The sequence below is a fragment of the Chelativorans sp. genome (assembly GCF_031180965.1).
GTDB lineage: Bacteria > Pseudomonadota > Alphaproteobacteria > Rhizobiales > Rhizobiaceae > Chelativorans.
Genome location: NZ_JAPSLH010000001.1, coordinates 166221 through 278143 on the forward strand (window position 1 = coordinate 166221; position 111923 = coordinate 278143).

A 111923-nucleotide genomic window follows, 5' to 3' on the forward strand; every position below is an offset into this window, starting at 1 on the left:
TCTCATCCATGTTCTATCGCGATGCACTCAATGCGCTTTACGCCTTCGGCGGCATCTATGCCGCCGGCGTGCTCGGCTGGTCTATCGTGCAAATCGGCATCTTCGGCATCATCGCCAATGTTACCGGCGCGCTGGGCGCCTGGATCGGCGGGCGCATGGATCAGGCCCGGGGACCCAAGTCCGTCGTGAGCGGTTCTATCCTGATCCTGGCCTTCTGCTGCTTTCTGGTGATCTCGACCACCCGCACAGAGGTCTTCTTCATGCCGGTCGGTGGCGCCGTCTCGCTCCCGGACATGGTCTTCTTCGCCGCCGGGGCGCTGATCGGCGCGGCAGGCGGATCGATCCAGGCGGCTTCGCGCACACTGCTGGTCGACCAGGTACCCCGCGGGCAGGTGACGGAGGCTTTCGGCCTCTACGCGCTGTCGGGAAAGGCGACGACTTTTATCGGCCCGCTAGCCGTTGCCGCCGCGACCGCCTATTTCACCGGCGCGGCATTCTCGCCGGAAAACGCGCAGAGACTGGGCGTCGCGCCCATTCTGGCGCTGTTTCTGATCGGGCTGGCGCTCCTACCCATGGTCCGCAACTCTGCTCAGCCCGAGCGCCCCAGCTAGTGCCGAAAATGCCGCATACCGGTGAAGACCATGGCGATGCCGTGCTCGTCGGCGGCCTTGATCACCTCGTCGTCGCGCATGGAGCCACCGGGCTGGATGACTGCCGTGGCGCCGGCTTCCACCGCGGAGAGGAGCCCGTCGGCGAAGGGAAAGAACGCATCCGACGCCACCACCGAGCCTTTCGTGAGCGGCTCCCCGATGCCGGTCGCCTCCGCTGCGTCCTGCGCCTTTCGGGCGGCGATGCGCGCCGAATCCACTCGGCTCATCTGTCCTGCTCCGATACCGACGGTGGCGAGATTCCTGGCGTAAACGATTGCGTTGGATTTGACGTGCTTGGCGACCCGGAAGGCAAATTTTAGGTCCGCCATTTCATCTTCGCTCGGTGCCCGCTTGGTGACGATCTTGAGCTCCAGGTCATCCACCACGCCATTGTCCCGCGTCTGCACGAGCAGCGCGCCGGAGACGGTCTTGGCGGACAGTCCGGGCTGACGCGGATCGGCGACGCCGCCCGTCACAAGCAGGCGCAGATTCTTCTTCGCCGCGATGACCGCCTGCGCCTCCTTGGTCGCATCAGGCGCGATGATCACCTCGGTGAAGATCTTTGCGATCTCCTCGGCAGCCTCTGCATCGAGGGTGCGGTTGAGCGCCACGATCCCGCCGAAGGCGGAGACAGGATCGCAGGCGAGCGCCTTGCGGTAGGCCTCGGCGAGGGAAGCGCCCACCGCCACGCCGCAGGGATTGGCGTGCTTGATGATGGCCACCGCGGCACTCTTCTTTGGGTCGAATTCGGACACCAGCTCGAAAGCGGCGTCCGTATCGTTGATGTTGTTGTAGGAAAGCTGCTTGCCCTGTAGCTGCCGGGCCGTCGCCACGCCCGGCCGCCTCTCGCCGGTCACGTAGAACCCCGCCTGCTGGTGCGGATTCTCGCCGTAACGCATCACCTGCGCCAGCCTGCCGCCGAAGGCGCGCCACTCCGGCTCAGAAACCGGCAGCGTCTCAGCAAACCATTGTGAGATCGCGGCGTCATAGGCGGCAGTCCTCGCATAAGCCTTCGCTGCAAGCTCCTGGCGCGTGCGGTAGGGCAGCGCTCCTCCATGCGCATCGATCGCCGCGAGCACCCGCGCGTAGTCGCCCGTATCAGTAACGACCGCCACATAGGCGTGGTTCTTGGCGGCAGCGCGCAGCATAGCCGGCCCGCCGATGTCGATGTTCTCGATCGTTGCGGCGTAATCCGCGCCGCCAAAGCGGACCTCTTCGAAGGGATAGAGGTTGATCACCACGAGATCGATCGGCTCGATACCGTGGTGTTCCATGGCCGCGCGATGCTCCGCATCGTTGCGGATGCCGAGCAGCCCGCCATGGACGGACGGGTGGAGCGTCTTTACGCGCCCGTCCATGATCTCGGGGAAGCCGGTCAGCTCGGACACGTCGCGCACGGAAAGGCCACCCTGCGCGAGGGCGGCGGCCGTGCCCCCGGTCGAAACCAGCTCGACCCCGTGTCCTGCAAGGGCGCGCGCGAAGTCGAGGATGCCCGTCTTGTCGGAAACCGAGATGAGCGCCCGCCGCACAGGCACGAGATCCGGCGCTGGAATGTTTTTGGCGGAAACGGTCATGGCAAACCTCCAGGCAGGCTGCTGGCCTAGCACAGGACCACACCAAATCAACCCGCAGCACGGCCCAATCGCTGACCGGCCCTAGCTTCGCGTGAGGATGCTGTGGGTGCGGGCGAGTTGCCACCGCACTTCATGCCGTTCCGCAGCATTGAAGTGCAGCACGATCTGGCGGCTGCGGCAGGGGCCGGCTATGGCCGCGAAGAAGATGGACTCCTCCACCACCGGCTCCACATCGCTGCAGGAGAAGACCCAGGTGTCCGTGGCATCTCCAGCAAGGATCAACAGGCCGTGTTCGTCGCGATAGAGCTCTATGTCGGGATGGATGTGGAAGCGCACGGCGATCGCCACTGAGCGCTCCGGCGGCGCTCCGCCCGGTGCCAGAAAGCGGTCGAGCCCGCGCACGATCGTGCCTTCCTGCATCAGCGCCAGCTCGCGTTCATGCACGATGCCGAACCGCGAGACATAGCCGTCGTGCCTGGCCACGAAAGCCTGGACGCCTGCGGAATCGACGCGCCGGCATTCCACCTTGCGGGGGCCGCCCACCAACGGTGTGCCGACCCATTCGCCCCAGCCTGCCGGCAGCGCAAAACGTGCTTGCGACGTGTCGTTGACCGTCGCCGTGGAATGCGCCGCCGTCGCGCGTGCGAGCGGCCGAAAAGCCTCCGCCCCAAAGCTGTCGACCCCACAATTGACGACGAATTGGTGCCTGCCGGAGGAAAGCTCGAAGGAGAGGCAGCCCGCGTGGGCCATATTGGAGAGCTCCAGCGGCGGCGGCGGCGCCGTATCGGCAATGATGGTGGTGCCGCCCATGGAAAGCCGCTCATAGCCCGAATGCGGCGCATGGGAGAGGGGCGCGCCGCCGGTGTCGTCCTGGCGCAGGATGACGGCGACCCGGTCGTGGATGGTGATTCCCATGCCGTTGAAACGGGCGAGGCTCCCGTCCTGATGGCGGAAGAAGCGCAGCGCCGGCAGCATGCGTTCCACGGCGCTGACCAACGCTTCGGGCGGCGGCTCGGCCTGGCTGGCGTAGCTATGACGCAGCGGCAGGAGATCGGTAAGGAGCTCCATCACGGCGCGGGGGTTGCGCGAGATATGACCGCCGTCGGGCAGGATCTGCCGCTCGAGCTCGGCGCTGAGACTGCGCGTCGCGGTGCGCAATGTGGCGGAGGAGGTTGGGAGCGAGAGCGCGGCAAAGGCAAGGGCGATGCGGGCGCGCAGCTTCTCCTCGCCATCCGGCATCTCCCCTGCCACCGCGCGCAGATAGCGGACCTGGATGGCGAGCAGCTTCAGGTATCGGCGATAGCCGACAAGGTCGGCGCCCTGCAGCACGACCGCCGAATGCTGCAGCCAGGCGATGATGCGCCGCGCAGTGATCGCCGGCTGCCATGGCAGGCCGGCAATGCGCCGGCCGTAAAGGGCGATCCAGTCGGCGACAAGCGCGCGGGCATTGGCCGAAGCAAGCTCCGTATGTGCGGCGTGGAGGTGGCGCAGCCAGCGGAAGCCGTGCAGCTCCTCGAGCCAGGCTTGGTTACGGACGGCCATGTGGAACGGGGATTGTCCGCCCGTCTCGACCAGGTATCCGGCGAGCAGAATGCGCCCGTGATAAATTTCCTTCGCAATTTCCGGGTCGCCGAGGCGCAGGTCGGGAGGGGCGATCAGCAGCCGCTCGGGCGTGCGGCCGGAATAGCGCCACCGCCAGGCCGGACCGGCGCGCAGCCGTCGGCGCAGGCGCTTCCACGCCTGGCGCGCCGCTAAATCCCAAAGGAGCGGGCTGAAGCCGCCGGCCATCTCCAAATACCGTATCGACGAATTCTCCCCTGGACCGCCCGCGAATCCAACCGGGACACTAGATGATTCAAGGGTTTGTGCGAAGGATTAATTCGCTCACAAGGGTCTGAGCCGCGCGGCGCAGAAGCCGTCGACCTCGCCGAGCCGGCCCTCGCCGTCTCCAGTGGCCGGCGTGGTGCGCAGAAACCCCTCGGCCGTGACGAAATGCTCGGCCCCCGGCAGTTCCTGGGGGAGTATCGGCTCGAGCGCCACATCCGGCCGCTCGGCAAGCAATTGCCGGAGAAGGTCCTCTCCTTCGGCGGGGTCGAGCGAGCAGTTGGAAAAGACGACAAGCCCTCCTGGACGAACGAGGCGCAACGCGCTTTCGAGGAACTTTCTTTGCAGCTGCGCGAGCTTGGCTATGTCCTCCGGGCTCTTGGTCCAGGGCACGTCCGGGTGGCGCCGCACAGTGCCCGTCGAGGAACAGGGCGCATCGAGCAGGACCGCGTCAAATTTCCGATCTGGGTTCCAGACCAGCAGATCCGCCTTCACGATATCGGCGGAGAGCCGCAGCCGCTCCAGGTTGGTGTTCAGGCGCTTCAGCCGGCTTGCGGAGATATCCACCGCAGTCACGCGCGCGCCGGCAAGCGCAAGCTGGGCCGTCTTCCCGCCCGGCGCGGCGCAGAGGTCGGCGACCGCCAGGCCGGCGACATCGCCCAACAGCCGCGCCGGCAGGCTGGCGGCGGCATCCTGCACCCACCACTCCCCTTCCGCATAGCCCGGAAGCTCAGGGACGGACGCAGTCAGCCTTTGGATGCGCACCGACCCATTCGGAAGCACACGACCGCCCAGCCGCTCCGCCCAAAGCTGCGGGTCGGACTTTACCGTAAAGTCGACCGGAGGCTCGATCCGGTGCGCCTCAAGGACCGCATCGGCATGCTCCCTGCCATAGATGGCTTCGAGCCGTTCGGCGAACCAGACGGGCGCGTCGCGCGTGCTGGCAAGCGCCTCCGGCAGGGCGACTTCCTTCTGGCGGGCGATGTTGCGCAAGACGCCGTTGACCAGACCGGAAAAGCGCTGCGCGCGCGGATCATCCTTGGCCTGCGCCACGGCAAGATCGACCGCCGCGCTGTCCGGCACGTCGAGGAAGAGGATCTGTGCCGCCGCGACATGGAGGATATGCGAAAGCGAGTGCGCGTTTGGCGGCAGCGGCCGCTCCAGCCTTTGCGTGATGAGCTTTTCGACGGTGCAGCGATGGCGCAGGGCGCTCACGAGGATGGCGCGGACCAGCGCCCGGTCACGCTGGTCGAGGCTCAGGAATTGCGGGTGACCATGCTCGCCATCGGTCAGGGCGTCGAGCGGCGTGCGCGCGTCGATCACCGCACCAAGAAGCCTCGCCGCCGCCTTGCGCGCGGGAAGGCCGGGCTTATCTTCCGTCTGCGGCCGCCCGGCGGGCGGCTTCGTCCGGTGGGGTCTGGTTCGCTGCGACGCCCCCTGCCCGCTCACGACCAGGGGCCTCTCCTGGCCCGCCGCGCCGTCATGGCCCAGGGGCCTTCCACGTCCGGCTCACCCGTTGGGAAACTGGTGGCGGATGCAGCCGCCGGCCCGAACTCGTGAGCCATGGCCCGAAGGGCTGCGATCCGGTTCTCCGTGTTTGGATGGGTGGAGAACAGGTTGTCCATCCGCTCGCCCGATAGCGGGTTGATGATGAAGAGATGTGCCGTGGCTGGATTGCGCTCCGCCTGTGGGTTGACGATCTGGTGGGCGCTGCGGGCGATCTTGTTGAGCGCGGAGGCAAGCCACAGGGGCTGCCCGCAGATCTCCGCACCGCGCCGGTCAGCTGCGTATTCGCGCGTGCGGCTGATCGCCATCTGCACCAGCATGGCCGCAAGCGGCGCGACGATCATGGCGATCAGGATGCCGATGAAGCCGAGCGGATTGTTGTTGTCCCGGTTGCCGCCGAAGAAGAAGGCGAAATTGCCGAGCATCGAGATCGCGCCTGCGAGTGTTGCGGTGATCGTCATGGTCAGCGTGTCACGGTGCTGTACATGGGCAAGCTCGTGCGCCATCACGCCGGCCACTTCCTCGGGCGTAAGACGATGCAGCAGGCCGGTGGTGGCCGCCACCGCCGCATTCTGCGGGTTGCGGCCGGTGGCGAAGGCATTGGGCTGCGGATTGTTGATGAGATAGACGCGCGGCATGGGCAGCCCGGCCCTTTGGGCAAGGTCGTGCACGATGCGGTAATATTCCGGTGCCGTGCGCTCATCCACCTCCACCGCGCCATACATCCGCAGCACCATCTTGTCGGCGTTCCAGTAGCTGAAGAGGTTCATCGCCGCCGCGATGAAGAAGGCGATCATCATGCCGCCGCTGCCGCCGATGACATAGCCGACGGCCATGAACAGCGCCGTCATGAACGCCAGAAGCATTGCCGTGCGAATCATGTTCATCCAAGTGGCTCCGTTTCTCCGCAGGCGCCGGTCCATTGCCCTACGGGCCGCCGCACGCCTATATGATGGGAAGCGCTTTGTGCATATTCAACAAGGGTGCGCGCAGCCCGAGGGAGCCGCGTTGAGAGAAGACCAAAAGACGCATTCCGTTCCAGCCGATCGCGGCCGGGTTCTCCCGCCGGCCGCCCAGCGGGCCCTGCAAGAGGCGGAAGAGCGGCGAAAAAGAGAGGCCGAGCAGCAGGCGACAGCCCCGCGCGAGATCGGCGGCCGAAAGGGGCTCGATCCGGCCCGCTATGGCGACTGGGAAGTCAAAGGCATTGCCAGCGACTTTTGAGGCCGCTTGCATCGGAGAGCATGTAGGAATATAGTCCTACACATGCAGATTCGCAGCTTCGATAGCCTCCTCGGCACTGGCGGCCGCGCCCGTTCTTGCCGGCGAGACGATCATTGGCCCTGTGGAAGCCGACGTGGTGCGGGTGATCGACGGCGACACGTTCGTGGCGGAGGCGCGGATCTGGCCGGGACAGACGATTACGGTGAGCGTCCGTATCCGCGGCGTGGATGCGCCGGAATTGAGAAGCCGCTGCGCCATCGAGAAGGCGGCCGCGGATGAAGCGCGCCTGGCGCTCGAAGAGATGATCGGCGGCTCAACCGTCAGAATCCGCAATATCAGCGGCGACAAATATTTCGGCCGGGTGGTCGCCGATGTGAGCACGACGCAGGAAGTGCCTGTAGGCGAAAGCCTGCTCGTTCGGACGCTCGCCAGCTCCTATGACGGTGGCGAGCGCGTTGCCTATTGTGGCTGAGGAGCTTTACTCCTCCTGGTCATCCCGCTTCGAGCGCAGTGAAGAGAGCTTTGCGAAGACGGCATCCGCGTCCAGCTCCTTCTCCTCCGGTTCCTCGCGGTCGATGTCATCCACCGGCAGCTTTTCCGTCTGCGAGGCGGGCAGCAGCGTATCCCCGGCGGGGGCGGCCGGCGGTGCTCCACGGGAAGCGCGCTGCACCTCGATGTCGAGGTCGATCTGCGAACACAGGCCCAGCGTCACGGGGTCCATCGGCACCAGATTTGCGGAATTCCAGTGAGTCCGGTTGCGGATCTGCTCGATGGTCGACTTGGTCGTGCCTACCAGACGGGAGATCTGCGCGTCCTTGAGCTCGGGATGGTTGCGCACCAGCCAGAGGATGGCATTCGGCCGGTCCTGCCGCTTCGACAGAGGCGTGTAGCGCGGCCCCTTGCGCTTGGTCTCGGGCACCCGCACCTTCGGCTCCGACAGCTTGAGGCGATGGTTCGGATCGGCCTCGCCCCGGGCGATCTCCTCGCGCGTGAGCTGACCGGTGATCACCGGGTCCATGCCCTTAATGCCCTGCGCCGCATCGCCGTCGGCGATGGCGCTCACCTCCAGCGGGTGGAGTTTGCAGAACTCGGCGATTTGATCGAAGGTGAGCGCCGTGTTTTCCACCAGCCAGACGGCGGTCGCCTTGGGCATGAGAAGCGTATTGGCCATCGCGAAATATCCTATGTTCGCCCGCGTCCCCGGCGCGGGCGGTGGTAAACCACCGATGTATGGGAATGCCCGGCTATATAGTTGCATTCGGCGATCGAGGCAAGGAAGTATACGCCTCGGCAGTTATTTGCCCCATCGGGCATGGCGGATGCGAGTGTTGCGCCTACTTGCGCCTCCATTCGGTCCGGCCTATTTTCGCTCCGCTCTAACGGGGTGCCGGTTTGCGGGAGCAGGCCGGCTGAGAGGCGTTCCCGCCAACCCGCTGAACCTGATCCGGATCGTACCGGCGGAGGGATTAGACGCTGATGCCTGGCGCCTCATTCCCCTGGACAAAAGGAGGCGCCGAATGCGCATGAAACTATTCCTTCCGGCATTGGCGTTGGGCTTTCTCGCGGCCCTGCCCGCGGCGGCCCAGGAAAAGCTCACTGTCTATACCTATGAAAGCTTCACGTCCGAGTGGGGTCCGGGACCGGTCGTCGAAAAGGCGTTCGAAGCCGAATGCGGCTGCGACCTCGAATTCGTGTCGGTGGCCGACGGCGTGGCCCTCCTCAACCGGCTGCGGCTCGAGGGCGGCAGTACGAAGGCGGATATCGTCCTCGGACTCGACACCAACCTCACCCACGAGGCCAAGCAGACTGGCCTCTTCGCCCCGCACGGCATCGACCTCGGTATTATCGATATACCCGGCGGGTTTCAGGACGACACGTTCGTTCCCTTCGACTACGGCTATTTCGCTTTCGTCTATGACACGCAAGCGCTCGACAGCCCTCCGCAAAGCCTCAAGGATCTCGTGGAGAGCGACAGCGATCTGAAGATCGCCATCCAGGATCCGCGCACCTCCACGCCCGGGCTTGGCCTGCTCCTCTGGATGAAGGCTGTCTATGGGGATCAGGCGGCGGACGCCTGGGCCAAGCTCCAGGACAAGGTGCTGACGGTCACACCGGGTTGGAGCGAGTCCTATGGCCTCTTCACCAATGGTGAGGTGCCGATGGTGCTGTCCTATACGACCTCGCCCGCCTATCACCGCATTGCGGACGGTTCGGAGCGCTACAAGGCGGCGCCCTTCTCCGAAGGACATTATCTGCAGATCGAAGTTGCCGGACGCACCAAGAAGGCCGCCGACAACGCGCTGGCGGCAAGATTCCTCTCTTTCATGACCGGCCCCGGCTTCCAGGACGCCATTCCCGAGAGGAACTGGATGTTCCCGGCGGGGAAGACCTCGAACCCGCTCAACCCTGTCTTTCAGGAACTGGTCCAGCCGGCCAAGACCCTGCTCTTCCCGCCCGAAGAAGTGGCGGAGAACCGCAAAGCCTGGGTGGACGAGTGGCTCTCCGTCATGAGCCGGTGACGGCGCACCGGTCGCAGCAGGGCCGCGTCGCTGCCGGCGCCCTGGCGCTGGCCGCGATTGGTATCCTCATCGGGGGCGCATTCGCCGGACTTGCCGTGGAGGCGGTCCAGTCGTGGCAAGGGGCCATTGCCGCCTTCGATTCCTACCTCCTCAGAGCGGCCCGGTTCACGCTGGTGCAAGCCGGCCTTTCCACGTTGCTCTCGGTGATACCGGCAATTTTCGTGGCCCGGGCGCTTGCCCGTCACCCGCGTTTTCCGGGGCGCGGCCTCATCCTTCAGCTTTTTGCCGTCCCGCTCGCCCTGCCCGGCATCGTCGCGGCACTGGGCGTACTCGCGCTCTATGGCCGGGCCGGCCTGCTGGCGCCGCCGCTTTCCTGGATTACCGGCGAAACATGGCAGGGCATCTACGGGCTTTCGGGCATTCTGGTTGCCCACGTTTTTTTCAACATGCCGCTTGCCGCCCGCTTGTTCCTCGCCGCGCTGGAAGCGGTGCCGGCCGACCAGTGGAAGCTGTCCGCCCAGCTCGGCATGGGGCCAGGCGCCATTTTCCGCCTGATCGAATGGCCGGCGATCAGGGCGGCCCTGCCAGGCGTGGCCACCCTCGTCTTCATGATCTGCGCCATCTCCTTCACTGTCGTTTTGACCCTGGGGGGCGGCCCCCGCGCGACCACGCTTGAAGTTGCGATTTACCAGGCGCTGCGTTTCGACTTCGATCCCGCGCGGGCGATCGCGCTGACCCTGGTGCAGGTGATTTTGACTGCCGGGATTATCATCGTTCTTGCCCGGCTCGGCGCCTCCATGACCGGCGACGCCAACCTGCCGACGACATCGCGCCGGGCGGTCTTTCCAAGCTCCGGCGAGACCGGCCTCAATGCGGCTGTCATTCTTCTGGCGCTGGCCTTTGTGGCAGGTCCCATGGCGGCGACGGTGATTGCCGGTCTGGTCGCCGACCTGTCGCGCCTCGCGCGCGAACCGGCCGTTCATGCTGCCACGGCGACGAGCCTCATCCTGGCGGCGCTCGCCGCTTTTCTCTGCCTCCTCCTTTCCATAGCGTTGGTCGCCGCCCGGCGTGCGCTCGAGATCGCGCGCGGCAGCCCCAGCCCGGGGCCGCTCGAGCGGCTGACCGATACCGGCGCAAGCCTGGTGTTGATCGTGCCGCCCATCGTCATCGGCGCGGGATGGTTCATACTCCTGCGCCGCTTCGGCGACGTCTTTGTCTTCGCTCCGCTCATGGTGGTGACCGTCAACGCCGTCATGGCCATGCCCTTCGCCATGCGTGCCATTCGGCCGGCTTACGACGCGGCGAGCGCGCGGCACGAGAAGCTCTGCCTTACTCTCGGCATCACCGGCCTCGATCGCTTTCGCCTCGTCGACTGGCCGGGTCTGAAGCGGCCTGCCGCGACTGGCTTCGCCTTCGCGATGGCGTTGTCGCTCGGCGATCTGGGCGTGATCGCACTCTTCGGCAGCGATCAGGTGAAGACTCTGCCCTATCTGCTGCTTGAGCGCATGGGCAGCTACCGGACGGCGGATGCCGCGGGCCTTGCGCTTTTTCTCGGCTTGTTTTGCCTGGCGCTGATGTTCTTCGCCGCCCACTGGGCAAGGGAAAAGCCATGGCGCTGACCAGCTCGAAAGGCGCTGCCGTCGAACTCGCGTCTGTCGCCTTCGCCTATCCGGGCGGCGCACCGCTGCGGTTCGACCTCGCTGTCGGCCCATCGCAGATCGTCGCATTGATGGGGCCGAGCGGTTCCGGAAAGTCGACATTGCTCAACCTCATCGCCGGCTTCGAGACACCGTTGTCCGGGCGAGTGATGATCGGCGGAGAGGATGTCACCCGCCTGCCGCCCTATGGCCGGCCGGTTTCGATGATCTTCCAGGAGAACAACCTCTTCGGGCACTTGACCGTGGAGCAGAATGTGGGGCTTGGCCGTTCGCCGTCTCTCCGCCTTGCGGCAGAAGACAGGGTGGCGGTCGGGGAAGCGCTGGCGCGGACAGAGCTTTCGGGAAAAGAGGCGCGACTGCCGCACGCCCTGTCCGGCGGCGAGCGGCAGAGGGTCGCTTTGGCGCGCGTGCTTGTGCGACGGCAGCCGGTTCTTCTCCTCGACGAGCCCTTCGCCTCGCTAGGCCCCGCTTTGCGGGACGAGATGCTGGACCTGCTTTCGGAGCTTCACCGGGAGCACGCCATGACGATCCTCATGGCGACCCACGACCCCCATGACGCCGAGCGGCTGGCTGAAACCCTCGTCTTCATCGAAAACGGCAGCATCGCAGGCGCGGGCGGCGCGGGGGAATTTCTGTCCGGGCAAGGGTCTGCAGCCTTCGACCGCTATCTCGGGGAGAGAAAGCTGCGAAGATGAATCGCGGGCATTGTCCGGCGCGATTTGGTCATTATTTACCGGCAGAACGGCGGCGGCATTACACCTCGCAACTGTGGCGCGCAAATCATTGTCTTTGATCGAGGACTATGGCTAGGTCGCCGCGAATGAAGTTCCGGACCCCTCGAAGATGCCTGCCCTGCCGTCAAGCACAGCCATGAGACCGAACAGCGCGGCAAAGCTTCGTCTTCGCGCGGCAATGCTTGCGGGCGCGGCCTTGCTCGCGCTTTCGGGATGCCAATCCTTCAGCGCGGGCGATGCAGGTTTCAGGCCGTCCTCGAACCCGGTGACGGTCGACACCGTGACGCGGGGTGATTCGCTGGCAAACCTTGCCCGCCGCCAGCATCCAAAGATCCTGCAGACCTATGGCGGCGAGTATTCCGATCCCAAAGTGGAGCGCATGCTTGCGCGGGTGGTAGGCAGGCTGTCGCAGGATCCGCAGAACCCGTCGCAGAGCTACCGCATCACCATACTGAATTCGCCGAACATCAACGCGTTCGCGCTCCCCGGCGGCTATCTCTACATCACGCGCGGCATACTGGCGCTGGCCAACGATTCGGCCGAGATCGCGGCGGTCCTGTCGCATGAGATGGCGCATGTGACCGCCAATCACGGGCTGGAGCGGCAGAGGCGGGAAGCCGAAGCGACCCTTGCCTCGCGCGTGGTTGAGGAGGTGGTGAGCACCGACACCAGAGCCCGTGCGGCGGTCGTGCGCGGCAAGCTCCAGCTCGCGCAGTTCTCACGCAATCAGGAGCTGGAGGCGGACGCCATCGGCATCGGCACGATCGGCCGGGTGGGCTACGATCCCTACGCGGCAGCGCGTTTCCTGCGCTCCATGGACGCCTATCAGAAGTTTTACAGCGTTGGGGGAGAGCACGACACCAGCCTTGACTTCCTTGCGAGCCATCCCAACGCGCCGCGGCGCATAGAGCTGGCGCAGCGTCACGCGCGGCAGTTCGGTATGCCCGGCACGGGAGTGCGCGATCGGGACGCTTTTCTTGAAGGCGTTGACGGTCTTCTGTTCGGCGACAAGCCCGATCAAGGCTATGTGCGCGGGCGCAATTTCCTGCACCCCACCCTCGGCATCGCTTTTTCCGTGCCGGAAGGCTTTGTAATTGACAATTCGGCCGGTGAAGTGGTGGCCGCAGGGCCCGGCGATCTCGCCTTCCGTTTCGACGGCGCCACTGTGTCGCGTTCGCTTTCGCTCACTGACTATCTTCAGGAAGGATGGCTGGCCGGGCTCGACCCCGCTTCCATTCGCACGACGACGATCAATGGCCATCAGGCCGCATCCGCCCGCGCCTATGCGGACGAGTGGCAGTTCGACGTGACGGTGGTAAGGGTCGGCGACCAGGTCTACCGGTTGCTCACCGGCGCCCCCCGAAACGGCCAGCTCGACGCGGTAGCACGTTCGATCACCAGCAGTTTCCGTGTCCTGAGCCAGGCGGAGATCGCCTCCTTGCGTCCGCTGCGCATCCGCGTTGTCGAGGTTCGGCCCGGCGATACGGTGGCAACGCTGGCCAGCCAGATGGTCGGGGTGGACCGCAACCTGGAGCTCTTCCGCCTGTTGAACGGGTTGGGCCCTGGGGGCACTGTTTCGGCGGGCGACAAGGTCAAGATCGTCACGGACCGCTAGTGGCCCATCGGCAGCGAGCGGGCGAGAACGGCCACACGTGGCAAGCACGTTCCCCAGGACAAGGTCGTGCAGAAGCGCTACGCAGCCAGTTCCGGATGCCGCTTCACCAGTGCGGTACGCAGCTTTTCCAGCGCCCGGGATTCGATCTGCCGCACTCGCTCCTTGGAGATGCCCAAAGTGGCGCCAAGCGATTCCAAGGTGGCGCCGTCTTCGGAGAGCCGCCGCTCGCGCAGGATCGTAAGCTCGCGGCCGTTCAGCGTTCCCAAGGCTTGACGCAGCCACTGGGCCCGCCGCTCGCCATCGATCGTATCGCGCACCACCTCGTCGGGCTGAGGCGCATCGCATACCAGGAAATCGATGCGTTCCGACGCCGGATCGTTGTCGCTCCTGAGGGGTGCGTTGAGCGAGGCGTCGTGGCTGGCCAGCCTTGCGTCCATCATCGCCACGTCGCTTTCGGAAACGCGCAGCGCCTGTGCGACCTCGCGGTATACGTCCTCGGTGGGGGTCGCGCCGCCGGCCTTCTGCAGCTTCATGCGCAGCCGCCGCAGGTTGAAGAATAGCGCTTTCTGGGCGGAACTGGTTCCGCCACGCACGATGGACCAGTTGCGCAAGATGTAATCCTGCATGGAAGCGCGGATCCACCAGGTAGCATAGGTGGAGAAGCGCACGTCGCGCGACGGATCGAACCGCGCAGCCGCCTCCAGAAGGCCCACATGGCCCTCCTGGATGAGATCGCTCATGGACAGGCCGAAATTGCGGAACTTTCCCGCCATGGCGATGACGAGGCGCATATGCGCCATGATCATGCGGTGAAGCGCCTGCTGATCCTGGTTTTCCTTCCACTGCACCGCCAAATCGTGCTCCTCCTCGCGGGCGAGGTAGGGTGCCGTCATGGCTGCCTTGATCAGTTTCCGCCTGGCGTCTTCCTGCATCTTGGGCGCTCCGAATTCCACCGCACGGCCAGCCTCCGGTGGTGGACCGGGGTTCCCGGTCACGCCCGCGCACGGGGCGGCATCGCTTCGTGTAACAAGGCTGAAACATAAAAGGTTCCCGCCCGCTAAAAGGGCAAAATTCCTAGCCGGAAAACAAAAAGCCCGGCCGTTGGGACGGCCGGGCTCTGCAAAAACCTGATGCTGGAAGTGGCGGCTTATGCGGCCTCTTCCTTCTCCGTGTCGTCGTTCTCCGCCTTGGCGCCGCGGCGCGGGCCCTTGTTGAGGTTGACCTCGATCAGCCGCACGGCCTCGGTTTCGGACATACGATTGACCGCGGCGATCTCGCGCGCCATGCGGTCGAGCGCGGCTTCATAGAGCTGCCGCTCAGAATAGGACTGCTCCGGCTGATTGTCGGCGCGGTAGAGATCGCGCACCACTTCCGAAATCGAGATCAGATCGCCGGAATTGATCTTCGCGTCATATTCCTGCGCCCGGCGAGACCACATCGTGCGCTTCACGCGCGCCCGGCCCTGCACCACTTTCAGAGCCCGATCGACATAGTCCGTCTCCGACAGCTTGCGCATGCCGATGGAGGTCGCCTTGGCGACCGGCACTTTCAAGCGCATCTTGTCCTTCTGGAAATCGATGACGAACAGCTCCAGCTTGTGTCCGGCCACTTCCTGTTCCTCGATGGCGACGATCTGCCCGACGCCATGCGCCGGATAGACGATGAACTCGCCCGTCTTGAAACCCTGCCGCGTTGCCGATTTTTTCTGCTGGGTCGCCATACGCCTACCACTCCTGTTCTTGATGGGGCGGGATGAAATCCACTCCGCCCGAGGCCGCGTGCCGGTGCAATTCAAAAGCGCTGGAGGCGGATCCGGAGGATTTATTCGCAAGCTCGGCAAAAACCATCTGGCGCCAAGCTGCCCTGGTCCGGAAAGAAAACCCCACCTTCAGTGATTGTTCGTCTGCGCCTTCAAAAAGACGATAGTCTCCGGCATGTCACATATAGGTAACACAAAAAGCCGAGAGAATCAAGTATTTGCCGCAGCTGCACAGCAGCGGCCGGAGTGTGCCTCTCCGCCCGGCTTCAATGCGGCATTACGACGCGGCCGCCATCATCAGGCAAAACGCACCCTGCTCAATTCCCCTCTCCCGGGGAGGGAGAGAAGTATTTCTCAAACTTACCTTCGACGCCGTCGTAGTCCTTGGCGTCGGCGGGAGGTTCCTTCTTCGCGGTGATGTTCGGCCACTTATCGGCGAATTCCGCATTGATCTGAAGCCATTGATCCAGACCCGGCTCCGTATCGGGCTTGATCGCTTCGGCCGGGCATTCGGGCTCGCAGACGCCGCAATCGATGCATTCATCCGGGTGGATGACGAGCATGTTCTCGCCCTCGTAGAAGCAGTCGACCGGACACACCTCGATGCAATCCATGTATTTGCACTTGATGCAGTTGTCGGTCACGACATAGGTCATCTGGAGCTCCCGGCTATTCCGGTCTGGCAATCAACGGCGGGTGAGGTAGACCCTTTGCCGCGCCGTGGCAAGGTGCGCCATTCCGCTGCCCAACGTCGCAGGAGAACAGCTTTGCGGAACAGCCGAGCCTGTGCCGGCGTCAGCCGTCGCCCTGCCAATCGTCGAGGGCGCGCCGGTCTTTCTTGGTGGGGCGTCCGGCGCCGGCGTCGCGGTGCGGAGCTAAATTGAGCGGCGCGGCGGGCGCCGGTGGCGTCAGATCCTCATAGAGCAGCCGCGCCTCCTCCGCAGGCCCGCGCCGCGTACCGGGACCGACGACGCGATAGACGAGGATCCGCCGGTCGAGCGTGATGGTGAGCACATCGCCCGGGCGCACGATCTGCGAGGCCTGGTCGATTTTTTCGCGGTTGACCCGCACCCGTCCCGCCTGCGCCAATTTCGCGGCCAGCGAGCGCGACTTGACCACCCGCGCGAAGAACAGCCATTTGTCGATTCGCTGGCGTTCCTCGGCGGCCAAGGACAACCCTACTTCCTGAGCTGGTCGCGGAGCGCGGCGAGCTTGGCGAAGGGCGAATTGGGATCGATCTTGGCCGGCCTTTCCTCGCGCCGTTGCGGCCGCTCGTCGCGACGCTGCAGCCGGTTCTGCTGGCCTTCACGGCCCTCCCGGCTCTTCACGCCGCCGTTCCGCTCCCGCCCCGCTTCGGCCTGGCGGGAATGACGGGGCTTGCCCGTCGCCTGCCGCGGGCCCTCTTGCCCCTGCTGCCGCCCGTGCTTCTCCTGCCTCTGACCAGGCCGCCGCTCAAACCGCGCCTGCCGCCATATGAGCACAGGCTTTGGCACTTCGTCGGAAGCGGGTGCTGCTTCGGGAACAGTGGTTTCGGACAGCGCAGGAGAGGCTTCGCCCGCAAAATGGCTCGGCGTTTCGGCGTCGGCCGGCGTGGATGCCGTGTCCGCTACGGGAGTGGGCTCATTCACATCCGCTGGCTGCGCCGGCCCGAGGCCGGTGGCAAGCCCGCCGGTTGCAGGTTGGGTCGGCGCCGAGGTCTGATCCCGCGCCTCCCCGATGGCTTCGTGCTCGGGTGCGGAGGGCTGATCCGCTGCTGGCGATGCCTCAGAAGAAGGATCGGCCGGCCCGGCCGGATCGCCAGGCTCTTCAGAGCCGCCATCGCCGGCCGAAGCTCCAGCCTCGGCCGGATCTTCGGGCGCCGCCTCCGCCTGCGCGGGCCGATCGAGATCTGCCAGCCGGGCGCTAACCTCCTCGGCAGGTTTCGGCTCGGCGCGATAGCCCAGCCCCTTGAGGATGGCCTCCATGTCGTCCGCCGTGGCGCCGAGAATCGACATCATGGCAGGCGTGACGACAAAAGCCTCGCCGCCCAACGCGCCTTCCGGCCGCTTCCCGGTGCCCGCCTTCCAGGCGATCGCCGGGCGGATCAGGTCCGCCAGCCGCTCCAATATGTCGATGCGCACCGCTCGCCGGCCCAGATTGCGGAAGCCTGCAAGGCGATAGAAAGCCCGCTCGAAACTCGGGTCCGTGACTACGGATGTGCGCCCCGCCGCGAGGGCGGCGACCACGTCGCCGTAGCCGGGCTTGTCCTTGGCGTCGTTCTTGAGCGCCCATAGAAGCGTGGCCAGGCCCGCGGGCGCCGGCTTGATGAGCGTGGGGATGAAGATGTGATAGGCGCCGAACCGCACGCCCAGCCTGCGCAAGGCCGCGCGCGCCTCCTGGTCGAGCGCACGCACCTCCTCCGCCACGTCGCGGCGATTAAGAAGACCGAAATTCTCGACGAGCTGGAAAGCGAGCCCGCGCGCAATCCCGGAGAGCATCTCCGCCTGGCGCAGATCGAGCAGCGGCTTCAGCAGGCTCTCCACCTGGAAATTGACGAAGCGTTCCGCCCTCGCGGCGACCTTGTCGCGCGCCGGCCCGGTCAGCTGCTCGTCGGCAAGCAGGACAATGCGCGGCTTCAGGGCGTCCTCGCCCGCGGTCAGCGTCGCAACGGGAGCGCCGATCCAGCGCAGCAGGCCGTCCGAGCCGAGTGCCAGATCGCCATTGGGCGCTGCGGAGAAACGCTCGGCGCGCAGGTCGAACTCGGCAGCCAGCGCCTTCTGCGCCGCCGCTTTGACGGCCCGCGCATCCTCGCCTTCCGCAGTCCTGTCGGCGGTGAAGCGGAATCCCTGCATCTCCCCCACATGATGGCCCTCGACCAGGACCTCTCCGCTAGGGCTGACCTCTGCTTCCGGCATCGCATTCTCTCTAAGGCGCTTCATCAGCACGGAAGTCCTGCGATCAACGAAGCGTTTCGTCAATCTCTCATGCAGCGCATCGGATAGCCTGTCTTCGATCTCGCGTGTTTTTTCCTGCCAGTGTGTCGGATCGGACAGCCATCCGGGTCGATGCGAGACGAACGTCCAGGTGCGGATCTGGGCGATGCGCGCCGAAAGCGTGTCGATCTCGCCCTCTGTCGGAGAAGCCCGCTCCACCTGCTCGGCCATGTAGTCTTCGTCCACATGACCGTCGCGCGCCAGGTCCATGAAAATGGAGCTGACCAGCTCGGCATGCTGGGCGGGCGCGATCTTGCGATAGTCGGGGAGCGCGCAGGCATCCCACAGGAGCGCGACTTTCGTGCGGGTGGTCGCCAGGGCGCGCACGTCGTCGTCCCGCGAAAGATGTTCCAGCACGCGCATATCCGCGGCCGGCAAGGCTCGCGTGAGACCCTCCACCGGAGGCGCTGCTTCCAGCGATGCTTTCAGGGCGTCGATGCTCGAAATGTCGATCTCGGCCGAGCGCCACTGCAGCACCTTCACCGGCTCGAATTGATGCGTCTCTATCCGCTCCACGAGCGCATCGGGGAAAGGATCGACCTGGCCCGTCACGCCGAAAGTGCCGTCCCGCACGTGCCGGCCCGCACGACCTGCGATTTGGCCAAGCTCGGCCGCCGTCAGCTCGCGATACTGAAAGCCGTCGAATTTGTGGTTCTGGGCGAAGGCCACATGATCGACGTCGAGGTTGAGCCCCATGCCGATCGCATCGGTGGCCACCAGATAGTCCACGTCGCCCGATTGATAGAGCGCAACCTGGGCATTGCGCGTGCGGGGGCTCAGCGCCCCGAGCACGATGGCCGCGCCGCCGCGCTGGCGGCGGATCAGCTCGCCGATGGCATAGACCTCGTCCGCCGAGAAGGCGACGATCGCCGAGCGGCGCGGCAGCCGCGTGATCTTCTTTGACCCAGCATAGGTGAGCACCGACATGCGCGGTCGGGTCACCACCGAAATGCCCTTGAGTAGCCTTTCCAGTATGCCCCGCATCGTGGCTGCGCCCAGGAGCAGGGTTTCCTCCCGGCCGCGCAGATGCAAGAGCCGGTCGGTGAAGATGTGCCCGCGCTCCAGGTCCCCCGCCAGTTGCACCTCGTCGATCGCGACAAAGGCGGCGTCCGTCTCGCGCGGCATGGCCTCCACCGTGCAGACCGAGTAACGCGCGCCGGGCGGGATGATCTTCTCCTCGCCCGTGATCAGCGCCACGTCACGCTCGCCAACACGCGCGGCAACGCGGTGATAGACCTCACGCGCCAGCAGCCGCAGCGGCAGGCCAATAATGCCCGACGAATGCGCGACCATGCGCTCGATCGCCAGATGGGTCTTCCCCGTATTCGTCGGCCCCAGGACCGCCGTAACCCCTCGCCCGTCGAGCCTGGCGAGATCGCTTTTCGTCGGCTGAATATTCATACACGGAATCTCGCATGCAGAACTTGCCAAGAGCGCAAGTCCACCGCTCTTGCCGCCTCCATATAGGAAGGCCGAGAAGGAGCAAAAGGCAAAATAGCCACCCTGTTAATCCTTGGAACGACTCTGGAACGAATCGGCGACGAATCACTGACTCGCATTGATTCACTCTTTGTTCGGCACCAGAGTTGGTCCCGCCGCCGAGGAATCCAACCAGATGCTGAATCGGGTTTCGCTCTAGTGAGAAGATCGCGTGGCGCCGCATTAAGATTTGACGGGCGCGGGTCGCTCCGGTTCTGGATCGGAAGAGGCAACCCTAAGGATTTGTTCATGTTTCTTAACGGAAGCTTCCACCGAAAGCGCGTCGCCCGGTCGGAGGCGTTAACCTTCCGGCCAAAGCCGGAACGAATGGGCGACGAATCATTGTTTCGCGGAGGTTCTTGAAAGGTTCTGCACAACATGCTGTGGCCTCCACCGCCTATCAACCGATCGTGCACAGCTTTTCCACAGGCGTCGAAACATGAAAGGGCCTCGGCGTTAACAATGCCGTCCCATTTTGACGCGGTCGGCCGCTTCTCTCAGGCGATGTATTGGCCGCCATTGGCCGTCAGCGTCGAGCCGGTGATGAACCCGGCCTCATCGGCTGCAAGGAACACCACGCAGCGGGCGATCTCCTGAACTTCACCCAGCCTGCCGACCGGGATTTGTGCGATGATCTTTTCGCGCACGGTGTCAGGCACCGCCATGACCATGTCGGTGGCAACGTAACCGGGGCAGATCACGTTGGCTGTGATATTGGCCCGCGCGCCCTCCTGCGCCAGCGCCTTGACGAAACCGATCTCCCCTGCCTTGGACGCCGAGTAATTCGCCTGGCCGGCCTGTCCCTTTTGGGCGTTGATGGAGGAGATCACGATTACGCGGCCGAATTTGCGGTCGCGCATGCCGGGCCACAGGGGATGCGTCATGTTGAAGACGCCGGAGAGGTTGGTGTCGATGACCTCGCGCCACTGCGCCGGCGTCATCTTGTGGAACATCGCGTCGCGCGCGATCCCCGCATTGTTCACCAGCACGTCCACCGGGCCGAGCGCGGCTTCCACCGCCCTTATGCCGGCTACGCAGGCATCGTAGTCGGCCACCGACCAGCGGAAGGTCGGAATCCCGGTCTCCTCGTTGAAGCGTTTGGCCGCCTCTTCATTGCCGGCATAGTTTGCCGCGACGTTATAGCCGGCCTGCTTCAGCGCGATCGAGATGGCGGCGCCGATGCCGCGCGTGCCGCCCGTCACAAGTGCCGTTCTTGGCATGCAGGTCTCCCATTGAAGCCGTCATGAGCAGCCGAGCATGACCAGCCGTTATGAAAAGCAGGTGACGCGGAGGCAGCCCTGTTTCGCGCTCTGTTGGCCTATTCACCGCCTGTGCAACCCCCATAGGTCGCCGGATGGTCTAACGCCACCCCTTGGCCGCTCCCGCAGCTTTTGCAATTCTCCGGCTCGCACACCTCCTCGATGGCTGCCGTTCCCGGTCGGCGCGGTCAGCGCTCGACGCACATGGCGACACCCATACCGCCACCGATGCAGAGGGTCGCAAGGCCCTTTTTGGCGCCGCGCCGGCGCATCTCGAAGAGCAGCGTGTTGAGTATCCGCGCGCCCGACGCGCCGATAGGGTGGCCGATCGCGATCGCGCCGCCATTGACATTCACGATTTCCGGATTCCACCCCATATCCTTGTTCACGGCGCAGGCCTGTGCGGCAAATGCCTCATTCGCCTCGACCAGGTCGAGATCGTCGGCCCGCCAGCCTGCCTTTTCCAGCGCCTTGCGCGAGGCGGGGATCGGGCCCGTGCCCATCACCGCAGGATCGACGCCGGCCGTAGCCCAGGAGGCGATGCGCGCCAGAGGCTCGATGCCTCGGCGTGAAGCCTCCTCCTCGCTCATCAGAACCATGACGGCAGCGCCATCATTGATCCCGGAGGCGCTGCCCGCGGTCACCGTTCCTTCCTTGTCGAAGGCGGGGCGGAGCTTCTGCATGGCCTCGAGCGTGGCGCCGTGACGGATATACTCGTCGCTGTCGACGACCAGATCGCCCTTGCGCGTCTTCACCGTGACCGGGGCGATTTCGTCCCTGAAGCGGCCGGCCTTCTGGGCGGCTTCCGCCTTGTTCTGCGAGGCGAGCGCGAAGCGGTCCTGCTCCTCGCGGGTGATCTGGAACGCACGCGCCACGTTCTCCGCCGTCATGCCCATATGGTAGCCGTTGAAGGCATCCCACAGCCCGTCACGGATCATGGTGTCAACCATGGCGTAGTCGCCCATTTTCACCCCGCCGCGCAGATGCGCGCAGTGGGGGGAAAGGGACATGGATTCCTGGCCGCCCGCGACGACGATCCTCGCGTCCCCGCAAGCGATCTGCTGCATGCCGATGGCCGCCGCGCGCAGGCCTGAGCCGCAGACCTGGTTCAGGCCCCAGGCGGTGGCTTCCTTCGGCACGCCGGCGGCCATCGCCGCCTGCCGTGCCGGGTTCTGACCTTGGCCGGCGGTCAGGACCTGGCCGAGAATGACTTCGCTTACCTCCTGCGCCTCGACTCCGGCCCGCTCCAGCGCTGCGCGGATCGCCACACTGCCGAGCTCATGCGCAGGGATCTGCGCGAAGGCCCCGTTGAACGAGCCGACCGGCGTGCGTGCAGCGCTGGCGATCACGATGGAATTGGCAGAGGGCATGGCATTCTCCAGTGGATCGATTTCGGCAGCGGCACGGGCGCGGTACTTCCGCGTTTCGCGCTGCAGCAAGAATGCTACCGTCTGGCTTTCGCTCCGGTCAACCGCGCTTTTGCACGTGCCAGCCTGCCGGTCGGGCGGCGCGGGAGACCGGTTGCGGCGGCGCAACTAAAACTGCTTCCAATTGCGGCATTCTTTCGCATATCCTGCCCAAAAGGCAGGCAGAAGGCCGCCTTTGTTGTCTCGCCAGGGGAGCTTCTGGAATGCCTGCGAAAGACGACCCGGTGGTCATAAAAAAATACGCCAACCGCCGCCTCTACAACACCGGCACCAGCACCTATGTGACGCTCGAAGACCTCGCCCGGATGGTCAAGCGGGACGAGGATTTTGTGGTGCAGGACGCCAAAACGGGTGAGGACATCACCCATTCGGTGCTGACCCAGATCATCTTCGAACTGGAGAACGACAAGAACGGGCAGAACATGCTGCCCATTTCCTTCCTCCGCCAGCTCATCTCCTTTTACGGCGATCAGATGCAGATGGTCCTGCCGAGCTTCCTCGAGCAGTCGATGCTCGCCTTCGCCAAGGAGCAGGAACGCATGCGCGAGCAGATGAGCCAAGCCTTCGGCAAGACGCCGATCGATCTCATGTCCATGAACCTGCCCATGAAGATGATCGAGGATCAGACCCGGCGAAACATGGAGATGTTCCAGAACGCCATGCGCATGTTCACACCCGCAGCGCGCACTCCCAATGGCCGGCAGGAGGAGCCAAATCAGGCGGGAGCCGGGGGCGGAAGCTCCGATGATATGAAGGAGCTGCGCGAGCAGATCGCCGCCATGCAGCGCAAGATCGACTCGATGTCCAAGGACTGAGCGACCTCGCCGGAAGCTCCCTGTATCAGAGGAGCGCCGGTGCGATCGTGGTCCACAGCAGTTGCTGCACGAAGAAGATGATGAGGAGCAGGATGATGGGCGAGATGTCGATGCCACCCAGGTCCGGCAGGACGCTGCGGATCGGCCGCAGGGCGGGCTCGGTCACCCGGTAGAGAAAATTGCCTATCGCGCCGACGAACTGGTTGCGCGGATTGACCACGTTGAACGCGTAAAGCCAGGAGAAGATCGCCGCCCCGATGATGAACCACCAGTAGATACTGAGCGCCATGTCAATGGTGCGTAGAAGCGCGAGCATTCCGGTCTCCCCAGAGTTTCGCGACATGTAGCCACTGGCGTGCGGCCCGGCAAGTCCTGCCGCAAAGCCATGCTTGACAGCCATGGCGGCCAAGACCTAAATGCCCTCCATTCCGGCGATACGGGGCTGTAGCTCAGTTGGGAGAGCGCATCGTTCGCAATGATGAGGTCAGGGGTTCGATTCCCCTCAGCTCCACCAGCCGGGCTTTCCCGCAACAAGTTACGGAAATAGTTGGTCCAGGGCAAAATGATGCGCGCGGGACCGCGCGGATTGCGCTAAGGGGCAACCACAGCCGCCGACCTGCGGCGAGAAAACAGCGCCGCGTCACTTCCCATGGACTCCGCCGAAACTTCCGCTCCCGAGGACCGCTATGCCGCCTTCCGCCACGGCGCATTCACGCGCTATTGGCTGGCGCGTCTGCTCGCATCCTTCGCGGTGCAGATCGTCTCCGTGGCGGTCGGCTGGCAGATCTATGATCTGACGCGCGATCCCTTCGATCTCGGCCTCGTTGGCATCATCCAGTTCGCGCCCTCGCTTCTCCTGTTCCTGGTCACAGGGGCGGTGGCCGACCGCTTCGGCCGGCGCATGATCATGGGGCTGTGCATAGTCCTTGAGGCGGCTTGCGCCCTGGCGCTGCTGCTGTTCACCCTGCGCGGCCTTGGCACGGTGCTGCCGGTCTTCGCCGTCCTCGCCGTATTCGGCGTCGCGCGCGCCTTCATGGGACCCGCCTCGACATCGCTGATCGCCAACCTCGTACCGGCGGAAGACTTTGCCAATGCGGTGGCGTGGAACTCCACCGCATGGCAGGTGGCGACAATCGTCGGGCCGGTCGCAGGCGGGCTTCTCTATGGGCTTTCGGCTGAAACGGCCTACGGCACCGCGACGATATTCATGCTGGCGGGAGCGGTGCTGATCTTCTCCATCCCTAAGCCGCAGCAGCGGACGGAGTCGGAGCGCCCCACGCTGGAGACGCTCTTCGCCGGTTTCCGCTATATCTGGCAGGAAAAGATCGTGCTCGGGGCAATCTCGCTCGATCTCTTCGCCGTGCTGCTGGGCGGCGCAGTGGCACTGCTCCCCGTCTATGCGCGCGACATCCTCGATCTTGGACCTTGGGGCCTGGGGCTGCTCCGCGCCGCGCCGGGCATCGGCGCGCTGCTGGTAGCGGTCTGGCTCGCCGGCCACCCGATCCGCGACCACGCCGGCAGCATCATGTTCTTCTTCGTCGCCCTATTCGGGATCTTTACGGCCGTCTTCGGCATTTCCACCATTCCCTGGCTGTCCATCGCGGCGCTCGCCGGGCTGGGTGCTGCCGACATGTTCAGCGTCTATATCCGTGAGACCCTGATCCAGCTCTGGACCCCGGACCGGCTGCGCGGCCGCGTCAACGCGGTCAACATGGTCTTCGTGGGCGCCTCGAACGAGCTCGGCGAATTCCGTGCCGGCACCATGGCTGCCTTTGTCGGCGTGGTCCCCGCGGTGGTCTTCGGCGGGGTCGGCGCGGTGGCGATTGCGGGCCTTTGGGCGTGGCTCTTCCCGGAACTGCGCCGCGCCCGCCACCTCGACGGACGGCCTTGAGGCCCCCGGCTCAGGCCATGCCGAGCGCGGCCTTGTAGAGATCGAGGATCGCCTCCTCCTCCTGGCGCTCGGCCTGATCCTTCTTGCGCAGGCGGATGATCGTGCGCACCGCCTTCACGTCAAACCCCGATCCCTTCATCTCGGCGAAAACATCCTTGATGTCGTCGGCGATGGTCTGCTTCTCCTCCTCGAGCCGCTCGATGCGCTCGATGAAGGCGCGCAACTGCCCGGCGGCAACGGTCTGCGCTGTCTCATTCGTGATGTCGTCGGCCATGGCTTTCTCCGGCTGAAGGATGAGGTCCGCGACTCGCGGGGCGCGGCAAAGATGCGGTTCGATGCCTCAGCGAATTCGCAAGGTCAAGGCAGTTCGAACCTCTGGCAACAGGGCAGCTGAATCCCCATATGAACTTTCAATTGCCCGGCCCGTGCACCCTTTCGCACCTGCGAAAAAACCTGTATGAGCGCGGCCAACGAAATATGTGACGCGTCCCGTCGCGTCCACCGACCTCCAAAAGAGCGAACATGAAAATCCGCAATATCGCGATCATCGCCCATGTTGACCATGGCAAGACCACTCTCGTCGATGCGCTGCTGAAGCAGTCCGGTTCCGTGCGCGACAACCAGCGCGTCGAAGAGCGCGCCATGGACTCGAATGACCTCGAAAAGGAGCGCGGCATAACGATCCTGGCCAAGGCGACCTCGGTCGTCTGGAAGGATGTGCGCATCAATATCGTCGACACACCCGGCCACGCCGATTTCGGCGGCGAGGTGGAGCGCATCCTGAACATGGTGGATGGCGCGGTGTTGCTCGTGGATGCCGCCGAAGGGCCGATGCCGCAGACCAAGTTCGTGGTGGGCAAGGCGCTGAAAGTGGGCCTCAAGCCCATCGTGGCGGTGAACAAGGTCGACCGGCCGGACGCCCGGGCCGAGGAAGTGATCAACGAGGTGTTCGATCTCTTCGCCGCGCTCGATGCCACCGACGAGCAGCTCGATTTCCCGATCCTCTACGGTTCGGGCCGCGACGGCTGGATGAATGTCGATCCCGCCGGCCCGAAGGACCAGGGCCTCGCCCCGCTCTTCGACCTGGTGCTGAAGCATGTGCCGGAGCCGAAGGTGGAGGAAGGCCCGTTCCGCATGATCGGCACGATCCTCGAGGCCAACCCCTTTCTCGGCCGCATCATCACCGGGCGCATCGCCTCCGGCAGCGTCAAGCCGAACCAGGCGGTCAAGGTGCTCGGCGTCGACGGCAGCCTTCTGGAACAGGGGCGCATCTCCAAGATCCTCGCCTTCCGCGGCCTTGAGCGCACGGCGGTGGAGGAGGCCCATGCCGGCGACATCGTGGCCATCGCAGGCCTGTCGAAGGGCACTGTCGCCGATACGTTCTGCGATCCTTCCGTGACCGAGCCCATGGCTGCCCAGCCCATCGACCCGCCGACCGTCACGATGAGCTTCCTCGTCAATGACTCCCCCCTCGCCGGAACCGAGGGCGACAAGGTGACGAGCCGCGTCATTCGCGACCGCCTCTTCCGCGAGGCGGAGGGCAATGTCGCTCTGAAGATCGAGGAATCCGCCGACAAGGATTCCTTCTTCGTCTCCGGGCGTGGCGAATTGCAGCTTTCCGTGCTCATCGAGACGATGCGCCGCGAGGGCTTCGAACTTGCGGTCTCGCGCCCGCGCGTCGTCATGAAGAAGGGCGACAACGGCCAGCTGCTGGAGCCCATTGAAGAGGTCGTCATCGACGTCGACGAGGAGCATGCGGGCATCATCGTGCAGAAGCTGTCGGAGCGGAAAGCCGAGATGGTGGAACTGCGCCCCTCAGGCGGCGACCGCCAGCGCCTCGTCTTCCACGCGCCGACCCGCGGCCTGATCGGCTACCAGTCGGAGCTGCTCACCGATACCCGCGGCACGGCCGTGATGAACCGGCTGTTCCATTCCTACCAGCCCTATAAGGGCGAGATTCCAGGACGGGTGAACGGCGTTCTGATCGCCAACGAGCCGGGCGAGGCGGTGGCCTATGCGCTCTGGAACCTGGAAGATCGCGGACCGATGGTCATCGATCCGGGCACCAAGGTCTATCAGGGCATGATCATCGGCATCCATTCCAGGGACAACGACCTGGAGGTGAATGTGCTGAAGGGCAAGAAGCTCACCAACATCCGCGCCGCCGGCAAGGACGAGGCGGTCAAGCTTACGCCCCCGATCCGCATGACGCTGGAGCGTGCGCTCTCCTGGATCCAGGACGACGAGCTGGTGGAGGTGACGCCGAAGTCAATCCGCCTCAGAAAGCTTTATCTCGACCCCAACGAGCGCAAGCGTTTTGAGAAGCAGAGGCTCGCGGTCGCATAGGCCGATGGGGCGGGGTATTTCTCACCCCGCGTAAAACGGCTATCATCGCCGCCGGCTGAATGGACGGCGGCATCATGGACCTTTCCTCGCTGATCATATTCGCCGGCGCGCTCTTCGTTGCGGCCGGCTCGCCGGGGCCCAGCGTTGCGGCGCTAGTAGCGCGGGTCATCGCGCGCGGGTTCAGCGACGTCTTTCCTTTCCTGCTTGCCATGTGGATCGGCGAGGCGATCTGGCTTTCCTGCGCGATCTTCGGCCTGGCCTTCATCGCCGAGACGTTTCACCTTGCCTTCCTCCTCATCAAATATGCGGGCGTAGCCTATCTCCTCTATCTGGCCTGGAAGATGTGGACGGCGCCGGTCGCTGTGGAAGCCGGGGAGCTCCCCGAGACGGGCGGCCGCTGGAAGCTCTTCTTCACGGGGATGGCCGTCACGCTCGGCAATCCGAAAATCATGATGTTCTATCTGGCGCTGCTCCCCACCATCATTGATCTTTCGGCCGTCGGCTTCGTCGGCTGGGCGGAGCTTACCGGGACAATGCTCCTGGTGTTGATCGCGGTGGATTTCGCGTGGATCATAGCTGCCGCCCAGGCGCGCCGGCTGCTGAAGAGCGCCCGGGCTCTGCGCATCGCCAACCGCGCAAGCGCCTCGATGATGGCGGGAGCCGCCGTGGCGATCGCAGCCCGGAACTAGGCTTCCCGGCCTCCCAGCCACTCGATCCAACGCCCGTGATAGTCGCAGTGGGCGAGGTCGCGCGCCTCGCCGCCCGGCCAAAATGTCAAGCGCAGGGTCGCGAAGGGCTCCGCCGTTGAAATCGGCTCCATGCGGAGCCACGCGATCGGCGCCGCGTCCGCGGCGTTGCCGGCTTCATCGAGGACAGTTTCGATGCGGCGCTGGGTCCTGTCCGGCACGTACTGCCACATGATGGAATGGAAGAGGACGAAGACCTCGTCCTGGCTTCGCGCCGCAACCTCCCGCTCGAGGAAATCCGCGGCGTCGGCCTTCTCGACCTGCACCGCTGTTTCGCGGGCGAGGGAGATGGCTGCATCGAGCCGCTCCAGCCTTGCTTGCTGATCCGCCCAGACGAAGGATTTCAGGCGCAGCGCTTCGGCACTGTCGCTCACATCGAGCGGCGCCGTGTCGCACCCGGCGCGCGACGCGATGTCGAGGAAGCCGCCGAGCGGCGGCGCTTTGCCCCGCACTTCCGGCGCGAGTTTTACGGGCGAGGCCTCATCGCCCCAGCACGTATCGCCGTAGCGATAGTGGAACCGGTCGAAAAGGAGGTTGAGCCCGGCGCTCGCCCCGATCTCGCGGACGGCCATGGGCATGCCCGTTTCCCGTCCGATGGCCAGGAACCCGGGCAGGAGCATCGCGGCCCGGGCGATCTCGTTGGTCTGCGGCGGCGAGCCGAGGGCTTGAGCCAGGCGCGCATCGTGACGGTGCAGAGCGCCGGAGACCGCCTTCTCCAATGCCTCGTCGGAGACGTCGTTGGGCGGATAGGCTTCGGCAAGCTCGGCGTCGTCGCCGGACAGCACCAGTCGGTGCAAGGCGCCGATGAGCCTCAGGGCCAGAGCGTCGGCGCGGGCATCTCCCGGCCAAGCGGCGATCAGGCCGCCGGCCACCGTGTCTTCCGCCAGCAATCGGGGCAGCATGCGGCAGAGGCGGGCGGTGAAGGGAGAGCCCAGCCGGTCGCAAGCCCTTGCCTGCCCTTCAAAATGCTCCTGTTGCATCGCAAACCGCTCCTTCGCCGATCGGCAGCCCAAGCCTCACGAGCGCTCGGAAAGCGCCTGCTCGATCTGGGGCATCAAATCCTCGCGCAGGCTTTCCGGCGTGAACGGCCCCACATGCTTGTAGCGGATCCTGCCGTCCGGCCCGACGAGGAACGTTTCCGGCACGCCATAGACGCCCCATTCGATCGCCCCGCGTCCGGTCCGGTCGACTCCGATCGCGTCGAAGGGATTGCCGAGCTCGCCGAGGAAGCGGCGGGCGTTTTCCGGCTGGTCCTTGTAGTTGAGGCCGACGAGCCGGATATCGCTTTCGCCCGCCAACTCCATCAGCAGCGGATGCTCCTGCCGGCAGGGCACGCACCAGGAGCCCCAGACATTCACCAGCGTCACCTTGCCGGCAAAATCGGCGGGATCGACGCCCGGCAGAGGGAGGCCTTCCAGCGGCGGAAGCTCCGTCTGCGGGGCTGGCTGGCCTATGAGGGCGGAGGGGACGACAGAGGTGTCGCGGCCGGAGAAGAGCTGGACGAGGAACACCGCCGAAAGCGCCAGGAAGGCGGCAAGCGGCATGAGGAGGATCAGCCGGCGCCGTCTCGGCGAGATCTCGTCCGCCGCGCTCATTCGGGAGCCTTCGCGGAGCGCCGCCGTATGCCGCGCGCTTCAAGCTCCTTCAGCATGCGCTTCTGCGCCGACTGGTCGAATATGATCCAGCCGATCAGCCCGGCGATGGCAAGTGTCGAAACGCCGTAAGCGGCTGCCACGTAAGCCAGATGCGTCATGCCCTGTGCTCCGCCGCCGGTCCGGCCTCGGCTGCGCGGGCGGAAAGCCGGCGCATGGCGATCACCCGCCTTCGCCAGATCTCGGCGCGCATGGCCATGAGGTGGAGCGCAAGGAACAGGAATGTGAAGCCCAGAGCGCAGATCAAGAGCGGCCAGAGCAGGCTTGGGTGGATGGTAGGCCCGTCCAGCCGGAACACTGAGGCGGGCTGGTGCAGCGTGTTCCACCAGTCCACGGAGAACTTTATGATGGGAATATTGATGAAGCCGACCAGCGTCAGGATCGCCGCCGCCCGCGCCGCCCGGCCGGGGTCGTCCAGCGCCCGGGTCAGGGCGATGATGCCCAGATACATCAGGAACAGTACGAAGACCGAGGTCAGCCGTGCATCCCACACCCACCAGGTGCCCCACATCGGCTTGCCCCAGATCGAGCCGGTGGCGAGCGCGAGCGCCGTGAAGACAGCGCCGATGGGCGCAGCCGCCTTGAGCGACACGTCGGCCAACGGATGCCGCCATACCAGCGTGCCGAGCGCCGATCCCGCCATCATCGCGTAGCAGAACATGGAAAGCCAGGCGAAGGGCACGTGGATGTACATGATGCGCACGGTGGAGCCCTGCTGGTAATCCTCGGGCGCCGCGAAGGCCATGACCAGCCCGACCGCCAGCACCAGACCCGCCGCTGTCGAAAGCCAAGGCAGCACCGTGTCTGCCAGCGCGAGAAACCTCGATGGGTTGGCGATGTCTGTCCAGCGGCGGACGGCGGCGTTCTGGCTCATGGGTCCTAGATAGAATGACCTGCCTTTCCGCGCAATCGAGGGGCGGTCAACGAGACGTGAGGCCTTTTGTCTATTCGGCTGCGCCGCGCAGCGCGAAGGCGGCGGCCGCGCATCCGATCACCGCAAAAAACAGGGTCAGCGCAGTCAGGATGAGAAAGGGCGGCAGGAAGGGGTCCGGCTCCGCCACCGCTCCGCGCGTCGCCGAGACGCCGAAGATGAGCACCGGGATGGTGAGCGGCAGGATGAGCACGGAGACCAGCAGCCCGCCGCGCGGCAGCGCCGCCGTCAGCGCCGCCCCGACCGCACCGATGAAGGTGATCGCTGGCGTTCCCACCAGGAGGGTCAGCGTTGCGGCGGCAAGACCCGGCAGCGGTACGTTCATGAAAAGGCCGAGGAGCGGGGCGATCAGCACGAGGGGCAGCACGCCGGTTGTCCAATGTGCCAAGCATTTAGACAACACCGTCAGCGCCACCATATGCCGGCTGTCGGCCATCAGAAGAAGATCGAGCGTGCCGTCCTCGCGGTCGGCCTGGAACAGGCGCTCGAGGCCCAGAAGGCTCGCCAGCAGCGCCCCGATCCAGAGGATCGCCGGGCCGATGCGGGCAAGAAAGTTCAGGTCCGGGCCGACGCCGAAGGGAATGACGGCGACGACGGCCAGGAAAAACAGTACACCCGTCAGCGCGCCGCTGCCTGACCGGATGCCGAGCTTTGCTTCGCGGAGATAGAGGGCAAGCATCAGCGGGCGGCCCGTTTGGAAATGCGTTGCCCCTGCGCGCGCCCCTCCGGGCTGCCGCCCATCTCCCACACAAAGGGGGGGATCAGGCCGGCCGCTTGCTCCGGCATTTTTGCCGCGATGTGGGCGATTGGCGAAAGTCTGCCTGACCGCCGGTCTCCCCCCTTGTGAGGGAGATGTCCGGCAGGACAGAGGGGGGCGCGGCGAGTACTGACAATAGAGACTATTCTCATTCCCCCATCCTCAATTCCCGTGCCCCCTTTAGCCCCAGCGGGAGATGCGTCGCGGCAACAATGATGCCACCGTCTCCAAGATGGCCGCGCATCAGCTCCGCAAACCGCGCTTCGGCGGTTCGGTCGAGGCCCGCAGTCGGCTCGTCGAGCAGCCAGACGGGGCGGTGCGAGACGAGCAGCCGGGCGATCGCGGCGCGCCGGCGCTGGCCGGTGGAGAGGTAGCCGAAGGGCAGGTGGGAAATATCGCCCAAACCCACCATCTCCAGCGCCTCAACAGGTGAAAGCAGCGGCTCGCCCAGAAAATCGCACCAGAAGGCGAGATTCTCTACCAGGCTCAATGCGGTCTTCATCCCGTTCAGATGGCCAAGATAGTGGCAGGCCGCCTTCGCATCCGGAAAAGTCTCGCCTCCGCCGGACAACTGCACTGTGCCTTCCGCCGGCAGGAGCAGCCCGGCGATGACGCGCAGAAGCGTCGATTTGCCCGCTCCGTTTGGACCCGTGACTAACAGGGCCTGACCGGGATCGAGGGAAAAGGAGATGTTCGAAAAGATCAGTTCTCCGCCGCGCTCGCCGCTTACGTTCTCGGCGACAAGCCGCATGGTCCTTTTCCCCTCCAGCGATCGATCGCGGTTCTCCAAGCGCGGCAAAATGTGTCGCCTGCCGCCGGTGAAATGCCGTCACGCTATAGAACTCTTTTACGAATTTCTCTATATGCGGGGCAACCATGCCAGCGGTCGGCGTGGAGAGCCTTTGTGCCGAACCAGCGCACATGCCGCCTTTACCGGCTGGTACGCGGGGGACGGACGCGGAAATGACCGTACCCGCATCCTATGAGCCTGTCGCCTCAGGAAGTCCGTTCCCGTTCGGATGAACAGACCAGGATGGGATCGCACGTGTCTACTTCACTCGACAGCTACAAATGCCGCCGCACCCTCAAGGTGGGGAACACGGAATACACTTACTTCGACCTCAAGGAAGCGGAGAAGAACGGTCTTGCCGGCATTTCCCGGCTCCCCTTCTCGATGAAGGTCCTTCTTGAAAATCTCCTGCGCAAGGAGGATGGCCGCTCGGTCACCAAGCAGAGCATCGAGGCGGTGGCCGCATGGCTCTCCGACCGCGGCTCTGCCGGCGTGGAGATCGCCTATTCGCCCGCCCGTGTCCTGATGCAGGACTTCACCGGCGTCCCGGCGGTGGTGGACCTTGCCGCGATGCGCGACGCCATGGCCTCGCTCGGCGGCGACCCGCAGAAGATCAATCCGCTGGTTCCGGTGGACCTCGTCATCGACCATTCGGTCATCGTCGATGAATTCGGAACACCCCTCGCCTTCGCCCGCAACGTGGAGCTGGAATATCAGCGCAATGCCGAGCGCTACCGCTTCCTGAAATGGGGGCAGCAGGCGTTCCAGAATTTCCGCGTCGTACCGCCCGGTACGGGCATCTGCCACCAGGTGAACCTCGAATTCCTGGCTCGCGTCGTCTGGAGCCGCGAGGAGGACGGCGAGTTGCTCGCCTATCCCGACACCTGCGTCGGCACCGATTCGCACACGACCATGGTCAATGGCCTTGGCGTGCTCGGCTGGGGCGTGGGCGGCATCGAGGCTGAGGCCGCCATGCTCGGTCAGCCCGTCTCCATGCTCCTGCCTGAAGTCGTGGGCTTCAAGCTCACGGGCAGGCTGCGTGAAGGCGTTACCGCCACCGACCTCGTGCTCACCGTCACGCAGATGCTGCGCAAGAAGGGCGTCGTCGGCAAGTTCGTTGAGTTCTTCGGCCCGGGCCTTGCCAGCATGACGGTTGCCGACCGCGCCACCATCGGCAACATGGCGCCCGAATACGGCGCCACCTGCGGCTTCTTCCCCGTCGACGGGGAGACGATCAAGTATCTCACCATGTCGAACCGTTCCGCCGAGCAGCTCGCGCTCGTCGAGGCCTACTCCAAGGCGCAGGGGCTCTGGCGCGAGGAAGACATGCAGGATCCGGTCTTCACGGAAATCCTCGAGCTCGACCTCGGTGCCGTTGTCCCCTCCATGGCCGGCCCGAAGCGGCCGGAAGGACGTGTGGCGCTGGAAGACATCGCGTCCAATTTCGAGAAGGCGCTGGAGACCGAGTACAAGAAGACCGTCGACACCGCGAGGCGCTACGCGGTCGAGGGAGAGGATTTCGACCTTGGCCATGGTGATGTGGTGATCGCCGCCATCACCTCCTGCACCAACACGTCCAATCCGAGCGTGCTTCTGGCGGCCGGCCTGCTCGCACGCAATGCGAATCGCCGCGGCCTGAAGACCAAGCCATGGGTGAAGACCTCGCTGGCTCCCGGCAGCAAGGTTGTGGCCGAATACTACGAGCGGTCGGGCCTGCAGAAGGAGCTCGACCAGCTCGGCTTCAATCTGGTCGGCTTCGGCTGCACCACCTGCATCGGCAATTCCGGCCCGCTGCCGGAGCCGATCTCGAAGACCATCAATGACAAGGGCCTGATCGCGGCCGCCGTGCTCTCTGGTAACCGCAACTTCGAAGGCCGCGTTTCGCCCGACGTGCAGGCGAACTACCTGGCCTCCCCACCGCTGGTGGTGGCCTATGCGCTGGCCGGCACGGTGCGGAAGGACCTCACAAAGGAGCCGCTCGGCGAGGATCAGGACGGCAATCCGGTGTATCTCCGCGACATCTGGCCGACCTCGGCCGAGGTCCAGGAATTCATCGCCAAGCATGTCACGCGCGAACTGTTCGCGACGAAATATGCGGACGTCTTTGCCGGAGACGAGTACTGGCAGGGACTGGAGGCTCCGTCGGGCCAGACCTATGCCTGGGACCCCAACTCGACCTATGTGCAGAACCCGCCCTATTTCGAGGGTATGCAGCCAAAGCCGCGGCCCGGCGGCGACATCAAGGGCGCGCGCGTGCTCGGCCTATTCGGCGACAAGATCACGACCGATCACATCTCGCCCGCGGGATCCATCAAGGCGCAGTCTCCAGCCGGCCAGTACCTCATGGACCATGGCGTCGGCGTCGCCGACTTCAACCAGTATGGCACGCGGCGCGGCAATCATGAGGTGATGATGCGCGGCACCTTCGCCAATATCCGCATCCGCAACTTCATGCTGGGCGAGAACGGGCGCGAGGGCGGCTACACGATCCACTATCCCTCGAAGGAGGAGATGTCGATCTACGATGCGGCCATGCGCTACAAGCAGGAAGGCGTGCCGCTCGTCATCTTTGCCGGCGTGGAATACGGCAACGGATCCTCGCGCGACTGGGCGGCCAAGGGCACGAACCTGCTCGGCGTGCGTGCCGTGATCGCACAAAGCTTCGAGCGCATCCACCGCTCGAATCTGGTGGGAATGGGTGTCATCCCCTTTGTCTTCGCCGAGGAGACGGCGAGCTGGCGTGAACTGGGCCTCAAGGGGGACGAGATCGTCACCATCGAGGGTCTGGACAATATCCGGCCGCGGGCGAGGATGACCGCGAAAATCACCTACGCCGATGGGCAGGTGAAGGAAGTGCCGCTGCTCTGCCGCATCGATACGCTGGACGAGCTCGAATATTTCCGCAATGGCGGCATCCTGCAATACGTGCTGCGCGATCTGGCCGCCTGATCCGGCCTGCCGATCAACCTTTGAAGCCGCTGGCGCAAGCCGGCGGTTTTCTTTTTGACTTCACCGCAACGTGAGTTTGCCGGCTGGCCGATTCGCCGCTACGAATTGCCTGACCATCACGCCCTGAATGGCCCGGCTACAGACGGAAGAGCGGAATGCAGAGTCTCATTGCGCGCAGAACGCTGCTGAAAATGAGCCTCGCCGCGATGGCTCTGCCGGTTTCCCTCCGGCGGGCCCCGGCCGCGGGCGGAGCGGTCGCCGTCGTGGAGCTCTTCACCAGCCAGGGCTGCAGCCGCTGCCCGCCTGCGGACGCGCTGCTGGCGGAACTGGCCGAACGGGAAGACATCGTCGCTCTCGCCTACCACGTCGACTATTGGAACTATGTCGGGTGGAAGGACGAGCTCGCCACGCCGGAGAACACTGAACGGCAGAAAGCCTATGCGAAGGCCTTCGAGGCGGCCGTTTACACGCCCCAGATGGTGGTGAACGGACGCTACAATGTGGTCGGCTCGGACCGAGCGGCACTCTTCGCCGCTCTTCAGCAAGCCCGCCACGCAAGGGCACTGCCGGTCCCTGTCGGCCTCTCCTACACCGATCAAAGCATCGTTGTCGATATTGGCAAAGGCGGGACGGAGGCAGCCGACGCGCATGTTCTCGTCGTCTATTATCATCCGGGACAATTGGCGAAGATCGGCGGCGGCGAGAACAAGGGGAAGGAAATCGATTATCGCAACATCGTGACCGGTTATCAGACGGTGGGCATGTGGCACGGTGCGCCTCTGCGTCTGGAGCTGCCGAAATCCGATATCGAGGGTAAAGGGGGCCGCTGCGCGGCGTTGGTGCAGGCAATGGACGGCAGGGGCAGGCCCGGCCGCATCCTCGGGGCGGCACGCATGGCGGACCACGTTTACTGATTCCGCCTCCATGAAAAACGCCGGTGCGGCAATTGCCTGCACCGGCGTAATCTACGCGTCGCCTGTCCTTCGGGCAAAAGGCCCGGAGTTGGTTCGATCCGTAGCGGTCCCGTGGGCGGGGGGCTTGGGGTACGGAGCCGCTCCGGATCGAACCGTCTCAGGCAACGAACGGATGGTCGGCTTCAATTCGGGCGCAAGCTGGGAAAGAACGCGGCGACTTTGAGGCAGGCGATCACCAAATCCGACGCGAGGTATCTTTTGCGTGAGGCACAGCCTCCTCCGTTCGGGGTTGCTTTTCCCGTCCGCCCGCGCCACCTTCCTGTCACGACACCGCAACAAAAGGGTCCATACGGCATGGCTGATCTCGGAAATGCGGAGGGTAGGGAAGATTCCGGAAACCTCGTCCTGCTCGGCGAAGCCCGCCGAGCGCGGCTCAACCTCCCGGTGACCTTCAACCGGCGGGAATTGGATCAAATCCTGCGCATCTACGGGCAAATGGTGGCCGCTGCCGAATGGCGCGACTACGCCATCGATCATCTCCAGGAGCGGGCGGTCTTTTCGGTGTTCCGCCGCGCCAGCGAGGTGCCCTTGTTCCAGATCGTGAAGACGCCGAAGCTGGCGCGCAAGCAGGGCGCCTACAGCGTCGTGGCCGGGACGGGAGCGATCCTGAAGCGCGGCAACGAGCTCGGGCGCGTGCTGACCGTCTTCGACAAGAAGCTGCGTCTCGTCGGAACCTGAGAAGAGGGAGCGTCAAAGCCCCTGCCTGAAAAGCCTTTCGGGCAGCGAATCAGGATCCGGCGGGGTGGCTGCGCCGCCGTTCAGCGCAAGCTGCATGAAGATCGTGTCCAGCCAACGCCCATGCTTGTAGCCGCTGCCTTCTAGAACGCCGGCATGGCGAAACCCCAGCGCCTCGTGCAGCTTCACGGAGGCGCTGTTCGGCGAGCCGTCGCCGATCACCGCTGCGATCTGCCGAAAACCCAGGCGTTCGCATTCGGCGATCAGCGACCGCAAGAGCTTGCCCCCGACGCCCCGCCCTTGCGCGTCCGGCGCGACATAGATCGAATCCTCGACCATGAAGCGGTAGGCTCGGCGCGGCCGGAACGGCCCGGCATAGGCATAGCCGACAAGCCGGCCGCCATCGTCGGCGGCCAGATAAGGATAGCCCCTGGATAGCAGCGCTTCCATGCGGGACGTCATTTCGTCCAGCGATGGCGGCTCCAGCTCATAGCTGGCGGTTCCCGTGCGGACCGCGTGTGCGTAAATCTCGGTGATGGCCGGAAGGTCGGCAGGGGTGGCGGGGCGGATGGTGAGGATGTTCATTCTGGCGCGATTCAAGCTGGCATCCCCTTTCATTGCAGGCCTGCACGCAAAAGAAAAGGGCGGCCGCAAGGCCGCCCTTCCCGCTTTCGTTTCTCTTCGCGCTACTCGCGGTTGCTGCCCAGGAACTGCAGCAGGAACATGAACAGGTTGATGAAGTCGAGGTAGAGCCTCAGCGCGCCCATGATGGCCTTGCGGCCGGCGACGAGCTGGCTGTCGCCCTCGTAATACATCTCCTTGATCTGCTGCGTGTCATAGGCGGTCAGGCCCGCGAAGACCAGCACGCCGATCACCGAGATGGCGAACTGCAACGCGGAGGAGCCGAGGAAGATGTTCACGATCGAGGCTAGGACCAGACCGATGAGGCCCATGAACAGGAAGGAGCCCATGCCGGAAAGATCGCGCTTCGTCGTGTAGCCCCAAAGCGACAGAGCGCCGAAGGAAGCCGCGGTGATGAAGAAGGTGCGGACGATGCTTTCCCCCGTATAGACGAGGAATATCGTGGACAGCGAAAGCCCCACCAGGGCCGCATAGACCCAGAAAGTCGTCTGCGCCGCTCCTACGCTCAGCGTATGGATGCGGAAGCTCATGAAGAACACCAGCGCCAGGGGGGCGAAGATCACCACCCATTTGAAGGCGCTCTGGTAGATGAGCTGGCCGAAAGCCGTCAGCTGGCCGTCCGCCACCGCGAAGTTGAAAGCACCCCATGCGGCGAGGCCGGTGATGGCCAAGCCGAGAGCCATGAGGTTGTAGACCCGGATCATATAGGCGCGCAGGCCCTCGTCGATGCCCGCGTCCACGCGGGCGCCGGTCGCCACGCGGGGCTGGTAGTTGCGAAGGTCAGCCATTGGTTCCTCTTTTCTCGCACTCTCCCGTCGGGTGTCGGCCACGCGGCCGCTCGCCGCTGGCGGGAGTCCAGCATGCGTGGCATGAATATGATGTTTGTTTAGGCCAAGAGCAAGACCCGCTCTGGCGCAAAAGGACATGTCGGCCAACACTCTAAAGATTCCGCAAAACCGGCGCGGCCTTGTGGCCGAGCACGCGCCAGGTGCCGACGAGACCGAATCCAACGGTTAGCACCAGCGCGATTCCGACGGTCAGCGCCGCCACCTCGGGCAGAAACGTCCAGGGCAGCGTCATGATCTGCGTTACGACGTACCAGCCCGCGATCCCGCCAGCGGCGAGCGCGAAGACCGCCGTGGCGAGCCCGATGAGCAGGTACTCCAGAACGAAAGCCTTGATCAGCGTCCGCCGCGTCGCGCCGAGTGTCTTCAGCACCACCGCGTCGTGAATGCGCGCCCGGTTGCCTGCGGCGAGCGCGCCCGAAAGCACCAGCACGGAAGCAATGAGCGCCACAGCCGCCGCGGCGCGGATCGCGACCGCAAGCTGCCCGATGAGCTGATTCACCACCTCCAGCGCGTCCCGAACCCGGACCGTCGTGATGGTCGGAAATGCGCGCGTGACGGCGTTAAGCAGGCGCGCGTCGTCTTCCACATCCGCGCCGGGATCGGTGAGCGTGGCAAGCCAGGCATGCGGAGCGCCGGCGAAGGAATTGGGTGAAAAGACCATGACGAAGTTCATGGACAGCGTTTCCCATTCGACCTGCCGGAAACTGGCGATCCGGGCAGTAACGTTGCGGCCAAGCACATTGACGGTAATCGTATCGCCGAGTTTCAGCCCGAGCTGCCTGCCTTCTTCCGCCGTGAAGGAGACCAGCGGCTCGCCATCATAGTTTTCCGGCCACCACTCGCCTTCCGTGAGCGTGGCATTTTCCGGCTTGCTGTCCGAGTAGGTTATGCCGCGGTCCCCGCGCAGCACCCATGCGCCTTCCGGCGGCGCCTCGATGTCGCGCGTATCGATGCCGTTCAGCGCCGTGATCCGCCCGCGCAGCATCGGGACCGTCGCAAGTTCGCCGCCGGGCGCCTGCTGTTCCACGAGCCTGGTAAAATCCTCCACCTCGTTCGGCTGGATGTCGAGGAAGAAGAAGTTCGGCGCGACCTCCGGCAGGTTCCCGGAGATCTGCCGCCGCAGGTTCCCGTCGATCAGCGCAAGCGTGGCGAGCAGCGTCAGCCCGAGGCCGAGCGACAGGACCACGGAAGGGGTGAGCGCGCCCGGGCGGTGGATATTGCCGATGGCAAGCCGGAGCGCCGTCGAACGTACGCGCGGGGCGCGGCGGGCCAGCGCCTGCACAGCCCAGCCGACGCCACGCAGCACCAGGAAGGCCGCCGCCGCCGAGCCGACGAAGATCGACGCGATGTCCCGTTCCTCGGAATAGAGGATGGCCAGCAATGCAAGCGCGCCGGCGATCGCCGCCGCCATCGCGATATAGGCCGGGCGCGGCCAGCCCTTCGCGTCGATGCCCATCTCGCGGAAGAGGGCTGTGGCCGGCACGTCGCGCGCCCGACCGAGAGGCAGAAGCGCGAAGACCAGCGTGGTGAGGATTCCGAACAGGGCAGCAAGGCCGAGTGCCGCGGGATAGATGCCCGCCTCCGCCGGCACCGGAAGCACTGAGGCAAGCGTGGCCGTAGCCGCAAAGGGCATGAGCGCGGCAAGCGCAAGGCCCGCAATGATGCCGATCACGGCGATGATCAGGATCTGGATCAGGTAGACCGAAACAACGAGCCGGCCGGAGGCGCCGAGGCTCTTGAAGGTGGCGATCACGGCGCGCTTGCCGTCGAGATAGGCGCGCACCGCGTTTGCCACGCCGACGCCGCCGACCATCAGCGCGGTCAGTCCCACGAGCGTGAGGAATTGGGAGAAGCGCTCGACATTGGAGGAGAGCGATGGCGCGGCATTCAGCCGCGTGCGAATGCTCCAGCCGGCCTGCGGGAAGCGCTCGCCGGCCTCCTCCTGCAGCGCGGTGAGCTCATCGTCGCTCGTCCCGCCGTCGAGCCTCAGCTTGTACACGTACTCGAAGAGGCTGCCCGGCTGGATCAGGCCGGAAGCCTCGATGCCTTCAAGCGACAGAAGCAGCTTCGGCGCGAATGCAAAGCCGTCCGAGACGGCGTCCGGCTCGGTGACAAGCTCCGCCCGTATTTCAAAGGTCCCTTCCCCCAACATCAGCCGGTCGCCCAGTGACAGGCCGAGCCGCTGCATCAGGATGGAGGGTACTGCCGCGCCATAGACCCCGTTCCGCGCGCCGAAAAGCTCTTCGTGGCCCAGCGCGGGCGCCGTCACAAGCGCGCCATAGAGCGGGTAGTTGGGATCGATGCCCTTTGCCTCGACAAGCGCCTGGTCGGAGCCATCCGGCAGGCGCGCCATGGAACGCATATTCGCGCTGACGGCCACTTGACCGAGGCTCGCCAGCCAGGACTGCTCTTCCTCATCCGCCGGCCGCTGGTTGAGCTCGAAGCGCATGTCGCCGCCAAGAAGCTCCTGCCCCTGGGCTTCCACCGCCGTGCTGATGGCGCGCGCAACGGAATTCACGCCGCCGATCGCCGCCATGCCGAGCGCGATGCAGGCGAGAAAAACGAAGAAGCCGGAAAGCCCGCCGCGCATTTCCCGCAACGCAAAACGCAGCGCCAGAGACAGGCCCGCGCGCCGGGTTTCTACCTTCCGCGCGGCGGGCGAAAGGCCGTTTGCAATGGCGGTATCGGGTGAAGACATCTTCAGACGGCCGCGAGCGCTTCAGGCGCCGCCGTTTCGATCCGGCCGGAGCGCATGGCCACCTGCCGGTCGCAGCGGGCGGCAAGCATGGGATCGTGGGTAACGAGCACCAATGTGGTCCCGCGCTCGCGTGCGGTGGAGAAAAGCAGGTCCGCGATCTGCCGCCCCGTCGCCTGGTCGAGATTTCCGGTCGGCTCGTCCGCGATCATGATGGCCGGTTCCGGCGCCAGCGCTCGGGCGATCGCCACACGCTGCTGCTCGCCTCCCGACAATTCGCCGGGATAGTGGGTCAGCCGCTCCTTGAGACCGACCGCGTCCAATTCCCGTTCCGCCACTGCGAAGGCATCGTCGCGCCCGGCCAGTTCCAGCGGCACGGCGACGTTTTCGAGCGCGGTCATGTTCGGGATCAGGTGAAACGACTGGAAGACGATGCCGATCATCTTACCCCGGAAGGCCGCGATCGCGTCTTCGCCGAGTTGATCGATGCGCTCGCCAGCGATCCGCACGCTGCCGCTGTCCACCCTCTCCAGCCCGGCGATAACCATCAGGAGCGTCGATTTTCCGGAGCCGGACGGGCCGACGATGGCCGTCGATTCGCCACGTTCCACCGAGAGGCTGACCCCCTTCAGGACATGGACGGAAGAGGCACCCTCTCCCAAGCGCAAGGAAACCTCCTTCAGGTCGATCACGGGTGTGGTCACGGGCGAGGCGTCCTATATGTGAGAGAAGGGTGGGTGCGGCAGATATGGGTTGAGTTTCATGGCATTCAAATCTTTGCGCAAACTTTTCGGCACCGTCGTGTCCGCCGCGAAAATATTCTCCGCGCTGGCCGCGTTCCTCCTTCTCGCGCCGGCAGGCACGGCTTCGGCGGAGCCCTTCAGCATCGTCGGTTTCGGCGACAGCCTGATGGCAGGCTACGAGCTCGGCCCCGGCGAAGGATTTACGGAAAAGCTTCAGGCGGCGCTGCGCGCGCGCGGCCATGACGTGACCGTTGCCAATGCGGGCGTATCGGGGGACACGACGAGTGGCGGTTTGTCGCGGCTCGACTGGTCCGTACCGGACGGTACGGACCTGGTCATCCTTGAGCTTGGCGCCAATGACATGCTGCGCGGGGTGGCACCGGCTTCGACGGAAAGGAACCTGGAGGAGATCATCACGCGGCTGCAGGGCCGCGGGATGGAGATCCTGCTGGTCGGCATGTATGCGATGCCCAATCTAGGACCGGAGTACCAGCAGGCGTTCAACTCGATTTATCCGCGGCTCGCCGAAAAATATGACCTTCCGCTGGTCCCGTTCTTCCTCGAGGGGGTGGCTGGAAACGCCGCACTGCAGCTCGCAGACGGCATGCATCCCAACGCCGAAGGGATCGATCTCATGGTGAAGAACGTTCTCCCGACAGTCGAGCCCCTGATCCAGGGGGAAAAGGCAGACATGTAAAGGGAGAGCGGGAGAAACCGCTTGCCCCATCGTCAAATCAATGATTCGCTTCGCCTAAAGAGCGAATCGAGGAGGTTGCCATGCCGCGACTATTCACCGCCCTCGAGATACCGCGCGATGCGGCGCTTTCGCTCTCGCTTCTACGCGGCGGCTTGCCGGGAGCACGCTGGGTTGATGTGGAAAATTACCACCTGACCCTGCGCTTCATCGGAGATGTGGAAGGGCATGTGGCCGACGAGATCGCCAACGCGCTTGACCGGGTGCGCCGGCCTTCCTTCGCCCTTGCGCTTTCCGGCGTCGGCGCCTTCGGCCAGAAAAAGCCGCATGCCGTATGGGCGGGCGCTGCAGCTTCGCCCGATCTTTACGCTCTCCAGGCCGAAATCGAGCGCATTTGCCAGCGGCTCGGTCTCCCGGCCGATCCGCGGAAATTCACCCCCCATGTCACGCTGGCGCGGCTCAAGAACGCGGCGCCGCACGAGGTGGCCGGCTATCTTTCGGCGCGCGGAAATTTCTCCACGGCGCCGTTCCGGGTCGGGCGGTTCGTGCTGATGTCGGCGCGCGAATCGGTAGGCGGCGGCCCCTATATCGTTGAGGAGGCTTGGCCGCTGATGCGATCGGAAGCGCGCGCGGCGAACCCACCAGCAAGCGCTCCGGAAGCCTCGCGGATTGTGCAGTAGGGAGGAGACTCCTTCGCGCCTGCAAGGGCGGTGCGCACGAAGAGACGGTTGCTATCCCTCCAGGTGGCAGACACGCTTTGCTTTCCATCGAACTATCGTGACGGAGGCTTGCTATGGCTAGGCAGAAGCTCGACAGGGGCGAGGCCGAAAAGGCGCTGGCGGACCTTGAAGGCTGGGAACTTGCCCGCGACGGCGCTGCGATCCATCGCCGCTTCACATTCGCGAATTTCAACGAAGCCTTCGCATTCATGACGCGGGTGGCGCTGGCGGCCGAGAAGCTCGACCATCATCCGGAATGGTCGAATGTCTACAAGACCGTGGATGTGACGCTTTCCACCCATGATGCGGGCGGGCTCACCGAGCTGGACTTCAAGCTGGCCACGAGGATGAACACCTATGCGGCGCGATGATGGCGGCGCATCGGCATTGCATTTGCGCGCCGTCTTTCCCACATGGTCCGGTCGAGGAGTGGCACGATGGACGACGTGAAGATCGGAGAGATCCTGACTCCGGCAGGGCCGAAGGAAAACAGCCGGCGCGAGCAGACCGTACGCCTGAAGTTCTGGCGCACGGTGAAGAAGGCGGCCCGACGGGTACCCTTCATGGAAGATGTCGTGGCCGGCTATTACTGCGCCCTCGACAGCAACACGCCCACGCGGGTGCGTGGCATCCTCATCGGCGCGCTGTTCTATTTCGTCCTGCCGCTGGACACGATACCGGACTTCCTCGCCGCCTTCGGCTTCACCGATGACGTCGCCGTGCTCGCAGCGGCCTTGAGCGCGGTGCGTGCGCATATCACCCCGGCCCACAAGCTTGCAGCCAAGCGGGCGCTTCAGGATCTGGAATAAACGGGCTCGCCCGCGTTCCGCAGCTCGGCAACCTGCGGGAAGGGGACAAATTCTCGCCTTTTTCATCCGATTCAACCGTGGTGGGTACCCGCTGAGCGATCACCCTGGGAGCTCGAGGGTCTGGGGGAATCTTCACGAAGATCATCCTTTGGTAACCCAAATTAAATAAAAACGAAGCAATCAGGTCGAAGCGCCTGAAGGTTTCAGGGGCACTTTGGCAGGCAACGAGACGGTTACGACAATGCGTGGATTTCTCTCATCGCTCTTAGTGCTTTGCGCCATTCTGGCTGCCGGCCCGGCATTCGCCCAGGCGACCGCTGTCGGCCAGCATCGCGACTGGGGCACCTACAGCTACCAATCCGAGAGCGGCAAGGTCTGCTACGTGATGAGCGTGCCGAAGCAGAAACAGCCGCCCACGCTCGACCATGGCGATATATTTTTCTTCATCAGCCAGAAGCCCGGCCAGAATGTCGCATACGAACCGCAATTTATCGCCGGCTACGACCTTCGTGAAGGCTCCAAAGTGACGGTCACCGTCGGCAATCGCTCGTTCTCCATGTTCATTCAGGGCCGCTCCGCCTGGATGGAGAAGGCCGCCGAGGAGCCGCAGCTGATCGCCGCCATGCGCGCGGGCGCCGATATGCGCATCTCCGCCACCTCGCGACGTGGCAACAAGACCGACTACACATTCTCCCTGCTCGGCCTCTCCGCCGCGCTGCAGTCCATCCAGAACTGCAAGTAGGCGCTCCGCCCCCCCGACGGCTCCAAAGCGCGGCCGGCTTGCCGCCGGGCCTTTTCCTGCTAATAGTTCCGCCCGCGCGAGGGCTTGGCCCCGTATGCGCGTCCTGAGGCTGCGCGGAACCGGTCGGAACACACGATGGCGAAACACAAAGACGTAAGGAAGGTCGTCCTTGCCTATTCTGGCGGCCTCGACACTTCCATCATCCTGAAATGGCTGCAGGCGGAGCTCGGCGCCGAGGTGGTGACCTTTACCGCCGACCTCGGCCAGGGCGATGAGCTCGAGCCGGCGCGCCGCAAGGCCGAGATGCTCGGTATCAAGGAAATCTATATCGAGGACGTGCGCGAGGAGTTCGTCCGCGACTTCGTCTTCCCGATGTTCCGCGCCAACGCGCTCTACGAAGGCACCTATCTGCTGGGCACCTCCATCGCCCGGCCGCTGATCGCCAAGCGCCTCGTGGAGATCGCCGCCGAGACCGGCGCCGACGCCATCGCCCACGGCGCCACCGGCAAGGGCAATGATCAGGTGCGCTTCGAGCTGACGGCCTATTCGCTCAATCCGGACATCAAGGTGATCGCGCCCTGGCGCGACTGGACCTTCAAGTCGCGCACCGACCTTCTGAATTTCGCACGCGACAACCAGATCCCCGTGCCCAAGGACAAGCAGGGCGAGGCGCCCTTCTCGGTGGACGCCAACCTCCTGCACTCCTCTTCGGAGGGGAAGGTGCTGGAGGATCCCTGGAGCGAGCCGCCGGAATATGTGCACCAGCGCTCGGTTTCGCCCATGGACGCGCCGGACCGGGTGACGGAGGTCACCATCGGCTTCAGGCGCGGCGACGCCGTCTCGCTGGACGGAAAGGCGATGTCGCCCGCCACCCTGCTTGCAGCGCTCAACGATCTCGGACGCGACAACGGTATTGGCCGTATCGATCTCGTCGAGAACCGCTTTGTCGGCATGAAGTCGCGCGGTGTCTACGAGACGCCGGGCGGCACGATCCTGCTTTCCGCCCACCGCGCGATCGAATCCATCACGCTCGACCGCGGGGCCGCGCATTTGAAGGACGAGCTCATGCCGCGCTACGCCGAGCTCATTTATAACGGGTTCTGGTTCTCGCCCGAACGGGAGATGCTGCAGGCCCTCATCGACAAGAGCCAGGAGGACGTCGAGGGCGAGGTCCGGCTCAAGCTCTACAAGGGCAATGTCATTGTGACGGGCCGGCGCTCGGACAAGTCGCTCTACTCGGACGCGCTGGTGACATTCGAGGACGACCGCGGCGCCTACGACCAGAAGGACGCTGAGGGCTTCATCCGTCTGAACGCCCTGAGGCTGCGCACGCTGGCGGCGCGCAGGCGGAGAGGCTGATCCTCCCCGCCTGACCGTAACGGGCTATCCGTCTATCTGGCGTCCCATGATGGCGATGGCCTGCTGATAAACGCTCGCGGCGTTCCAGCCCTGGATGGCACGGAAGTTCGGCTCGCCCGGCTGGTAGCCTGCGCCCGCCCGCCAGCCATGTGCCCGCAGGAAGTTCGCCGTCGAGGCCAGCGCATCGGCGGCCGAGCCGATCATGTCGACGCGGCCATTGCCGTCGCCGTCTACGCCGTATTGAAGGGCATTGCCCGGCAGGAACTGCGTCTGGCCGATCTCGCCATGGGCGGCGCCCACGGCGGACGGATTCAGCATGCCGCGGTCGATCAGCGTCAGCGCTGCATAGAGGTGTCCGGTGAAAAACTCCGAGCGGCGGCAATCATAAGCAAGGGTGGCGACGGCCGAGAGGATGTGCTGGTTGCCGAGGAACCCGCCAAAGCCCGTCTCCATGCCCCAGATGGCGATCAGCGGACCGGCCGGAACGCCGTATCGCCGCTCGATGGAGTCGAAGAGCGAGGCGTAACGCTTCTTCATGGTCTTGCCGCGCGAGACGATCGCGTTGGCGCCGCGCTTCTGCATGAAGCTTTCCAGCGAGAGCTTGAAACTCGTCTGCCCCCGGTCGGCGGAGATCGTCTTCCGGGCATAGCTGGTCCGCGCCAGAGCGTCGAGTGCCCTGGGGCTCGTACCACGGGCGGCGGCCTGCTGAAGGAAGGCCGCTTTCCAGTTCTCAAATCCGCTGCTGTCATTGCCGCAGGTCTGCGCAAGAGCCGACCCGCCCATCAACATGGTGGCGAAAACGGCTGCGGCGAGATGGCGGGCCATGCCCCATGATGTCATGCAACTCTCCTGCTGAATATGAATGTCTTGCCAAATTGTGCCAGCGTTTGGATGCGATGTCACGCCAGTCAAATGCGGCCTGAATGAGGCGCCCGCCATACGGCCTCGGAACGAAACCGTATTCTGTTCGTTCTTGGCGTCGGAAGGGGTAGCTATGGAGAATTGGACATGAAATCGTTTACTCTCAAGGGCGCGACCGCGGCCGTCGCCTTGTTTGCGCTGTCCGGCATTGCCGCGGCGCAGACTCCAGCAACCGCCACTACCGAGTTGAATGTTCGCGCCGGACCGGGCCCACAGTACCCCGTGGTAGGCGTCATCGGCGCCTCGCAACAGACCACCGTTACCGGCTGCATGGAAGGCAGCAAATGGTGCCAGGTCAGCCACAATGGCGTGCAGGGCTGGGCCTATTCCGACTATCTGACTGCCAGCCTGAGCGGCGGCCAGACGATCGTTCTGACCGAGCGTCCGGCCGAGGCAGTGCCGACGGTCACCTATGAGACGACCGCCAGCACGCAGGGCACGGGCGCGGTTGCCGGCGCCACGACCGGTGCTGTCGCGGGCGCCATCATCGGCGGCCCGGTGGGCGCCGTTGTCGGCGGTGCCGCAGGTGCGGTGGCCGGTGGTGCAATCGAGACCGTCACGCCTCCGCAGGAGGTCGTCAGCTATGTGCGCACCCATCAGGCCGAACCGGTCTATCTGGAGGGCGAGGTCGTCGTCGGCGCCCAGCTTCCGGAGACTGTGGCGGTTCAGGAGATCCCGGATTACGAGTACCGCTATGTCTATGTGAACGGGCAGCCGGTCCTGGTCGAGCCGCAGAGCCGCCGGATCGTGCATGTGATCCGCTAAACACCAGCCGGCGCCGCCCTACGGAAGGCGGCGCCGCCTTTCTGCTATCAGGATTGCCGGCCACGCGCCGGCATCTTGACTCTCGACGCCTTTTCGGGTCTAGAGACGCGACTTTCCGCGACGAGTGCAAACTCCGAGCAGCCGACCGGGACTTGGATCCCGGAGGTCAACACCCGGCAGCGCGATGCGCCCCCGGGTGTTTTTCGGCATTGCGCGAGGTTTAAGCCAAGCCGCGGATGCATTACCTCTCGTGTCCTGGACACGGGATAAGAGGAACGCGGATGTTCGAGAACCTGCAGGAGCGCCTTGGCGCAATCCTGAACAATCTCACCGGGCGCGGCGCGCTGTCGGAAGCGGATGTTTCGGCCGCGCTGCGCGAGGTGCGCAGGGCGCTGATCGAGGCGGACGTGGCGCTCGACGTGGTGCGTTCCTTCACCGACCGCGTGCGCGAGAAGGCGGTCGGCGCTCAGGTGCTGAAATCCGTCAAGCCTGGCCAGATGGTCGTCAAGATCGTCCATGACGAGCTTGTGGAGATGCTGGGGGCGGAGGGCGAGACGATCGACCTCAATGCTCCGGCGCCCGTTGTCGTCATGATGGTGGGCCTGCAGGGCTCGGGCAAGACGACCACAACCGGCAAGATCGCCAAGCGGCTTTCCGAGCGCCAGGGCAAGAAAGTTCTCATGGCGTCGCTCGATACCCGCCGCCCGGCGGCACAGGAGCAACTCAAGCAGCTCGGGGAGCAGACCGGGATTGCAACCCTTCCCGTCGTCCCCGATCAGAGCCCGGTCGACATCGCCCGCCGCGCCGTGCAGGCGGCAAGGCTCGGCGGCCACGACGTGGTCATCCTCGATACCGCCGGCCGCACCCATATCGACGAGCCGCTGATGGCCGAAATGGCCAATATCAAACAGGTCTCGAACCCGCACGAGATCCTGCTCGTGGCCGATTCCCTCACGGGCCAGGACGCCGTCAATCTCGCAAACAGCTTTAACGAGCGTGTCGGCATCACCGGCATCGTGCTCACTCGCATGGACGGTGACGGGCGCGGCGGTGCGGCCCTTTCCATGCGCGCGGTCACCGGCAAGCCGATCAAGCTCATCGGCACCGGCGAGAAGATGGGCGCGCTCGAGGAGTTCCATCCCCGGCGCATCGCCGACCGCATCCTCGGCATGGGCGATATCGTCAGCCTCGTCGAGAAGGCAGCCGAGACCATCGACGCGGAAAAAGCCGCGGCGATGGCGAAGAAGATGCAGGAGGGGAAGTTTGACCTGAACGACCTCGCCGATCAGCTCCGCCAGATGCAGAAGATGGGCGGCATGGGCGGCATCATGGGCCTGATGCCGGGCATGGGGAAGATGAAGGACCAGCTCGCCGCTGCGGGGCTGGACGACAAGATGTTCGGCCGCCAGATCGCCATCATCCAGTCGATGACGCCGGCCGAGCGCGCCAATCCCGATATGCTGAAGCATAGCCGCAAGCAGCGCATCGCCCGCGGCTCCGGCACGGACGCCGCGCAGATCAACAAGCTCCTGAAGATGCACCGCCAGATGGCCGACATGATGAAGGCCATGGGCGGCAAGGGCAAGAAGGGCGGCGCGATGCGCGGCCTGATGGGCGGAATGGCGCAGAAGATGGGCCTCGGCGGAATGCCGGGCGGCATGGGCGGCATGCCGGACCTTTCGAAAGTCGACCCCAAGCAGCTCGAGGCGTTGCAGAAGCAGCTGGGCGGCGCCGGGGCCCTCCCACCTGGCCTGCCCAAGGGGCTGTCCGCTCTTCCGGGCGGTCTGCCGGGACTTCCCGGCCTGCCCGGCGGCGGTCTCCCCGGCCTGCCGCGGAAGAAATGAGAGGTGGAGCGGTGAGCATGGAACCGGACTCCGCGAGAGCGCGGCTTCTTGAACTGCGCGCCTCGATCGACAATCTCGACGCGGCACTGATTCATATTCTCGCCGAGCGCTTCCGCTGCACGAAGGCCGTGGGCAAGCTCAAGGCCGAGAACAACATGCCGCCGGCCGACCCCGCGCGCGAGCAGCAGCAGATCGCCCGACTTCGCCGGCTGGCGAACGAGGCCAATCTCGACCCAGATTTTGCGGAAAAGCTGCTCACCTTCATCGCCCGCGAGGTGATCCGCCACCACGAGGCGATCGCCGAGGCGCACGCCACGACGGCGCCTGCCGGGGGCGCGAACTGAAGATGATCCCCGTGCTTGAAAGCGAGCGGCTGGTGCTCCGTGGCTGGCGGAAAGAGGACTTCCCCGTGCACGCGGCTTTCTTCGCCGACGCCGAACGCATGCGCTACATGGGCGGCCCGAAGCGCGAATGGGAAGCCTGGACGGCCTTGGCCGCGATGGTCGGTGAGTGGTTCCTCAACGGCTACGGCATGTTCGCGGTGCAGCTGAAGGAGACCGGCACTCTTGTCGGACGCGCGGGGCTGTGGCACCCACCCTATATCGACGAACCCGAACTCGCCTGGAGCCTCAATGCGGGCTTCGAGGGCCGCGGCTATGCCACCGAGGCCGCCCGCCGCGTGCAGGTTTGGGCCGCACGCGATCTCGGCCTGCCGCCGCTCATGAGTTTCGTTCATCCCGAGAATCTGCCGTCCCAGGCGGTAGCCAAGAGGCTGGGAGCCGTTCCCATGCCGCCCACCACCTTGCGCGGCGAGCCGCGCTTGCGATTCCGGCACGTCCTGCCGGCCTGAAGCCGTCATCGAAAGGAAGAAAAAATGGCACTGAAGATCCGACTGGCCCGAGCGGGCTCCAAGAAACGTCCCTACTACCACATCGTCGTTGCCGACGTGCGCGCCCCGCGAGACGGCCGGTTCATCGAGCAGCTCGGCTCCTGGAACCCGATGCTGGCCAAGGACGCCGAGCGCGTGAAGCTCAACGAGGAGCGCATCAAGCACTGGCTGTCGAATGGTGCGCTGCCGACCGACCGCGTGTTGCGCTTCCTGGACCAGGCGGGCATCGCCAAGCGCCCGGCGCGCAGCAACCCCAACAAGGCCGAACCGGGCAAGAAGGCGCAGGAGCGCCTCGCCGCCCAACGCCAGGCCGAAGAGGCGGCGCGGGCTGCCGCTGCCGAAACCGCCGCTCCGGCGGAGGAAGCGGCGAGCTGAGCTCACGCGTTCCTGCAATCCAAAAATCCAATGGCGGGCTCCGGCCCGCCATTTTCATTTGGGGCGTATCATCTTCGCGCAACTGGGTGGTGGCGCAAGCCGTCGCACGCTCGTGCATTCGGCTGAGCAGGTCCGGCTCCCGGTCGCCCCGCGTCCCGGTGGGACGACGGGTGCACTATTCCGCCGCTACCCGGCCCTGCCCGAAGCGCTGCTCGATGTAGTCGGCCACCATCTTCTCGAAATCGGCGGCGATTGTCGGCCCGCGCAGCGTCGCAGCTTTTCTCCCGTCGATGAAGACGGGAGCCGCCGGCATCTCGCCCGTTCCCGGCAACGAGATGCCGATATCGGCATGCTTGGACTCGCCGGGGCCGTTCACGATGCAGCCCATGACGGCGACCTTCAGCGCTTCCACGCCCGGATATTTCTCACGCCAGATCGGCATGTTGCGGGAGATGTCCGACTGGATTTTCTGCGCCAGTTCCTGGAACACCGTGGAGGTGGTCCGCCCGCATCCGGGGCAGGCTGCCACGACGGGCAGGAACTGCCGGAACCCCATGGTCTGGAGCAGCTCCTGCGCCACCTGCACCTCGCGGGTGCGGTCGCCGCCGGGCTCGGGAGTCAGCGAAACGCGGATGGTATCGCCGATCCCCTGCTGAAGAAGGATGCCCATGGCAGCCGAGGAGGCGACAATGCCCTTCGTGCCCATGCCGGCCTCCGTCAGGCCGAGATGCAGCGCATGGTCGGAGCGGCGGGCGAGTTCCGTATAGACCGCGATCAGGTCCTGCACCTGGCTCACTTTGGCCGAGAGGATGATGCGGCTTCTGGGCAGGCCGATTTCCTCCGCGAGCTCGGCCGACAGCAGCGCCGACTGCACGATGGCCTCGCGCGTCACCTGCTCGGCAGTCATGGGCGAGCCGTTGGCCTGGTTCTCGTCCATCAGCCGCGTCAGGAGCTCCTGATCGAGCGAGCCCCAGTTCACTCCGATGCGCACCGGCTTGTCGTAGCGGATGGCGGTCTCGACGATGGCCGCGAACTGCCGGTCCTTCTTCTCGCGAAAGCCGACATTGCCGGGATTGATGCGGTATTTCGCCAGCGCCTCAGCGCAGGCCGGGTGGTCGGCCAGCAGTTTGTGGCCAATATAATGGAAATCTCCGACAAGCGGCACGAAGATGCCGAGCCGCTCCAGCCGCTCGCGTATCTTGGGCACGGCGGCTGCGGACTCGTCGCGGTCCACCGTGATGCGCACGATCTCCGAGCCGGCGCGATGCAGCGCCGCCACCTGGGCCACCGTCGCATCGATATCCGCCGTGTCCGTGTTGGTCATGGACTGCACGACCACCGGCGCATCGCCTCCCACCATAACCCCGCCAATGTCGACGCCGACGGCGCGCCGGCGCGGGAAGGGTGTGGAAAAATAGCCGGATGTCGTGTGGCCCGTCATCGATCGTTCCGTATCAGCCCTGACCTCCACGAGGTGGCGGAGCGCCAGGCGAATGTCAATGGCCGCGGCGGGAGGTCACGCCTCCGGGCTGCCTCGATTCTGGATACTTGCGCTTTGTGACGGTTTGATGCTACCCAACACGCATCGACAGGGGTGTCCCGTAGTGCCGGGGCTGAGATGGAGACGCGAAGTTTCCGGACCCTCAAGCTGATCTGGATCATGCCAGCGGAGCGAGTCATGTATGCCGGCGCACAAGTATCCCTTTATCCCATGGCTGACGATTTCGTCGGCATCATCCTCGGCGCTCTCCACGCGCTCGACCCCTATCGCGACGCGCTGAGGATCGAGACGGACGACATCTCCACCTTGATGGTCGGCCCGCCGGAAAAGCTTTTCCCAGCCATGCGCGACCTCTTTGTCGCGGCGGCGAAGGGCGGCACGCACTGCGTTCTCTCGGCCTGCGTCTCGCGCGGCTGCCCGGGCGAGCCGGACGACCCGTTCTGCACGCCTGCCATCCAGGTGGGCGCCGTCGGCCCGCTCAAGGAGCGCATCGAGGCCGCGCGCAACGCAGTCGTCGCCGCGGCGCTGACCGGCCAGCAGGCGGCCGCCCAGTTCTCGCATTACCCGCTCGGCGTCGGCCACCATATGGACGAGATCTATGGCTGCATCGAGTTCCTGAAGACCTCCGGGGTGTTCGACCGGCCGAAGAATTTCTGCACCAAGCTGCGCGGCGATGCCGGCCCTGTCTTCGCCACGCTCGAACAGGCCTTCCTCCACTTCGGCGCACCGCCGGAGGGGCACGTGACGCTTGACGTCACGGTCTCGGCCAACAGCCCCACCAAGGCTTGAGTGCTGCCGGCGGCCTGCCGCCATTTCCCATTCTTCCACGATCGGAACCGCTGCCATGTCCCCATCCCGCGCCTGGACTCTCCGTGAAATCCTGATCGTCGCCGTGCTCGGCGCCGTCTTCGCCGTCCTCTATCTTGCCTGGGTGCAGGTATGGCTGGTAGCCCAGGCCGCCTTTGGCGCCGTCACCATGGATGTGGTGATGGGCTTCTGGTTCATCGTCTCCATCATCGCCGCCGCGATCATCCGCAAGCCCGGCTCCGCCTTCATCTCCGAAGTGCTCGCTGCGGCCATAGAAATCCTGCTCGGCAGCCCGGCCGGGCTGATGCTCGTCGTCTCCGGCGCGATCCAGGGCGCGGGCGCGGAAGCCGTCTTCGCGGCGACGCGCTGGCGCAACTATTCGCTTCCCGTCCTGATGCTGGCCGGCATCGGCGCGGCAATCTTCTCCTTCGCCTATACCTGGGTGATGTTCGACTATGGCTCGCTTGCGCCGGGCCTGCTGATCGCCATGTTCGTGCTGCGCTGCCTTTCCGGCGCGCTGCTCGGCGGGCTGTTGGGCCATCTGATTGTCGAGGCGCTCTACAAAACCGGCGTGCTCTCCGGCCTCGCCATCGACCATGCTCGACGCTCCGCGCACGCGTGAGAAGGAGGCGACGGCGGCCTTCGATCAGGTCGCCGTCAGCTACCCTTACGAAAAAGATCCGGCCGTCGGGCCGGTGAGCCTTGCCGTAAGGGCCGGCGAGCGCGTGCTCCTGCTGGGCCCGTCCGGGTGCGGAAAATCCACCCTGCTTCTGGCCCTCACCGGGCTCATCCCCAAAACCATCCCCGGCGAGGTCGCGGGCACGATCCGCCTCTCCGGGGAGCCGGTGGACAGCCGCGACCCGGCCGGCTGGGCAGACCACGTGGCGCATTTCTTCCAGGACGCCGACCAGACGCTTTGCGGCATGCGGGTGGAGGACGAGATCGCCTTCGCGCTGGAGAACCGCGCCCTCCCGGAAGCGGAGATCGCGACGCGGGTCACCGCTGCCATGCGCCTTGTCGGACTGCCGGAAGACTGGCGCACACGCCGCACCATGACGCTTTCCGGGGGCGAAAAGCAGCTTGTCGCGCTTGCCGCCACGCTGGTGCAGGAAGCGCCGCTCTTCGTCGCTGACGAGCCCACCGCGCATCTGGCCCCCGAAGCGGCAAGCCGGCTGCACCGGCTTCTGGTGGATACGGATCCCGAACGTGCGGTGCTCATCGTCGACCATCGGCTGGACGGGCTCATCACCTCGGTGGACCGCGTCATCATGCTTGGCGGGGATGGCCGCATTCTGGCGGAGGGGCCGCCGCGCGCCGTCTTTCGGCAGATGCAGGCGGAACTCGCCGAACGCGGGATCTGGATGCCGCTCGCGAGCGGGCTTGACGCCGAGCTCGCAAAGGCCGGCATCGCCCCGGAGATGGCGCCCCTGACGCTGGACGAGATTTTCAGTGCCCTTGATGCTCGCAAAGTCGGTCCCGAGCAACTGCCTAAGGCCCGGGCGGTCGTGTCTGCGTTCGTCGATCGGCGCCTGCCGGCGCAGCCGGTTTCTTCGCGTGAGGCTCTCGCTCGACTGGAGGATGCCGACTGCGCGCCCTTCATGGGGCCTGTCGTCCTGCACGGTGTGACTATGGAAATCCGGGCAGGTGAGGTACTGGGCATTCTCGGCCGCAATGGCGCCGGCAAATCCACCCTTGCCGCGTGCCTTGCCGGCGTTTCCCGGCCGAAACGCGGGAGGCGCACCGGCCCGCTCGGCGGCATCGCCTTCCAGAAACCGGAGAGCCAGTTCACGGAGGGCTCGGTGCTGGATGAACTGATGGCGGCCCTTCCCCGCCTAGCCGGCAAGGAAGAGAAGGAGGCGCAGGCGCAGGCGATCCTTGCGCGCTGGGGTCTGGCGGAACTGTCCCGGCGCCATCCTTACGAGTTGTCGCAGGGACAGAAGCGCCGGCTCGCGCTGGCGGCCCTCACCGCCACTGACCGCTGGCCCTTTCTCGTTCTCGACGAGCCGCTGGCGGGGCTTGACGCGCGAGGCGCCGCGCAGGTGGAAGCCGATATCGAGCGGCTGCGGCAAGCCGGGCGCGCTGTCGCACTCGTCACCCACGACATGGATTTCGCCCTGAAGCTCTGCGGACGCTCCGTACTGGTCGCAGAAGGCGGCATCCTCGTCGAGGGGCCGACGCGCGAATTGCTGGCCGACGGGGATCTGCTCGCCCGTGCCGGGCTTCAGCCGCCCTCGATCATGCCGGCGCTGCGCTGGCTGGAACGGACGGCGCCGTGCTGAAGACCATCAACCCGCTGGTGAAGCTCGCCCTTTGTCTGGGCTGGATCGCGGCCTGCGTGGCGATCTTCGATGCGCGCTTCCAGCTTGCCACCATCCTGACCGTAGCGCTCTCCCTCATCCTATTGGACCGCATCCGCCCGCTCGTCGTGGTCGGCCTGATGGTCCCGTTCGCGCTGTTCGGCTTCGGCTTTCTGACGACCAATCTCCTGTTCCGCGAAGAAGCCGATTTCGCCCGGCATGTCGCCGAGCAGACCGTCTTTGCATCGCCCGCCTTCTCCGCCGGCCTGACCCTGTTCCTGCGCGCCATAGCCATCGGCATGGTCTCGGCTTCCTTCGCGCTGACCACCGATCCCGGCGCCTTCGTGCGCGCGCTCATGGCCTATTGCCGGCTCAGCCCCCGCGTGGGCTATGCGCTCTTCTCCGTGCTGCAATTGGTCCCCGACCTTGCCGCCGAGGCGCGGCAGGTGAGGCTGGCCCGGGCCATGAAACGCGGACGGCCGCCGCGCCGCATTCCAGGGCCCGGCGAAGCCGCCGGCCTGCTCATCCCGGTGCTCGCCTTCGCCATCCGCCGCGCGGGCCGGGCGGCAATCGCCATGGAGGCACGCGGGCTTCGTGTCGCAGGCGCGAGGACGCTCACGCATGTCCCGCCGTTCCGCGCCCGTGATTTCGCCTTCGCGCTCGCCGTGGTCGCGCTCCTCTCGGCCCTGGTGGCACTCCTCCTTTCCAACCCTGCCTGAGCCCGCGTGGAACCGGTGCGCCCGGCGCGCCGTTAGAGCGTGGTTGATGAAAAGGCAATTTCCCAGGAGGCCTCGATGCACCACCGGCACGAAGATATCGGCGAAGACCTGCGCGAGCAGATCGCAAGCCTAAGTCACGAAGTCGCGGCGCTGCGAAAGCAGGTGACCCGGCGTGGCCGCAGTGCTTTCCGCGAGACGCGCCATATGAGCGAGGAGATTGCGGAGATGCTGCGCGAGTATCTAAGCAGCGCCTTGCCGGAACTGCGCCGTGGAGCCCGCACTGTCCAGGTGCACGCGCGGGAGCATCCAACGACAACGGCTGCCGTGGCCGCCGCAAGCGTCGTGGTGCTGGGTCTTGCTGCAAGCCTTCTGCTGCGCCGGTAGCGGCGTCCGCCCACCGTCGTTTCATGCCGAGCCCTGTTCGGCCGGGGCTTGGCATTTTCTGCTGCGTTGCAATATCCTTGCGGTGAGGGAGACAGGCAGGCATGGGCAAGGCAGCTGTCATCACCGGTTCGACGTCCGGCATCGGACTTGCCATCGCCCGTGCGCTTGCGGCCGAGGGATGCAGCATTGCTCTCAACTCATTCACGGATAGGCCGGAAGACGAGGCGCTGGCCGGCTCGATATCGGATGAGTTCGGCGTCGAAGCGTTCTATGTCAGGGCCGATATGGCCAAAGCCGGGGAATGCCGCAGATTGGTCGAAGATGCAACCCGGCGCTTCCGCAGGCTGGACATCCTCGTCAACAATGTGGGCATCCAGCATGTGGCGCCGGTGGAGGAGTTCCCGACCGAGCGCTGGGATGCGATCCTGGCGATCAACCTGTCTTCTGCTTTCCACACCATCGCTGCGGCGGTCCCACATATGAAGCGGCAGGGCGGCGGACGGATCGTGAATATCGCCTCCGCCCACGGCCTGCGCGCTTCCCCCTTCAAGTCGGCCTATGTGGCCGCCAAGCATGGGGTGGTCGGTCTCACCAAGACCGTGGCTCTGGAGCTTGCGGAAGAGCACATCACCTGCAATGCCGTTTGTCCCGGATACGTGCTCACGCCGCTGGTGGAAGCGCAGATTCCCGACCAGATGAAGGCGCACAATATGGATCGTGAGACCGTGGTCCGGCAGGTGATGCTGGCGAAGCAGCCGACAAGGGAATTCGCCACGGTCGAGCAAATGGCGGCCTCGGTGGTGTTCCTGTGCTCGGATATGGCGGCGCAGATCACCGGCACCACGCTGTCGATCGACGGCGGCTGGACTGCGCAATAAACTTTGCCCAGCAGCGCCCCTTCGGGGATGATGCCTGCTATTTTTCCAGCGCCAGTTCGATCAAGCTGACGAATTGGCGCGCATTGTCCTCGGCTGCTGAACCGCAGCGGCCGCTGGCTTTCAGACCTTCGAGGATATTGAAAAGCATCTCCGCGAGCGCCTGGGCGGAGAGGCCTCTTTCTTCCAGCGTGGCGCCGCGCCTCAAGGCCTCCTCGCGGATCGCCCTTGCAAAGCAGTCCACCATCCCCTGCCGCCATTCGGCCACCATGTCGGCGGCAACGTGGTTGTTGAGGTCGACGAGTTCGTCGCCATGGGGCGACCCTTCCACCATGCGAAAGAGCTGGAACAGCGCCCTGTCGAGCGCCTCCATAAGTCGCTGCTCCAGCGTGCCATCCTCGCGCAGCGCCTGACATGCATTCACGCGGGAACGTGCGAGCAGGTCCTGCCCGACGGCACGGAAGATATCCGCCTTGTTGCGGAACAGAAGGTATAGGGCGGGACGGGATATATCCACCGCGCGGGCGATATCGTCCATGGTCGCACGCGAAAAGCCATAGGCAAGGAACACTTGCATGGCACCTTCGAGCACGCGGGCCCGCTTCGGGTCTTCCACCCTGTTGTCTTTATTTTTCAATGTGCTCACGGTTACTCCCAATTCACTATTGACAAAAAGACGGATTTTGTCAATGTGTCGCCTGCCGGAACGGCCGCAGGCGCCCTCGGCCGAAGCACTGCCCCGATCATCGTGACAAGCCGTTGTCAGGAGTGAAGGGCGGTACGCCTATTTTGGGGCGCAAAATCGCGATAAGGACGAGTTGTGGCATGCGCCTTCTAGGCAAGATTGAGTTGTCTGCCGGCCGGCACCATATTGGTGCCGACCTCGCTGCCTAGCGCCGTCATCAGCATATTGGACACAGTCATGGCAAAGCTCAAGTTCCACAAGATTGCGGCCGTGGCCGTTCTGGTCGCGACGGCCGCCTGGATCGCGACCGGCGAATTTTCCTCTGTCGGCAGCGCCCGCCAGGAGGAGCAGCCTGCGGGTGCGGCAGCGGAGCCTGAGCGCCCGGTTGTTCTGAAAACCGTTCAGGTGGCGGTGCCGCCGCGGCTTGAGCACGCGCGGATCATCCGCGTCTCCGGCCAGACACAGGCCGACAAGAGCGCGGTGCTCGCATCGCGCACGGCCGGCATCGTGCAGGAGCTGCCGGTCGATGAAGGCTCACGCGTGAAGGCCGGCGATGTCATCATGCGCCTTGAGACGGAGGGCAAGGAGGCGGCCGTCGAGTCCGCCCGCCAGACCGTTGCGCAGCGCGAGGCGGAGCTGAAAGCTGCCGAGCGCCTGGCCAAGAGCGGCAGTATCGCCAGCCTGCAGCTGGATGTCGCCCGCGCCAATTTCGCCAGTGCCCAGTCCGCCCTCGAGCAGGCTCAGGCCGAGCTCGACCGCGTGGTCGTGCACGCTCCCTTCGACGGCATCATCGACAAGGTCGAGGTGGAACAAGGCGGCTCGGTCATGCAGGGGGCGGAAGTCGCGACCCTTCTGAAGCTCGATCCCATCGTCGCGGTGGGCGAGGTGAGCGAGCGTGACCTCGGCACCCTGGAGCCGGGCGATAAGGCCGACGTCCGTCTGGTGAACGGACAGGAGCTCGCCGGGGAAATCCGCCATGTCAGCCGCGCCGCATCGCCGCAGACCCGAACCTTCCGGCTCGAGGTGGTCGTTCCCAACCCGGAGGGTCAGATCCCGGCCGGCATGACCGCCGAAATCGCCGTTTCCACGGACAGCGTCGAGACGGTGGCGCTGCCGCGCTCCGTCGTCACGCTCAACAATGATGGCGAACTTGGCATCCGAGCGGTGGACGAGGCCGGCGTCGTGCAGTTCTTCCCGATCGACATCGTGGATGACACGCCCCAGGCGCTGTATCTCGCCGGCATTCCCGCGGGCGTTCGGGTCATCGTCGCCGGGCAGGATCTCGTCACCGACGGCGAGAAGGTGCAGACCGCTGAGGCCGATGCGGCGACTCTCCGTGAACTCGCCAATGTCGCCGACGCGGCAAAGTAAGGCATCGATCCTATGGATATCGTCCGACTTGCCATAAGCAATGCCCGACTGACGCTGTCGATCCTTCTCTTCTTCGTCGTCGCCGGCACGCTGGCTTATGTCAACATCCCGAAGGAAGCGGAGCCCGACGTTCCGATTCCAATCATCTATGTGAGCCTGGCCTATCAGGGGATCTCGCCCGAGGATTCGGAGCGCCTCCTGCTGCGGCCGGTCGAGACCGCACTGAAGGGCCTGGAAGGCGTCAAGGAGATGCGCTCCGCCGCCTACCAGGGCGGCGGGTTCGTGCTCGTCGAGTTCCAGGCCGGCTACGACTTCTCCAACGCCATCGAGGACGTGCGGGCCAAGGTATCCGACGCCCGACGCGACCTGCCTGCGGACGCCGAGGAACCATCGGTCGTCGAGGTCAACGTCTCTGAATTCCCGATCCTCGTCGTCACCCTCGCGGGCAACCTGCCCGAACGGCAGCTCACGCATGCGGCCAAGGAATTGCAGGATCGGATCGAGGAGATACCTGGGGTCCTTGAGGGCGCACTGCAGGGGTCGCGCGACGAGCTGGTCGAGGTGATCATCGACCCGGTCAAGCTTTCCTCTTATGGCATTCAGCTCGATCAGCTGGTTGGCGCCGTCAATCAGTCGAACAGCCTTGTGGCGGCCGGCGCCCTGCAGGGTCAGGAGGGCCGGTACGCAGTCAAGGTGCCATCCCTCATCGAAACACCGGAGGACATCGCCAATCTGCCGATCGTGGCCACCCCCAACGCGGTGGTAAAGGCGAGGGACATCGCGAATGTCCGCTCCACCTTCGAGGATGCCGAGACAATCACGCGCCTCAACGGGCACACCGCCATCGCCATCGAGGTCAAGAAGCGCGTCGGCGCCAATCTCGTCGAAACGGTGGACGCGGTGAAAGCCGCCGCCGAAGCGTTCGTGAAGACCCTCCCCGCCGGTGTGACCGTCACCTACAGCCAGGACAAGTCGGTGATGATCCGCGACATGCTGGACGAGCTCCAGAACCATGTGCTGATCGCGATCATCCTGGTCTTCATCGTCGTCCTTTACATGCTTTCGGGCCGTGCCTCGCTGCTCATCGGCCTGGCGGTGCCCGCCTCCTTCCTGATGGGCATCTTCGCGCTGTCCATGCTGGGCTTCACCGTGAACATGGTGGTGCTGTTCAGCCTGATCCTGGCGGTGGGCATGCTGGTGGACGATGCCATCATCGTCACGGAATTCGCCGAGCGGCGGATGACCGAAGGCATGCCGCGCGCAGAGGCGTTCGAGCTTGCCGCCAAGCGCATGGCGGGCCCCGTGATCGCCGCCACCATGACGCGTATCGCCGCCTTCTCGCCCCTGCTCTTCTGGCCGGGCATCGTCGGCGAGTTCATGAAGTATCTGCCGATCACCCTTATCGTCACGCTCGCCGCGTCGATGCTTTATGCGCTGATCTTCACGCCCACCCTGGGCGCCCTGTTCGCCAAGGCGCATGTGCAGGACGAGCCCGGCCCTGACGGCTGGTACATCAAGCTCGTCAAGCAGGCCGTGCACTATCCCAAGACGGTGCTTCTGCTCACCATCGCCCTTCTGGTCGGCGTGCAGATGTCCTATTCGCGCTGGGGCGCGGGCGTGGAGTTCTTCCCCGCCGTCGAGCCCGAATACGGCCTGATGTATGTCCATGCCCGCGGGAACATGTCGCTGGAGGAGATGGACCGGCTGGTCCGGCCCGCCGAGCAAAAGCTGATCGGCTGGCCCGGCATCGAATCCGTCTATACCCGTGTCGGCCAGACGCGCGGCGGTGGCCAGGACATCGACGAGGATGTGATCGGCATCATCCAGTATGAGTTCATCGACTGGCGCGAGCGCAAGCCCGCGAGCGAGATCCTCAACGATCTGCGCGCCGAGATGGCGAATATGCCCGGCGCGGAGATCGAGGTGCGCGTGCCTGATGCCGGACCGCCCACGGGGCAGCCCATCCAGGTCGAGCTCTCGGCGGCCAACCCCGAGCATCTCAACGACCACGCACGCATGGTGGCCGAGCGGATCGGCGAGATCGATGGTGTGATCGACATTGCCGATGGGCTCCCGCCGCCCGGCGTCGACTGGGCGGTTGAGGTCGACCGCGCAAAGGCCGCGCAATTCGGCGTGAGCCCCGTCTCGGTCGGCAATGTCGTCCAGCTGGTGACCACCGGCCTCAAACTTTCCGATTACCGGCCTGCCGGCGTCGACGACGCGGTGGATATAAGACTCCGCCTTCCGGAGGACCGGCGCACGCTTTCAACCCTCGACCAGCTGCGCGTGCAGACATCCGAGGGCCCGGTGCCGATCTCGAACTTCGTCAACCGAAAGCCAGAGCTGAGTTCGGGCATCCTCAACCGCATCGACGCGCAGCGCACCATCACGGTCACCGCGAACGTGGCCAGCGGCTTCCAGGTTGCCGATGTGCAGGCGCAGGTCACGGCGGCGCTTCAGGACATGCAGCTCCCCGGAACGCAATGGAAGCTTGCCGGATCGAGCGAGGAGAGCGACGCGGCGGCCTCCTTCCTCACCAACGCCTTCGGCGCGGCGATCTTCCTCATCTTCATCGTGCTGCTTGCGCAGTTCAACAGGTTCACCAGCGTCTTCCTCGTCCTGATGACGGTGGTGATGGCAACAATCGGCGTGTTCCTCGGTCTGCTCATAACGGGCCAGCCCTTCGGCATCGTCATGTCCGGCATCGGCGTCATTGCGCTGGCCGGCGTGGTCGTGAACAACAACATCGTGCTGATCGACACCTACGACCGGCTGCGCGAGGAGGGCATGAACAAGTATGACGCCATCATCGAAACCTGCCGCGAGCGCGCGCGGCCGGTGGTTCTGACGGCGTTCTCGGCTGTGCTGGGCGTGCTGCCGATTGCCTTCGGCCTTGGGCTGGAGCTGTTCCATCACGAGGTGACGATCGGTGCGCCGTCCACCCAGTGGTGGATCTCGCTCTCGGGCGCGATCGTCTACGGCCTGACCTTCGCAACCATCCTCACGCTGGTGGTGACGCCCTCCGCTTTGATGGTGTTCACGCGCGAGAAGCGGCCGGCAGGCGAGAAGCGGCGCGGCTTCTTTGCCAGGCTCTTCCGGCGCGGCCGTAAGGAAGAAACCCTGGACCAGCCAGCGGCCGAGCCGGATCAGGGCGGGCTGACAGCCTTTCCGAAGGCAGCGGAGTAAAAACACGCGAACGCGGCGGGCCGGAACCCGCCGCGTTTGCCGCGCGTTGTCCTGCGCTACGTCAACTGCGACAAGGACGACGCCATGTCACTTGGCACTATACTTATCATTATTTTGATCCTCATACTGATCGGCGCCATCCCCGCCTGGCCTCATTCGCGCGGCTGGGGATACGGCCCGTCGGGCATCCTCGGGATCATTCTCATTGTGGTGCTTATCCTGGCCTTGATGGGCAGGATATAGGCGCACCGTAAGCGCCTGCCGTCCCGGCCGCGCCCTCTTTTGGATCAGGTGGAGGGCGCCGGCTGGGGCGAAATGCCGTCGGCCGGCCGCACCAGATCGGCCATCAGCAGGACGACCGCAAGCAGGACCGAGAAACCGAGAAAGACCGGTGCGAAGCCCGTATGCTCGGCGATGAAGCCGACCAGCGACGGGGCGAAGAGAATTCCCGAGTAGCCGATGGTGGTGGCGACGCTCATGCCGGCGGCCGGCGAGATGCCCGGCTGGTTTCCGGCCGCCGAAAAGACGATCGGCACCATGTTGGCGACACCGAGGCCAGCCAGGGCGAAGGCCAGGGTGGCCAAGAGCGGCGTCGAAGCCAGCCCGGCTCCCAGCATGCCGATGCACGCCACACCTGCCGAAATGCGCATGGTCTTCACCGCCCCCAGGCGGTTTCGCACGCCGTCCCCCAGGAAGCGCATGACGGCCATCACTCCCGCAAAGGCAGTGAAGGGCAGGCTCGCCGTGAAATAGTCGGCGCCCATTTCCTGCTGCAGATAAAGCGCCGCCCAGTCGAGCACGGCACCTTCCGGCATCATGCAGAAAAGCGCGATGACGCCCGTGACGTAGACGAGCGCCGAGCGGGGGAAGCCGCCCCTGCCTCCCTCCGCCTTCACCGCCGGCCTGTTCTCCGCGATCAGGAGCGGCATGGTGACCAGGACCAGAACCAATGAAAAGACCGTAACCACCGCTATGTGGGCTACATGGCCCCAGTTCTCCACCATGAGACCGCCCAGCCCCGCGCCGGCAAAACCGCCAAGACTCCAGAAGCCGTGGGAGGAGGACATGATCGCCTTCTGCAGCCGCCGCTCCACGACGACTGCGTTGGAGTTCATCGCCACGTCCATGCTCCCCAGCATGGCCCCGAAAAAGAAAAGGGCGGGCACGACGAAGGGAATGCCAGGCGCCGCCCCGATGCCGATCAGGGAGAGGCAGCAGAGCACGCCCGTGATACGCGCGACCGGTCGCGAGCCGTAGCGCCCGATGAGATAGCCGCAAACCGGCATGGCCAGCACGGCGCCGACGCCGAAGACGACGATGAGCAGCCCGAGCGCGGTTTCGGAAAGGGAGAATCGCGCGACAAGAACGGGTATCTCCGGCGCCCAGCTCCCGGTCACGAAACCATTGGCGAAAAAATAGGCCGCAACGGCCCAGCGGCCATAAAGCGCGTCGTCTCGAAGCATGATCGGGTATCTCGAAGCCGGCGCGGGAGGAGCGCCTTCGGTTGCTGCTAAATCGATTTAGGACCTACGTCAATTGCCAGAAGTTCCATTCTGCAGGACCAGGAGCAGGTCCTTGGCGTCGATCTGGTCGCCCGCCCTGACAAGCACCTCGACGATCTTGCCGTCGCGCTCGGCATGGAGGGCGGTCTCCATCTTCATCGCCTCGATCGAGAGCAGCACGTCGCCTGCCTTCACCGCCTGACCGACGGCGACGGCAACGGAGGAGATGACCCCCGGCATGGGAGCGCCGACATGCGTATCGTTTCCGGCTTCCGCCTTGCGGCGCACTGCCAGCGCCGAGGCGCCATGCAGGCGGTCCGGCACCTTGACGCGGCGCGGCTGCCCGTTGAGCTCGAAGAAGACGGTCACCATGCCCTTGTCGTCCGGATCGCCGATGGCGAGACAGCGGATCACCAGCGTCTTGCCGCGCTCGATTTCGACAAAAATCTCGTCCTGCTGCCGCATTCCGTAAAAATACACGGGGGTCGGCAGGACGCTGACGGGACCGTAGGTCTCCGTTGCCGCGGCGAAATCGACGAAAACCTTCGGGTACATGAGCCAGGAGGCGAACTCGAAATCGTCCACCTGTCGGCCGAGCTTTTCCTCGAGTTCCTTTCGCCCGGCCTCGAGATCGGCGGGGGGAAGCAGCGAGCCCGGACGCACCGTGATCGGCTTCTCGCCCTTCAGCGCCTTCTTCTGCAGCGCTTTCGGCCAGCCGCCGGGAGACTGGCCGAGATCCCCGCGCAGCATGGAGACGACGGACTCCGGAAAGGCGATATCCTTCTCCGGGTTCTCCACATCGGCGACGGTCAGGTCCTGGCTCACCATCATCAGCGCCATGTCGCCCACCACTTTCGAGGAGGGCGTAACCTTCACGATGTCGCCGAGCATCATGTTGACGTCGTGATAGGCGCGCGCCACCTCGTGCCACCGCGTCTCCAGGCCGAGCGCCCGCGCCTGTTCCTTGAGGTTGGTGAATTGGCCACCGGGCATCTCGTGCAGATAGACCTCCGAGGCCGGCCCTTTCAGGTCGCTTTCAAAGGCGGCGTACTGGCTGCGCACCGCTTCCCAGTAGAAGGAGATGCGACGCACCCATTCCATGTCGAGCCCGGGGTCGCGCTCGCCGCCCTTCAGCGCCTCGACGATGGAGCCGAGACAGGGCTGCGATGTGTTGCCGGAGAAGGCATCCATCGCCGCGTCGATGACATCCACTCCGCTCTCCACGGCCGCAAGCACCGTTGCTGCGGAGATACCGGAGGTGTCATGCGTGTGGAAATGGATCGGCAGGTCCGTCTCCTGGCGCAGGGCGGTGAAGAGGACGCGGGCCGCAGCGGGTTTCAAAAGGCCCGCCATGTCCTTGATGGCGAGGATATGGGCGCCGGCGGCCTCGAGTTCTTTGGCAAGGCCGAGATAGTATTTGAGATCGTATTTGGGCCGGTTGGGGTCGAGAAGGTCGCCGGTGTAGCAGATCGTCGCCTCGCAGAGCTTGCCTTCCTCGCGCACGGCATCCATCGCCACGCGCATATTCTCCACCCAATTCAGGCAGTCGAAGACGCGGAAGAGGTCTATCCCGCCGCGCGCTGCCTGCTTCACGAAATAGCGCACGACATTGTCGGGATAGTTCGTGTAGCCGACGCCGTTCGCGCCGCGCAGCAGCATCTGGAGCAAGAGGTTCGGCGCGCCTTCGCGGATCAGCGACAGCCGCTCCCACGGATCCTCCGTCAGGAAGCGCATGGCGACATCGAAGGTCGCCCCGCCCCAGCATTCGAGCGACAAAAGCTGCGGCAGCGCCCGGGCATAGACGCCGGCGATGCGGGCTGTGTCGAAGGTGCGCATGCGCGTGGCGAGCAGCGACTGATGCGCATCCCGCATCGTCGTGTCGGTCATCAGCACGCGCGTCTCGGCGCGCATCCATCTGGCGAACTCGTCAGGCCCGAGGCGATCAAGACGCTGCTTTGCGCCGTCGGGAACAGGCCTGTCGATATAAGGCGCGCGCGGGGGAGCGGCGTCCGGTTTCGGCCGCGGCCGATCGCGCACTTCCGGATGCCCGTTCACTGTGACATCGGCGAGGTAGTTGAGCAGCTTGGTGGCGCGGTCGCGCCGCTTCACCTGCGCGAAAAGCTCCGGCGTCTCGTCGATGAACCGCGTCGTGTAGGACGCATCGCGGAATCGTTCATGACTGATGATCGCTTCCAGAAACGTAAGGTTCGTCGCCACGCCGCGGATGCGGAACTCGCGCAGGGCACGGTGCATGCGGCTGATCGCTTCCTCCGGAGTCGGCGCCCATGCGGTCACCTTTTCCAGCAGCGGGTCGTAATAACGGGTAATGACCGCGCCCGAATAGGCGGTGCCGCCGTCGAGCCTGATGCCGAAGCCGGTGGCGCCGCGATAGGCGGTGATCCGGCCGTAGTCCGGGATGAAATTCTGCTCGGGGTCTTCCGTGGTGATGCGGCACTGCAGCGCGTGGCCGTTGAGCCTGATGCCGCCCTGCGCCGGCACCCCGGAACGCGGGTCGCCGATGCGCTCGCCTTCCAGGATGCGGATCTGCGCCTTGACGATGTCAATACCGGTCACCTGCTCGGTCACCGTGTGCTCGACCTGGATGCGCGGGTTGACCTCGATGAAGTAGAAGGCGCCGGTCTGCGCATCCATCAGGAACTCGACGGTGCCGGCGCCGACATAGTCGGTCGCCTCGGCGATCTTCAGCGCATGGCCGCAGAGTTCCGCGCGCCTGGCATCGTCCAGATACGGCGCCGGGGCGCGCTCGACGACCTTTTGGTTGCGCCGCTGGATGGAGCAATCGCGTTCGAAGAGATGCACCACATTGCCATGGGTGTCGCCCAGCACCTGCACCTCGACATGGCGCGCGCGCTCGACCAGCTTTTCGAGATAGACTTCGTCCTTTCCGAAGGCGGCCTTCGCCTCGCGCTTGGCCTCCATCACCTCGCGGCTGAGGTCGGCCTCCGAGCGTATGACGCGCATGCCGCGCCCGCCGCCGCCCCAGGAGGCCTTGAGCATTACGGGGAAACCGATCTCGGCCGCCATCCTCGCCACCTCGCCCATGTCGTCGGGCAGGGGCTCCGTAGCCGGCACGACCGGCACGCCGACCTCAACGGCAAGATTGCGCGCGGCCACCTTGTTGCCGAGCCGCCGCATCGTGTCCGGCGACGGGCCGATGAAGACGATGCCGTTTGCGGCGCAGGCCTCGGCGAACTCGGGGCTCTCGGACAGGAGGCCGTAGCCAGGATGGATCGCATCTGCTTCCGAAAGCTTCGCGACCCGGATCACCTCGTCGATGGAGAGATAGCTTTCGATGGGCCCCAGGTCGCGTTCCAGATGCGGCCCGCGTCCGACCTGGTAGGATTCGTCCGCCTTGAAGCGGTGCAGTGAGTATTTGTCCTCCTCCGCCCATATGGCGACCGTGCGGATGCCGAGCTCATTGGCGGCACGAAAGACGCGGATGGCGATCTCGGAGCGATTGGCGACAAGGAGTTTTCTGATCTGCACGGAGGTGGCCCTGGGGATGTGCGATAGGCGGGATATGGCTCAGACTTTATTCCTGTCGATATTGCGGCGCAATAAACTCCCATGAGGAAGGGTCCATCTGCCCGCGCATATGCTTCCTGGCCAAATCATCGGGATGGCGGCCTCGGCGCTTGAGGCCGCAATCGACGACTAGCTGCGGGCGGGGCCTTTGCGCTCGGCGGAGGCGGCCCAGAGATTGATGTCGGCCTCGCCTGCGTAGCGGTCGATCTCCGCCAGTTCCTCGTCGCTGAAATCGGGCTGTCGCAGCCCGCCGACGATCTCCTCCACCTGTTCGGGGCGGCTGGCGCCGATCAGGGCCGAGGTCACGCGGCCGCCGCGCAGCACCCAGGCGATCGCCATTTGGGCCAGGCTCTGGCCGCGGCGCTTGGCGACCTCGTTCAGCGCGCGGATATTGCCGATCGTCTTCTGGTTGAGGAACTCCTTCCTCAGCGACTTGCCCTGGGCGGCGCGGCTGTCCTCCGGAATTCCGGCGAGATACTTGTCCGTCAGCATGCCCTGTGCCAGCGGCGAGAAGACGATGGAGCCTATTCCGAGTTCGTCCAGCGCATCGAGCAGCCCGTCATCCTCGATCCAGCGGTTGATCATCGAGTAGCTCGGCTGGTGGATGAGGCAGGGCGTGCCGAGCTCCCTCAGGATCGTCGCCGCTTCGCGCGTGCGCTGCGAATTGTAGGAGGAGATGCCGGCATAGAGCGCCCTGCCCGAGCGCACGATGTGGTCGAGCGCCATCATGGTCTCTTCCAGCGGCGTATCGGGATCGAAGCGATGGGAATAAAAGACGTCGACATAATCGACGCCCATACGCTTTAGGCTCTGGTCGCAGCTTGCGACCAGATATTTGCGGCTGCCCCATTCCCCGTAGGGGCCGGGCCACATCCTGTAGCCGGCCTTCGACGAGATGATGAGTTCGTCTCGATGCGCGGAAAGGTCCTGGCGCAGGATTTCGCCGAACGCCTCCTCGGCCGCGCCGGGCGGCGGGCCGTAATTGTTGGCGAGGTCGAAATGGGTGATGCCGAGGTCCACGGCTTTCCGGCAGATCGCCCGCTTCACCTCGTGCGGGCGGTCCTCGCCGAAATTGTGCCAGAGGCCGAGCGAGATCGCCGGCAGCTTGAGGCCGGACCGGCCGCAGCGCCGGTACGGCATGCCATGATAGCGGTTTGCGGCCGGCACCCAGCTCATGCCAATGCCTTCTCGGCCAGCAATTCGCGGGCCCTCTCGGGATCGAGCGCGGCGGGCCGCTCGCAGGTGGTGGTCAGATCGACGAAGCTGCCCTTTTCGGCGGATTTCAGGATCGATGTCATCACGTCGATTGCATGCAGCGACATCTCCAGCGAGCAGCGGTGCGGCCGGCCTTCGAGGATGGCCACGGCCATGTCGGCCAGACCCGCGGCGCGGTAGTTCGCCAGCCCCTTCCCGTCCCTGCCGTCCTGGTTGGGAACGCCCAGCGGATGATCCCATTGCGGCAGGTCCACCACCTTCACCTCGTCGGTGACGACGAGCTCACCGCCGAAGAAGTTGGGGTCCGGCACGTGGAGCGAGCCCTTTTCGCCGTAGAGCTCCATATTGGCGTGCTTGTGGTGCCAGACATCCCAGCTGGCGCCAAGCGTGACGACCGCTCCGCTCGCAAACTCCATGACGGCGTGGATCGTCGTCGGCGTCTCCACTGTAATCTTCTCGCCGCGGCGCGGCTCCGACAGGATGATGCGCTCGCGCGTGGGAATGGAGGCGAGCGCCCCGACGCGCTTAACCGGCCCGACGAGCTGGATCAGATTGGTCACGTAGTAGGGACCGACATCGAGCACGGGGCCCGCGCCCGGCTTGAAGAAGAAGTCCGGGTTCGGGTGCCAGTGCTCCATGCCATGGCTCATCACATGGCATGTGCCGCTGACCACCTTCCCGATCGCGCCGGAATCGATCACGCGGCGGGCAAGCTGGTGCGAGCCTCCCAGAAAAGTGTCGGGCGCGGAGCCGACGCGCACGCCCTTCCGTGCGGCCAGTTCCGCCAGCGCCTTCCCCTCCTCGACCGAGAGCACGAAGGGCTTTTCCGAATAGACGTGCTTGCCGGCCTCGATCGCCCGGCGGGAGATTTCGTAGTGGGCCGCCGGAATGGTCAAATTGACCACGATGTCGACCTCGTCATCGGCGAGCAAGGCGTCGACCGACTCCTCCCGCAGGCCGAACTCCTCGGCCCGCGCTCTGGCCGCTGCAGGATTAACATCCGCGCAGGCGCGCATTTCGATGCCGCGGAAGAGCGGCGCCAGCCGCATATAGGCCGCGGAAATATTCCCACAGCCGATCACGCCCACACCAAGTTTTCTGGCCATCTGCTTCCTCAAAGCTTGCTTGCGTTTTCGATGGAGCGGCGGGCGAAGCGCTCGTGATCGTTCGGCTTGTCGTGCTCGATCACGAAGAAGCGCGCCTTTGTCTTCTGCCGGACCGTGTCGAGGATCCTCTTCCAGTCCACCGTGCCGCTGCCGACGTCTGCCCACCCGTCCTCGTCCGCCGCCTCGCCCTCCGGCGCGATATCCTTGATGTGGATCGCCGAGAGCTGGTCGGCATAACGCTCGATCCATTCGATGGGATCGGCGCCGCCGCGCACAATCCAGGCGATATCCGCCTCCCACGAAAGTCCGGGGCCGCCGCGAAAAATCTCCGCCATGGGAATGGAGCCGTCCGGCAGCGGGCGGAACTCGAAATCGTGATTGTGCCAGCCAAAGGTAAGGCCGGCGCCGTTGAGCGGCTCGGCCGCCTTTCGCAGCCTCTCGCCGAAGCGCGCATAGCCTGCCGCGTCGGACGGACGCTGGTCCGGCACGAGAAAGGGGCAATAGACGGCCTGCATGCCCGTGGCGCGGGCGATCTCCAGCACTTTCTCGGGCTCCGTCTCGATCGTGTCCAGGCTGAAATGGCCGGAACTCATGGCAAGGCCCGTCTCGGCGAGGGCCGCCTTCAGGCCGTCGAGATCGCCATAGACGCCGCCATAGCCTTCCACCTGGTCATAGCGCAGCCGCTTCAGCATACGCAGCGTCTCGTCAAGCGGAGGAAATTCGCGGGAGGAATAGAGCTGGTAGGAAAAATCCGTCATGTCCTTGCGTCTCCAGAATGGGCGGCCGTCAGAGCCGCCGGAACTTGTCTGCCCGGTCGCAGGCCCGGGCATGGAACGGATGTGGGCAGAACCCGCAATGTCGCTAAAGCCGCATCTCCGTCTCCGCGTCGAAGATGGAAGCGCGGGCCGGGTCGAAGCCGATCGGCACCCGCTCTCCTGTCCGGATGGGCACCTGCCCGTCGACGCGGAAGCGCAGTTCGTGGCCGTCGAGCTTGGACCAGACAAGCGTGTCGGCGCCCATGGGCTCGATCACCTCCACGTCCACCTCGGCCGTAAAGGGCTCCTCGGCCGCGGCGCGGCCGAGGAAGATGTGTTCGGGCCGGATGCCGAAAGTCGCGCCTCCAGGCTTGGGTCCGTTCCCGGAAAAGGCGTAGCGCTCGATCCCGATCCGCGTCCTGCCGGCCACGAAACTGGGCACTCCATTCATTTCGATCGTCCCATCGATGAGGTTGATGCTGGGAGAGCCTATGAAGCCGGCCACATATTTGTTCACCGGCCGGTTGTAGATCGTGTGCGGCTCGGCCAGCTGCTGTATTGAGCCCGCGCGCATGATGGCGATGCGGTCGGCGAGCGTCATCGCCTCGATCTGGTCATGCGTGACATAGATCATCGTCGTGTTTTCAAGCTGCTGGTGCAGACGCTTGATCTCCACCCGGAGTTCGGCGCGCAGCTTGGCGTCGAGGTTGGACAGCGGCTCGTCGAAGAGGAAGACATCGACGTCGCGCACCAGCGCCCGGCCGATCGCCACGCGCTGCCGCTGCCCTCCCGAAAGTTGCGCGGGCTTGCGCTTGAGCAGCGGGCCCATATGCAGGATCTCGGCCGCGCGGGCGATCCGCCGCGCAATCTCGTCCTTGGGCACGCGAGCATTCTTCAGCCCGAAGGAAAGATTTCCTTCCACCGTCATCTGCGGATAGAGCGCGTAGGACTGGAACACCATGCCGATGCCGCGGTCCTTCGGCTGCTCCCAGGTGACGTTGCGGCCATTGATGAAGATCTGGCCGTCGGTGATGTCGAGAAGCCCGGCGATACAGTTCAAAAGCGTGGACTTGCCGCATCCGGATGAGCCGAGCAGCACGAGGAACTCGCCCCGCTCGATCTCGAGATCGAGGCGCTTCAGGACCTCGACATCGCCGAAGCTGAGCGTGAGTTCCTTGATGGAGACGCTCATCGCTCAGCCCTTCACCGCACCGGCGGCGATGCCGCGCACGAACAGTTTTCCCGAGGCGAAATAGACGATGAGGGGAACGAGCCCGGTAAGCAGGGTAGCCGCCATGTTCACGTTGTACTCCTTCACGCCCTGGACGGAGTTGACGATGTTGTTGAGCTGGACGGTCATCGGATAGCTCTCCGGCCGCGTGTAGACGACGCCGAAAAGGAAGTCGTTCCAGATGCCGGTGATCTGGATGATCAGCGCCACCACGAAGATCGGCAGGCTCATCGGCAGCATGATCTTGAAATAGATGCCCCAGAAGCCCGCGCCATCGACGCGCGCCGCCTTGAACAGCTCCTCCGGCAGCGAGGTGAAATAATTGCGGAAGAGCAGCGTCAGGATAGGCATGCCAAAGATCGTGTGCACGAGGACGAGGCCGCTGAGGCTGCCGTAAAGGCCGATCTCGCGCAGGATGATGACCATCGGGTAGAGCATCACCTGATAGGGGATGAAGGCTCCGAAGATCAGGATGGTGAAGAAGACGTCGGCGCCCTTGAAGCGCCAGTTGGCGAGCGCGTAGCCGTTGAGCGAGGCGATGGCGATCGACAGGATCACCGAGGGAACGGTGATCTGCACCGAGTTCCAGAAGCCGCGCGAAAGCCCATCGCAATTCAAGCCCGTGCAGGCCTCGGCCCAAGCCTTGACCCAGGGCTCGAAGGTGATCTCCATCGGCGGAGAAAAAACATTGCCGAGACGGATCTCCGGCATGCCCTTCAGCGACGTGACGATCATCACATAGAGCGGCAGGAGATAGTAGACCGAGATCACAAAGAGGGTGCCGTAGAGGAAGACATTGCGGCGCGAGATGGCCCGGCGCGGGCGGGCGCCCCTCGGGCCGGCGAGGTCCTTCGACACGGCATCTGCCGCGACGCCCGCGGTGTTGAGAGCGGCCACATCAGCCATGCCGCTTCCTCCCGCCGAATTCCAGATAGGCCCAGGGAATGACGACGATCAGCACCGACAAAAGCATCATCGTCGATGCGGCGAAGCCCTGGCCGAGATTCTGCGAGGAAAACATCATGTCGTAGACATATTTGGCCGGCACCTCCGACGCGATGCCGGGGCCGCCGCTCGTCTGCGCGACGACGAGGTCGTAGACCTTCACGATCGCGGTGGCGATGATGACCAGCGCGGTGATGAGCACCGGGCGCATCATGGGGATGACGATGAAGAGATAGGTCTTCCACATGGGAATGCCGTCGACCCGCGCGGCCTTCCATATATCCTCGTCGATGCCGCGCAGGCCCGCGAGCATGAGGCACATTACGAGGCCGGTCGTCTGCCACAGGGCCGCGATCAGGATGCCGTAGATGACGATGTCCGGATTGTAGAGCGGATCGAAGGAGAAGCTCTCCCAGCCGAGCCCCCGCACCACGCTCTGCACGCCGAAATCCGGGTTCAGGATCCACTGCCATACAAGTCCGGTGACAATGAAGGAAAGGGCGAACGGGTAGAGCAGAATGGTGCGGAAGGTGTTCTCGAAGCGGATCTTCTGGTCAAGCAGCGCGGCGAGGACAAAGCCGATGACCAGGGCGAAAACCATCTTGCCGACGCCGAATATGGCAAGGTTCTCGACGGAAACCAGCCAGCGACGCGTCGACCAGAGGCGCTCATACTGGGCAAGGCCGACGAAGTTCAGCCGCGGCAGCAGGCCGGAACTGGTGAAGGAATAAAGGACCGTCCAGAGCGTCCCGCCCACGAAGACGATCGTGGCGGTCAGGATCATCGGAATGGCCGCGACCTTCGCATGCAGGTTGCGGAACAGCTGGTTCGGGCGGCGTTGCTGCGGCATCGCACGATCTCCGGCCGACGGGCGCAAAGGGATGGAAGGGCCGGTCCCGACAGGCCGGGACCGGCGCCTTTTTCACGATCGCGCGATCAAGTGGCGCTGCCGACGATGTCGGCGAAACGCTCCTGCGCCTCCTCGGCAGTCATCGACGGAGTGCTGAAGAATTCCGCCATCAGGTCGTTGATCTGGTTGATCGAGTCCTGCGACATCAGCTGCTCCTGGGAGGGGACTGCCTGCCCCTCGGCCAGAAGCGTCAAGCCCTTCTTCATGCAGTCATTGGCCGCGTTGACATCGACATCGCCGCGAATGGGCACCGATCCCTTCTTCAGGTTGAAAGCGACCTGCACCTTGGGATCCAGCATCACCCTGGCGAGGTCCTCCTGTGCCTTTGCCTGTTCCGGATCGTCCAGGAGCGGGAAATAGAAGGCATCTCCTCCGGTCTCCAGCGCCTGGCCGACCCCCAGCGCGGGAAGGCAGGTGTAGTCCTGCCCCGCGACTTCCCCGGCCACCTGGAATTCACCCTGCGCCCAATCGCCCATGATCTGGCCGCCGGCCTGGTCGGTGATCACTAGATTGGTCGCCTGGTTCCAGTCCTGCACGTTGGACTTGGCGGCCATCTTGCGGGCATCGTCGGCGGCCTTGAATATCTTCGCCACTTCGGGGCCCGCGGCGACCTCAGCATCCTTCTCGCCATAGACCTTCTGATAGATGTCGGCCCCGGCGAGCGAGATCAGGAGCACGCGGAACACGCCATGGATCTGCCAGGGCTGACCGCCGACTGCGAGCGGGACTTTGCCGGCCTTCTCCAGAGCCGGAGCGGCGGCGACGAACTCGTCCCAGTTCTGCGGCACCGGCACGCCCGCATCCTCGAACGCCTTGTTGGAAAGCCAGAGCCACTCCCAGGAATGGATGTTGACCGGCACGCAGTAGATTTTGCCGTCCAGCGTGCAGCTTTCGAGCAGGCTCGCCGGCTTGACGATGTCGCGCCAGCCCTCTTGCTCGGCAAGATCCGTAAGGTCGCGCATCAGGCCCGCTTCCACCAGTTCCTCGGCCTGCCGGCCATGGTTGAACTGGGTCGCGCCCATCGGGTCGCCGCCGGTGATGCGGCTGATCATGATCGGCCGCGCAGTGTTGCCGCCGCCCGCGATCGCGCCGTCGACCCATTTGTTGCCGGTGGCGTCGAAGGCCTTGGCGAATTCGGCGACCGCGGCCGCCTCGCCGCCGGAGGTCCACCAATGGGTGACCTCCAGATCGGCTGCCTGGACTGCCGTGGCGGCGGCCAGGACGGTGGTGGCGGTCAGGAATGCTTTGATCGATGTCATCTCTTCCTCCCTTTCTGGAGCTCTGCGAGGCAGGCCAGCTCAGCCGCACCGGCCTCCACCGGTGCGCTCGAATGACCACGCGAATGCGCGGTTTCAATCGATTACAGTCAGGTTCGATTACAGCAGCAGATGAGTCAACCCATCGCCGGGGAATTTTTTTCGCATCCCGAAAGAAATGCCCGCTCGCCGCCGCGAAGGCTCGCTCTTACCGGACGGACTCTTCCCGCGGGAGGGAGCCGAATCGCACCTTTTGGCCGGCCATCAGCGCATCGCTAATAGGTAGCGAGCCCGTTCACCATGAGCCGGATCCGGTAGAGCGAGGTGGTCGCGGTGATATAGAGGACGTTGCGCTTGGCCCCGCCGAAGACGCAGTTCGCCGCCACCTCAGGCACGCGGATTTTTCCCAGAAGCGTGCCGCCGGGATCGTAACAGTGGATGCCGTCGCCGGCGCTGGTCCAGATGCGCCCCTCCTCGTCGAGGCGAAAGCCATCGAAAAGCCCCGCCGTGCAATCGGCAAAGACCCGGCCGCCGGAGACCTTCCCGCCCTCGCTTACATCGAACACGCGCATATGGGCGGGGTTCTCCCGGCCGTGGGTGCGGCCTGTATCGACCACGTAAAGCTTCCTTTCGTCGGGCGAGAAGGCGAGGCCGTTCGGCCTCACCATGTCCGTGATCACCGCTTCCACCGCGCCGGAGGCCGGATCGACGCGATAGACATGGCAGGCGTCGATTTCGCTCTCGGCCTTGTTGCCCTCGTAGTCGGAGTCGATGCCATAGCTGGGGTCGGTGAACCAGATTGAGCCGTCCGACTTCACCACCACGTCGTTCGGCGAATTGAGCCGCTTGCCCTGCCAGCGGTCGGCGATGGTGATGATCCTGCCATCATGCTCGGTGCGGCTGACGCGGCGGTTGCCGTGCTCGCAGGTGACGAGCCGGCCCTGTCGGTCGACCGTATTGCCGTTGGAATTGCCGGCCGGATGGCGGAACACGCCGACATGGCCGTCGGTCTCGTCGAAACGCAGCATCCGGTCGTTCGGGATATCCGACCAGACGACATAGCGGCTGGCGGCGAGCCAGGCGGGACCCTCGGCCCAGGAGCAGCCGGAATAAAGCCGCTCCAGCCGGGCGCTGCCATTGACCAGCTTGGCGAAGCGTTCATCGAGGATTTCATAGATGTCGTCCGACATGATTGTCCCTCCAGATCACGTGGTGCGCCGTTCAGCCTTGCTCCCCCTTGCGCAGAAAGGCGATGGCCCGGGCAACGAGTTCATCCACCGGGAGCAGTCCATCGAGCGCGAGCGCCGCCTCGTCCGGTCCGGGCGGCTCCAGCGCGGCGAACTGGCTCTCCACCAGGCTTTCCGGCATGAAATGCCCCTTGCGGAGCTTGACGCGCCGGCGCGCCGTCTCCGCATCGATCACGAGATGGAGGAATATGGCCGCGGGGTTCGCCCGCCGCAGCTGGTCGCGGTAGCGGCGCTTCAGCGCGGAACAGGCCGCCACCGCCCCAAGGCCGGCCCGCGACTTTGCGGCAAGCTCCTCACCCACAGCCTCCAGCCAGCCCGCGCGATCGGCGTCGGTCAGCGGCTGACCGCTTGCCATCAGCGCGACGTTTTCCGGCGGGTGTAATGCGTCCCCTTCCACAAAGGCCGTGCCGAGCGCCTGCGCCAGCGCGGAGCCGACCGCCGTTTTGCCGCAGCCGGCCACCCCCATGACGACGACGGGGGGCGTGCCGGCCGTCTCCGACCCTCTGCGCTCATCCATCTGTAGCAACGGACCCCTCACGTTCCGCCGGGAAGCATGGCGACGATCACATACCGTTGTAAAGCCGGATTCCACCCTTTGCCGGCGCTTGCCCACGGTGGAGGCGCTCTCGCGGCGGTGACCTGACCCATTCGGCCTCGCCGTCTGGCCCAAGGAAAGCGGCCGGCAGCGCCCTTCTCACCATCAGCGGCTCTGGTGTAGAGCCGTGCTGGCGAGCTTGCCGATGGGGCTGGAACGGTGGGGCCGGCCATTGCGCGCCTCCGAATCGAAGGGAAAACGATGACAGCTCAGCCCGCCGCCGCGCCGGCCGCCGAGGACCACCGGGCGATCCGCCTCGGCATCCTCCTGATGCTGATATCGATGCTGCTCTTCTCGCTCAACGATGCGATGGGCAAGTATCTGGTCGCCACCTATTCCGTCGGCCAGGTCCTGCTCATCCGCAGCGCGGCGGCGCTGCTCATTCTGGCGCCGCTCCTGTGGCGAGCGGGCCTGCGGCCGCTTCTCAAGATCGAGCGGCCGGGCATGCAGACCCTGCGCGTGCTTCTCTCGGCGGCAGAGGTCTACGGCTTTTATTTCGCCGTCGGCTATCTGCCGCTCGCCGATGTGATGACCTATTGGCTCGCCGCGCCGATCTATGTGGCGGCGCTCTCGCCGCTTCTCCTCGGCGAGAAGGTCGGCTGGCGTCGCTGGACTGCCATCTTCTTGGGCTTTGTCGGAGTCGTCATCGCGCTCGATCCGTCGGCGGCCACGCTCACGCCGCCGGCCATCATCTCGATCCTGGGGAGCTTCGCCTTCGCCTTCCTGCTGCTCTCCTCGCGCGCATTGCGCGCCACCCCCGACCTGACGCTGGTCTTCTGGCAGACGCTGGGCGCGGCTTTCGTCGGCCTTGCCACCGCTCCATTCGGCTGGGCGACGCCGAGCGGCGGCGATTTCCTCCTTCTCGGCATGCTCGGCGTGGTGGCGATGCTCGCCCATATGGGCATGAACCGCTCCATGAAGCTCGCCGACGCGGCGACCGTCGCGCCCTTCCAATACACGATGCTGCTTTGGGCGGTGGTGTTCGGCTGGGCGTTCTTCGGCGATGTTCCGCGGCCCGCCATCCTGGTAGGCGGCGCGATCATCGTCGCGGCGGGCCTGTTCATCTTCTTCCGCGAGCGGAAGGTGAAAGCGCCGGTCATCGCCGAGCACTAGAGGCGCAGGCTTTTTTCTTTTGCAGCCGATGGTTTTGCGTCACCCTCCTCCTGAAGTTGAATAGGAGAAACCTGATGGCGCAGAACTTCATCTTCGACGGGCCGGAGGATGCCGGCGTCACGCTTCTCCTCGCCCATGGCGCCGGCGCTCCGATGGACTCCGCCGCCATGACCGCGGTCGCGAGGGCGCTGGCGGAAGCCGGCCTGCGCGTCGCCCGCTTCGAGTTCTCCTATATGGCTGCCAGGCGGACGGGTCAGCGCAAGCCCCCGCCGCGCGCGGAGACCCTGATCCCCGAATATCGCGCCGCCGTCGAGGAGCTCGCCGCGCGCGCTCCCCTGATCATCGGCGGCAAGTCGATGGGCGGGCGCGTCGCCTCCATGGTGGCGGACGAGCTCCATGCGAGCGGCCGCATCGCCGGCCTGCTCTGCCTCGGCTACCCCTTCCATCCTCCCGGCAAGCCCACGCAGCTGCGCACCGGGCACCTCGCCGGACTGAAGACGCCGACCCTGATCTGCCAGGGCACCCGGGACGAGTTCGGCACGCCCGACGAGGTGAGGGCCTATGCGCTCTCGCCCAGCATCGAGATTGTCTGGCTGGAGGACGGCGACCACGACCTCAAACCCCGCAAGAGCGTCTCCGGCTTCAGCGCCGCGGATCACCTGAGGACGGTAGCCGCGACTGTCAGCGCCTGGACGGCGCGCATCGCAGGCTGACCGGCCCGCGCTGGGCGGCAGCGGACTGCCCTATCGCCCATCACCGGCCACGGGACGGACGGCGCAGACCGCATCCCACGCCGCCGTGGCGCAATCGACGGCCGCCGCGAGCGCTTCGGGGCGGGCACCGTCGCGCGCCTCCACCGACAGCCCATGCAGGACCGCCGTGTAGAAGCCCGCCACCGCCGCGGCATCCGCCTCTTTCGGCACATCGCCTTCCTGCTTGCCGCGCTCGATGCGCTGGCGCATTCTTTCCCGCCCCTCCTGCCGGTTCTGCGCCACATAGGCGCGGACCGTCTCGTTCTCCGGCGCACCGGTGATCGCGGAGAGAACGACCATGCAGCCCGTCGGCCGGTCCGGCCGGCAATAGGCGGTGGCGTTGATGCGCAGCGCCGCCTCCACCGCCGCGCGCGCCGTCGACGCCTCGCGCATCGCCTCGTCGATCGGCGCCCCCTCGACGGCGCCATAAAGCTCGATCGCCTCGCGGAAAAGCGCTTCCTTACAGCCGAAGGCGGCGTAAAGGCTCGGCTTGTTGATCCCCAGCGCCTCTGTCAGGTCGCCGACCGAAGTGCCCTCATAGCCGCGCGACCAGAACAGCTCCATCGCCTTGCGAAGAGCCTCGTCGCGATCGAAGGAGCGCGGCCTTCCCCGTTCTCCCATGGCAATTTCCTTTCTGTACCAAACCGTAAATAATCTTCTTGACGGCCGCCTGCAACGCATCTAGCTAATATGTACCGAAAGGTACACAAAGGAGAGATGGACATGCAGGGACTGACTGGCAAGGCAGCGCTGGTCACGGGCGGCAGCCGGGGCATCGGAGCGGCCATCGCCCGGCGGCTGGCGAGCGAAGGCGCCGACGTGGCGATCACCTTCGTGAAGGGCGCCGACAAGGCGCGCGCCGTGGTGGAGGAGATCGAGAGCCTCGGCCGCCGCGGCCTGGCGATCGAGGCGGACAGCGCCGATGCCCGCGCGACCGCGCGGGCGGTCGACCGGGCCGCGGATGCCTTCGGCCGCTTGGACATACTGGTCAACAATGCGGGCATCTTCCTCTACGGCCCGCCGGAGGAAGTGACGGTGGAGGATATCGACCGGATCCTTGCCATCCACGTGCGCTCGGTCTTCGTCGCCTCGCAGGCGGCGTTGAAGCATATGCGCGAGGGCGGGCGCATCGTCTCCATCGGCTCCTGCTTCGCTCAGCGTGTCCCGGCCGCCGGCGTCACTCTCTATTCCATGAGCAAATCGACGCTGATCGGCTTCACCAAGGGTCTGGCGCGCGACGTCGGCGGGCGCGGGATTACTGTGAACGTCGTGGACCCCGGCCCCACGGATACCGACATGAACCCGGCGGACGGCCCCAACGCTGAAGAGGAGCGGAAGCAGATCCCGCTCGGCCAGTATGGCAGGCCGGAGGATGTGGCCGCCATGGTCGCGTTCCTTGCCGGCGAGGGCGGCCGCTTCGTCACCGGCGCCTCCTTCGCCGTGGACGGCGGCATCAACGCCTGATCCGCCGCCCGCCCGCTCATTTCCGGCTGGCATCCCCGAAAGGATGCGGATAGACCCGGCGCATGGCAATACGAGAGCGGGCGGGCATGAAATCCTTGTTCGAGACCCTGGCCGAGGAGGCGAGCCGGCTCACGGCCTTTGCGGGAAACACACTCGACAGACGCTCCGAGCAAAGGCCGGAAGGGTGTCTGGAGGAGGCGCTGGGCGATGCGCGCGCGCTCGTCTACGCCGTGTCGGAGAACCGGCTGCTGATAAAATTCGGGGAATCGGCCGATGCCCTCTTTACCCTCGGAGAGATCGAGCCGCTCCGTCCCGATCTTGTCGGCGCGATCCTCCTCGGCTTCACGCAAGGCGGCGAGCCGCGCCTGATGATCCCGCTGCAGGCAAAGGCGGAGGAATTGCCCGCGCCAATCAAGGCGCTCGACTACCGCTCGGTCTACCAGCAGCATCTCCTTTCCCCGGCGCAGCTCGGCGAGATGGCGCAGGGCGCAAGCCTGCTTGCCTGGAACCAGGCCACCCGCCATTGCGGCCTCTGCGGCGCCCCGACGCAAGCCAGGGCCGGCGGCTATCGCCGCTATTGCGACACCTGCGACAAGGAGTTTTTTCCGCGCACGGATCCCGTCGTCATCATGCTCGCGGTGGACGAGGAGGCTGATTGCTGCCTTCTCGGCCGCAGCCCCCATTTCCGGCCCGGCATGTTCTCGTGCCTCGCCGGCTTTCTCGAGCCGGGAGAGACCATCGAGGGTGCAGTGCGCCGCGAGACCCTTGAGGAGTCCGGCATCAGGCTCGGCCGCGTGCGCTACCATGCCAGCCAGCCCTGGCCTTTTCCGCATTCGCTGATGATCGGCTGCTATGGCGAGGCGCTGTCGCGGGAAATCAGCTTCGACGGCACCGAGCTGGAGGATTGCCGCTGGTTCTCCCGCGCGGAGGTTCGGGCGCTGCTCAGCAGCCCCGGCGGCCAGGCGCCGTCCGTGCCGCCCGAGGGCAGCATCGCGCACCGGCTGATCACGGACTGGGCTTTGGCCGGAGAGCGGCAGTGACCGGGAGCCGGTGCCGCCTTCACTTCCGCTCGCCCAGCGCATAGTTTTTCGCCATGGCACAGAAGAAAGCCTATGAAGTCGACGGGTGGCTTGCCCGGCCGGACCGCAATATTTCGGTCGTGCTGCTCTACGGGCCGGACCGTGGGCTCGTTTCCGAGCGCGCGCGCATCTTTGCCCAGAAAAGCGGACTGCCGCTGGACGATCCCTTTTCGGTCGTGAAGGTCGATGCGGCGGAAGCCGACCAGCCGGGACGGCTTCTCGATGAGGCGCGCACCGTGCCCATGTTCGCCGACCGCCGCCTGGTCTGGGTCCGCGGCGTCGGGAGCCAGAGCGCGATCGCCGCCGATGTGGCCGCGCTTGTCGACGAGCCGCCGGCCGACTGCCTCGTGCTGGTCGAGGCGGGCGATCTCAAGAAGAACGCGGCGCTGCGAACCGCCGTCGAGCGCGGCGAAAAGGCCATGGCGCTGCCCTGCTACAGCGACGATGCGCGCAGCATCGACGCGGTCATCGACGATGTGCTCTCGAAAGCCGGGCTCGTCATTTCGCTGCCGGCGCGGCAGCTCCTGAAGGCCAATCTTGGCGGCGACCGGCTGGCGACGCGCGGCGAATTGGAGAAGCTGGCGCTCTACTGCGCGGGAGCCGGCGAGGTGCGGCCCGAGGATGTGCGCGCTCTGGTGGGCGATGTGTCCGGAACGGGCGTGGACGAGGCGGTGGACGCGGTCATGTGCGGCCGCATTGCCGAGTTCGATTCACTTTTCTCCCGCCATGTTTCCGCGGGGAACCCGCCTTTCCTGATGCTCTCCGCAGCGCTCCGCCACGTACAGGCCCTGCAGCTGATGCGCGAGCAGGTGGAGGCGGGGGGCAAGACGGCCGCCGCGGCCGTGGCCTCGGCGCGCCCGCCCGTCTTCTTCGCGCGGCGCTCCATGGTGGAGCAGGCCGTGCAGCGCTGGAACCAGGCCATGCTGCAGGCGGCGGCAGAGCGCCTGCAGGGCGCGATCCTGAAATCGCGCCAGCATCCGGCTGTGGCCCAGTCCGTCAGCCGGCAGTCGCTTCTCGCCCTCGCCATCGAGGGCGCCCGGGCCGGGCGGTAGCGCGTCGATTAAGGCGCCACCGCCTGCGCGTCCCCCAACGGCCCCTGCGGAATGTCCTTTCGCGCGGCCAGCCCGACGAGAAGGCGCGGCGGACGATGAGCATGCGGAACTGAGGCTTTACGCGATCCGATCCAAAAAACCGAGCACCGCGCCGTTGAAAAGCTCCGGCCGCTGCAGCGGCGCGAAATGGCTGACGCCGGGAAGAACGATCAGTTCGGCATCGGGAATGCTGCGCGCCAGGTATTCGGCATGCTCCATCCGGATGAACTCGTCGTCCTCGCCGAGGACGACCGTCACCGGCACCTTTATGCCGCTCAGTTGCGCGGCGCTGTAGTTCGGCTCGGTCTGCATCATCCGCGAAACGTCGGCCACGAATGTATCGAATTCCGTCGGCGTGGCGGACAGCGCCTCATAGTCCTTCCTGTGGCGGCGGAAGCATCGGTCGATCACCGGCGTCGGCTTGAACTCGTGGGTGCCGCTCGGGTCCATGTTGCAGGCAAAGAAGAAGACGCCGGAGACGCGCTCCGGATGCTTGTCGGCGAGGATGAGCGCGGTGCAGGCGCCGTCGCTCCAGCCGACAAGCGCCGCGGTTTCGATCCCGAGGTGGTCCATCACTGCCAGCACGTCCCCCGCCATCCGCTCATAGCTGAAGGGCCGGGCGTCGCGCATGCTGCGGCCGTGTCCGCGGCTATCGATGAGGACGACTGTTCGGCCCGCCTGGACAAGTGCTGGGACCTGGTAGCCCCAATTGCCCGCATTGCCGAGCCCGCCATGCAGCAGGATGACGGCGGGGCCGGAGCCATGGACGGCATGCCAGATACGCGCGCCGTCGTTCTCGACAAAGCCCTCTGTCCTCGAGGGGGGAAGCAGCGGCGCTCCGTTCGCCTCGAAATTCACAAGCTCGTCGTCCGTTACCTGCATCGGCCTCTCCTTCACTCCTTCAGGATAAAAGACGATCGGATGGGCAGGCTCCAGACATCCAACCTTGAAAATTGCCTGCTCGCGCTCATTGCTGCCGGGCCGAGTCGTCCAGTCAAACGACGGCGTGGATGAGATTCCTCGCCCCCCATAAAAATTCCGTAGCAAAAACAAAGGCCGGTCAACTTTTTTGGACCTTTCCGGCTGTTTTTTATCCACCCCTTTCCGCCCTCCCTTATCATCTGCCCATCGCTCTTGCGGGAACCGGATGCGCACCGGGTGTTCGGGAGAGCGGCGGCAACCTCCCCCTCCAGGGATCGGTACCTGGAGGCATGATGAGGGCCCGCGACAGGCCGGCGGTGCCGGGATGCTGGGTGACAGACAGCATCTTGGAAAAACGGATGCTGGGTGAGAGACAGCATCGCGGAAACCGCGGAGAAGCCGCTAGGGCTTTTCCTTCGGCCCGGCAAAGACCACCCCCTTCATTGGGTGCAGCCGGGACGGAAGAGAGGCCCGAGTGACCGGCCAATGTCGGGACAGCGGCCGGCGGGGCGCGTGAGACGCGCCACGATTAACTAACAGAGAGGCACGGACCACGCGCCCCGCTTCCCACCTTCTTCAATGGCCAGACGGCGAAAGCCGGGCGTGGCGGCGATGAAACGCGCCAAAAGCAAGAATACACGATGGATGCGATTTTTCCTCGCATTGCATTTGCGCCCCCGACGCGGGACAATCGGCCCAACGGACAATCAGGAGAGAACCTCATGGAGGAGATCGGTCATTTCATCGGCGGAAAACGCGTGGCCGGCACCAGCGGCCGCGTGCAGGATGTCATGCAGCCCATGGACGGCACGGTGCGCGCGAAAGTGGCGCTCGCCTCGGCCGACGAGGTGCGGCAGGCCGTGGAGAACGCCAAGGCGGCGCAGCCCGCCTGGGCGGCCACCAACCCGCAGCGCCGGGTTCGCGTGCTGATGAAATTCCTTGAGCTGGCGCACAAGGAATATGACGCCCTCGCCGAGCTGCTGGCGCGCGAGCACGGCAAGACGATCCTCGATGCCAAGGGCGATATCCAGCGCGGGCTGGAGGTGGTCGAGGTGTGCATCGGGGCGCCCCATATGATGAAGGGCGAATATACCGAAGGCGCAGGCCCCGGCATCGACGTCTATTCCATGCGTCAGCCGCTCGGCGTCGTGGCCGGCATCACGCCCTTCAACTTCCCGGCCATGATCCCGCTGTGGAAGATCGCCCCGGCCATCGCCTGCGGCAATGCCTTCATCCTGAAGCCGTCCGAGCGCGACCCGGGCGTTCCCATGCGCATCGCCGAGCTTTTCATGGAAGCCGGCCTGCCCGCGGGCGTGCTCAATGTCGTCAACGGCGGCAAGGAGGCCGTGGACGCCATCCTGGACGATCCGGACATCCAGGCGGTGGGCTTCGTCGGTTCCACGCCCATTGCGAAATACATCTACAGCCGCGCCACGGCCAACGGCAAACGCGCCCAGTGCTTCGGCGGCGCGAAGAACCACCTGATCATCATGCCCGATGCCGATATGGACCAGACGGTGGACGCGTTGATCGGCGCCGGCTACGGGTCGGCGGGCGAGCGTTGCATGGCGGTCTCCGTGGCCGTGCCGGTGGGCAAGGAGACGGCCGACCGGCTGGTGGAGAAGCTGATCCCGCGCGTGGAAAGCCTGAAGGTCGGCCCCTCGACCGATTCCACCGCCGATTTCGGCCCGCTGGTGACAAAAGAGGCGCTCGAGCGCGTGAAATCCTACGTCGACCTCGGCGTGAAGGAAGGCGCCAAGCTCCTCGTCGACGGGCGCGGCTTCAAGATGCAGGGCTATGAGAACGGCTACTATATGGGCGGCTGCCTCTTCGATGAGGTGACGCCGGAGATGCGCATCTACAAGGAAGAGATTTTTGGGCCGGTGCTCTCGGTGGTTCGCGCCGAGAACTACGAGGACGCGCTGCGCCTGCCCAACGAGCATGAATATGGCAATGGCGTCGCCATCTTCACCCGCGACGGCGATGCCGCCCGCGATTTCGCCGCTCGCGTCAATGTCGGCATGGTGGGCGTGAACGTGCCCATTCCCGTGCCGATCGCCTACTATACCTTCGGCGGCTGGAAGGCCTCCCATTTCGGCGACCTGAACCAGCACGGGCCGGACGCCTTCCGCTTCTATACCAAGACGAAGACGGTCACCTCCCGCTGGCCGTCCGGCATCAAGGATGGGGCGGAATTCGTCATCCCGACGATGCGTTAGCGGACCCGTCTGCCTGCGGGAAACGGCCCGCAGGCAGTTCCGCGCGGGCAACCCGCCAGTCTTCGCAAGAACACATCCCCTGCCGATTTGCGAAATTTGGTGGAACAGCTTTCGTTTTCTATCGTTAACACTGCCGAAACCCGCTTGAAACCGCGGAACGACAGCGTCGCCGCAGACAGAGCGATATGCCTGCACGGCGGCAGGAGGTAGTGACATGAAGAAGACTGTGCGAGCCAGCTTCGGTCTGGCAGCGATGGCCTGCGTCGCTCTTTTCACCGGTGCCCAGCAGGCGACCAGCCAGACCGGCGGCGATGTCTGTGCCCCGCGTGACGATCTGGTCGCTCAGCTCGGTGCCCAGTACAGCGAACGCCAGAAGGGCGTCGGCCTGCTCGGCGAGCAGGCGGTGATGGAGGTCTTCGCCTCCGATCAGGGCAGCTGGACGATCCTCACCACCGACATCAACGGCACGAGCTGCATCGTGGCCGCCGGCGAAGGCTGGGACGACACGTCTTCCGCGACGCTTGTCGGCGAGGGCGTCTGATCCACCGCTGATCAGGGCCGCGCTATCGATTCCGCATCCCTGCGCAGGAGGCGCATCAGCGCCTCCGCCTCGCGGCCGGCTCCATCCTCATCGCGATCGAGAATGGCGCGGATGAGCCGCACATGCTGTTCGGCCGCGCGGGCAAGGTCGCTCTCGCCCCGGTAGCGGAACCAGAAGCGGCGGCTGTGCGTCTGCAGCGGGGCCGCAAGCCTCGCCGCGTAGGGATTGTCGGCGGTCTCGGCAAGCGCCTCGTCGAGCAGCTTGTCGGCATCCAGGAAAGCCATCGCGTCCGCGCTCAGCACCGCCTTTTCCATGTGCAGCGCAGCGTTCCGGAACTGTGCCACCATGGGCCCGGCTGCATAGCGAGCCGCGGAGCGGGCAAGGAGCACCTCCACTCCCAGCCGCGCGTCGATCACCTTCACCCAATCGCCCCGGGTGAGCGGGGCGATCGCCAGGCCCGAGCGCGGCCTCACCTCCACCAGCCCCTCCCAGGCCAGCCGCTGGATCGCCTCGCGCACGGGCGTCCTGCCGAGGCCGAGGCTCTCGATCAGGGCGCCCTCCGTCGTGGTTGCGCCGGGGGGCAGCTGAAGCGTCACGATCATCTTTTCGAGCATCCGGTAGGCTTTCGCCGCCACGGGCTCGAAGGATCTCGCCTTCGGCTCGCTGGCTGGAGTAGCTTCGGCCAAGCCGCCGGCATCGGGATGATATGTCAAGGCGCACCTCGTTGACAGCATGCACACCTCTGTCATATACGACTGATATATCAAGAGGAGAAGCGCCATGTGGAGCGGCATATTTCCGGCGGTTACCACCAAATTCACCCCGGAGGACACGCTTGATCACAAGGAAATGGAGCGCTGCTTCGGGCTTCTGATGGAGGCCGGCTGCGACGGGCTGATCGTCTGCGGCTCACTGGGCGAGGGTCCGATGCTCTCCCATGACGAGAAGCTCGAGGTGTTGCGGACAGCCAGGGACGTGGCGGGCGGCAAGCCGGTGCTGCTCACGGTAAACGAGGCGGCGACGCGCGATGCGTCAAGCCTTGCCCGTCGCGCAGCCGCGGCCGGCGCGGACGGGCTGATGATCGTGCCGAGCCCGATCTACCATACGGACGAGCGGGAAACCGTGGCGACGCTGAAGGCTGTCGCCGCGGCCGGCGGTCTGCCGGTGATGGTATATTCCAACCGCATCGCCTACCGTGTCGATGTCACCGTTCCGGTCATGCAGGAACTCGCCGGCGACGATCTCTTCGTGGCGATCAAGGAATCCTCGGATGACATCCGCCGCACGACGGATGTCATCAACGCGTTTGGAGACCGTTTCGCCGTGCTTACCGGCGTCGACAATCTCGCCTATGAGGCGCTGGCCGCAGGCGCCGTGGGCTGGGTGGCCGGTCTGGTGACCGCCTTCCCGCGCGAGACGGTGGCGATCTACCGCCTGATGAAGGCCGGCCGCTGGGAGGAGGCGCTTGCGGTCTACCGCTGGTTCCGCCCGCTGCTGGACCTCGACGTGTCCACCTATCTCGTGCAGAACATCAAGCTCGCCGAGGCCATCGAAATCGGGACCAACGAACGCGTGCGCATGCCGCGCCAGCCTCTCGCGGGTGAAAGGCGAGCCCGGGTGGAAAAGCTCGTAAGGGAGACGATCTCCCGCCGTCCTCGCCTCCCAACCTTGTGAGTACCCAGTGACAGGTCTCGAGCCGGCGCGGGATTCTCAGGTCATCGTCATCGGCGGCGGCATCGTCGGGGTCGCCATTGCCGCCTATCTCGCGGAAGCCGGGAGGAAGGTTCTCATTCTCGACCGCTCCGGGATTTGCGAGGAGACGAGCTCCGGCAATGCCGGGGCACTCGCCTTTACCGATATCCTGCCGCTCGCCCACAAGGACATGCTGTCCAAGCTGCCGCGCTGGCTGCTCGATCCGCTCGGCCCGCTTTCCATTCCGCCCGCCTATCTGCCGCGTCTTCTGCCCTGGCTCTGGCGCTTCCTGCGTGCCGGCCGCCCCGGCAAATTCGAAGCCGCGGTCTCGGCCCAGGCTGCCCTGACCAAGCTTTCCGAGCTCGAATGGATGGACCTGATGGGCCGCTTCAACATGCGCCACATGCTGCGCGAGGACGGCTGCCTGGAGCTTTACGAGAGCGAGGCGGAGTTCCGCGCATCCGAAGCGGGCTGGAAGCTGCGCGAGCGCTTTGACATCCCCTTCCATCACCTGGAGAAGCAGGAGATCGCGCAGTACCAGCCCGGCCTTTCCGATGCCATCGTGCGCGCCACCTTCGTGCCTGGTTGGAAGACGGTTTCGGATCCGCAGCGGGTCGGACAGGCGGTCTGGGCCCAGGCCGAGGCGCAGGGCGCCCGCTTCGTGCCGGCGACCGTCCAGGCCGCAGTGAAGGAAGGAGACGGCGTCACCCTCTTTCTTGAAGGCGGCAAAAGGCTTTCCTGCGACTTGCTGGTGGTCGCCGCCGGCGCCTGGTCCAAGCAATTCGCGGCCTCCTTCGGCGACCGCGTGCCGCTGGAAACCGAGCGCGGCTACAACACTACCCTGCCGCCCGGCGCTTTTGACGTAAAGCGTCAGCTCATCTTCGGCGGCCACGGTTTCGTCATCACGCCCCTGGAGACGGGCCTGCGCATCGGCGGCGCGGTGGAGTTGGGCGGTCTCAGGCGCCCGCCGAACTACGCCCGCTCGCGCGCCATGCTGGACAAGGCAGCCCGCTTCCTGCCGGGAATGAAGACGGAAGGCGGGCGCCAATGGATGGGCTATCGCCCTTCCCTGCCCGATTCCCTTCCCGTGATCGGCCGCTCGCGCAACGAGCCGCGCGTGCTTTATGCTTTCGGCCATGGCCATCTGGGCCTGACCGAATCGGCGGCGACCGGCCGGCTGATCCGCGACCTGGTGCTGGACAGGCCGCCGCCGATCGATATCAAACCCTATCGCGCCGCACGCTTCTGGGGACACTGAAATGGCAAGGCATTCATTCTTCTGCATCGACGGGCACACATGCGGCAATCCCGTGCGGCTGGTGGCGGGCGGCGGTCCGCAGCTCAAGGGCGACACGATGCTCGAGCGGCGAGCCCATTTCATGGCGGAATATGACTGGATCCGCACCGGCCTCATGTTCGAGCCGCGCGGCCACGACATGATGTCCGGCTCCATTCTCTACCCCCCGACGCGCGAGGATTGCGACGTGGCGATCCTCTTCATCGAAACGTCCGGTTGTCTGCCCATGTGTGGCCACGGCACCATCGGCACGGTCACCTTTGCCCTCGAGCACGGGCTCGTGCGGCCTAGGACGCCGGGGACGCTCCGTCTCGATACCCCGGCAGGGCTTGTCCTGGCGGAATACCGGCAGGAGGGAGCCCATGTGGAGGAAGTCCGGATCACCAATGTGCCGGCTTTTCTCCATTCGACGGGACTCGAAGTGGATTGCCCGGATCTGGGCCGCTTGACGGTGGACGTCGCCTATGGCGGCAACTTCTACGCCATCGTCGAACCGCAGGAGAATTTCCGCGATATCGCCGACCATACGGCCTCCGACCTCGTGCGCTGGAGCCCGGTGCTGCGCGAGCGGCTCAACGCCGCCTACGAGTTCATCCATCCGGAGCAGCCCTCCATCAAGGGGCTTTCCCACATCCTTTGGACCGGCGCCCCCACCAAGCCCGAGGCGCACGCGCGCAACGCCGTCTTCTACGGCGAGAAGGCAATCGACCGCTCGCCATGCGGCACCGGCACCTCGGCGCGAATGGCGCAGCTTCATGCCAAGGGCAAACTCAAGGCAGGCGACCCGTTCGTGCATGAATCGATCATCGGCTCGCTTTTCAACGGGCGGGTTGAGAAGGAGGTGGAGGTGGCCGGCAGGCCCGCGGTCATCCCGTCGATCGGCGGCTGGGCGCGCATGACAGGCTTGAACACGATCTTCATCGATGAGCGCGACCCGTTCGCGCACGGCTTCACGGTTCGGTGATCTGCGCCGCAATGGTTGCCAAGGTGTAGAGGAATGCGCAAGAATATACTGCCTGGCCTTTGCTTCCGGCGTCTTTCTTCGAAGTGCGGGACAAAATCCGGAACGGAAGGCAAGGACATTGCATGATGCCGATGCTAGCTTGCGCGCCGCAAACAGCACCCGTATTGAGTGTGGATCATAAGGCTGAGGGGCAAATCCGGCCAGCGCCGGCCTCCAACCAGCCAGGGGAACGAAAACAATAAAGGGATGCGCCGCCCGGCGACATTCCCCGGGAGTGTTGCAGTATGGAATATTTTCTCCAGCAGCTGATCAACGGGCTGACGCTGGGTTCCATCTACGGCCTGATCGCCATCGGCTATACGATGGTCTACGGCATCATCGGCATGATCAACTTCGCCCATGGCGACATCTTCATGATCGGCGCCTTCATATCGCTGGCCGTGTTTCTCGTGCTGACCTCGGTGCTGGGCTTCGCCTTCCTGCCGGTTGTGCTCCTCATCGTCATCATCGTGGCGATGCTCTTCACCTCCGCCTGGGGGTGGACCGTCGAGCGGATAGCCTACCGCCCGCTGCGCGGCTCGTTCCGGCTGGCTCCGCTGATCACGGCCATCGGCATGTCGATCGTGCTTTCGAATTTCGTGCAGATCACGCAGGGCGCGCGCGTGAAGCCGCTGCCTCCGCAGATTCCCGGCGGCGTCACGCTGATCCGGGCAAACACGGAAGCCGGCACGATGGTGGTGCAGCTCTCCTACATGCAGATGATCATCATCGTGACGACGGTGGTGCTGATGGCAGGCTTCACGCTTCTCATCAACCGCACGCCGCTTGGCCGCGCCCAGCGCGCCTGCGAGCAGGACCGCAAGATGGCCGCCCTCCTGGGCGTGGATGTGGACAGGACGATCTCCCTCACCTTCGTGATGGGCGCGGCGCTTGCCGCCGTGGCCGGCTTCATGTTCCTACTGCTCTACGGCGTGATCGACTTCTATATCGGCTTCGTGGCCGGCGTTAAGGCCTTTACCGCGGCCGTTCTGGGTGGCATCGGCTCGCTGCCTGGCGCCATGCTCGGCGGCCTTCTGATCGGCCTGATCGAGGTCTTCTGGTCCGGATATTTTTCCGTCGAATACAAGGACGTGGCGGCCTTTTCCATTCTCGCCATCGTCCTCATCTTCCTGCCTTCCGGCCTGCTCGGAAAACCTGAAGTGGAGAAGGTCTGATGGCGGGCACGGGCACCGAGGCGCCAGCCTCCACACAAAAGCCGGTGGGCGCGCAGGCAAGGAGCGAGGAGCGGGCCGCCGCTCCCCATACCGCCGTGCCCGGCGCGGCTTCCAATCGGATTGGTGAGGCCCTGAAGGACGCGGCCGTCGCGGGCTTCCTCGCTGGGGTCCTCGGATTCTTCTTCATCGGGCTGAGGACCGACCTTGCGCCGGGAGGGCTTGACATCCGGTCGCGCTGGACCGCCTGGCTCGTTTCCATCCTGGTTGTCTTCGCCGTTCGGCTGGCGCTTAATCTTTTCGTCTTCAAGACGGACCGTCCGCTCGGCCGGGGCCTCGGCGCCAGGCTTTCGGGCCTGGCGGTGGCCCCGCCCGGCGCAGGCAAGTGGCTGATGCGGGCCCTGTTCGTCTTCGCGCTGGTGCTGCCGTTTTTCTTCACCACCTTCTTCCCCGGCCGCGACCGTCAGTTCATCGATCTCGCCATCCTCATCATGACCTATGTCATGCTAGGTTGGGGGCTCAACATCGTGGTCGGCTTGGCGGGCCTGCTCGACCTCGGCTATGTCGCCTTTTATGCCGTGGGCGCCTATTCCTTCGCCCTGTTGGCGCAATATTTCGAGATCGGCTTCTGGACGGCGCTTCCGCTTGCCGGCATCCTCGCCGCCTTTTGGGGGATGATCCTCGGCTTTCCCGTGCTGAGGCTGCGCGGCGACTACCTGGCCATCGTCACGCTGGCTTTCGGCGAGATCATCCGTATCGTGCTTCTCAACTGGTACCAGTTCACTGGTGGCCCGAACGGGATTTCCGGCATACCGAGGCCCACCTTCTTCGGCCTGGAACTCAATGGCAGCGATGATGGGATGGCGGCCTTCTTCGGCTTCGAACACGATCCGATCCACCGCTTCATCTTTCTCTACTACATCATCTTCGGCCTGGCGCTGCTCACCAACCTGGTCACCATCCGGTTGCGCAAGCTGCCGATCGGGCGCGCCTGGGAAGCGCTGCGCGAAGACGAGATCGCCTGCCGCTCGCTCGGCATCAACACGCGCAATACCAAGCTGACCGCCTTCGCCATCGGCGCGATGTTCGGCGGCTTCGCCGGCTCCTTCTTCGCCACGCGGCAGGGCTTCATCTCGCCGGAGAGCTTCACCTTCCTGGAATCGGCAATGATCCTCGCCATCGTCGTGCTCGGCGGCTTGGGCTCGCAAATCGGCGTCGCGCTTGCCTCCGTCGTCATGATCGGCGGCATCGAGATGCTGCGCAATCTGGGCTTCCTCACGCAAATCTTCGGTGCCGGCTTTGATCCGGTGCAGTACCGGATGCTGATCTTTGGCCTGGCCATGGTGCTGATCATGGTCTGGAAACCGCGCGGACTGGTCTCCACCCGCGAGCCGACCGCGGCGCTCAAGGAGAAGAAGCGGATCGGTGCCGATCTGGTCGCGCAGGGTGAGGGTCACTGATGGCTGCCATTGCTGAGACGAGCGCGGCCGTCGCTCCGGCCGCACCCCGCTGGGAACGGGATCCGGTGCTCACCGTCGAGCATCTGACGATGCGCTTCGGCGGGCTGGTCGCCGTGGGAGACCTTTCCTTCGATGTCGGCCGCGGCGACATCACCGCGCTGATCGGTCCGAACGGCGCGGGGAAGACAACCGTCTTCAATTGCGTGACCGGCTTCTACAAGCCCACGGAAGGGCGCATCGTCATGCGCCACGGCCCCGGCCGGCAGGAGGAATTGGCGCGTCAGGTCACCGACAGCGGGCTGCGCTGGAAGAAGGATGGCGACCGGGGCGTCTTCCTCCTGGAGCGCATGCCGGACCATGAGATTTCGGCCAGGGCCAAGGTGGCCCGCACCTTCCAGAACATCCGCCTCTTCGGCGGCATGACGGTCCTGGAGAACCTGCTTGTCGCCCAGCACAACCGTCTGGTGGTGGCCTCCGGCTTCACCTTCGGTGGGATTGTTGGCCTGCCGGCCTACCGCCGCGCCGAAACAGCCGCCGTCGAGAAGGCGGTCTACTGGCTGGAGCGCACCAAGCTCATCGACCGCGCGGACGATCCCGCCGCGGATCTTCCTTACGGCGCGCAGCGGCGGCTCGAGATTGCCCGCGCGATGTGCACCGATCCTGAGCTTCTCTGCCTGGACGAGCCGGCCGCGGGCCTCAATCCGCGCGAATCGGCCGAGCTCAACGAGCTCCTGAAATTCATCCGCGACAACGGCACCTCCGTCCTTCTCATTGAGCACGACATGGGCGTGGTGATGGAGATTTCCGATCACATCGTCGTCCTCGACTACGGGGTGAAGATCGCCGACGGCGATGCGGCCAGCGTGCGCTCCGACCCCAAGGTCATCGCCGCCTATCTGGGTGTCGAGGAGGAAGAGGACATCGACGTTCCGGAGGTGCTGGAGGACGTGGTCGAGGCCGTGGGCGAATTGCCGGGGGCAAAAGCGGCAGAGCCGGCTGCGGGAGAGACATCGGCCAAGGACATCGGTGCGGGCAAGGGCGGGGGAGGCGAGGTATGAGCACCGAACCGCTGCTCTCCATCCGCGGAGTGGAGACCTACTACGGCAAGATCGTTGCATTGCGGGGGGTGGACCTCGAGGTGCAGCGCGGCGAGATCGTCGCCATGATCGGGGCCAACGGCGCCGGCAAGTCGACGCTGATGATGACGATCTGCGGGACGCCGCAGGCGCGGACCGGTCAGATCATCTACGACGGCACCGACATCACCACTATGCCGACGCACCAGATCATGCGGCGCGGCATCGCCCAATCGCCTGAAGGGCGGCGCATCTTCCCGCGCATGACCGTGATGGAAAATCTGCAGATGGGCGCAAGCATGGTCGATCCCAAATATTTCGAGGACGACCTGAGGCGCGTTTTCACCCTGTTCCCCCGGCTAAAGGAGCGCCTCGGTCAGCGCGGCGGCACGCTGTCCGGCGGCGAGCAGCAGATGCTCGCCATTGGCCGCGCGCTCATGAGCCGGCCGAAGCTGCTTCTTCTCGACGAGCCATCGCTCGGCCTCGCGCCGCTGATCGTGAAGCAGATCTTCGAGGCCATCCGCGAACTCAACGAGAATGAGGGACTGACCGTCTTCCTCGTGGAGCAGAACGCCTTCCATGCCCTCAAGCTTGCACATAGGGGCTATGTAATGGTGAACGGCAACATCACCATGAGCGGTACGGGCCGGGAGCTCCTGAAGCGCGAGGAGGTGCGCGCGGCCTATCTTGAGGGCGGGAGGCACTGATGGAGAACGAGAATTCGCTGCTTTGGGAGGTCTCGTGGTGGGAGTTCGTCTTCGTCACGATTTTCCTTGCGGGAGGCGCTGCCTATCTTACCGGCCGCGCCATAGCGCGTGCCTGGCAGCCAGACCTGCTGCTCGCCGCCTATATCGTGCTCCTGGCGGCCGCCACCCGCTTCATTCATTTCGCGCTTTTCGGCGGCTCGCTCCTCACCTTGCACTACTACCTGGTCGATCTCATCGTGCTCCTGATCATCGCCTTTATCGGCAAGCGCATGACGCGATCGCGCCAAATGACCACGCAATACGGCTTCCGCTATGCGCGCACGGGGCCGCTCAGCTGGAAAACCAAGGACTGAGAAGTTTTACCATGGCTGCTCTAAGCTCTTTATTTCAACGCGAAACTGGGCTTTGATGCAGCTCAAGCGGGAATGCCCCGCGCTGCATAACCGGAAAGCCGAACACCATTTCCGGAATGCTGAGGGAACCTCTGGTGTTTTCAAGGGAGCAACCATGAAGACGACACTCTTGGCCGGCGCTGCGCTCGGCCTTGCAATGACCGGCTCCGCCTGGGCGGATATCACCATCGCGACCGTGGGGCCGATGACCGGACAATACGCCTCCTTCGGAGCGCAGATGCGGGCCGGCGCCGAACAGGCGGTGGCCGACATCAACGAGGCGGGCGGCGTCAACGGCGAAATGCTCAAGCTGGAAGTGGGCGACGATGCCTGCGATCCCAAGCAGGCCGTTGCGGTGGCGAACCAGCTTGCCGGCTCCGGCGTTGCCTTCGTTGCCGGGCATTTCTGCTCCGGCTCGTCCATTCCCGCCTCGCAGGTCTATGCAGACGAGGAAATCGTCATGATCTCGCCGGCGTCAACCAATCCGGCCTTCACGGACGAACGTCCCGGCGATGGCGTCTTCCGCGTCTGCGGCCGCGATGACCAGCAGGGCGATGTGGCCGGCAAGTACCTGGCCGAGAAATTCGCCGGCAAGAAGGTGGCCTTCATCCACGACAAGACTGCCTATGGCAAGGGTCTGGCCGACGCCACCATGGCCGTTTACGAGAAGGCCGGCGGCACTCCGGCCCTTTACGAGGCCTATACGGCCGGCGAGAAGGACTATACCGCCCTCGTCTCCAAGCTGAAGCAGGAAGGCGTCGATGTGCTCTATGTCGGCGGCTACTACACGGAAGCGGGCCTGATCATGCGCCAGATGCGCGAGCAGGGGATGAACACCGTCCTCGTCTCCGGCGACGCTCTGGTTGCGGACGAATACTGGGCCATCACCGGCGAGGCCGGAGAGGGTACGCTGATGACCTTCTCGCCCGACCCGCGCAACAACCCGGAGGCGAAGCCCGTCGTCGACGAACTGCTTGCCGCCGGCAAAACGGCAGAAGGCTATTCGCTCTACACCTATGCGGCCATCCAGGCTTGGGCGCAGGCGCTGAAGACCGCCGGTTCGACCGAGTTCGACGATGTCGTGAAGGCACTGAACGAGGGCAAGTTCCAGACCGTGCTGGGCGAGCTCGAATTCGACGACAAGGGCGACGTGACGCTGCCCGGCTACGTCTTCTATGAGTGGAAGGACGGTAAGTACGCGCAGCTCGAGCAGTAAGCCGCAAGGCTATTGCCAACCCCGGCGCTGCAAGGCGCCGGGGTTTTGTTTAAAGAGCTTGCTCTTCGCGCTCTGACAGCTGCCCGAACGAAGAGCCCAGCATGCACGATGATGCCATGGGCTATCTTGGCCGGCGCACCGCTCTGACCGTTCCGCTGGTTCCGCCGCCGCAGAAGAACTGTTCGCCGCCATCGAATTCCAGACCGGAAACGCCTGTTCCCGCCGGCAGTTCTATCCGTTCCAGAGCCTCGCCCGTTTGCGGGTCGATGCGCCTCAGATCGCTTTCATCGCCTTCCCAGGTGCCGTGCCAGAGCTCCCCGTCGACCCAGGTGACGCCGGTAACGAAGCGTGTGGTTTCAATAGTACGCAGGATCGCGCCCGTATCTGGATCGATCTGATAGATTTTGCGCTCGCGATAATGTCCGACCCACAGAGTCCCCTCCGCCCAGGCAAGGCCGGAATCGCCGCCGCCGCCCGGCGCCGGGATCGTGGCGATCACGCCGCCCGTCTTGGGATCGATCTTCTGGATGCGATCCTCGGCGATCTGAAAAAGGTGCCGGCCGTCGAAAGCCGTGCCCGCATCCGCGGCGATATCGATTGAGCGCACCGTCTCGCCGGTTGCGGGATCCAATGCGTTCAGCCGGTCACCGGCGGCGAACCAGACATGCTTGCCGTCCCAGGTGACCCCGGCGACATTGTTGGTGTCCGGGAAAGGTCCGTATTCCCGGATGATTTCCGCTGTCGAGTGTTTCATGACACGTTCCTTGCTGCTGGATTTTCCATGCAGCAACCCTAGCCGCTGGGGAGCGGGCCCGGGAGTAACAAGATTGTCGGGAGCCCGACGGGCGGCGTTATCCAGCGCATGGCCCGCCCGCGGCCGAAGGATTGCACCTTTCCCGAGGCCGAGAGTTGCTCCAGCGCGCGCTGTATCGTCCGCGGGCTTGTGCCGAGCGCGATCGCCAACGCCGAGCTCGACCATGCCTCGCCGTCAGCAAGCAAGGCTAGTAACTCCGCGTGCTGCTCGTCCACGGGCGGGGCCAGCACGACCACCTCCGGCGCGCGCGGGGTCAGCAGAAAACCTTCCGTGGTTGCGCTGAGCTCGGCATGGCGCTCCATCTCCGCCCGAAGGCGCCCGATCTCGACGCGCAGCCGCGCCCGATGCGATTCATCGGCATATTTCGCGCGAAAGGCTCGCGCGATCAGCGTGCTGCGCGCAACATCTTGCGGCCAGGCTTCCGCGAGCGCCCGCAAGAGGGCGAAGAGAATGGGACGCGTGGCAAGGGAAAGCGCCGTGCCTGCATGCCACACGACGTTGCGCAGGGCGTCCACCACAAGCGCGTCTGATGCAAGCAGCGCTTCCACCTCCTCGAGCAGAAGAACACGTTCCTCGCCGCCGGCGAGCAGCCGTGCCGCCGGCCTCCTGAGGAAAAGCGACGCGGTTTCCACCTCCGCCGCCAGCGCGGGGATGCCGGCCTGGCGCGCTGCGGCCTCCGCCCTGGCGAGTGCCGAGCGTGCGGTTTTCGTCTGCAGCTTTCGCATGGCTATGCCGGCAACCACCAACTCATGAACGGTCCTGGATGCTGGCGGGAGGGCGCCGGGGTCCATCTCCGACAGCCTCCGCTCGGCCTCCTCGAGACGTCCAACGAGGACAAGCCGCCGCGCCTGAAGATAGCGGGCATGTGCCGCGTTCACCCGGTCGCCGTGCTCCTCTAGGGTTTTCCGCGCGGTGTCCAGCGCCTTCTCCGGCCAGGTGAGGTCGCGCGAGACGAGCGCGATCTCCGCCTCGGCGACCACACACCGGGCGCGCGCGACCGCTTCCCTCGGACTATAGGCGCGGGCAGCACGCCGCAGCAGAACCTTTGCGCGGGCAAGGTCGCCGAGCTGCGCCATCGCGATGCCGCGAAGTGCCAGCGCCGCTGCATCCTCGCGCAGCGACACCCGCTTCAGCGCGCCAAGAGGATCGCCTGCTGCGAGTGCTCGTGCCGCCCCCGTGATCAGCGAGTCCATGCGAATCCCGTCACACTTGTCACTCTCACCATGCTGCGTCCGGGCCTAGTCTATCTCACGACTGACAACCAGCAGGAGATGGATGATGCGAAATCAGGTCGTTTCGCGCGAGGAATGGCTGCATGCGCGCCTTAAGCTACTCGCGGCCGAAAAGGAATTCACGCGGCAGCGCGATGCGTTGGCCCGCCGTCGCATGGCTATGCCATGGCAGCGTGTGGAAAAGACCTACCGCTTCGAGGGGCCCGATGGAGCCCTGTCGCTGGCTGACCTCTTCGGCGGGCAGTCGCAGCTGATCATCTATCATTTCATGCTCGCACCCGATTGGGAGGAGGGCTGCAAGTCCTGCTCCTTCTGGGCCGACAATTTCAACGGCATCCCGATCCATCTCAAGCATCGCGATGTGAGCTTCACGGCCGTTTCCCGTGCGCCTCTACGCAGGATCGAGGCATACAAGAGCCGGATGGGCTGGAGTTTCCCATGGGTCTCGTCCCATGGAAGCGACTTCAACTTCGACTACCACGTGTCCTTCACGCCCGAAGAGATCGCCGAGGGCAAGGCAATCTACAATTACAAAATTCAAGCGCCGACAGTGTCGGATCAGGTCGGCGTCAGCGTCTTCTATAGGGATGAGGTGGGCGAGATGTTCCACACGTATTCCTGTTACTCGCGCGGGGTCGACATGCTCAATGGCGCCTATCACTACCTCGATCTCACGCCCAAGGGGCGCGACGAGGAGAGCCTCAGACAACCAATGGAGTGGCTGCGTCGCCACGACCGGTATGAGGACCTATGAGCCCGCGAACTGCGACGGTCGTAATCAACAGACGAAGGGCAGCTTTCTTCGCGCCGCGCGAGTTCGGCCGAAACGCCTGCCCAGAACGGAGACCACAATGACGGAATCCCAATATCGCTGGGTCATCGTTGCGGCGGGCGGCCTTCTCGGCTGTGTCGCGATCGGGGCCATGTTTTCGCTTCCCGTCTTCCTCCTGCCCATATCGCGGGACACGGGCTGGTCGGTCACCGGCGTCTCCGGCGCCATGACCATCGGCTTCCTTGCGATGGCGTTTGCCAGCATGGCCTGGGGCAGTCTGTCGGATCGCTGGGGTCCGCGCCTGGTCGTCTTGACCGGGTCGGCCGTCCTTGCGGCCGCGCTGGCCGTTGCCAGTCAGGCGGCGTCGCTTTTGCAGTTCCAGCTCGTCTTCGGGCTTGTGGTGGGCGCGGCGACGGCGGCGATCTTCGCGCCGTTGATGGCCTGCGTGACGGGCTGGTTCGACACGCACCGCAGCCTTGCCGTATCGCTTGTCTCCGCCGGAATGGGCATGGCGCCGATGACCATGTCGCCCCTGGCTGCATGGCTCGTCTCCGTCTATGACTGGCGAACCTCGCTCCTCATCATCGCAGCAATAACAGCGGCGCTGATGATTCCGGCTTCCCTCCTCATCCGCCGTCCGCCGGCGCTCGACCGCCCCGGCCTGGTCGCCTCGCCCGAGGAAGCAGATCAATCCAGCATGACCGTGGCGCAGGCGATCCGGTCGCGTCCGTTCATCATCCTGCTTTTGACGAACTTCTTCTGCTGCGCGACGCATTCCGGACCCATCTTCCATACGGTGAGCTATGCCATCACCTGCGGCATTCCGATGATCGCCGCGGTCTCGATCTACAGCGTGGAAGGCCTGGCGGGCCTCGGCGGCCGGGTGGCCTTTGGCCTGCTGGGCGACCGCCTGGGCGCCAAGCGCGTCCTGGTCTGGGGATTGCTGCTGCAGGCTTTTGCCGTACTCGCCTATGTTTTCGTGGGGCAGCTCAGCGAGTTCTATCTGGTGGCCGCTCTGGTCGGCTTCGTCTATGCGGGCGTGATGCCGCTCTATGCGGTCCTTGCACGCGAAAATTTCCCGCTGCGGATGATGGGCACGGTTATTGGCGGCACTGCTATGGCCGGCGGTCTCGGCATGGCGACGGGGCCGTTGGCGGGGGGCCTGATCTACGATGCCTTCGCCACCTATACCTGGCTCTATGTCGGCTCCTGGGGGATTGGCCTGGGTGCGTTCCTGATCGCCATGACCTTCAAGCCCTTCGGCAGGCCCCAGCCTGCACTGGCGGCGGCATAGGGGGAGCGGCACGGCAGCCGCCATCCTCAAGCGCAATGGCCGCAAAGCAAATGCCTCGCCGGCCGGAGCCGGCGAGGCATGAGCAATATAAGGGGCAGGCCGATCTCGCTCGTCTCTTGTCGGCAATGGATGCGTCCGGCGCAAGAACGAGCGCCGGCGTTCAAACGGAGCGCCGGCCGTTCGCTTCTTCACGCCAGGCGATGATCGGCGCGATGGCCTCGCGCAGGGCGGCAGTGTCTGCGGGCTCGATCCGGCGGAACGGCCGACGCGAATGCCCGCAGGGAACGCCCATGATCTCGAGCAGTGCCTTGGACCCGGGCATGACCCCTACCTTGATCAGCACCTGCACGACCCGGTTCGCCATGACCTGCAGCTTGCGCGCCTCCTCGAGGCGGCCCGCGGCTGCCGCCGCACGCAGGGCGACGAACACGTCTCCCATGAAATTATAGGTGGTGCCGATCGCTCCCTGGGCTCCCATGGCGAGACCCGCAAGGCACATCTCGTCATAGCCGTTGTAGACGATCGCCTCGGGTGCGGCGTTGCGGATGCGCTCGAGCTGGAACATGTCGCTCGACGTGTGCTTGATGCCGATGATGTTCGAGTGGGAGAGCAGTTCAACCAGCTCGGCCAGCGTGAAGCTGCTCGTGCGCGCGGGGAAATTGTAGACGATGAGCGGCAGGCCGGACGCGTCGGCAAGCGCCCGGTAGTGGGCCATCACTTCCGGTCGCGAGAAATCGTAGTAGAAGGGCGGGATGGCCGAAATGGCTTGATAGCCGGTCTTTGCCGCCGCCTCGGCGAGGCTCAGCGCATCTCTCGTCGCGATGGTGCCGACATGGGCGATCAGCTTGAGCCGCCCGCCCGCCGCCTCCGCCACCTGGGAGAGGTAGGCCGCCCGCTCCTCCAGGGACTGCAGCATCGCCTCGCCGGAGCTGCCCCCCACATAGACGCCGTCGACCCCGAGCCGGACCTGGAAATCGATCAGGGGGGCAATCGACCGCCGGTCTATCGACTCGTCTTCGGAAAACGGGGTGAGGAGGGCCGAGAAAATCCCTTCGAGTTTTGTCATTGCTGTCGCTTTCAAAGGCTCATGGAAAGAGTTCGGGCAGGTCGCGCCGGGCCGCCTCGCCGAGCGCAGTGACCGCCTCGGCGGGCGCGGAGCTGTAGGGCCAGAGGAGCGCCGGCCCGATGGTGCACCAGCCGCCTGCCGCCGCCATCGCCTTGTCGAGCGCGGCATTGGAAAGTCCGTACCTGGCAGAGAGCGGCAGCACGCGCTCCTGCATGAAGCGCACGACCCGCTTCTCAAAAAGGAGGGCAGCGTCCGGCTCCACCCGGAGTTGCCGCCACCACCGCACGGCACCGGCGGGACTGAGGCATGCTACGTTGGAATAGGAGCCCCGGCCGCCGGCAAGACACCCACTTGCCATGAAGTGGCCGGGAATAAAGACGGCGAGGTTCATGAGCGTCCTGCGGAGCGTCTTGTACCAGGCGTCGTCGCCTCCAGGCAGCTTGGCGCCGACAAGTGTGGGTACCGCGGCCTGCAGCGCGGCGATCTGGTCGAGGCTCAGCCGGCGTTTGGCATGCGGCGGATTGTAGAGCACCAGCGGCAGGTCCGGCGCGGCTTCGGCCATTCCTAGGACAAAGCGCTCGGCTTCCTCATAGGTGGGCGCCCACCAGTCCGGCAGCGTCACCTGGACGGCGTCGGGCCGGAATGCGGCAGCGCGGGCCAGCCGCTCGCGCGCGACGCGCGCATTCGTATGGGAGACGCCGATCTGGAACGGGAGCGCCGCGCCACGGCAAAAGCTTGAGACGATTTCGGTCAGGCGATCGAACTCCTCCTCGATCTGGTTGTGGAACTCGCCCGCTGTGCCGTTGGTATAGATCCCGTGGAGCCCGCTTTCGCGAAGGGCGCAAAGCTGCTCCTGCAGTGCCGACCATTCTATGGCGCCGCCCTTGCCGACCGGCAGGAGCACCGCCCCCCAGACCCCTTTGAGGGATTTTTGAAGAAGGCTCATCGGCCATCTCCCAGCATCTGATTGGGCAGGAAGGTAACGAGCCCCGGAAAAAGCGTTATGAGGATGAGAACGACCACGAGCGGAACCAGGAGCGGGAGGATGCCCCGCGCAAGCAACCCGAACGGAATGTTGGCAACCTTGGAGACGACGAACAATGCCACCCCCATAGGCGGGGTCAGGATGCCGATCATCAGGTTGAACACCACCATCACCCCGAAATGAACAGGATCGACGCCGTACTGAACCGCGGTAGGGACCAGCACCGGCACGATCAGCAAGAGTATGGCAAGGGCCTCGATGAAGGTGCCGAGCGCAAGCAGCATCAAGTTGACGAGGATCAGAAAGGTAAGGGGGTCGCTGGAATAGGCGAGGAAGAAGGCGGCCACATGCTGCGGCACCTGCTCGCGCGCGATGACATAGCCGAAGAGCGATACGCCCATGATGAGGAGCCCGACGGCGGCCGTGTGGCTCACCGTCTCGCGCAGCACCGTGACGAGCTTCCCGAGCGTGATTTCCCGGTAGACGAAGACGCCCAGGAACAGGGCGTAGCTCGCCGCCACGACGGCGGCTTCCGTCGGCGAGAAGACGCCTGCAAAGATGCCGCCGATGATGATGAAGGGCGTAAGCAGCGGGATCAGGGCGCGCCAGAAGGTCGACCAGATCCGGCGCAAGCTGGCGGGCTGCTCGGTCGGATAATCCCGCCGCCGGGCGATGACATAGACCATGACCATGAGCGAGGCGGCGCAGAGAAGGCCGGGCACCACGCCGCCCAGAAAGAGGCCGCCGATCGAGGTGTTGGCGATCACGCCATAGACGACGAGCGGGATTGAGGGTGGGATGAGCGGGCCGATGATGGCCGATGCTGCGGTGATTGAGCCGGAAAACTGCTCGTCATAGCCAGCATCGCGCATGGCCTTGATTTCGAGCTGGCCGAGTCCGGCCGCATCCGCCACCGCCGAGCCGGACATGCCCGAAAACATCACGCTCGCCATGATGTTCACATGCCCGAGGCCGCCACGGATATGGCCGACCAGCGCCTTTGCGAAATCGAAGATCCGCTCCGTCACGCCGGAAAGGTTCATGAGCTGGGCTGTCAGAATGAAGAAGGGAACCGCCAGGAGCGGGAAGCTGTTGAGGCCCGCCACCATGCGCTGCGCGGCGAAGTTCAGTCCCATTCCCTGCCACAGCATATAGGCAAGTGCCGCCACGATGAGCGTGAAGCCCACCGGCATTCCGACGACAAGCAGAGCGAACCATCCGCCGAACAGCGCAGCCATCACAGATACCTTTCGGAGGCAAGATCCAGCGGCTCCGCCCTGCCGCCGCGAAGCGCACGGACGTCGCGGGCCATTGCAAGCAGCACCCGGATTGCCGCGAGGACGGCGAAAACCGGCAAGGCGCCGTAGAGCCAGGATTCCGGCACGCCGATGGCGACCGACATGACCTTGTGGGCGCGCATCGCCCCGAATGTACCGTAATAGGCAAGGATCAGCAGCGCGGCGAAGATCAGAAGGTCAAGCACGATCCGGAGCATGAGCCTGATGCGCACCGGAAGCAGCAGCGGCACGATGTCCATGGTGATGTGCGTGCGCGAGCTCACCCCTTCCGCCGCACCGAGAGCCACGATCCACACGAAGGCGTAGCGCGCCGCCTCTTCCGTCCAGAACAGGGGATCGCGGAAGACGAAGCGCGTGATGATCTGCAACGCGATCACGCCGAAGGCGAAGACGAGCAGGGTCGCAGAAAGCGTCTCCTCGATACGGGCAAGGCTGCGCCAGCGGCTTGGGTGAGCCATGGGTGAAGATCCTGATTGGGAGGAGGCGCCGCCGGAACGGCGCCTGATCGTCATCAGCGCAGGTCGATAAGCGACTGAACCGTTTGCTCGCCGAACTGCTTGTCCATGTCGGCATAGACGGGCTTCATCGCCTCCTGGAACGCCGCTTTGTCGGGCTCCACAACGGTGATGCCGCGCTCGCGGAACGCCTTCACAAGGCTCTCTTCCTTCTCGGTGACCGTCTTGTCGTTGAGGGCGCCGCCCGCCTCGAAGGCCTCCTTGACGATCTGCTGATCGGCCGGATCGAGCGCGTTCCAGGTGTCTTCCGACATCAGGATGATCTGGTCCTGCACCAGGTGCCCCGTCAGCGAAACATGCGTCTGCACCTCGGTGAACTTCATCGCATCGATGATGGGCAGTGGGTTCTCCTGACCGTCAACCTGGTTGGTCTGAAGAGCGAGGTAAACCTCGGCGAATGCGACGGGTGTGGGACTTGCGCCCATAGCCTTTGCCCAGGTCAGCAGCGGCGCGGAGTTGGGCACGCGCAGCTTCATGCCGGCAAAATCCTCGGGCGTCTCGATCGGCTTGTTGGCGGTGGTGTGGCGCGTGCCGAAATACCAGGAATCGATCATGCGCCAATTGTGCTCGCTGCGCATCTCCTCGACGATCCGCTGGCCCCACTCGGAGGCGATGATCTTCTGCAGATGGTCAAAATCGGCGACCACATAGGCGGTGCTGGCCACGACCGCCCGGGGAACCCAGGCGTCCATTCCGCCAAATGGGTTGAGCGTGAAGTCAAGCTCACCAAGCGTCACCTGCTCCATCATCTCGGTGAACGTCCCGAGCTGGGAGTTGGGGAAGATCTCCAGCTTGAGGCGGCCGCCGGACTTCTCCTCGATCATGCGCGCCGCTTCCGTGACGCCTTCGAATTGCGGGTCGCCGGCGGTGCCCTGCATGCCCAATCGAAGCGTCCGCGTCTCCTGCGCTGAAGCGGGCCAGGCGGCCAGCAGGCCCGCGAGCGCAAGCGAAATCATTGCAATCTTCATCTGGGTTCCTCCCTGTGATCGAGTTATGGATTGGGCTGCCTGTATTTGCGCTCGGCGCGCTCCAGGTGCTCGCGCATGACGCGTCCGGCGCGCGCAGGATCGCGCGCACGGATGGCCTCGACGATCGCCACATGGCCCGCAAAACTCTCCCTGTTCGAAATCTCCGGCCGGGCCGGAAGCGGCCGCTGGCTGATCAGCCAGTCGACAAAGGCGTCGTGCACCGCGACAAAGATGGGATTGGAGACCATCTCGGTGAGCGTGCGATGGAACGCGACGTCGGTCATCGCGAAGGCGCGGGCCTTGCCGATGGTCGCCTCATTGCGGGCGAGGGCCGCCTCGATAGTTCTCATCTGCGCGTCCGTGACATGTGCCGCGAGATGCCGCACACAGCCTTCCTCCAGAAAAAGGCGCGCCTGCTCGAAATTTGCGACGCCTTCCGGCCGGCCAAGAAGCATGCGCGCGGCCCCGGCGAGCGAGGAGAGAAAATGGTCCGGTGTCGGTCGGGTGACCCTGGCGCGCTCGCCTGTGTTGATCTTCACCAGCCCCATCCGCTCCAGCGCATAGAGCGCCTCGCGGATCGACGGCCGCCCGACCCCGAACATCTCCATGAGGTCCCGCTCGGACGGAAGCGTGGTGCCAACCGGATAAATTTCCTCCCGGATCATCTCCTCCAGCCGGAGGCGGACCTCGTCGGAAAGCTTCTTGCGGATCGCGAGCGTTGCTGTCATGGGCAAACTGTTAAGGTGTTATACCACGAGAAGTCAAGAGCCGATCCCTCCCCCGTTGTTCGCCGTCCGGACGTGGAAGGGGAACCGTTCAAATCGAACTCTCACGCCGAGCTCAGAAGAACGCCCATAACGCTGACTTGAGCACCGCTCTCGGGCGCCTGATATGCCATTGGTTGGCGGAAGGCTGCCACCGCCTAGACCACCATTGGCGGGTCGGAAGCATACCTCGTCGAGTCTTCCGCTCCCGGGAAGGCAGAGCGAGCACTGAGCTGCGCGCGGATCAAAGAGAATCGGCAGATACCGCGTTCCGAGTCCTCATGGCACGGGACCAAGGAAAGCTGCGAAGGCCACGCGGCGCAACAATTTCCAGCGGAAGCGACTGAGGCAGGTGCGGTCTTGTTGCGCTTGCAACCTTTCGACCGTGCCGTGGCCGCAGCTCAGCCATCGCGGGCGGGAGTGGTAATTTCCATTTGTATGGAAACATGTCTTGCATCGCCCGCCGACAGCGGGTATCGTATTTCCATGGACATCGAAGAAGCAGCAACGCAGCTCGAAGCGCTCGGCAATACTACGCGGCTCCGGGTCTATCGCGCGCTGGTCCGCGCAGGAGAGGACGGGCTGCCGGTCGGCGGGTTGCAAATGAAACTGGGAATTGCCGCATCCACGCTTTCGCATCACCTGCACCGGCTGATTTCAACTGGCTTGGTGACCCAGGAGCGGCAGGCGACCACGCTGATCTGCCGCGCCAACTATACCGCCATGAACGGCCTTGTCGGTTTTCTGGCAGACGAATGCTGCGCCGATGCACCCTATGCCGTGAAGAAGGAAGGCGCAGCCTAGCGGCTTTTGATCGATTTCGATAAACGCCGGAAGGGCGGATGGAAGTGTCACTGCATCATGTGGAGTGGGGCGCGGGCGCTTAACAATGATCAAGGCCAGATCAGCCGTTCTATCGCCTGCCGCAATGGTCTGGGTGCTCGGCATCACACAGATCGTCGGCTACGGCACGCTTTACTATAGCTTCGCCATCCTCGCGGCTGACATCGCGGACGAGTTCGGCCTCTCGGTTTCATCGATCTTCGGAGCCTTTTCGGTCGCGCTTCTGTTCGGCGGCCTCGCGGCACCCACTGTTGGCCGATATATTGACAGCCATGGAGCGGCACGTGTGATGGCGGTTGGCTCCATTGCCTCGGCCGCCGCTCTGGTGGCGACTGCACTGGCACCCGGCCTGATGACCTTCGGCCTCGGCCTGATAACGGTCGAACTCGCGGCAACGCTCGTCCTCTACGATGCAGCTTTCGCCGCGATCGTGCAGGGCGGGGGAAATGAACCGCGCCAGCGAATAACGCACCTCACGCTGATCGCCGGCTTTGCCTCGACGCTGTTCTGGCCGCTGACCACCTGGCTCCACGGCGTTCTTGGCTGGCGCGAGATGCTGCTCCTTTTCGCCTGTGCCAATATGTTCATTTGTTTTCCGCTACACCTGTTGCTTGCTGCCAGCCGGCGCCGATCTCCCGAAGGCGCGCCAGCGAGCACTGAATTTCCGGGGGAGCCCGTGCTGCCTCTGGAGCTGCAGTCTCGCGCTCTCCTGCTCATCACCTCCGGGTTTGCGCTGTCCGGCTTCCTGCTGTCGGCTGTGCTGGCGCAAATGGTGCCGATGCTCCAGTCGCTTGGTTTAGGCGCGTCGGCGCTACTGGTCTCTGCACTGTTCGGCCCAGCTCAGGTTCTGGTTCGCTTCGTGAATATGATCTTCGGCGTGAAGCGCCACCCCCTGTTCATCACGATTTTTTCGGCGGCACTGTTTCCCGCTGCGATCCTCATGCTGCTCGGGACAGCGCCCATGGTCGTTGGAGCCGCGGCATTCGCGATACTGCTCGGCTTCGGTTCCGGCCTGAAGAGCATCGTACAGGGCACACTGCCCCTCGCGCTGCTCGGCAGCGCGTCCTATGGAGCGCGGCTAGGACGTATGGCTCTCGTCCGGCAATTTCTCGCGGCGATGGCGCCGTTTGCTTTCGCGCTGACGCATGACCAGCTCGGACCCGAAGCAGCCTTAATTGCACTGGTGGTCGTAGCCTTGATGGGACTCGCCGCATTCATCGAAGTGGCTCGAATGCGCCACCTGATGCTGGTCCCTCTCGCTTCAGCCAAGCCGACGTCGTGATTCCATTCGCTGCACTCGTCCTGCCCATACGCGCCTTGCACCCATACGTCAGGTTTTTACGGCGGCTACGCGCACTATTTCAGCTTCAGGAATGGCAGCAACCCCATTCATTGTGGTCGTGCGGGCAGACCTCCGACGTGTGTAACCTCTCCCGCTGAACGTTAGCGAATCAGATTCGCATGACGCTGAAGCGCAAAAAGCCGCGGCGTTCCGCGGCTTTGAGAACTTGTGAAGGCTGAAGCGCGCGAGGATTGGCCCGCGAACTCGATGGAGAGCAATCTCCGACCGAGGCGAGAGCCCGATGCGCCCTCAGTAGCCCCTGCTTTGGCTGCCCCCCTTGCGGCGGTCCTTCTTTGCGGCCTTGCGGGCGGCGTAGCGCGCGTCGCGGGCGGCCTTCTGCTCGGCCTTGAGAAGTGCGTCGCGCTCGGCCTCCTCGGCGGCACGGTGCGCTGCTTCCTCGGCCGCGAGGCGCTCGGCTTCCGCAGCAGCCGCGGCCGTAATCTCGGCCTGGCGCGCCAGTTCGGCCTCCTGCTCTTGCCGGGCGCGCTCGCGCTCGGCCTGCCGCTCCTCCCGGGCTGCGGCGATCGCCTCGCGCTCACGGCGCTTCTCGACCATTCGCGGATCGTCCGGCCCCGGGGCCGAGCGGAACTTTTCCAGCATGGCCTGGCGTGCCTCCGCCTGCTGCTTGCGGCGATCGTTCAAATCCGGGGTAGCGTTCTTTCTCATCAGTTCAGTCACTGTCCTTGTTGGAGTATTGTCTGCGGGGTAAGGGCCACCCGAGGAGTAACGTTCCCGCTGGAGGCCACTTTTTGCGGCAGGATTATCGACTGCCCGGCTGTAGGCAAACATCGCGATTTCACGCCGCGCCGAGCCCGCAATCTGGTAACCGCGCGGTAACCCTGGCCTGTCGAGGTGGGATTTCGGATTGCGATTTCAACCGCCTTAAAAATACGAAAGCCGCGGCGCTCCGCGGCTTCGAAGACCTGGAAAACTGGAGCGGGCGAAGGGATTCGAACCCTCGACCCCAACCTTGGCAAGGTTGTGCTCTACCCCTGAGCTACACCCGCTCGCGCGGCGGAAGCCGCAAGCGGCGTTTATATGGCCGAACTCCTCGGCAATTGCAACAGGAATTCGCCGCCGCCTCGCGACCCTTGGACGGACGCACGGCTTTTCCGGGGGCCGCCCGGATGCCCGCATCCACGAGCCGCAGCGCCATGGCGACAGATCATGCCGGGACCTCTCCAAGGCGCCTTGCGTGACCGCGGCCATAGCGCATAGACGGGAAGGAGCCACGGGAAAACGTAAAATGCCAAGGACGACAGCGGACCTGATGCGCCATTTCGCGGAGCTCGGCATCGAGGTGGAGACATTCGAGCATCCGCCACTCTTTACCGTCGAGGAATCACGCAGCCTGCGTGGCGAGATTCCGGGCGCCCATACCAAGAACCTGTTCCTCAAGGACAAGAAGGACCGGTATTTCCTGGTGACGGTGGAGGAGGATGCGCGCGTGGACCTCAAGACCATTCACCAGACGGTCGGAGCCTCGGGCCGCGTGTCCTTCGGCAGCGCCGAGAAGCTGGGCGCCCTCCTCGGCGTGGCGCCCGGCGCGGTCACCGTGTTCGGCGTCCTCAACGACGGCGAGGGGAAGGTGACGGTCGTCCTCGACGAGCCGCTCATGCGGCACGCCGTCATCAATGCGCACCCGCTGCACAACGAGGCAACCACCTCGATCGCGCGCGCCGACCTGTTGCGTTTCCTGCAATCCACAGGCCACGAGCCGCTCATCTTGAAAGTATCGCGATGATCGCCACATCAGGATGGCCGCTTTGCGTTTGTCCGATCGGCTGCTATTCGGCTGCAACCAGCTAAGTTGAGGAAGGGGCGCAGATGAACAACCGGGACAACCCATATGCCGGACCTGGTAACGGGTCCTCCGCCACCATCACCTTTGGCAATGCGGCTGGGCGGGCACCTGCGGCGGCAAGCGACCCCGGGGGGCTCGCGGGTGCCGCTCGTCCGGCCGCCGATCTCATCAAGGACACGACCACGGCGGGCTTTACCGCCGATGTCGTCCAGGAGTCGCGGCGCCAGCCCGTACTGGTCGATTTCTGGGCGCCTTGGTGCGGGCCGTGCAAGCAGCTAACGCCCGTGCTCGAAAAAGCGGTGCGCGAAGCAGGCGGCCGCGTCAAGCTGGTGAAGCTCAATATCGACGACCACCCCGCCATCCCCGGGCAACTCGGCATCCAGTCCATTCCGGCGGTGATCGCCTTCAAGGACGGCCAGCCGGTGGACGGGTTCATGGGTGCGATCCCGGAAAGCCAGGTTCGCGAATTCATCAAGCGCGTTTCTTCCGGCGGCGGCAGGCAGATCGAGGAGGCGCTCGCCGCGGCGGCCGAGGCGCGCAATGCCGGCGACCAGCAGATGGCGGCGCAGATCTATTCGGCCGTCCTGGAGCAGGAGCCGGAGCATGTCGAGGCCCTGGCGGGTCTGGCGGATCTCCTGTTCGAAGCCGGACGGCCGGAAGAGGCAAGTTCGGTGCTCGACCAGGTTCCAGAGGCCAAGAGGAATGCGGCCGCGGTGGCCGCCGTCCGCGCCAAGATGGCGCTCGCCGAACAGGTCGCAGGCCTCGGCGATCCGGCGGAGCTGCAAAGACGGCTTGAGGAGGATCCGGCCGATCATCAGGCACGCTTCGACCTGGCGCTGATTTGCAACGCGCAGGGGCGGCGCGAAGAGGCGGCCGACCACCTGCTCGCCATCGTGAAGGCCGATCGGAGCTGGAAGGATGACGCCGCGCGGACGAAGCTGCTGGAACTGTTCGACGCTTGGGGCATGAGTGATCCGGCAACGCTCGCGGCACGGCGCAAGCTCTCCTCGCTGCTTTTTTCGTAAGCGCTGCCCGCCGGAACGCCGGGCGGGCCTGCTGTGCTCGCCCCGGCGGAAAAGTCGGGGCCGGCGCTGAGGAGGTGGAAATGAAGGCGGGAAACGCCCATTATCGTGACATCTCCGACCTGCCGGAGGTCGTTCCGGTCTTCCCCCTTGCGGGCGCTCTCTTGCTGCCTGGCAGCCGGCTGCCGCTCAATATATTCGAGCCGCGCTATGTCAGCATGATCGACCAAGCGCTCGCCGGCCGGCGCATCATCGGCATGATCCAGCCGCGGCTCAATCTGCCGCATTCCGAAGCGGGGGCGGCAGCGCCGGAACTGGCCGGGATGGGGTGCATCGGCCGCCTGGTTTCCATGGCGGAGACCGGAGACGGGCGCTATCTGGTGGCGCTGGAGGGCATTTGCCGCTTCCGCGTCGGCGAGGAACTGCCGCTCGGCACGGCGTTCCGCCAGTGCCGCATTCTTCCGATCGCGGCCGACCTGCAGGAAGACAGATCGGCCGGGAAGATCGACCGGGCAAAGCTCCTGCGCACCCTGCGGGCCTATCTGGACGCCAATGAGTTGACGGCTGACTGGCAGAGCTTCCTGCGTGCCGAGAACGACGTGCTGGTGAACGGATTGTCGATGATGGCTCCTTATGGGGCCGCGGAAAAACAGGCCCTGCTCGAAGCGCCGGACCTGCTGGCCAGGGCAGAGACCCTGATCGCTATTACGGAAATGGTGCTGGCCGGCGGCAAGGGAGACAGTGACCAGACCCTGCAATGACGAAAAGGCGGTCCGGCCGAGGCCAGCCGGCAATGGCGGATGGGTGTGGGATGGCATTCTTGCAGCGTGTGAGCGGCTGACCTGATGGGAGATAGAATGGCAGAAGCCGGACGGGGCGAACGGAGCCTGGTCGACCCAAAGCTCCTGGAACTGCTGGTATGTCCCCTTACCAAAGCTCCGCTGAAACGGGATATAGGGGGCGAGCTTGTGTCCGCTCAGGCGGCGCTTGCCTATCCCGTGCGCGACGGCGTCCCGGTCATGCTGCCTTCCGAAGCACGGCCACTTGATGCGGGCAAGGCAACGCGCTCTTAAGAAGCACATCAGTGGCGCGAATATGCGTGGCGGCG

At 65.0% G+C, this 111923-nt stretch carries 108 protein-coding genes, 2 tRNA genes and 2 riboswitches (1 of these 112 only partly in view); of the genes, 59 read left to right on the plus strand and 51 right to left on the minus strand.

The genetic code is table 11. The annotated features are described in order from the left end of the window. Positions 1 to 611, plus strand: partial view of an MFS transporter gene (locus RIN79_RS00845; RefSeq protein ID WP_375165849.1) — the final stretch only. The gene continues 772 nt to the left of window position 1, outside the view; 611 of the gene's 1383 nt are visible here — the last part of the coding sequence; its start codon lies beyond the left edge, outside the window; its stop codon occupies positions 609 to 611. On the opposite strand, the gene purH is transcribed toward RIN79_RS00845, so the two are convergent. The 4 genes from purH to htpX all read right to left on the minus strand — a co-directional run bounded on the left by purH (position 608) and on the right by htpX (position 6441). After that, complete coding sequence (gene purH, locus RIN79_RS00850; RefSeq protein ID WP_309082700.1) at positions 608 to 2224, minus strand: bifunctional phosphoribosylaminoimidazolecarboxamide formyltransferase/IMP cyclohydrolase; 1617 nt, start codon at positions 2222 to 2224, stop codon at positions 608 to 610. The two genes, RIN79_RS00845 and purH, sit on opposite strands and share 4 nt — an antisense overlap. Positions 2225 to 2305: 81 nt before the next feature. Continuing rightward, a complete protein-coding gene (locus RIN79_RS00855) occupies positions 2306 to 4012 on the minus strand; it encodes a heparinase II/III family protein (RefSeq protein ID WP_309082701.1) in 1707 nt (568 codons plus the stop codon). A gap of 96 nt (positions 4013 to 4108) precedes the next feature. Beyond that, positions 4109 to 5503 carry an RsmB/NOP family class I SAM-dependent RNA methyltransferase gene (locus RIN79_RS00860; protein ID WP_309082830.1) on the minus strand — a complete coding sequence of 465 codons (1395 nt, stop codon included), beginning with the start codon at positions 5501 to 5503 and terminating at the stop codon, positions 4109 to 4111. Beyond that, complete coding sequence (htpX, locus tag RIN79_RS00865) at positions 5494 to 6441, minus strand: zinc metalloprotease HtpX (protein ID WP_309082702.1); 948 nt, start codon at positions 6439 to 6441, stop codon at positions 5494 to 5496. The genes RIN79_RS00860 and htpX overlap by 10 nt, the downstream gene beginning before the upstream one ends. Before the next feature lie 121 nt (positions 6442 to 6562). Here htpX and RIN79_RS00870 point away from each other — a divergent pair, with 121 nt between their 5' ends. Beyond that, on the plus strand, positions 6563 to 6775 hold the full coding sequence (locus tag RIN79_RS00870; protein ID WP_309082703.1) for a DUF1674 domain-containing protein: 213 nt from the start codon (positions 6563 to 6565) through the stop codon (positions 6773 to 6775). A gap of 133 nt (positions 6776 to 6908) precedes the next feature. After that, positions 6909 to 7247 (plus strand): thermonuclease family protein, encoded by a 339-nt coding sequence (locus tag RIN79_RS00875; protein ID WP_309082705.1) that lies wholly within the window; start codon positions 6909 to 6911, stop codon positions 7245 to 7247. Positions 7248 to 7253: 6 nt separating this feature from the next. On the opposite strand, the gene RIN79_RS00880 is transcribed toward RIN79_RS00875, so the two are convergent. Continuing rightward, positions 7254 to 7946, minus strand: a complete 693-nt coding sequence (locus RIN79_RS00880; protein ID WP_309082706.1) for a DUF1013 domain-containing protein — start codon at positions 7944 to 7946, stop codon at positions 7254 to 7256. Positions 7947 to 8145: 199 nt separating this feature from the next. After that, positions 8146 to 8258: riboswitch (TPP riboswitch) on the plus strand. A gap of 40 nt (positions 8259 to 8298) precedes the next feature. Here RIN79_RS00880 and thiB point away from each other — a divergent pair. The 4 genes from thiB to RIN79_RS00900 all read left to right on the plus strand — a co-directional run bounded on the left by thiB (position 8299) and on the right by RIN79_RS00900 (position 13301). After that, positions 8299 to 9294: a thiamine ABC transporter substrate binding subunit gene (thiB, locus tag RIN79_RS00885; protein ID WP_309082831.1), complete on the plus strand. Its 996-nt coding sequence runs from the start codon at positions 8299 to 8301 to the stop codon at positions 9292 to 9294. Beyond that, positions 9270 to 10913 carry a thiamine/thiamine pyrophosphate ABC transporter permease gene (thiP, locus tag RIN79_RS00890; RefSeq protein ID WP_309082707.1) on the plus strand — a complete coding sequence of 548 codons (1644 nt, stop codon included), beginning with the start codon at positions 9270 to 9272 and terminating at the stop codon, positions 10911 to 10913. Before thiB ends, thiP begins: the two co-directional genes overlap by 25 nt. Continuing rightward, positions 10904 to 11647: a thiamine ABC transporter ATP-binding protein gene (thiQ, locus tag RIN79_RS00895; RefSeq protein WP_309082708.1), complete on the plus strand. Its 744-nt coding sequence runs from the start codon at positions 10904 to 10906 to the stop codon at positions 11645 to 11647. Before thiP ends, thiQ begins: the two co-directional genes overlap by 10 nt. Before the next feature lie 175 nt (positions 11648 to 11822). Then, positions 11823 to 13301: a M48 family metalloprotease gene (locus RIN79_RS00900; RefSeq protein ID WP_309082709.1), complete on the plus strand. Its 1479-nt coding sequence runs from the start codon at positions 11823 to 11825 to the stop codon at positions 13299 to 13301. A 77-nt stretch (positions 13302 to 13378) separates the two neighbouring features. On the opposite strand, the gene RIN79_RS00905 is transcribed toward RIN79_RS00900, so the two are convergent. The 7 genes from RIN79_RS00905 to RIN79_RS00935 form a co-directional block, all read right to left on the minus strand. Then, positions 13379 to 14233 (minus strand): RNA polymerase factor sigma-32, encoded by an 855-nt coding sequence (locus tag RIN79_RS00905; RefSeq protein ID WP_309082710.1) that lies wholly within the window; start codon positions 14231 to 14233, stop codon positions 13379 to 13381. A gap of 215 nt (positions 14234 to 14448) precedes the next feature. Then, on the minus strand, positions 14449 to 15021 hold the full coding sequence (locus RIN79_RS00910; RefSeq protein WP_309082711.1) for a CarD family transcriptional regulator: 573 nt from the start codon (positions 15019 to 15021) through the stop codon (positions 14449 to 14451). 356 nt (positions 15022 to 15377) lie between these two features. Then, a complete protein-coding gene (gene fdxA / locus RIN79_RS00915; protein ID WP_309082712.1) occupies positions 15378 to 15716 on the minus strand; it encodes a ferredoxin FdxA in 339 nt (112 codons plus the stop codon). 139 nt (positions 15717 to 15855) lie between these two features. Next, positions 15856 to 16236 carry an RNA-binding S4 domain-containing protein gene (locus RIN79_RS00920; RefSeq protein WP_375165850.1) on the minus strand — a complete coding sequence of 127 codons (381 nt, stop codon included), beginning with the start codon at positions 16234 to 16236 and terminating at the stop codon, positions 15856 to 15858. 2 nt (positions 16237 to 16238) lie between these two features. Continuing rightward, positions 16239 to 19433: a helicase-related protein gene (locus tag RIN79_RS00925; RefSeq protein ID WP_309082714.1), complete on the minus strand. Its 3195-nt coding sequence runs from the start codon at positions 19431 to 19433 to the stop codon at positions 16239 to 16241. A gap of 575 nt (positions 19434 to 20008) precedes the next feature. Then, the gene (phbB, locus tag RIN79_RS00930) at positions 20009 to 20731 is read right to left on the minus strand and encodes an acetoacetyl-CoA reductase (RefSeq protein WP_309082715.1); all 723 of its coding nucleotides are present in this window, start codon (positions 20729 to 20731) and stop codon (positions 20009 to 20011) included. A gap of 227 nt (positions 20732 to 20958) precedes the next feature. Next, complete coding sequence (locus RIN79_RS00935; RefSeq protein ID WP_309082716.1) at positions 20959 to 22140, minus strand: acetyl-CoA C-acetyltransferase; 1182 nt, start codon at positions 22138 to 22140, stop codon at positions 20959 to 20961. 260 nt (positions 22141 to 22400) lie between these two features. Here RIN79_RS00935 and phaR point away from each other — a divergent pair, with 260 nt between their 5' ends. Next, the gene (gene phaR / locus RIN79_RS00940) at positions 22401 to 23012 is read left to right on the plus strand and encodes a polyhydroxyalkanoate synthesis repressor PhaR (RefSeq protein WP_309082717.1); all 612 of its coding nucleotides are present in this window, start codon (positions 22401 to 22403) and stop codon (positions 23010 to 23012) included. Between the two features lie 25 nt (positions 23013 to 23037). Here the strand turns inward: phaR and RIN79_RS00945 are convergent, their stop codons facing one another. Further along, positions 23038 to 23328 (minus strand): YggT family protein, encoded by a 291-nt coding sequence (locus RIN79_RS00945; RefSeq protein ID WP_309082719.1) that lies wholly within the window; start codon positions 23326 to 23328, stop codon positions 23038 to 23040. A 122-nt stretch (positions 23329 to 23450) separates the two neighbouring features. Between RIN79_RS00945 and RIN79_RS00950 the strand changes: the two genes are divergently transcribed. Both RIN79_RS00950 and RIN79_RS00955 read left to right on the plus strand, forming a co-directional pair. Further along, positions 23451 to 23526, plus strand: a tRNA-Ala gene (locus RIN79_RS00950). Between the two features lie 135 nt (positions 23527 to 23661). Beyond that, positions 23662 to 24903 (plus strand): MFS transporter, encoded by a 1242-nt coding sequence (locus RIN79_RS00955; protein ID WP_309082720.1) that lies wholly within the window; start codon positions 23662 to 23664, stop codon positions 24901 to 24903. A gap of 10 nt (positions 24904 to 24913) precedes the next feature. On the opposite strand, the gene RIN79_RS00960 is transcribed toward RIN79_RS00955, so the two are convergent. Further along, entirely contained in the window at positions 24914 to 25177 is a 264-nt protein-coding gene (locus RIN79_RS00960; RefSeq protein ID WP_309082721.1) for a DUF2312 domain-containing protein, read from the minus strand. 248 nt (positions 25178 to 25425) lie between these two features. Between RIN79_RS00960 and typA the strand changes: the two genes are divergently transcribed. Continuing rightward, the gene (gene typA, locus RIN79_RS00965) at positions 25426 to 27249 is read left to right on the plus strand and encodes a translational GTPase TypA (protein WP_309082722.1); all 1824 of its coding nucleotides are present in this window, start codon (positions 25426 to 25428) and stop codon (positions 27247 to 27249) included. Between the two features lie 74 nt (positions 27250 to 27323). Continuing rightward, a complete protein-coding gene (locus tag RIN79_RS00970; RefSeq protein ID WP_309082723.1) occupies positions 27324 to 27938 on the plus strand; it encodes a LysE family translocator in 615 nt (204 codons plus the stop codon). Here RIN79_RS00970 and RIN79_RS00975 read toward each other — a convergent pair. The 6 genes from RIN79_RS00975 to ccmA form a co-directional block, all read right to left on the minus strand. After that, positions 27935 to 28975 carry a DUF2332 family protein gene (locus RIN79_RS00975; RefSeq protein ID WP_309082724.1) on the minus strand — a complete coding sequence of 347 codons (1041 nt, stop codon included), beginning with the start codon at positions 28973 to 28975 and terminating at the stop codon, positions 27935 to 27937. The genes RIN79_RS00970 and RIN79_RS00975 overlap by 4 nt on opposite strands. 36 nt (positions 28976 to 29011) lie before the next feature. Continuing rightward, on the minus strand, positions 29012 to 29590 hold the full coding sequence (locus tag RIN79_RS00980; RefSeq protein ID WP_309082725.1) for a DsbE family thiol:disulfide interchange protein: 579 nt from the start codon (positions 29588 to 29590) through the stop codon (positions 29012 to 29014). Next, positions 29587 to 29748, minus strand: coding sequence for a heme exporter protein CcmD (ccmD, locus tag RIN79_RS00985; protein WP_309082726.1), 162 nt, complete (start codon positions 29746 to 29748; stop codon positions 29587 to 29589). Before ccmD ends, RIN79_RS00980 begins: the two co-directional genes overlap by 4 nt. Further along, the gene (locus RIN79_RS00990) at positions 29745 to 30521 is read right to left on the minus strand and encodes a heme ABC transporter permease (protein WP_309082727.1); all 777 of its coding nucleotides are present in this window, start codon (positions 30519 to 30521) and stop codon (positions 29745 to 29747) included. Before RIN79_RS00990 ends, ccmD begins: the two co-directional genes overlap by 4 nt. A gap of 70 nt (positions 30522 to 30591) precedes the next feature. Continuing rightward, complete coding sequence (gene ccmB / locus RIN79_RS00995) at positions 30592 to 31257, minus strand: heme exporter protein CcmB (protein ID WP_309082728.1); 666 nt, start codon at positions 31255 to 31257, stop codon at positions 30592 to 30594. A gap of 226 nt (positions 31258 to 31483) precedes the next feature. Beyond that, a complete protein-coding gene (ccmA, locus tag RIN79_RS01000) occupies positions 31484 to 32086 on the minus strand; it encodes a heme ABC exporter ATP-binding protein CcmA (RefSeq protein ID WP_309082729.1) in 603 nt (200 codons plus the stop codon). Between the two features lie 282 nt (positions 32087 to 32368). Here ccmA and acnA point away from each other — a divergent pair, with 282 nt between their 5' ends. The 3 genes from acnA to RIN79_RS01015 all read left to right on the plus strand — a co-directional run bounded on the left by acnA (position 32369) and on the right by RIN79_RS01015 (position 36726). Further along, on the plus strand, positions 32369 to 35074 hold the full coding sequence (gene acnA, locus RIN79_RS01005; protein ID WP_309082730.1) for an aconitate hydratase AcnA: 2706 nt from the start codon (positions 32369 to 32371) through the stop codon (positions 35072 to 35074). Positions 35075 to 35229: 155 nt separating this feature from the next. After that, complete coding sequence (locus RIN79_RS01010) at positions 35230 to 35988, plus strand: DUF1223 domain-containing protein (protein ID WP_309082731.1); 759 nt, start codon at positions 35230 to 35232, stop codon at positions 35986 to 35988. Positions 35989 to 36342: 354 nt separating this feature from the next. Continuing rightward, positions 36343 to 36726, plus strand: a complete 384-nt coding sequence (locus RIN79_RS01015) for a DUF2794 domain-containing protein (RefSeq protein ID WP_309082732.1) — start codon at positions 36343 to 36345, stop codon at positions 36724 to 36726. Between the two features lie 12 nt (positions 36727 to 36738). On the opposite strand, the gene RIN79_RS01020 is transcribed toward RIN79_RS01015, so the two are convergent. The 4 genes from RIN79_RS01020 to RIN79_RS01035 all read right to left on the minus strand — a co-directional run bounded on the left by RIN79_RS01020 (position 36739) and on the right by RIN79_RS01035 (position 41612). Then, positions 36739 to 37308, minus strand: coding sequence for an N-acetyltransferase family protein (locus RIN79_RS01020; protein WP_309082832.1), 570 nt, complete (start codon positions 37306 to 37308; stop codon positions 36739 to 36741). A gap of 101 nt (positions 37309 to 37409) precedes the next feature. Beyond that, on the minus strand, positions 37410 to 38153 hold the full coding sequence (locus RIN79_RS01025; RefSeq protein ID WP_309082733.1) for a Bax inhibitor-1/YccA family protein: 744 nt from the start codon (positions 38151 to 38153) through the stop codon (positions 37410 to 37412). Positions 38154 to 38304: 151 nt separating this feature from the next. Then, positions 38305 to 40803, minus strand: a complete 2499-nt coding sequence (locus RIN79_RS01030; RefSeq protein ID WP_309082833.1) for an ABC transporter permease — start codon at positions 40801 to 40803, stop codon at positions 38305 to 38307. Positions 40804 to 40913: 110 nt separating this feature from the next. After that, positions 40914 to 41612, minus strand: coding sequence for an ABC transporter ATP-binding protein (locus RIN79_RS01035; protein WP_309082734.1), 699 nt, complete (start codon positions 41610 to 41612; stop codon positions 40914 to 40916). A 58-nt stretch (positions 41613 to 41670) separates the two neighbouring features. Here RIN79_RS01035 and RIN79_RS01040 point away from each other — a divergent pair, with 58 nt between their 5' ends. The 6 genes from RIN79_RS01040 to RIN79_RS01065 all read left to right on the plus strand — a co-directional run bounded on the left by RIN79_RS01040 (position 41671) and on the right by RIN79_RS01065 (position 45974). Then, entirely contained in the window at positions 41671 to 42348 is a 678-nt protein-coding gene (locus tag RIN79_RS01040) for an arylesterase (RefSeq protein ID WP_309082735.1), read from the plus strand. Between the two features lie 80 nt (positions 42349 to 42428). Then, the gene (gene thpR, locus RIN79_RS01045; RefSeq protein ID WP_309082736.1) at positions 42429 to 43025 is read left to right on the plus strand and encodes an RNA 2',3'-cyclic phosphodiesterase; all 597 of its coding nucleotides are present in this window, start codon (positions 42429 to 42431) and stop codon (positions 43023 to 43025) included. Between the two features lie 113 nt (positions 43026 to 43138). Beyond that, positions 43139 to 43435, plus strand: coding sequence for a 4a-hydroxytetrahydrobiopterin dehydratase (locus tag RIN79_RS01050; RefSeq protein WP_309082737.1), 297 nt, complete (start codon positions 43139 to 43141; stop codon positions 43433 to 43435). Positions 43436 to 43501: 66 nt separating this feature from the next. Then, positions 43502 to 43873 (plus strand): YkvA family protein, encoded by a 372-nt coding sequence (locus tag RIN79_RS01055; RefSeq protein WP_309082738.1) that lies wholly within the window; start codon positions 43502 to 43504, stop codon positions 43871 to 43873. Positions 43874 to 44114: 241 nt separating this feature from the next. Beyond that, positions 44115 to 44615 (plus strand): invasion associated locus B family protein, encoded by a 501-nt coding sequence (locus RIN79_RS01060; protein WP_309082739.1) that lies wholly within the window; start codon positions 44115 to 44117, stop codon positions 44613 to 44615. Positions 44616 to 44750: 135 nt separating this feature from the next. Continuing rightward, complete coding sequence (locus RIN79_RS01065; RefSeq protein WP_309082740.1) at positions 44751 to 45974, plus strand: argininosuccinate synthase; 1224 nt, start codon at positions 44751 to 44753, stop codon at positions 45972 to 45974. A gap of 24 nt (positions 45975 to 45998) precedes the next feature. Here RIN79_RS01065 and RIN79_RS01070 read toward each other — a convergent pair whose 3' ends face one another. After that, a complete protein-coding gene (locus tag RIN79_RS01070) occupies positions 45999 to 46814 on the minus strand; it encodes a lytic murein transglycosylase (RefSeq protein ID WP_309082741.1) in 816 nt (271 codons plus the stop codon). A gap of 168 nt (positions 46815 to 46982) precedes the next feature. On the opposite strand from RIN79_RS01070, the gene RIN79_RS01075 reads away from it, so the two are divergent. The 5 genes from RIN79_RS01075 (at position 46983) to rpsP (ending at position 50768) form a co-directional block, all read left to right on the plus strand. Next, positions 46983 to 47660 (plus strand): DUF1236 domain-containing protein, encoded by a 678-nt coding sequence (locus tag RIN79_RS01075; RefSeq protein WP_309082742.1) that lies wholly within the window; start codon positions 46983 to 46985, stop codon positions 47658 to 47660. A 281-nt stretch (positions 47661 to 47941) separates the two neighbouring features. Continuing rightward, positions 47942 to 49504 (plus strand): signal recognition particle protein, encoded by a 1563-nt coding sequence (gene ffh, locus RIN79_RS01080; RefSeq protein WP_309082743.1) that lies wholly within the window; start codon positions 47942 to 47944, stop codon positions 49502 to 49504. Positions 49505 to 49521: 17 nt separating this feature from the next. Beyond that, positions 49522 to 49848 (plus strand): chorismate mutase, encoded by a 327-nt coding sequence (locus RIN79_RS01085; RefSeq protein ID WP_309082744.1) that lies wholly within the window; start codon positions 49522 to 49524, stop codon positions 49846 to 49848. 2 nt (positions 49849 to 49850) lie between these two features. After that, positions 49851 to 50354 carry a GNAT family N-acetyltransferase gene (locus RIN79_RS01090; RefSeq protein ID WP_309082745.1) on the plus strand — a complete coding sequence of 168 codons (504 nt, stop codon included), beginning with the start codon at positions 49851 to 49853 and terminating at the stop codon, positions 50352 to 50354. Between the two features lie 24 nt (positions 50355 to 50378). Then, positions 50379 to 50768 (plus strand): 30S ribosomal protein S16, encoded by a 390-nt coding sequence (gene rpsP / locus RIN79_RS01095; RefSeq protein WP_309082746.1) that lies wholly within the window; start codon positions 50379 to 50381, stop codon positions 50766 to 50768. Positions 50769 to 50943: 175 nt separating this feature from the next. On the opposite strand, the gene ispG is transcribed toward rpsP, so the two are convergent. Next, the gene (gene ispG / locus RIN79_RS01100; RefSeq protein WP_309082747.1) at positions 50944 to 52209 is read right to left on the minus strand and encodes a flavodoxin-dependent (E)-4-hydroxy-3-methylbut-2-enyl-diphosphate synthase; all 1266 of its coding nucleotides are present in this window, start codon (positions 52207 to 52209) and stop codon (positions 50944 to 50946) included. 139 nt (positions 52210 to 52348) lie between these two features. Next, a riboswitch (TPP riboswitch) is annotated at positions 52349 to 52460 on the plus strand. Between ispG and RIN79_RS01105 the strand changes: the two genes are divergently transcribed. From RIN79_RS01105 to RIN79_RS01130, 6 genes are all read left to right on the plus strand, one after another. Then, positions 52447 to 53058, plus strand: a complete 612-nt coding sequence (locus RIN79_RS01105; protein ID WP_309082748.1) for a YkoF family thiamine/hydroxymethylpyrimidine-binding protein — start codon at positions 52447 to 52449, stop codon at positions 53056 to 53058. (Overlaps the previous riboswitch by 14 nt.) A 55-nt stretch (positions 53059 to 53113) precedes the next feature. Further along, entirely contained in the window at positions 53114 to 53698 is a 585-nt protein-coding gene (locus RIN79_RS01110) for an ECF transporter S component (RefSeq protein WP_309082749.1), read from the plus strand. Then, positions 53673 to 55355: an ATP-binding cassette domain-containing protein gene (locus RIN79_RS01115; RefSeq protein WP_309082750.1), complete on the plus strand. Its 1683-nt coding sequence runs from the start codon at positions 53673 to 53675 to the stop codon at positions 55353 to 55355. Before RIN79_RS01110 ends, RIN79_RS01115 begins: the two co-directional genes overlap by 26 nt. Then, on the plus strand, positions 55349 to 56092 hold the full coding sequence (locus RIN79_RS01120) for an energy-coupling factor transporter transmembrane component T (RefSeq protein ID WP_309082751.1): 744 nt from the start codon (positions 55349 to 55351) through the stop codon (positions 56090 to 56092). The genes RIN79_RS01115 and RIN79_RS01120 overlap by 7 nt, the downstream gene beginning before the upstream one ends. Positions 56093 to 56167: 75 nt before the next feature. Next, positions 56168 to 56476, plus strand: coding sequence for a hypothetical protein (locus RIN79_RS01125; protein ID WP_309082752.1), 309 nt, complete (start codon positions 56168 to 56170; stop codon positions 56474 to 56476). Positions 56477 to 56577: 101 nt separating this feature from the next. Continuing rightward, the gene (locus RIN79_RS01130) at positions 56578 to 57354 is read left to right on the plus strand and encodes a 3-hydroxybutyrate dehydrogenase (RefSeq protein ID WP_309082753.1); all 777 of its coding nucleotides are present in this window, start codon (positions 56578 to 56580) and stop codon (positions 57352 to 57354) included. 37 nt (positions 57355 to 57391) lie between these two features. Here the strand turns inward: RIN79_RS01130 and RIN79_RS01135 are convergent, their stop codons facing one another. Beyond that, entirely contained in the window at positions 57392 to 57997 is a 606-nt protein-coding gene (locus RIN79_RS01135; protein WP_309082754.1) for a helix-turn-helix domain-containing protein, read from the minus strand. 276 nt (positions 57998 to 58273) lie between these two features. On the opposite strand from RIN79_RS01135, the gene RIN79_RS01140 reads away from it, so the two are divergent. From RIN79_RS01140 to RIN79_RS01150, 3 genes are all read left to right on the plus strand, one after another. Next, positions 58274 to 59407 (plus strand): efflux RND transporter periplasmic adaptor subunit, encoded by a 1134-nt coding sequence (locus tag RIN79_RS01140; protein ID WP_309082755.1) that lies wholly within the window; start codon positions 58274 to 58276, stop codon positions 59405 to 59407. A 12-nt stretch (positions 59408 to 59419) separates the two neighbouring features. Continuing rightward, positions 59420 to 62593, plus strand: coding sequence for an efflux RND transporter permease subunit (locus tag RIN79_RS01145; protein ID WP_309082756.1), 3174 nt, complete (start codon positions 59420 to 59422; stop codon positions 62591 to 62593). A gap of 84 nt (positions 62594 to 62677) precedes the next feature. Next, positions 62678 to 62836 (plus strand): DUF3309 domain-containing protein, encoded by a 159-nt coding sequence (locus RIN79_RS01150; protein ID WP_309082834.1) that lies wholly within the window; start codon positions 62678 to 62680, stop codon positions 62834 to 62836. A gap of 44 nt (positions 62837 to 62880) precedes the next feature. On the opposite strand, the gene RIN79_RS01155 is transcribed toward RIN79_RS01150, so the two are convergent. The 11 genes from RIN79_RS01155 to RIN79_RS01205 form a co-directional block, all read right to left on the minus strand. Beyond that, positions 62881 to 64056 carry an MFS transporter gene (locus RIN79_RS01155; RefSeq protein ID WP_309082757.1) on the minus strand — a complete coding sequence of 392 codons (1176 nt, stop codon included), beginning with the start codon at positions 64054 to 64056 and terminating at the stop codon, positions 62881 to 62883. A 69-nt stretch (positions 64057 to 64125) separates the two neighbouring features. Then, on the minus strand, positions 64126 to 67602 hold the full coding sequence (gene pyc / locus RIN79_RS01160) for a pyruvate carboxylase (protein WP_309082758.1): 3477 nt from the start codon (positions 67600 to 67602) through the stop codon (positions 64126 to 64128). Between the two features lie 168 nt (positions 67603 to 67770). Beyond that, positions 67771 to 68817, minus strand: a complete 1047-nt coding sequence (mgrA, locus tag RIN79_RS01165; protein ID WP_309082759.1) for an L-glyceraldehyde 3-phosphate reductase — start codon at positions 68815 to 68817, stop codon at positions 67771 to 67773. Continuing rightward, entirely contained in the window at positions 68814 to 69962 is a 1149-nt protein-coding gene (locus RIN79_RS01170) for a Gfo/Idh/MocA family oxidoreductase (RefSeq protein ID WP_309082760.1), read from the minus strand. The genes mgrA and RIN79_RS01170 overlap by 4 nt, the downstream gene beginning before the upstream one ends. Before the next feature lie 8 nt (positions 69963 to 69970). Next, positions 69971 to 70720: a sugar phosphate isomerase/epimerase gene (locus RIN79_RS01175; RefSeq protein WP_309082761.1), complete on the minus strand. Its 750-nt coding sequence runs from the start codon at positions 70718 to 70720 to the stop codon at positions 69971 to 69973. Between the two features lie 103 nt (positions 70721 to 70823). Further along, the gene (locus RIN79_RS01180; protein ID WP_309082762.1) at positions 70824 to 71909 is read right to left on the minus strand and encodes an ABC transporter ATP-binding protein; all 1086 of its coding nucleotides are present in this window, start codon (positions 71907 to 71909) and stop codon (positions 70824 to 70826) included. A gap of 3 nt (positions 71910 to 71912) precedes the next feature. Beyond that, a complete protein-coding gene (locus RIN79_RS01185; RefSeq protein ID WP_309082763.1) occupies positions 71913 to 72854 on the minus strand; it encodes a carbohydrate ABC transporter permease in 942 nt (313 codons plus the stop codon). Continuing rightward, positions 72847 to 73743: a sugar ABC transporter permease gene (locus tag RIN79_RS01190; protein WP_309082764.1), complete on the minus strand. Its 897-nt coding sequence runs from the start codon at positions 73741 to 73743 to the stop codon at positions 72847 to 72849. Before RIN79_RS01190 ends, RIN79_RS01185 begins: the two co-directional genes overlap by 8 nt. 86 nt (positions 73744 to 73829) lie before the next feature. Next, complete coding sequence (locus tag RIN79_RS01195) at positions 73830 to 75062, minus strand: ABC transporter substrate-binding protein (RefSeq protein ID WP_309082765.1); 1233 nt, start codon at positions 75060 to 75062, stop codon at positions 73830 to 73832. Positions 75063 to 75334: 272 nt separating this feature from the next. Beyond that, positions 75335 to 76249: an SMP-30/gluconolactonase/LRE family protein gene (locus RIN79_RS01200; RefSeq protein WP_375165851.1), complete on the minus strand. Its 915-nt coding sequence runs from the start codon at positions 76247 to 76249 to the stop codon at positions 75335 to 75337. A gap of 31 nt (positions 76250 to 76280) precedes the next feature. Then, positions 76281 to 76823, minus strand: coding sequence for a gluconokinase (locus tag RIN79_RS01205; protein WP_309082767.1), 543 nt, complete (start codon positions 76821 to 76823; stop codon positions 76281 to 76283). Between the two features lie 279 nt (positions 76824 to 77102). On the opposite strand from RIN79_RS01205, the gene RIN79_RS01210 reads away from it, so the two are divergent. Together RIN79_RS01210 and RIN79_RS01215 are read left to right on the plus strand one after the other, a co-directional pair. Further along, entirely contained in the window at positions 77103 to 78014 is a 912-nt protein-coding gene (locus RIN79_RS01210) for a DMT family transporter (RefSeq protein ID WP_309082771.1), read from the plus strand. A 74-nt stretch (positions 78015 to 78088) separates the two neighbouring features. Further along, on the plus strand, positions 78089 to 78727 hold the full coding sequence (locus tag RIN79_RS01215; RefSeq protein WP_309082774.1) for an alpha/beta family hydrolase: 639 nt from the start codon (positions 78089 to 78091) through the stop codon (positions 78725 to 78727). 30 nt (positions 78728 to 78757) lie between these two features. On the opposite strand, the gene RIN79_RS01220 is transcribed toward RIN79_RS01215, so the two are convergent. After that, the gene (locus tag RIN79_RS01220; RefSeq protein ID WP_309082776.1) at positions 78758 to 79387 is read right to left on the minus strand and encodes a TetR/AcrR family transcriptional regulator; all 630 of its coding nucleotides are present in this window, start codon (positions 79385 to 79387) and stop codon (positions 78758 to 78760) included. Positions 79388 to 79489: 102 nt separating this feature from the next. Here RIN79_RS01220 and RIN79_RS01225 point away from each other — a divergent pair, with 102 nt between their 5' ends. The 3 genes from RIN79_RS01225 to holA all read left to right on the plus strand — a co-directional run bounded on the left by RIN79_RS01225 (position 79490) and on the right by holA (position 82361). Next, positions 79490 to 80230 carry a 3-oxoacyl-ACP reductase family protein gene (locus tag RIN79_RS01225; protein ID WP_309082778.1) on the plus strand — a complete coding sequence of 247 codons (741 nt, stop codon included), beginning with the start codon at positions 79490 to 79492 and terminating at the stop codon, positions 80228 to 80230. A gap of 86 nt (positions 80231 to 80316) precedes the next feature. Beyond that, entirely contained in the window at positions 80317 to 81270 is a 954-nt protein-coding gene (nudC, locus tag RIN79_RS01230; protein ID WP_309082779.1) for an NAD(+) diphosphatase, read from the plus strand. 53 nt (positions 81271 to 81323) lie between these two features. Then, positions 81324 to 82361 carry a DNA polymerase III subunit delta gene (holA, locus tag RIN79_RS01235; protein ID WP_309082780.1) on the plus strand — a complete coding sequence of 346 codons (1038 nt, stop codon included), beginning with the start codon at positions 81324 to 81326 and terminating at the stop codon, positions 82359 to 82361. A gap of 117 nt (positions 82362 to 82478) precedes the next feature. Here the strand turns inward: holA and RIN79_RS01240 are convergent, their stop codons facing one another. Then, positions 82479 to 83282, minus strand: a complete 804-nt coding sequence (locus RIN79_RS01240; protein WP_309082781.1) for an alpha/beta hydrolase — start codon at positions 83280 to 83282, stop codon at positions 82479 to 82481. Between the two features lie 761 nt (positions 83283 to 84043). Here RIN79_RS01240 and RIN79_RS01245 point away from each other — a divergent pair. Together RIN79_RS01245 and RIN79_RS01250 are read left to right on the plus strand one after the other, a co-directional pair. Further along, positions 84044 to 85540, plus strand: a complete 1497-nt coding sequence (locus RIN79_RS01245) for a CoA-acylating methylmalonate-semialdehyde dehydrogenase (protein WP_309082782.1) — start codon at positions 84044 to 84046, stop codon at positions 85538 to 85540. A gap of 214 nt (positions 85541 to 85754) precedes the next feature. Continuing rightward, the gene (locus tag RIN79_RS01250) at positions 85755 to 86081 is read left to right on the plus strand and encodes a hypothetical protein (protein ID WP_309082783.1); all 327 of its coding nucleotides are present in this window, start codon (positions 85755 to 85757) and stop codon (positions 86079 to 86081) included. Positions 86082 to 86092: 11 nt separating this feature from the next. Here the strand turns inward: RIN79_RS01250 and RIN79_RS01255 are convergent, their stop codons facing one another. After that, the gene (locus RIN79_RS01255) at positions 86093 to 86767 is read right to left on the minus strand and encodes a GntR family transcriptional regulator (RefSeq protein ID WP_309082836.1); all 675 of its coding nucleotides are present in this window, start codon (positions 86765 to 86767) and stop codon (positions 86093 to 86095) included. Positions 86768 to 86861: 94 nt separating this feature from the next. On the opposite strand from RIN79_RS01255, the gene RIN79_RS01260 reads away from it, so the two are divergent. The 9 genes from RIN79_RS01260 (at position 86862) to RIN79_RS01300 (ending at position 96096) form a co-directional block, all read left to right on the plus strand. After that, on the plus strand, positions 86862 to 87755 hold the full coding sequence (locus RIN79_RS01260; RefSeq protein ID WP_309082784.1) for a dihydrodipicolinate synthase family protein: 894 nt from the start codon (positions 86862 to 86864) through the stop codon (positions 87753 to 87755). 7 nt (positions 87756 to 87762) lie between these two features. Next, positions 87763 to 89031: an FAD-dependent oxidoreductase gene (locus RIN79_RS01265; RefSeq protein ID WP_309082785.1), complete on the plus strand. Its 1269-nt coding sequence runs from the start codon at positions 87763 to 87765 to the stop codon at positions 89029 to 89031. 1 nt (position 89032) lies between these two features. Beyond that, positions 89033 to 90034, plus strand: a complete 1002-nt coding sequence (locus RIN79_RS01270) for a 4-hydroxyproline epimerase (protein WP_309082786.1) — start codon at positions 89033 to 89035, stop codon at positions 90032 to 90034. Positions 90035 to 90318: 284 nt separating this feature from the next. After that, positions 90319 to 91248 carry a branched-chain amino acid ABC transporter permease LivH gene (locus tag RIN79_RS01275; protein ID WP_309082787.1) on the plus strand — a complete coding sequence of 310 codons (930 nt, stop codon included), beginning with the start codon at positions 90319 to 90321 and terminating at the stop codon, positions 91246 to 91248. Continuing rightward, entirely contained in the window at positions 91248 to 92705 is a 1458-nt protein-coding gene (gene livM, locus RIN79_RS01280) for a high-affinity branched-chain amino acid ABC transporter permease LivM (protein WP_309082788.1), read from the plus strand. Before RIN79_RS01275 ends, livM begins: the two co-directional genes overlap by 1 nt. Further along, a complete protein-coding gene (locus RIN79_RS01285; protein ID WP_309082789.1) occupies positions 92705 to 93763 on the plus strand; it encodes an ABC transporter ATP-binding protein in 1059 nt (352 codons plus the stop codon). Before livM ends, RIN79_RS01285 begins: the two co-directional genes overlap by 1 nt. Next, positions 93760 to 94488: an ABC transporter ATP-binding protein gene (locus RIN79_RS01290; RefSeq protein ID WP_309082790.1), complete on the plus strand. Its 729-nt coding sequence runs from the start codon at positions 93760 to 93762 to the stop codon at positions 94486 to 94488. Before RIN79_RS01285 ends, RIN79_RS01290 begins: the two co-directional genes overlap by 4 nt. After that, a complete protein-coding gene (locus RIN79_RS01295) occupies positions 94488 to 94841 on the plus strand; it encodes a DUF6867 family protein (protein ID WP_309082791.1) in 354 nt (117 codons plus the stop codon). The genes RIN79_RS01290 and RIN79_RS01295 overlap by 1 nt, the downstream gene beginning before the upstream one ends. Positions 94842 to 94995: 154 nt before the next feature. After that, complete coding sequence (locus RIN79_RS01300) at positions 94996 to 96096, plus strand: branched-chain amino acid ABC transporter substrate-binding protein (protein ID WP_309082792.1); 1101 nt, start codon at positions 94996 to 94998, stop codon at positions 96094 to 96096. A 121-nt stretch (positions 96097 to 96217) separates the two neighbouring features. Here RIN79_RS01300 and RIN79_RS01305 read toward each other — a convergent pair whose 3' ends face one another. Next, positions 96218 to 96850: a DUF5074 domain-containing protein gene (locus RIN79_RS01305; RefSeq protein WP_309082793.1), complete on the minus strand. Its 633-nt coding sequence runs from the start codon at positions 96848 to 96850 to the stop codon at positions 96218 to 96220. Between the two features lie 38 nt (positions 96851 to 96888). Then, positions 96889 to 98103, minus strand: a complete 1215-nt coding sequence (locus tag RIN79_RS01310; RefSeq protein ID WP_309082794.1) for a helix-turn-helix domain-containing protein — start codon at positions 98101 to 98103, stop codon at positions 96889 to 96891. Positions 98104 to 98188: 85 nt separating this feature from the next. Between RIN79_RS01310 and RIN79_RS01315 the strand changes: the two genes are divergently transcribed. Together RIN79_RS01315 and RIN79_RS01320 are read left to right on the plus strand one after the other, a co-directional pair. Continuing rightward, positions 98189 to 98896, plus strand: a complete 708-nt coding sequence (locus tag RIN79_RS01315) for a thioredoxin family protein (protein ID WP_309082837.1) — start codon at positions 98189 to 98191, stop codon at positions 98894 to 98896. A 97-nt stretch (positions 98897 to 98993) separates the two neighbouring features. Next, positions 98994 to 100208 (plus strand): MFS transporter, encoded by a 1215-nt coding sequence (locus RIN79_RS01320; RefSeq protein WP_309082795.1) that lies wholly within the window; start codon positions 98994 to 98996, stop codon positions 100206 to 100208. Between the two features lie 160 nt (positions 100209 to 100368). Here the strand turns inward: RIN79_RS01320 and RIN79_RS01325 are convergent, their stop codons facing one another. Genes RIN79_RS01325 through nanR form a run of 6 tightly spaced genes read right to left on the minus strand, consistent with a single transcriptional unit; the run spans position 100369 to position 105768 of the window. Beyond that, a complete protein-coding gene (locus RIN79_RS01325) occupies positions 100369 to 101274 on the minus strand; it encodes an N-acetylneuraminate lyase (protein ID WP_309082796.1) in 906 nt (301 codons plus the stop codon). Positions 101275 to 101293: 19 nt separating this feature from the next. Further along, a complete protein-coding gene (locus tag RIN79_RS01330; protein WP_309082797.1) occupies positions 101294 to 102220 on the minus strand; it encodes a dihydrodipicolinate synthase family protein in 927 nt (308 codons plus the stop codon). Beyond that, entirely contained in the window at positions 102217 to 103497 is a 1281-nt protein-coding gene (locus tag RIN79_RS01335; protein WP_309082798.1) for a TRAP transporter large permease, read from the minus strand. Before RIN79_RS01335 ends, RIN79_RS01330 begins: the two co-directional genes overlap by 4 nt. Continuing rightward, the gene (locus RIN79_RS01340; protein WP_309082799.1) at positions 103497 to 104015 is read right to left on the minus strand and encodes a TRAP transporter small permease; all 519 of its coding nucleotides are present in this window, start codon (positions 104013 to 104015) and stop codon (positions 103497 to 103499) included. Before RIN79_RS01340 ends, RIN79_RS01335 begins: the two co-directional genes overlap by 1 nt. Before the next feature lie 53 nt (positions 104016 to 104068). After that, a complete protein-coding gene (locus tag RIN79_RS01345; protein WP_309082800.1) occupies positions 104069 to 105040 on the minus strand; it encodes a sialic acid TRAP transporter substrate-binding protein SiaP in 972 nt (323 codons plus the stop codon). A 23-nt stretch (positions 105041 to 105063) separates the two neighbouring features. Next, positions 105064 to 105768, minus strand: a complete 705-nt coding sequence (gene nanR, locus RIN79_RS01350; RefSeq protein WP_309082801.1) for a transcriptional regulator NanR — start codon at positions 105766 to 105768, stop codon at positions 105064 to 105066. Positions 105769 to 106290: 522 nt separating this feature from the next. Here nanR and RIN79_RS01355 point away from each other — a divergent pair. Further along, a complete protein-coding gene (locus RIN79_RS01355; protein WP_309082802.1) occupies positions 106291 to 106608 on the plus strand; it encodes a metalloregulator ArsR/SmtB family transcription factor in 318 nt (105 codons plus the stop codon). An 85-nt stretch (positions 106609 to 106693) separates the two neighbouring features. Then, entirely contained in the window at positions 106694 to 107929 is a 1236-nt protein-coding gene (arsK, locus tag RIN79_RS01360) for an arsenite efflux MFS transporter ArsK (protein WP_309082803.1), read from the plus strand. A 309-nt stretch (positions 107930 to 108238) separates the two neighbouring features. On the opposite strand, the gene RIN79_RS01365 is transcribed toward arsK, so the two are convergent. Both RIN79_RS01365 and RIN79_RS01370 read right to left on the minus strand, forming a co-directional pair. Continuing rightward, on the minus strand, positions 108239 to 108655 hold the full coding sequence (locus tag RIN79_RS01365; protein ID WP_309082804.1) for a DUF6481 family protein: 417 nt from the start codon (positions 108653 to 108655) through the stop codon (positions 108239 to 108241). A 266-nt stretch (positions 108656 to 108921) separates the two neighbouring features. Further along, positions 108922 to 108996: transfer RNA gene (locus tag RIN79_RS01370), tRNA-Gly, on the minus strand. 239 nt (positions 108997 to 109235) lie between these two features. Here RIN79_RS01370 and RIN79_RS01375 point away from each other — a divergent pair. From RIN79_RS01375 to RIN79_RS01390, 4 genes are all read left to right on the plus strand, one after another. After that, positions 109236 to 109733: a prolyl-tRNA synthetase associated domain-containing protein gene (locus tag RIN79_RS01375; protein WP_309082805.1), complete on the plus strand. Its 498-nt coding sequence runs from the start codon at positions 109236 to 109238 to the stop codon at positions 109731 to 109733. Between the two features lie 83 nt (positions 109734 to 109816). Beyond that, positions 109817 to 110818 (plus strand): thioredoxin, encoded by a 1002-nt coding sequence (gene trxA / locus RIN79_RS01380; protein WP_309082806.1) that lies wholly within the window; start codon positions 109817 to 109819, stop codon positions 110816 to 110818. 80 nt (positions 110819 to 110898) lie between these two features. After that, positions 110899 to 111576: an LON peptidase substrate-binding domain-containing protein gene (locus RIN79_RS01385; RefSeq protein WP_309082807.1), complete on the plus strand. Its 678-nt coding sequence runs from the start codon at positions 110899 to 110901 to the stop codon at positions 111574 to 111576. 96 nt (positions 111577 to 111672) lie between these two features. Further along, positions 111673 to 111888: a Trm112 family protein gene (locus RIN79_RS01390; RefSeq protein ID WP_309082808.1), complete on the plus strand. Its 216-nt coding sequence runs from the start codon at positions 111673 to 111675 to the stop codon at positions 111886 to 111888. Positions 111889 to 111923 lie beyond the last annotated feature (35 nt).

Bases quoted from the DNA above. Each gene is read 5' to 3' on its own strand.
- purH (WP_309082700.1), bottom strand. From the start codon at position 2,224: ATGACCGTTTCCGCCAAAAACATTCCAGCGCCGGATCTCGTGCCTGTG.
- RIN79_RS00855 (WP_309082701.1), bottom strand. From the start codon at position 4,012: ATGGCCGGCGGCTTCAGCCCGCTCCTTTGGGATTTAGCGGCGCGCCAG.
- htpX (WP_309082702.1), bottom strand. From the start codon at position 6,441: ATGAACATGATTCGCACGGCAATGCTTCTGGCGTTCATGACGGCGCTG.
- RIN79_RS00880 (WP_309082706.1), bottom strand. From the start codon at position 7,946: ATGGCCAATACGCTTCTCATGCCCAAGGCGACCGCCGTCTGGCTGGTG.
- thiB (WP_309082831.1), top strand. From the start codon at position 8,299: ATGAAACTATTCCTTCCGGCATTGGCGTTGGGCTTTCTCGCGGCCCTG.
- thiQ (WP_309082708.1), top strand. From the start codon at position 10,904: ATGGCGCTGACCAGCTCGAAAGGCGCTGCCGTCGAACTCGCGTCTGTC.
- RIN79_RS00900 (WP_309082709.1), top strand. From the start codon at position 11,823: ATGAGACCGAACAGCGCGGCAAAGCTTCGTCTTCGCGCGGCAATGCTT.
- RIN79_RS00905 (WP_309082710.1), bottom strand. From the start codon at position 14,233: ATGCAGGAAGACGCCAGGCGGAAACTGATCAAGGCAGCCATGACGGCA.
- RIN79_RS00910 (WP_309082711.1), bottom strand. From the start codon at position 15,021: ATGGCGACCCAGCAGAAAAAATCGGCAACGCGGCAGGGTTTCAAGACG.
- fdxA (WP_309082712.1), bottom strand. From the start codon at position 15,716: ATGACCTATGTCGTGACCGACAACTGCATCAAGTGCAAATACATGGAT.
- RIN79_RS00925 (WP_309082714.1), bottom strand. From the start codon at position 19,433: ATGAATATTCAGCCGACGAAAAGCGATCTCGCCAGGCTCGACGGGCGA.
- phbB (WP_309082715.1), bottom strand. From the start codon at position 20,731: ATGCCAAGAACGGCACTTGTGACGGGCGGCACGCGCGGCATCGGCGCC.
- RIN79_RS00935 (WP_309082716.1), bottom strand. From the start codon at position 22,140: ATGCCCTCTGCCAATTCCATCGTGATCGCCAGCGCTGCACGCACGCCG.
- phaR (WP_309082717.1), top strand. From the start codon at position 22,401: ATGCCTGCGAAAGACGACCCGGTGGTCATAAAAAAATACGCCAACCGC.
- RIN79_RS00945 (WP_309082719.1), bottom strand. From the start codon at position 23,328: ATGCTCGCGCTTCTACGCACCATTGACATGGCGCTCAGTATCTACTGG.
- RIN79_RS00955 (WP_309082720.1), top strand. From the start codon at position 23,662: ATGGACTCCGCCGAAACTTCCGCTCCCGAGGACCGCTATGCCGCCTTC.
- RIN79_RS00960 (WP_309082721.1), bottom strand. From the start codon at position 25,177: ATGGCCGACGACATCACGAATGAGACAGCGCAGACCGTTGCCGCCGGG.
- typA (WP_309082722.1), top strand. From the start codon at position 25,426: ATGAAAATCCGCAATATCGCGATCATCGCCCATGTTGACCATGGCAAG.
- RIN79_RS00970 (WP_309082723.1), top strand. From the start codon at position 27,324: ATGGACCTTTCCTCGCTGATCATATTCGCCGGCGCGCTCTTCGTTGCG.
- RIN79_RS00975 (WP_309082724.1), bottom strand. From the start codon at position 28,975: ATGCAACAGGAGCATTTTGAAGGGCAGGCAAGGGCTTGCGACCGGCTG.
- RIN79_RS00980 (WP_309082725.1), bottom strand. From the start codon at position 29,590: ATGAGCGCGGCGGACGAGATCTCGCCGAGACGGCGCCGGCTGATCCTC.
- ccmD (WP_309082726.1), bottom strand. From the start codon at position 29,748: ATGACGCATCTGGCTTACGTGGCAGCCGCTTACGGCGTTTCGACACTT.
- RIN79_RS00990 (WP_309082727.1), bottom strand. From the start codon at position 30,521: ATGAGCCAGAACGCCGCCGTCCGCCGCTGGACAGACATCGCCAACCCA.
- ccmB (WP_309082728.1), bottom strand. From the start codon at position 31,257: ATGCTTGCCCTCTATCTCCGCGAAGCAAAGCTCGGCATCCGGTCAGGC.
- ccmA (WP_309082729.1), bottom strand. From the start codon at position 32,086: ATGCGGCTTGTCGCCGAGAACGTAAGCGGCGAGCGCGGCGGAGAACTG.
- acnA (WP_309082730.1), top strand. From the start codon at position 32,369: ATGGGATCGCACGTGTCTACTTCACTCGACAGCTACAAATGCCGCCGC.
- RIN79_RS01010 (WP_309082731.1), top strand. From the start codon at position 35,230: ATGCAGAGTCTCATTGCGCGCAGAACGCTGCTGAAAATGAGCCTCGCC.
- RIN79_RS01015 (WP_309082732.1), top strand. From the start codon at position 36,343: ATGGCTGATCTCGGAAATGCGGAGGGTAGGGAAGATTCCGGAAACCTC.
- RIN79_RS01020 (WP_309082832.1), bottom strand. From the start codon at position 37,308: ATGAACATCCTCACCATCCGCCCCGCCACCCCTGCCGACCTTCCGGCC.
- RIN79_RS01025 (WP_309082733.1), bottom strand. From the start codon at position 38,153: ATGGCTGACCTTCGCAACTACCAGCCCCGCGTGGCGACCGGCGCCCGC.
- RIN79_RS01030 (WP_309082833.1), bottom strand. From the start codon at position 40,803: ATGCGCGGCGGGCTTTCCGGCTTCTTCGTTTTTCTCGCCTGCATCGCG.
- RIN79_RS01040 (WP_309082735.1), top strand. From the start codon at position 41,671: ATGGCATTCAAATCTTTGCGCAAACTTTTCGGCACCGTCGTGTCCGCC.
- thpR (WP_309082736.1), top strand. From the start codon at position 42,429: ATGCCGCGACTATTCACCGCCCTCGAGATACCGCGCGATGCGGCGCTT.
- RIN79_RS01050 (WP_309082737.1), top strand. From the start codon at position 43,139: ATGGCTAGGCAGAAGCTCGACAGGGGCGAGGCCGAAAAGGCGCTGGCG.
- RIN79_RS01055 (WP_309082738.1), top strand. From the start codon at position 43,502: ATGGACGACGTGAAGATCGGAGAGATCCTGACTCCGGCAGGGCCGAAG.
- RIN79_RS01060 (WP_309082739.1), top strand. From the start codon at position 44,115: ATGCGTGGATTTCTCTCATCGCTCTTAGTGCTTTGCGCCATTCTGGCT.
- RIN79_RS01065 (WP_309082740.1), top strand. From the start codon at position 44,751: ATGGCGAAACACAAAGACGTAAGGAAGGTCGTCCTTGCCTATTCTGGC.
- RIN79_RS01070 (WP_309082741.1), bottom strand. From the start codon at position 46,814: ATGACATCATGGGGCATGGCCCGCCATCTCGCCGCAGCCGTTTTCGCC.
- RIN79_RS01075 (WP_309082742.1), top strand. From the start codon at position 46,983: ATGAAATCGTTTACTCTCAAGGGCGCGACCGCGGCCGTCGCCTTGTTT.
- ffh (WP_309082743.1), top strand. From the start codon at position 47,942: ATGTTCGAGAACCTGCAGGAGCGCCTTGGCGCAATCCTGAACAATCTC.
- RIN79_RS01085 (WP_309082744.1), top strand. From the start codon at position 49,522: ATGGAACCGGACTCCGCGAGAGCGCGGCTTCTTGAACTGCGCGCCTCG.
- RIN79_RS01090 (WP_309082745.1), top strand. From the start codon at position 49,851: ATGATCCCCGTGCTTGAAAGCGAGCGGCTGGTGCTCCGTGGCTGGCGG.
- rpsP (WP_309082746.1), top strand. From the start codon at position 50,379: ATGGCACTGAAGATCCGACTGGCCCGAGCGGGCTCCAAGAAACGTCCC.
- ispG (WP_309082747.1), bottom strand. From the start codon at position 52,209: ATGACGGGCCACACGACATCCGGCTATTTTTCCACACCCTTCCCGCGC.
- RIN79_RS01105 (WP_309082748.1), top strand. From the start codon at position 52,447: ATGTATGCCGGCGCACAAGTATCCCTTTATCCCATGGCTGACGATTTC.
- RIN79_RS01110 (WP_309082749.1), top strand. From the start codon at position 53,114: ATGTCCCCATCCCGCGCCTGGACTCTCCGTGAAATCCTGATCGTCGCC.
- RIN79_RS01115 (WP_309082750.1), top strand. From the start codon at position 53,673: ATGCTCGACGCTCCGCGCACGCGTGAGAAGGAGGCGACGGCGGCCTTC.
- RIN79_RS01125 (WP_309082752.1), top strand. From the start codon at position 56,168: ATGCACCACCGGCACGAAGATATCGGCGAAGACCTGCGCGAGCAGATC.
- RIN79_RS01130 (WP_309082753.1), top strand. From the start codon at position 56,578: ATGGGCAAGGCAGCTGTCATCACCGGTTCGACGTCCGGCATCGGACTT.
- RIN79_RS01140 (WP_309082755.1), top strand. From the start codon at position 58,274: ATGGCAAAGCTCAAGTTCCACAAGATTGCGGCCGTGGCCGTTCTGGTC.
- RIN79_RS01145 (WP_309082756.1), top strand. From the start codon at position 59,420: ATGGATATCGTCCGACTTGCCATAAGCAATGCCCGACTGACGCTGTCG.
- RIN79_RS01150 (WP_309082834.1), top strand. From the start codon at position 62,678: ATGTCACTTGGCACTATACTTATCATTATTTTGATCCTCATACTGATC.
- RIN79_RS01155 (WP_309082757.1), bottom strand. From the start codon at position 64,056: ATGCTTCGAGACGACGCGCTTTATGGCCGCTGGGCCGTTGCGGCCTAT.
- mgrA (WP_309082759.1), bottom strand. From the start codon at position 68,817: ATGAGCTGGGTGCCGGCCGCAAACCGCTATCATGGCATGCCGTACCGG.
- RIN79_RS01170 (WP_309082760.1), bottom strand. From the start codon at position 69,962: ATGGCCAGAAAACTTGGTGTGGGCGTGATCGGCTGTGGGAATATTTCC.
- RIN79_RS01175 (WP_309082761.1), bottom strand. From the start codon at position 70,720: ATGACGGATTTTTCCTACCAGCTCTATTCCTCCCGCGAATTTCCTCCG.
- RIN79_RS01180 (WP_309082762.1), bottom strand. From the start codon at position 71,909: ATGAGCGTCTCCATCAAGGAACTCACGCTCAGCTTCGGCGATGTCGAG.
- RIN79_RS01185 (WP_309082763.1), bottom strand. From the start codon at position 72,854: ATGGCTGATGTGGCCGCTCTCAACACCGCGGGCGTCGCGGCAGATGCC.
- RIN79_RS01190 (WP_309082764.1), bottom strand. From the start codon at position 73,743: ATGCCGCAGCAACGCCGCCCGAACCAGCTGTTCCGCAACCTGCATGCG.
- RIN79_RS01195 (WP_309082765.1), bottom strand. From the start codon at position 75,062: ATGACATCGATCAAAGCATTCCTGACCGCCACCACCGTCCTGGCCGCC.
- RIN79_RS01200 (WP_375165851.1), bottom strand. From the start codon at position 76,249: ATGTCGGACGACATCTATGAAATCCTCGATGAACGCTTCGCCAAGCTG.
- RIN79_RS01205 (WP_309082767.1), bottom strand. From the start codon at position 76,823: ATGGATGAGCGCAGAGGGTCGGAGACGGCCGGCACGCCCCCCGTCGTC.
- RIN79_RS01210 (WP_309082771.1), top strand. From the start codon at position 77,103: ATGACAGCTCAGCCCGCCGCCGCGCCGGCCGCCGAGGACCACCGGGCG.
- RIN79_RS01215 (WP_309082774.1), top strand. From the start codon at position 78,089: ATGGCGCAGAACTTCATCTTCGACGGGCCGGAGGATGCCGGCGTCACG.
- RIN79_RS01220 (WP_309082776.1), bottom strand. From the start codon at position 79,387: ATGGGAGAACGGGGAAGGCCGCGCTCCTTCGATCGCGACGAGGCTCTT.
- RIN79_RS01225 (WP_309082778.1), top strand. From the start codon at position 79,490: ATGCAGGGACTGACTGGCAAGGCAGCGCTGGTCACGGGCGGCAGCCGG.
- nudC (WP_309082779.1), top strand. From the start codon at position 80,317: ATGAAATCCTTGTTCGAGACCCTGGCCGAGGAGGCGAGCCGGCTCACG.
- holA (WP_309082780.1), top strand. From the start codon at position 81,324: ATGGCACAGAAGAAAGCCTATGAAGTCGACGGGTGGCTTGCCCGGCCG.
- RIN79_RS01240 (WP_309082781.1), bottom strand. From the start codon at position 83,282: ATGCAGGTAACGGACGACGAGCTTGTGAATTTCGAGGCGAACGGAGCG.
- RIN79_RS01245 (WP_309082782.1), top strand. From the start codon at position 84,044: ATGGAGGAGATCGGTCATTTCATCGGCGGAAAACGCGTGGCCGGCACC.
- RIN79_RS01250 (WP_309082783.1), top strand. From the start codon at position 85,755: ATGAAGAAGACTGTGCGAGCCAGCTTCGGTCTGGCAGCGATGGCCTGC.
- RIN79_RS01260 (WP_309082784.1), top strand. From the start codon at position 86,862: ATGTGGAGCGGCATATTTCCGGCGGTTACCACCAAATTCACCCCGGAG.
- RIN79_RS01270 (WP_309082786.1), top strand. From the start codon at position 89,033: ATGGCAAGGCATTCATTCTTCTGCATCGACGGGCACACATGCGGCAAT.
- RIN79_RS01275 (WP_309082787.1), top strand. From the start codon at position 90,319: ATGGAATATTTTCTCCAGCAGCTGATCAACGGGCTGACGCTGGGTTCC.
- livM (WP_309082788.1), top strand. From the start codon at position 91,248: ATGGCGGGCACGGGCACCGAGGCGCCAGCCTCCACACAAAAGCCGGTG.
- RIN79_RS01285 (WP_309082789.1), top strand. From the start codon at position 92,705: ATGGCTGCCATTGCTGAGACGAGCGCGGCCGTCGCTCCGGCCGCACCC.
- RIN79_RS01290 (WP_309082790.1), top strand. From the start codon at position 93,760: ATGAGCACCGAACCGCTGCTCTCCATCCGCGGAGTGGAGACCTACTAC.
- RIN79_RS01295 (WP_309082791.1), top strand. From the start codon at position 94,488: ATGGAGAACGAGAATTCGCTGCTTTGGGAGGTCTCGTGGTGGGAGTTC.
- RIN79_RS01300 (WP_309082792.1), top strand. From the start codon at position 94,996: ATGAAGACGACACTCTTGGCCGGCGCTGCGCTCGGCCTTGCAATGACC.
- RIN79_RS01305 (WP_309082793.1), bottom strand. From the start codon at position 96,850: ATGAAACACTCGACAGCGGAAATCATCCGGGAATACGGACCTTTCCCG.
- RIN79_RS01310 (WP_309082794.1), bottom strand. From the start codon at position 98,103: ATGGACTCGCTGATCACGGGGGCGGCACGAGCACTCGCAGCAGGCGAT.
- RIN79_RS01315 (WP_309082837.1), top strand. From the start codon at position 98,189: ATGCGAAATCAGGTCGTTTCGCGCGAGGAATGGCTGCATGCGCGCCTT.
- RIN79_RS01320 (WP_309082795.1), top strand. From the start codon at position 98,994: ATGACGGAATCCCAATATCGCTGGGTCATCGTTGCGGCGGGCGGCCTT.
- RIN79_RS01325 (WP_309082796.1), bottom strand. From the start codon at position 101,274: ATGACAAAACTCGAAGGGATTTTCTCGGCCCTCCTCACCCCGTTTTCC.
- RIN79_RS01330 (WP_309082797.1), bottom strand. From the start codon at position 102,220: ATGAGCCTTCTTCAAAAATCCCTCAAAGGGGTCTGGGGGGCGGTGCTC.
- RIN79_RS01335 (WP_309082798.1), bottom strand. From the start codon at position 103,497: ATGGCTGCGCTGTTCGGCGGATGGTTCGCTCTGCTTGTCGTCGGAATG.
- RIN79_RS01340 (WP_309082799.1), bottom strand. From the start codon at position 104,015: ATGGCTCACCCAAGCCGCTGGCGCAGCCTTGCCCGTATCGAGGAGACG.
- RIN79_RS01345 (WP_309082800.1), bottom strand. From the start codon at position 105,040: ATGAAGATTGCAATGATTTCGCTTGCGCTCGCGGGCCTGCTGGCCGCC.
- nanR (WP_309082801.1), bottom strand. From the start codon at position 105,768: ATGACAGCAACGCTCGCGATCCGCAAGAAGCTTTCCGACGAGGTCCGC.
- RIN79_RS01355 (WP_309082802.1), top strand. From the start codon at position 106,291: ATGGACATCGAAGAAGCAGCAACGCAGCTCGAAGCGCTCGGCAATACT.
- arsK (WP_309082803.1), top strand. From the start codon at position 106,694: ATGATCAAGGCCAGATCAGCCGTTCTATCGCCTGCCGCAATGGTCTGG.
- RIN79_RS01365 (WP_309082804.1), bottom strand. From the start codon at position 108,655: ATGAGAAAGAACGCTACCCCGGATTTGAACGATCGCCGCAAGCAGCAG.
- RIN79_RS01375 (WP_309082805.1), top strand. From the start codon at position 109,236: ATGCCAAGGACGACAGCGGACCTGATGCGCCATTTCGCGGAGCTCGGC.
- trxA (WP_309082806.1), top strand. From the start codon at position 109,817: ATGAACAACCGGGACAACCCATATGCCGGACCTGGTAACGGGTCCTCC.
- RIN79_RS01385 (WP_309082807.1), top strand. From the start codon at position 110,899: ATGAAGGCGGGAAACGCCCATTATCGTGACATCTCCGACCTGCCGGAG.
- RIN79_RS01390 (WP_309082808.1), top strand. From the start codon at position 111,673: ATGGCAGAAGCCGGACGGGGCGAACGGAGCCTGGTCGACCCAAAGCTC.